At 62.0% G+C, this 108,786-nt stretch carries 122 protein-coding genes, 1 pseudogene and 1 riboswitch (1 of these 124 only partly in view); of the genes and pseudogenes, 77 read left to right on the forward strand and 46 right to left on the reverse strand.

The window, feature by feature from the left end; all coding sequences use genetic code 11:
* Positions 1–386: 386 nt before the first annotated feature.
* From FHT82_RS28830 to FHT82_RS28850, 5 genes are all read left to right on the forward strand, one after another.
* The gene (locus tag FHT82_RS28830; protein ID WP_183736136.1) at positions 387–590 is read left to right on the forward strand and encodes a hypothetical protein; all 204 of its coding nucleotides are present in this window, start codon (positions 387–389) and stop codon (positions 588–590) included.
* Positions 587–982, forward strand: a complete 396-nt coding sequence (locus FHT82_RS28835; RefSeq protein ID WP_183736137.1) for a hypothetical protein — start codon at positions 587–589, stop codon at positions 980–982. Before FHT82_RS28830 ends, FHT82_RS28835 begins: the two co-directional genes overlap by 4 nt.
* Before the next feature lie 236 nt (positions 983–1,218).
* Entirely contained in the window at positions 1,219–2,016 is a 798-nt protein-coding gene (locus FHT82_RS28840; protein ID WP_183736138.1) for a hypothetical protein, read from the forward strand.
* A gap of 156 nt (positions 2,017–2,172) precedes the next feature.
* A complete protein-coding gene (locus tag FHT82_RS28845; protein WP_183736139.1) occupies positions 2,173–2,907 on the forward strand; it encodes a hypothetical protein in 735 nt (244 codons plus the stop codon).
* A gap of 2 nt (positions 2,908–2,909) precedes the next feature.
* Positions 2,910–4,136 (forward strand): biotin/lipoyl-binding protein, encoded by a 1,227-nt coding sequence (locus FHT82_RS28850; RefSeq protein ID WP_183736140.1) that lies wholly within the window; start codon positions 2,910–2,912, stop codon positions 4,134–4,136.
* A 57-nt stretch (positions 4,137–4,193) separates the two neighbouring features.
* Here FHT82_RS28850 and FHT82_RS28855 read toward each other — a convergent pair whose 3' ends face one another.
* Positions 4,194–4,658 carry an Lrp/AsnC family transcriptional regulator gene (locus tag FHT82_RS28855; protein ID WP_183736141.1) on the reverse strand — a complete coding sequence of 155 codons (465 nt, stop codon included), beginning with the start codon at positions 4,656–4,658 and terminating at the stop codon, positions 4,194–4,196.
* A gap of 162 nt (positions 4,659–4,820) precedes the next feature.
* On the opposite strand from FHT82_RS28855, the gene FHT82_RS28860 reads away from it, so the two are divergent.
* The 7 genes from FHT82_RS28860 to FHT82_RS28890 all read left to right on the forward strand — a co-directional run bounded on the left by FHT82_RS28860 (position 4,821) and on the right by FHT82_RS28890 (position 9,344).
* A complete protein-coding gene (locus FHT82_RS28860) occupies positions 4,821–5,600 on the forward strand; it encodes an ATP-binding cassette domain-containing protein (RefSeq protein WP_183736142.1) in 780 nt (259 codons plus the stop codon).
* A 44-nt stretch (positions 5,601–5,644) separates the two neighbouring features.
* The gene (locus tag FHT82_RS28865; protein ID WP_183736143.1) at positions 5,645–6,418 is read left to right on the forward strand and encodes a transporter substrate-binding domain-containing protein; all 774 of its coding nucleotides are present in this window, start codon (positions 5,645–5,647) and stop codon (positions 6,416–6,418) included.
* Positions 6,419–6,430: 12 nt separating this feature from the next.
* The gene (locus tag FHT82_RS28870; RefSeq protein ID WP_183736144.1) at positions 6,431–7,156 is read left to right on the forward strand and encodes an ABC transporter permease; all 726 of its coding nucleotides are present in this window, start codon (positions 6,431–6,433) and stop codon (positions 7,154–7,156) included.
* Between the two features lie 12 nt (positions 7,157–7,168).
* Complete coding sequence (locus FHT82_RS28875) at positions 7,169–7,858, forward strand: ABC transporter permease (protein ID WP_183736145.1); 690 nt, start codon at positions 7,169–7,171, stop codon at positions 7,856–7,858.
* Between the two features lie 113 nt (positions 7,859–7,971).
* Positions 7,972–8,880 (forward strand): homocysteine S-methyltransferase family protein, encoded by a 909-nt coding sequence (locus FHT82_RS28880; RefSeq protein ID WP_183736146.1) that lies wholly within the window; start codon positions 7,972–7,974, stop codon positions 8,878–8,880.
* Positions 8,877–9,014 (forward strand): hypothetical protein, encoded by a 138-nt coding sequence (locus tag FHT82_RS28885; RefSeq protein ID WP_183736147.1) that lies wholly within the window; start codon positions 8,877–8,879, stop codon positions 9,012–9,014. The genes FHT82_RS28880 and FHT82_RS28885 overlap by 4 nt, the downstream gene beginning before the upstream one ends.
* A gap of 21 nt (positions 9,015–9,035) precedes the next feature.
* Positions 9,036–9,344, forward strand: coding sequence for a hypothetical protein (locus tag FHT82_RS28890; RefSeq protein WP_183736148.1), 309 nt, complete (start codon positions 9,036–9,038; stop codon positions 9,342–9,344).
* Here FHT82_RS28890 and FHT82_RS28895 read toward each other — a convergent pair.
* On the reverse strand, positions 9,305–10,234 hold the full coding sequence (locus FHT82_RS28895; protein WP_183736149.1) for a LysR family transcriptional regulator: 930 nt from the start codon (positions 10,232–10,234) through the stop codon (positions 9,305–9,307). The two genes, FHT82_RS28890 and FHT82_RS28895, sit on opposite strands and share 40 nt — an antisense overlap.
* 122 nt (positions 10,235–10,356) lie before the next feature.
* Between FHT82_RS28895 and FHT82_RS28900 the strand changes: the two genes are divergently transcribed.
* The gene (locus tag FHT82_RS28900) at positions 10,357–10,956 is read left to right on the forward strand and encodes an NADPH-dependent F420 reductase (RefSeq protein ID WP_183736150.1); all 600 of its coding nucleotides are present in this window, start codon (positions 10,357–10,359) and stop codon (positions 10,954–10,956) included.
* A gap of 11 nt (positions 10,957–10,967) precedes the next feature.
* Positions 10,968–11,351, forward strand: coding sequence for a limonene-1,2-epoxide hydrolase family protein (locus tag FHT82_RS28905; RefSeq protein ID WP_183736151.1), 384 nt, complete (start codon positions 10,968–10,970; stop codon positions 11,349–11,351).
* 38 nt (positions 11,352–11,389) lie between these two features.
* Here FHT82_RS28905 and FHT82_RS28910 read toward each other — a convergent pair whose 3' ends face one another.
* Positions 11,390–12,013 carry a LysE family translocator gene (locus tag FHT82_RS28910; RefSeq protein WP_183736152.1) on the reverse strand — a complete coding sequence of 208 codons (624 nt, stop codon included), beginning with the start codon at positions 12,011–12,013 and terminating at the stop codon, positions 11,390–11,392.
* A 221-nt stretch (positions 12,014–12,234) separates the two neighbouring features.
* On the opposite strand from FHT82_RS28910, the gene FHT82_RS28915 reads away from it, so the two are divergent.
* From FHT82_RS28915 to FHT82_RS28945, 7 genes are all read left to right on the forward strand, one after another.
* Positions 12,235–12,552 carry a hypothetical protein gene (locus FHT82_RS28915; RefSeq protein ID WP_183736295.1) on the forward strand — a complete coding sequence of 106 codons (318 nt, stop codon included), beginning with the start codon at positions 12,235–12,237 and terminating at the stop codon, positions 12,550–12,552.
* Between the two features lie 80 nt (positions 12,553–12,632).
* Positions 12,633–12,776: a hypothetical protein gene (locus tag FHT82_RS28920; protein ID WP_183736153.1), complete on the forward strand. Its 144-nt coding sequence runs from the start codon at positions 12,633–12,635 to the stop codon at positions 12,774–12,776.
* Positions 12,777–12,842: 66 nt separating this feature from the next.
* Positions 12,843–13,025: a hypothetical protein gene (locus FHT82_RS28925; protein WP_183736154.1), complete on the forward strand. Its 183-nt coding sequence runs from the start codon at positions 12,843–12,845 to the stop codon at positions 13,023–13,025.
* A gap of 78 nt (positions 13,026–13,103) precedes the next feature.
* Positions 13,104–13,349 (forward strand): hypothetical protein, encoded by a 246-nt coding sequence (locus tag FHT82_RS28930; protein WP_183736155.1) that lies wholly within the window; start codon positions 13,104–13,106, stop codon positions 13,347–13,349.
* A gap of 55 nt (positions 13,350–13,404) precedes the next feature.
* On the forward strand, positions 13,405–14,304 hold the full coding sequence (locus FHT82_RS28935; protein ID WP_183736156.1) for a transglutaminase family protein: 900 nt from the start codon (positions 13,405–13,407) through the stop codon (positions 14,302–14,304).
* Positions 14,305–14,371: 67 nt separating this feature from the next.
* Positions 14,372–15,181: a transglutaminase family protein gene (locus FHT82_RS28940; RefSeq protein WP_183736157.1), complete on the forward strand. Its 810-nt coding sequence runs from the start codon at positions 14,372–14,374 to the stop codon at positions 15,179–15,181.
* A 108-nt stretch (positions 15,182–15,289) separates the two neighbouring features.
* Positions 15,290–15,727 (forward strand): NUDIX domain-containing protein, encoded by a 438-nt coding sequence (locus FHT82_RS28945; protein WP_183736158.1) that lies wholly within the window; start codon positions 15,290–15,292, stop codon positions 15,725–15,727.
* Between the two features lie 93 nt (positions 15,728–15,820).
* Here FHT82_RS28945 and FHT82_RS28950 read toward each other — a convergent pair whose 3' ends face one another.
* Positions 15,821–16,459 (reverse strand): CatB-related O-acetyltransferase, encoded by a 639-nt coding sequence (locus FHT82_RS28950; RefSeq protein ID WP_183736159.1) that lies wholly within the window; start codon positions 16,457–16,459, stop codon positions 15,821–15,823.
* A 384-nt stretch (positions 16,460–16,843) separates the two neighbouring features.
* Between FHT82_RS28950 and FHT82_RS28955 the strand changes: the two genes are divergently transcribed.
* Positions 16,844–17,377: a DUF1269 domain-containing protein gene (locus FHT82_RS28955; RefSeq protein WP_183736160.1), complete on the forward strand. Its 534-nt coding sequence runs from the start codon at positions 16,844–16,846 to the stop codon at positions 17,375–17,377.
* 233 nt (positions 17,378–17,610) lie between these two features.
* Here FHT82_RS28955 and FHT82_RS28960 read toward each other — a convergent pair whose 3' ends face one another.
* Positions 17,611–18,249 carry a helix-turn-helix transcriptional regulator gene (locus FHT82_RS28960; protein WP_183736161.1) on the reverse strand — a complete coding sequence of 213 codons (639 nt, stop codon included), beginning with the start codon at positions 18,247–18,249 and terminating at the stop codon, positions 17,611–17,613.
* A gap of 270 nt (positions 18,250–18,519) precedes the next feature.
* Between FHT82_RS28960 and FHT82_RS28965 the strand changes: the two genes are divergently transcribed.
* The 6 genes from FHT82_RS28965 (at position 18,520) to FHT82_RS28990 (ending at position 24,069) form a co-directional block, all read left to right on the forward strand.
* Positions 18,520–18,747, forward strand: a complete 228-nt coding sequence (locus FHT82_RS28965) for a hypothetical protein (protein ID WP_183736162.1) — start codon at positions 18,520–18,522, stop codon at positions 18,745–18,747.
* On the forward strand, positions 18,740–18,952 hold the full coding sequence (locus tag FHT82_RS28970; protein WP_183736163.1) for a hypothetical protein: 213 nt from the start codon (positions 18,740–18,742) through the stop codon (positions 18,950–18,952). The genes FHT82_RS28965 and FHT82_RS28970 overlap by 8 nt, the downstream gene beginning before the upstream one ends.
* 117 nt (positions 18,953–19,069) lie before the next feature.
* Positions 19,070–19,471: a helix-turn-helix domain-containing protein gene (locus FHT82_RS28975; RefSeq protein ID WP_183736164.1), complete on the forward strand. Its 402-nt coding sequence runs from the start codon at positions 19,070–19,072 to the stop codon at positions 19,469–19,471.
* 151 nt (positions 19,472–19,622) lie between these two features.
* Positions 19,623–22,172 (forward strand): CHC2 zinc finger domain-containing protein, encoded by a 2,550-nt coding sequence (locus FHT82_RS28980; RefSeq protein ID WP_183736165.1) that lies wholly within the window; start codon positions 19,623–19,625, stop codon positions 22,170–22,172.
* 523 nt (positions 22,173–22,695) lie between these two features.
* Positions 22,696–23,496, forward strand: a complete 801-nt coding sequence (locus FHT82_RS28985; protein WP_183736166.1) for a glycosyl hydrolase 108 family protein — start codon at positions 22,696–22,698, stop codon at positions 23,494–23,496.
* A gap of 231 nt (positions 23,497–23,727) precedes the next feature.
* Positions 23,728–24,069: a hypothetical protein gene (locus FHT82_RS28990; RefSeq protein WP_183736167.1), complete on the forward strand. Its 342-nt coding sequence runs from the start codon at positions 23,728–23,730 to the stop codon at positions 24,067–24,069.
* Between the two features lie 133 nt (positions 24,070–24,202).
* Here the strand turns inward: FHT82_RS28990 and FHT82_RS28995 are convergent, their stop codons facing one another.
* Complete coding sequence (locus FHT82_RS28995) at positions 24,203–25,543, reverse strand: hypothetical protein (RefSeq protein WP_183736168.1); 1,341 nt, start codon at positions 25,541–25,543, stop codon at positions 24,203–24,205.
* 228 nt (positions 25,544–25,771) lie between these two features.
* On the reverse strand, positions 25,772–25,966 hold the full coding sequence (locus FHT82_RS29000) for a hypothetical protein (protein WP_112706271.1): 195 nt from the start codon (positions 25,964–25,966) through the stop codon (positions 25,772–25,774).
* Between the two features lie 195 nt (positions 25,967–26,161).
* Here FHT82_RS29000 and FHT82_RS29005 point away from each other — a divergent pair, with 195 nt between their 5' ends.
* Positions 26,162–26,320 (forward strand): hypothetical protein, encoded by a 159-nt coding sequence (locus FHT82_RS29005; protein ID WP_183736169.1) that lies wholly within the window; start codon positions 26,162–26,164, stop codon positions 26,318–26,320.
* On the opposite strand, the gene FHT82_RS29010 is transcribed toward FHT82_RS29005, so the two are convergent.
* Positions 26,307–26,510 (reverse strand): hypothetical protein, encoded by a 204-nt coding sequence (locus FHT82_RS29010; protein WP_183736170.1) that lies wholly within the window; start codon positions 26,508–26,510, stop codon positions 26,307–26,309. The two genes, FHT82_RS29005 and FHT82_RS29010, sit on opposite strands and share 14 nt — an antisense overlap.
* 281 nt (positions 26,511–26,791) lie before the next feature.
* Here FHT82_RS29010 and dusA point away from each other — a divergent pair, with 281 nt between their 5' ends.
* Together dusA and FHT82_RS29020 are read left to right on the forward strand one after the other, a co-directional pair.
* A complete protein-coding gene (gene dusA / locus FHT82_RS29015) occupies positions 26,792–27,829 on the forward strand; it encodes a tRNA dihydrouridine(20/20a) synthase DusA (RefSeq protein ID WP_183736171.1) in 1,038 nt (345 codons plus the stop codon).
* Complete coding sequence (locus FHT82_RS29020) at positions 27,795–28,064, forward strand: DUF992 domain-containing protein (protein WP_348647681.1); 270 nt, start codon at positions 27,795–27,797, stop codon at positions 28,062–28,064. The genes dusA and FHT82_RS29020 overlap by 35 nt, the downstream gene beginning before the upstream one ends.
* A 97-nt stretch (positions 28,065–28,161) precedes the next feature.
* On the opposite strand, the gene FHT82_RS29025 is transcribed toward FHT82_RS29020, so the two are convergent.
* The 3 genes from FHT82_RS29025 to FHT82_RS29035 all read right to left on the reverse strand — a co-directional run bounded on the left by FHT82_RS29025 (position 28,162) and on the right by FHT82_RS29035 (position 31,861).
* The gene (locus FHT82_RS29025) at positions 28,162–29,688 is read right to left on the reverse strand and encodes an efflux transporter outer membrane subunit (protein WP_183736285.1); all 1,527 of its coding nucleotides are present in this window, start codon (positions 29,686–29,688) and stop codon (positions 28,162–28,164) included.
* Between the two features lie 191 nt (positions 29,689–29,879).
* Entirely contained in the window at positions 29,880–31,172 is a 1,293-nt protein-coding gene (locus FHT82_RS29030; RefSeq protein WP_183736172.1) for an ATP-binding protein, read from the reverse strand.
* Positions 31,173–31,174: 2 nt separating this feature from the next.
* Positions 31,175–31,861 carry a response regulator gene (locus FHT82_RS29035; protein ID WP_183736173.1) on the reverse strand — a complete coding sequence of 229 codons (687 nt, stop codon included), beginning with the start codon at positions 31,859–31,861 and terminating at the stop codon, positions 31,175–31,177.
* A 274-nt stretch (positions 31,862–32,135) separates the two neighbouring features.
* Here FHT82_RS29035 and FHT82_RS29040 point away from each other — a divergent pair, with 274 nt between their 5' ends.
* From FHT82_RS29040 to FHT82_RS29055, 4 genes are all read left to right on the forward strand, one after another.
* The gene (locus tag FHT82_RS29040; RefSeq protein ID WP_246698263.1) at positions 32,136–33,167 is read left to right on the forward strand and encodes an efflux RND transporter periplasmic adaptor subunit; all 1,032 of its coding nucleotides are present in this window, start codon (positions 32,136–32,138) and stop codon (positions 33,165–33,167) included.
* Positions 33,167–36,322 carry an efflux RND transporter permease subunit gene (locus FHT82_RS29045; RefSeq protein ID WP_183736175.1) on the forward strand — a complete coding sequence of 1,052 codons (3,156 nt, stop codon included), beginning with the start codon at positions 33,167–33,169 and terminating at the stop codon, positions 36,320–36,322. The genes FHT82_RS29040 and FHT82_RS29045 overlap by 1 nt, the downstream gene beginning before the upstream one ends.
* A gap of 350 nt (positions 36,323–36,672) precedes the next feature.
* Entirely contained in the window at positions 36,673–37,515 is an 843-nt protein-coding gene (locus tag FHT82_RS29050; protein WP_183736176.1) for an SDR family NAD(P)-dependent oxidoreductase, read from the forward strand.
* Between the two features lie 153 nt (positions 37,516–37,668).
* The gene (locus FHT82_RS29055; RefSeq protein ID WP_183736177.1) at positions 37,669–37,959 is read left to right on the forward strand and encodes a hypothetical protein; all 291 of its coding nucleotides are present in this window, start codon (positions 37,669–37,671) and stop codon (positions 37,957–37,959) included.
* 132 nt (positions 37,960–38,091) lie between these two features.
* On the opposite strand, the gene FHT82_RS29060 is transcribed toward FHT82_RS29055, so the two are convergent.
* Positions 38,092–38,631, reverse strand: a complete 540-nt coding sequence (locus FHT82_RS29060; RefSeq protein WP_183736178.1) for a Pycsar system effector family protein — start codon at positions 38,629–38,631, stop codon at positions 38,092–38,094.
* A 178-nt stretch (positions 38,632–38,809) separates the two neighbouring features.
* On the opposite strand from FHT82_RS29060, the gene FHT82_RS29065 reads away from it, so the two are divergent.
* The 4 genes from FHT82_RS29065 to FHT82_RS29080 all read left to right on the forward strand — a co-directional run bounded on the left by FHT82_RS29065 (position 38,810) and on the right by FHT82_RS29080 (position 45,882).
* Positions 38,810–42,550: a FecR domain-containing protein gene (locus FHT82_RS29065; protein ID WP_246698264.1), complete on the forward strand. Its 3,741-nt coding sequence runs from the start codon at positions 38,810–38,812 to the stop codon at positions 42,548–42,550.
* Complete coding sequence (locus FHT82_RS29070) at positions 42,550–44,565, forward strand: adenylate/guanylate cyclase domain-containing protein (RefSeq protein WP_246698259.1); 2,016 nt, start codon at positions 42,550–42,552, stop codon at positions 44,563–44,565. Before FHT82_RS29065 ends, FHT82_RS29070 begins: the two co-directional genes overlap by 1 nt.
* An 83-nt stretch (positions 44,566–44,648) precedes the next feature.
* A complete protein-coding gene (locus FHT82_RS29075) occupies positions 44,649–45,341 on the forward strand; it encodes a fumarylacetoacetate hydrolase family protein (protein WP_183736180.1) in 693 nt (230 codons plus the stop codon).
* A gap of 10 nt (positions 45,342–45,351) precedes the next feature.
* Positions 45,352–45,882, forward strand: a complete 531-nt coding sequence (locus FHT82_RS29080) for a gamma carbonic anhydrase family protein (RefSeq protein WP_183736181.1) — start codon at positions 45,352–45,354, stop codon at positions 45,880–45,882.
* 83 nt (positions 45,883–45,965) lie between these two features.
* Here the strand turns inward: FHT82_RS29080 and FHT82_RS29085 are convergent, their stop codons facing one another.
* Positions 45,966–46,664 (reverse strand): DUF1223 domain-containing protein, encoded by a 699-nt coding sequence (locus FHT82_RS29085; protein WP_183736182.1) that lies wholly within the window; start codon positions 46,662–46,664, stop codon positions 45,966–45,968.
* A 235-nt stretch (positions 46,665–46,899) separates the two neighbouring features.
* Between FHT82_RS29085 and FHT82_RS29090 the strand changes: the two genes are divergently transcribed.
* From FHT82_RS29090 to FHT82_RS29100, 3 genes are all read left to right on the forward strand, one after another.
* Positions 46,900–47,754 (forward strand): cytochrome b/b6 domain-containing protein, encoded by an 855-nt coding sequence (locus FHT82_RS29090; RefSeq protein WP_183736183.1) that lies wholly within the window; start codon positions 46,900–46,902, stop codon positions 47,752–47,754.
* Positions 47,751–48,527, forward strand: coding sequence for a molybdopterin-binding protein (locus tag FHT82_RS29095; RefSeq protein ID WP_183736184.1), 777 nt, complete (start codon positions 47,751–47,753; stop codon positions 48,525–48,527). Before FHT82_RS29090 ends, FHT82_RS29095 begins: the two co-directional genes overlap by 4 nt.
* Positions 48,528–48,648: 121 nt before the next feature.
* Entirely contained in the window at positions 48,649–49,419 is a 771-nt protein-coding gene (locus tag FHT82_RS29100; protein WP_183736287.1) for a glucose 1-dehydrogenase, read from the forward strand.
* A gap of 190 nt (positions 49,420–49,609) precedes the next feature.
* Here the strand turns inward: FHT82_RS29100 and FHT82_RS29105 are convergent, their stop codons facing one another.
* Positions 49,610–50,350: an SDR family oxidoreductase gene (locus FHT82_RS29105; protein ID WP_183736185.1), complete on the reverse strand. Its 741-nt coding sequence runs from the start codon at positions 50,348–50,350 to the stop codon at positions 49,610–49,612.
* Between the two features lie 137 nt (positions 50,351–50,487).
* On the opposite strand from FHT82_RS29105, the gene FHT82_RS29110 reads away from it, so the two are divergent.
* Positions 50,488–51,162: a TetR/AcrR family transcriptional regulator gene (locus FHT82_RS29110; RefSeq protein ID WP_183736186.1), complete on the forward strand. Its 675-nt coding sequence runs from the start codon at positions 50,488–50,490 to the stop codon at positions 51,160–51,162.
* 28 nt (positions 51,163–51,190) lie between these two features.
* Here FHT82_RS29110 and FHT82_RS29115 read toward each other — a convergent pair whose 3' ends face one another.
* The gene (locus FHT82_RS29115) at positions 51,191–51,574 is read right to left on the reverse strand and encodes a nuclear transport factor 2 family protein (RefSeq protein ID WP_183736187.1); all 384 of its coding nucleotides are present in this window, start codon (positions 51,572–51,574) and stop codon (positions 51,191–51,193) included.
* 114 nt (positions 51,575–51,688) lie between these two features.
* On the opposite strand from FHT82_RS29115, the gene FHT82_RS29120 reads away from it, so the two are divergent.
* Positions 51,689–52,150 carry a MarR family winged helix-turn-helix transcriptional regulator gene (locus FHT82_RS29120; protein ID WP_183736188.1) on the forward strand — a complete coding sequence of 154 codons (462 nt, stop codon included), beginning with the start codon at positions 51,689–51,691 and terminating at the stop codon, positions 52,148–52,150.
* Positions 52,151–52,174: 24 nt separating this feature from the next.
* Here the strand turns inward: FHT82_RS29120 and FHT82_RS29125 are convergent, their stop codons facing one another.
* Both FHT82_RS29125 and FHT82_RS29130 read right to left on the reverse strand, forming a co-directional pair.
* Positions 52,175–53,722: a DHA2 family efflux MFS transporter permease subunit gene (locus FHT82_RS29125; RefSeq protein ID WP_183736189.1), complete on the reverse strand. Its 1,548-nt coding sequence runs from the start codon at positions 53,720–53,722 to the stop codon at positions 52,175–52,177.
* A 328-nt stretch (positions 53,723–54,050) separates the two neighbouring features.
* The gene (locus tag FHT82_RS29130) at positions 54,051–54,701 is read right to left on the reverse strand and encodes a TetR/AcrR family transcriptional regulator (protein ID WP_183736288.1); all 651 of its coding nucleotides are present in this window, start codon (positions 54,699–54,701) and stop codon (positions 54,051–54,053) included.
* A 250-nt stretch (positions 54,702–54,951) separates the two neighbouring features.
* Between FHT82_RS29130 and FHT82_RS29135 the strand changes: the two genes are divergently transcribed.
* Positions 54,952–56,163 (forward strand): TCR/Tet family MFS transporter, encoded by a 1,212-nt coding sequence (locus tag FHT82_RS29135; RefSeq protein WP_183736190.1) that lies wholly within the window; start codon positions 54,952–54,954, stop codon positions 56,161–56,163.
* Positions 56,164–56,175: 12 nt separating this feature from the next.
* Here the strand turns inward: FHT82_RS29135 and FHT82_RS29140 are convergent, their stop codons facing one another.
* The 9 genes from FHT82_RS29140 to FHT82_RS29180 all read right to left on the reverse strand — a co-directional run bounded on the left by FHT82_RS29140 (position 56,176) and on the right by FHT82_RS29180 (position 62,246).
* On the reverse strand, positions 56,176–56,721 hold the full coding sequence (locus tag FHT82_RS29140; protein WP_183736191.1) for a GNAT family N-acetyltransferase: 546 nt from the start codon (positions 56,719–56,721) through the stop codon (positions 56,176–56,178).
* A 35-nt stretch (positions 56,722–56,756) separates the two neighbouring features.
* Entirely contained in the window at positions 56,757–57,635 is an 879-nt protein-coding gene (gene copD, locus FHT82_RS29145) for a copper homeostasis membrane protein CopD (protein WP_183736192.1), read from the reverse strand.
* Positions 57,635–58,000, reverse strand: coding sequence for a copper homeostasis periplasmic binding protein CopC (gene copC, locus FHT82_RS29150; RefSeq protein ID WP_183736193.1), 366 nt, complete (start codon positions 57,998–58,000; stop codon positions 57,635–57,637). Before copC ends, copD begins: the two co-directional genes overlap by 1 nt.
* 249 nt (positions 58,001–58,249) lie before the next feature.
* Positions 58,250–58,531: a hypothetical protein gene (locus FHT82_RS29155; protein ID WP_183736194.1), complete on the reverse strand. Its 282-nt coding sequence runs from the start codon at positions 58,529–58,531 to the stop codon at positions 58,250–58,252.
* A complete protein-coding gene (locus FHT82_RS29160) occupies positions 58,528–59,460 on the reverse strand; it encodes a copper uptake system-associated protein (protein ID WP_183736289.1) in 933 nt (310 codons plus the stop codon). The genes FHT82_RS29155 and FHT82_RS29160 overlap by 4 nt, the downstream gene beginning before the upstream one ends.
* Before the next feature lie 10 nt (positions 59,461–59,470).
* Positions 59,471–60,844, reverse strand: coding sequence for a PepSY domain-containing protein (locus tag FHT82_RS29165; RefSeq protein WP_183736195.1), 1,374 nt, complete (start codon positions 60,842–60,844; stop codon positions 59,471–59,473).
* Positions 60,845–60,932: 88 nt separating this feature from the next.
* Positions 60,933–61,340, reverse strand: a complete 408-nt coding sequence (locus FHT82_RS29170; protein WP_183736196.1) for a hypothetical protein — start codon at positions 61,338–61,340, stop codon at positions 60,933–60,935.
* 254 nt (positions 61,341–61,594) lie between these two features.
* The gene (locus FHT82_RS29175) at positions 61,595–61,870 is read right to left on the reverse strand and encodes a hypothetical protein (protein ID WP_183736197.1); all 276 of its coding nucleotides are present in this window, start codon (positions 61,868–61,870) and stop codon (positions 61,595–61,597) included.
* A 196-nt stretch (positions 61,871–62,066) separates the two neighbouring features.
* Complete coding sequence (locus FHT82_RS29180; protein WP_183736198.1) at positions 62,067–62,246, reverse strand: hypothetical protein; 180 nt, start codon at positions 62,244–62,246, stop codon at positions 62,067–62,069.
* Between the two features lie 257 nt (positions 62,247–62,503).
* Here FHT82_RS29180 and FHT82_RS29185 point away from each other — a divergent pair.
* A pseudogene (locus FHT82_RS29185) lies at positions 62,504–62,980 on the forward strand (NADH-quinone oxidoreductase subunit B family protein); the annotation flags it as partial.
* Positions 62,981–63,013: 33 nt separating this feature from the next.
* Here the strand turns inward: FHT82_RS29185 and FHT82_RS29190 are convergent.
* Entirely contained in the window at positions 63,014–63,955 is a 942-nt protein-coding gene (locus tag FHT82_RS29190; protein WP_183736199.1) for an AraC family transcriptional regulator, read from the reverse strand.
* 270 nt (positions 63,956–64,225) lie between these two features.
* Here FHT82_RS29190 and FHT82_RS29195 point away from each other — a divergent pair, with 270 nt between their 5' ends.
* The 10 genes from FHT82_RS29195 to FHT82_RS29240 all read left to right on the forward strand — a co-directional run bounded on the left by FHT82_RS29195 (position 64,226) and on the right by FHT82_RS29240 (position 72,758).
* Positions 64,226–65,074 carry a VOC family protein gene (locus FHT82_RS29195; protein ID WP_183736200.1) on the forward strand — a complete coding sequence of 283 codons (849 nt, stop codon included), beginning with the start codon at positions 64,226–64,228 and terminating at the stop codon, positions 65,072–65,074.
* 138 nt (positions 65,075–65,212) lie between these two features.
* Positions 65,213–65,638 (forward strand): putative quinol monooxygenase, encoded by a 426-nt coding sequence (locus tag FHT82_RS29200; protein WP_183736201.1) that lies wholly within the window; start codon positions 65,213–65,215, stop codon positions 65,636–65,638.
* Positions 65,639–65,932: 294 nt separating this feature from the next.
* Positions 65,933–66,247 (forward strand): metalloregulator ArsR/SmtB family transcription factor, encoded by a 315-nt coding sequence (locus tag FHT82_RS29205; protein ID WP_183736202.1) that lies wholly within the window; start codon positions 65,933–65,935, stop codon positions 66,245–66,247.
* Positions 66,244–66,615 carry a hypothetical protein gene (locus FHT82_RS29210; protein WP_183736203.1) on the forward strand — a complete coding sequence of 124 codons (372 nt, stop codon included), beginning with the start codon at positions 66,244–66,246 and terminating at the stop codon, positions 66,613–66,615. The genes FHT82_RS29205 and FHT82_RS29210 overlap by 4 nt, the downstream gene beginning before the upstream one ends.
* Positions 66,616–66,663: 48 nt before the next feature.
* Positions 66,664–67,281: an ATP-dependent Clp protease proteolytic subunit gene (locus FHT82_RS29215; RefSeq protein ID WP_183736204.1), complete on the forward strand. Its 618-nt coding sequence runs from the start codon at positions 66,664–66,666 to the stop codon at positions 67,279–67,281.
* Positions 67,282–67,446: 165 nt separating this feature from the next.
* Positions 67,447–68,679 carry a metallochaperone AztD gene (locus FHT82_RS29220; protein WP_183736205.1) on the forward strand — a complete coding sequence of 411 codons (1,233 nt, stop codon included), beginning with the start codon at positions 67,447–67,449 and terminating at the stop codon, positions 68,677–68,679.
* Between the two features lie 57 nt (positions 68,680–68,736).
* A riboswitch (cobalamin riboswitch) is annotated at positions 68,737–68,987 on the forward strand.
* 179 nt (positions 68,988–69,166) lie between these two features.
* Positions 69,167–70,183, forward strand: coding sequence for an ABC transporter substrate-binding protein (locus tag FHT82_RS29225; RefSeq protein WP_183736206.1), 1,017 nt, complete (start codon positions 69,167–69,169; stop codon positions 70,181–70,183).
* Entirely contained in the window at positions 70,180–71,220 is a 1,041-nt protein-coding gene (locus tag FHT82_RS29230; RefSeq protein ID WP_183736207.1) for an iron ABC transporter permease, read from the forward strand. Before FHT82_RS29225 ends, FHT82_RS29230 begins: the two co-directional genes overlap by 4 nt.
* Positions 71,217–71,981, forward strand: a complete 765-nt coding sequence (locus FHT82_RS29235; protein WP_183736208.1) for an ABC transporter ATP-binding protein — start codon at positions 71,217–71,219, stop codon at positions 71,979–71,981. The genes FHT82_RS29230 and FHT82_RS29235 overlap by 4 nt, the downstream gene beginning before the upstream one ends.
* Before the next feature lie 3 nt (positions 71,982–71,984).
* Positions 71,985–72,758 carry a class I SAM-dependent methyltransferase gene (locus FHT82_RS29240; RefSeq protein WP_183736209.1) on the forward strand — a complete coding sequence of 258 codons (774 nt, stop codon included), beginning with the start codon at positions 71,985–71,987 and terminating at the stop codon, positions 72,756–72,758.
* A gap of 35 nt (positions 72,759–72,793) precedes the next feature.
* Here the strand turns inward: FHT82_RS29240 and FHT82_RS29245 are convergent, their stop codons facing one another.
* Together FHT82_RS29245 and FHT82_RS29250 are read right to left on the reverse strand one after the other, a co-directional pair.
* Positions 72,794–73,009 (reverse strand): hypothetical protein, encoded by a 216-nt coding sequence (locus tag FHT82_RS29245; RefSeq protein WP_183736290.1) that lies wholly within the window; start codon positions 73,007–73,009, stop codon positions 72,794–72,796.
* Between the two features lie 130 nt (positions 73,010–73,139).
* On the reverse strand, positions 73,140–73,844 hold the full coding sequence (locus FHT82_RS29250) for an SDR family oxidoreductase (protein WP_183736210.1): 705 nt from the start codon (positions 73,842–73,844) through the stop codon (positions 73,140–73,142).
* Between the two features lie 117 nt (positions 73,845–73,961).
* Between FHT82_RS29250 and gcvA the strand changes: the two genes are divergently transcribed.
* Together gcvA and FHT82_RS29260 are read left to right on the forward strand one after the other, a co-directional pair.
* Positions 73,962–74,882: a transcriptional regulator GcvA gene (gene gcvA, locus FHT82_RS29255; protein ID WP_183736211.1), complete on the forward strand. Its 921-nt coding sequence runs from the start codon at positions 73,962–73,964 to the stop codon at positions 74,880–74,882.
* Positions 74,883–74,964: 82 nt separating this feature from the next.
* Entirely contained in the window at positions 74,965–76,083 is a 1,119-nt protein-coding gene (locus FHT82_RS29260) for a metallophosphoesterase (RefSeq protein WP_183736212.1), read from the forward strand.
* Positions 76,084–76,088: 5 nt separating this feature from the next.
* Here the strand turns inward: FHT82_RS29260 and FHT82_RS29265 are convergent, their stop codons facing one another.
* The gene (locus tag FHT82_RS29265; RefSeq protein ID WP_348647678.1) at positions 76,089–76,922 is read right to left on the reverse strand and encodes a helix-turn-helix transcriptional regulator; all 834 of its coding nucleotides are present in this window, start codon (positions 76,920–76,922) and stop codon (positions 76,089–76,091) included.
* Positions 76,923–77,019: 97 nt separating this feature from the next.
* Between FHT82_RS29265 and FHT82_RS29270 the strand changes: the two genes are divergently transcribed.
* Positions 77,020–77,919, forward strand: coding sequence for an SDR family oxidoreductase (locus tag FHT82_RS29270; protein ID WP_183736214.1), 900 nt, complete (start codon positions 77,020–77,022; stop codon positions 77,917–77,919).
* Between the two features lie 71 nt (positions 77,920–77,990).
* On the opposite strand, the gene FHT82_RS29275 is transcribed toward FHT82_RS29270, so the two are convergent.
* Positions 77,991–78,746 (reverse strand): SDR family oxidoreductase, encoded by a 756-nt coding sequence (locus tag FHT82_RS29275; RefSeq protein WP_183736215.1) that lies wholly within the window; start codon positions 78,744–78,746, stop codon positions 77,991–77,993.
* A gap of 160 nt (positions 78,747–78,906) precedes the next feature.
* Here FHT82_RS29275 and FHT82_RS29280 point away from each other — a divergent pair, with 160 nt between their 5' ends.
* Positions 78,907–79,497 (forward strand): TetR/AcrR family transcriptional regulator, encoded by a 591-nt coding sequence (locus tag FHT82_RS29280; RefSeq protein WP_183736216.1) that lies wholly within the window; start codon positions 78,907–78,909, stop codon positions 79,495–79,497.
* A 281-nt stretch (positions 79,498–79,778) separates the two neighbouring features.
* On the opposite strand, the gene FHT82_RS29285 is transcribed toward FHT82_RS29280, so the two are convergent.
* On the reverse strand, positions 79,779–80,300 hold the full coding sequence (locus tag FHT82_RS29285) for a helix-turn-helix domain-containing protein (RefSeq protein ID WP_183736217.1): 522 nt from the start codon (positions 80,298–80,300) through the stop codon (positions 79,779–79,781).
* A 90-nt stretch (positions 80,301–80,390) separates the two neighbouring features.
* On the opposite strand from FHT82_RS29285, the gene FHT82_RS29290 reads away from it, so the two are divergent.
* From FHT82_RS29290 to FHT82_RS29300, 3 genes are all read left to right on the forward strand, one after another.
* Positions 80,391–81,053, forward strand: coding sequence for a dihydrofolate reductase family protein (locus FHT82_RS29290; RefSeq protein ID WP_183736218.1), 663 nt, complete (start codon positions 80,391–80,393; stop codon positions 81,051–81,053).
* 59 nt (positions 81,054–81,112) lie between these two features.
* Complete coding sequence (locus FHT82_RS29295; protein ID WP_183736291.1) at positions 81,113–81,769, forward strand: glutathione S-transferase family protein; 657 nt, start codon at positions 81,113–81,115, stop codon at positions 81,767–81,769.
* A 77-nt stretch (positions 81,770–81,846) separates the two neighbouring features.
* On the forward strand, positions 81,847–82,638 hold the full coding sequence (locus tag FHT82_RS29300) for a class I SAM-dependent methyltransferase (protein WP_183736219.1): 792 nt from the start codon (positions 81,847–81,849) through the stop codon (positions 82,636–82,638).
* A 24-nt stretch (positions 82,639–82,662) separates the two neighbouring features.
* Here the strand turns inward: FHT82_RS29300 and FHT82_RS29305 are convergent, their stop codons facing one another.
* Positions 82,663–84,480, reverse strand: coding sequence for an acetolactate synthase 3 large subunit (locus tag FHT82_RS29305; protein ID WP_183736220.1), 1,818 nt, complete (start codon positions 84,478–84,480; stop codon positions 82,663–82,665).
* A 361-nt stretch (positions 84,481–84,841) separates the two neighbouring features.
* Between FHT82_RS29305 and FHT82_RS29310 the strand changes: the two genes are divergently transcribed.
* Positions 84,842–85,660: an FkbM family methyltransferase gene (locus FHT82_RS29310; protein ID WP_183736221.1), complete on the forward strand. Its 819-nt coding sequence runs from the start codon at positions 84,842–84,844 to the stop codon at positions 85,658–85,660.
* 30 nt (positions 85,661–85,690) lie between these two features.
* Here FHT82_RS29310 and FHT82_RS29315 read toward each other — a convergent pair whose 3' ends face one another.
* Positions 85,691–86,854: a mandelate racemase/muconate lactonizing enzyme family protein gene (locus FHT82_RS29315; RefSeq protein WP_183736222.1), complete on the reverse strand. Its 1,164-nt coding sequence runs from the start codon at positions 86,852–86,854 to the stop codon at positions 85,691–85,693.
* Between the two features lie 218 nt (positions 86,855–87,072).
* Between FHT82_RS29315 and FHT82_RS29320 the strand changes: the two genes are divergently transcribed.
* On the forward strand, positions 87,073–87,990 hold the full coding sequence (locus FHT82_RS29320; RefSeq protein WP_183736223.1) for a LysR family transcriptional regulator: 918 nt from the start codon (positions 87,073–87,075) through the stop codon (positions 87,988–87,990).
* 269 nt (positions 87,991–88,259) lie between these two features.
* Here FHT82_RS29320 and FHT82_RS29325 read toward each other — a convergent pair whose 3' ends face one another.
* Entirely contained in the window at positions 88,260–88,436 is a 177-nt protein-coding gene (locus FHT82_RS29325) for a hypothetical protein (RefSeq protein ID WP_183736224.1), read from the reverse strand.
* Between the two features lie 1,050 nt (positions 88,437–89,486).
* Here FHT82_RS29325 and FHT82_RS29330 point away from each other — a divergent pair.
* On the forward strand, positions 89,487–89,687 hold the full coding sequence (locus FHT82_RS29330) for a hypothetical protein (RefSeq protein ID WP_183736225.1): 201 nt from the start codon (positions 89,487–89,489) through the stop codon (positions 89,685–89,687).
* Between the two features lie 20 nt (positions 89,688–89,707).
* Here the strand turns inward: FHT82_RS29330 and FHT82_RS29335 are convergent, their stop codons facing one another.
* On the reverse strand, positions 89,708–90,109 hold the full coding sequence (locus tag FHT82_RS29335; RefSeq protein WP_183736226.1) for a GFA family protein: 402 nt from the start codon (positions 90,107–90,109) through the stop codon (positions 89,708–89,710).
* A gap of 243 nt (positions 90,110–90,352) precedes the next feature.
* Here FHT82_RS29335 and FHT82_RS29340 point away from each other — a divergent pair, with 243 nt between their 5' ends.
* Together FHT82_RS29340 and FHT82_RS29345 are read left to right on the forward strand one after the other, a co-directional pair.
* Entirely contained in the window at positions 90,353–90,643 is a 291-nt protein-coding gene (locus FHT82_RS29340) for a hypothetical protein (RefSeq protein WP_246698261.1), read from the forward strand.
* Positions 90,603–90,869, forward strand: coding sequence for a hypothetical protein (locus FHT82_RS29345; protein WP_183736227.1), 267 nt, complete (start codon positions 90,603–90,605; stop codon positions 90,867–90,869). The genes FHT82_RS29340 and FHT82_RS29345 overlap by 41 nt, the downstream gene beginning before the upstream one ends.
* A gap of 26 nt (positions 90,870–90,895) precedes the next feature.
* Here the strand turns inward: FHT82_RS29345 and FHT82_RS29350 are convergent, their stop codons facing one another.
* From FHT82_RS29350 to FHT82_RS29365, 4 genes are all read right to left on the reverse strand, one after another.
* Complete coding sequence (locus tag FHT82_RS29350) at positions 90,896–91,660, reverse strand: sugar phosphate isomerase/epimerase (protein WP_183736228.1); 765 nt, start codon at positions 91,658–91,660, stop codon at positions 90,896–90,898.
* A gap of 116 nt (positions 91,661–91,776) precedes the next feature.
* Positions 91,777–92,706 carry a glycosyl hydrolase family 43 gene (locus FHT82_RS29355; protein ID WP_183736229.1) on the reverse strand — a complete coding sequence of 310 codons (930 nt, stop codon included), beginning with the start codon at positions 92,704–92,706 and terminating at the stop codon, positions 91,777–91,779.
* A gap of 3 nt (positions 92,707–92,709) precedes the next feature.
* Positions 92,710–93,918 carry a glycosyltransferase gene (locus FHT82_RS29360; RefSeq protein ID WP_348647679.1) on the reverse strand — a complete coding sequence of 403 codons (1,209 nt, stop codon included), beginning with the start codon at positions 93,916–93,918 and terminating at the stop codon, positions 92,710–92,712.
* A gap of 219 nt (positions 93,919–94,137) precedes the next feature.
* The gene (locus FHT82_RS29365; protein ID WP_183736230.1) at positions 94,138–94,872 is read right to left on the reverse strand and encodes a glycosyltransferase family 25 protein; all 735 of its coding nucleotides are present in this window, start codon (positions 94,870–94,872) and stop codon (positions 94,138–94,140) included.
* 343 nt (positions 94,873–95,215) lie between these two features.
* Between FHT82_RS29365 and FHT82_RS29370 the strand changes: the two genes are divergently transcribed.
* Positions 95,216–96,559: an FAD-dependent oxidoreductase gene (locus FHT82_RS29370; protein WP_183736231.1), complete on the forward strand. Its 1,344-nt coding sequence runs from the start codon at positions 95,216–95,218 to the stop codon at positions 96,557–96,559.
* A gap of 129 nt (positions 96,560–96,688) precedes the next feature.
* Here the strand turns inward: FHT82_RS29370 and FHT82_RS29375 are convergent, their stop codons facing one another.
* Together FHT82_RS29375 and FHT82_RS29380 are read right to left on the reverse strand one after the other, a co-directional pair.
* Complete coding sequence (locus FHT82_RS29375; protein ID WP_183736232.1) at positions 96,689–97,495, reverse strand: class I SAM-dependent methyltransferase; 807 nt, start codon at positions 97,493–97,495, stop codon at positions 96,689–96,691.
* An 84-nt stretch (positions 97,496–97,579) separates the two neighbouring features.
* Positions 97,580–98,314 carry a carbonic anhydrase gene (locus tag FHT82_RS29380; RefSeq protein WP_183736233.1) on the reverse strand — a complete coding sequence of 245 codons (735 nt, stop codon included), beginning with the start codon at positions 98,312–98,314 and terminating at the stop codon, positions 97,580–97,582.
* Between the two features lie 249 nt (positions 98,315–98,563).
* On the opposite strand from FHT82_RS29380, the gene FHT82_RS29385 reads away from it, so the two are divergent.
* Entirely contained in the window at positions 98,564–99,325 is a 762-nt protein-coding gene (locus FHT82_RS29385) for a sulfite exporter TauE/SafE family protein (RefSeq protein WP_183736234.1), read from the forward strand.
* A gap of 15 nt (positions 99,326–99,340) precedes the next feature.
* Here FHT82_RS29385 and FHT82_RS29390 read toward each other — a convergent pair whose 3' ends face one another.
* The 3 genes from FHT82_RS29390 to FHT82_RS29400 all read right to left on the reverse strand — a co-directional run bounded on the left by FHT82_RS29390 (position 99,341) and on the right by FHT82_RS29400 (position 101,257).
* Positions 99,341–100,150, reverse strand: coding sequence for a pirin family protein (locus tag FHT82_RS29390; protein ID WP_183736235.1), 810 nt, complete (start codon positions 100,148–100,150; stop codon positions 99,341–99,343).
* 102 nt (positions 100,151–100,252) lie between these two features.
* A complete protein-coding gene (locus FHT82_RS29395; RefSeq protein WP_183736236.1) occupies positions 100,253–100,765 on the reverse strand; it encodes an AAA family ATPase in 513 nt (170 codons plus the stop codon).
* Between the two features lie 27 nt (positions 100,766–100,792).
* Positions 100,793–101,257, reverse strand: coding sequence for an Lrp/AsnC family transcriptional regulator (locus tag FHT82_RS29400; RefSeq protein ID WP_183736237.1), 465 nt, complete (start codon positions 101,255–101,257; stop codon positions 100,793–100,795).
* Positions 101,258–101,357: 100 nt separating this feature from the next.
* Here FHT82_RS29400 and FHT82_RS29405 point away from each other — a divergent pair, with 100 nt between their 5' ends.
* From FHT82_RS29405 to FHT82_RS29420, 4 genes are all read left to right on the forward strand, one after another.
* The gene (locus FHT82_RS29405; RefSeq protein ID WP_183736238.1) at positions 101,358–102,557 is read left to right on the forward strand and encodes a diaminopropionate ammonia-lyase; all 1,200 of its coding nucleotides are present in this window, start codon (positions 101,358–101,360) and stop codon (positions 102,555–102,557) included.
* Positions 102,554–103,792, forward strand: a complete 1,239-nt coding sequence (locus tag FHT82_RS29410; RefSeq protein WP_183736239.1) for a Zn-dependent hydrolase — start codon at positions 102,554–102,556, stop codon at positions 103,790–103,792. Before FHT82_RS29405 ends, FHT82_RS29410 begins: the two co-directional genes overlap by 4 nt.
* Positions 103,793–103,795: 3 nt before the next feature.
* Positions 103,796–104,956, forward strand: coding sequence for a M20 aminoacylase family protein (locus tag FHT82_RS29415; RefSeq protein ID WP_183736240.1), 1,161 nt, complete (start codon positions 103,796–103,798; stop codon positions 104,954–104,956).
* A gap of 109 nt (positions 104,957–105,065) precedes the next feature.
* Positions 105,066–106,046 carry an SDR family oxidoreductase gene (locus FHT82_RS29420; protein ID WP_183736241.1) on the forward strand — a complete coding sequence of 327 codons (981 nt, stop codon included), beginning with the start codon at positions 105,066–105,068 and terminating at the stop codon, positions 106,044–106,046.
* Between the two features lie 48 nt (positions 106,047–106,094).
* Here FHT82_RS29420 and FHT82_RS29425 read toward each other — a convergent pair whose 3' ends face one another.
* Positions 106,095–106,967, reverse strand: coding sequence for a LysR family transcriptional regulator (locus FHT82_RS29425; RefSeq protein WP_183736242.1), 873 nt, complete (start codon positions 106,965–106,967; stop codon positions 106,095–106,097).
* A gap of 101 nt (positions 106,968–107,068) precedes the next feature.
* Between FHT82_RS29425 and FHT82_RS29430 the strand changes: the two genes are divergently transcribed.
* From FHT82_RS29430 to FHT82_RS29440, 3 genes are all read left to right on the forward strand, one after another.
* A complete protein-coding gene (locus FHT82_RS29430) occupies positions 107,069–107,278 on the forward strand; it encodes a DUF1127 domain-containing protein (protein WP_183736243.1) in 210 nt (69 codons plus the stop codon).
* 95 nt (positions 107,279–107,373) lie between these two features.
* Positions 107,374–107,847 (forward strand): VOC family protein, encoded by a 474-nt coding sequence (locus FHT82_RS29435; RefSeq protein WP_183736244.1) that lies wholly within the window; start codon positions 107,374–107,376, stop codon positions 107,845–107,847.
* Between the two features lie 224 nt (positions 107,848–108,071).
* Positions 108,072–108,786: the 5' end (the start) of an ABC transporter ATP-binding protein gene (locus FHT82_RS29440; RefSeq protein ID WP_183736245.1), read on the forward strand. Its footprint extends 1,154 nt past the window's final position; only the first 715 of its 1,869 coding nucleotides appear in the window; its start codon is at positions 108,072–108,074; its stop codon lies beyond the right edge, outside the window.

Here is a 108,786-nt window from a genome sequence, read left to right on the forward strand (position 1 = left end):
CAACCGCCTGCAACAAGATCAGACCCACGACAAATCCCTCTGCCAATAGGCTAAACTTAAACCGGACAGCAGTGGGACAAGCCCGAGGATGACGGATTAGAGGCTGGCGATTTGAGGTTCTTGGCGAGCCATTACCACTCACCCGGCGTCATCCTCGGGCTTGTCCCGAGGATCTGCCACGAGGAAGATTAACCGCAAGGCCGAAGACGAGAGTGTCCAGAGCAACTCCAGCAGAAAACACACAGTAACCTTGTTAACAATACATTGAAAATAAACAAATATTTCCCCTTCCGAGACTCAAGAAAAACCGCAATCGCTCCGAGTTCACGCCGACAACTCTCCCCAGGCCATCCTGCCGCTCTCCATCATCATCAAGGGCAGCAGACATGACCCTCGTCTTCATCCGCATTCTCTTGCGTTACCTCGCCGCCATCCTCGTCACCCGCGGGCTGATCGCTCCCGATCTCGGCGAGATGATCTCGCGCGATCCCGATGTCGCCATGGCTCTGCAGGTTGCCTCCGGCGCGCTCATCGCGGCAACAGCCGAAGGCTGGTATTATCTGGCCCATCGTTGCGGATGGGCGAAATGAGGTGGCTGAGCGACCTGCTGCTCGGCGGCATCCTCGAGAAATTCACCGGTCCGCTGCTCGCTGCCTATCAGGCGAAACTCGCAGCCGAGACCGACCAGCAGAAGCTTGCCGCCGCGGAAGTGATCAAGGGCATCGAGGCCGCCCGCGACATCGCGGTGGCCGAAGCCGCCGACCGCTGGAGCGCCACCCGCCTCGGCCGCCTGCTCATCGTCATCCCCTTCGGGCTCTGGTGGGCGGCGATCTACATGGTGCAGATCCTCAATCCCTGGTTCGGCCTCGATCTCGTCGTCGTCGATGTACCGCCGCGCATCAATGACATGGCGCTGGTGCTGATCCCGGCGATCGTCATCGGCGATGCCGGAGCGCTGCTCGCGCGGCGCCTGAAAAGATAGCAAGACACCGCCTCAACCATCTGCTGCGATCATCGCAGCATCAAGAGAGCGCTGGGTTGGGGGCCGAATTCCTCCGGTGACCTTGCGAAACGCCTTCGGCCGGAGCCAGGCGCTCTCTTGATACCGGCCTCCCGGCGCCCTTCGCTACGTTCGGCACATAAACAAAAGGTTGCGTATGACGAGCTGTTGGGGCCGACTGCGCGTGGTCGCAGCGACGGATTCGGGAAAATTCAGGCATGATGGAAGAAGCCTACAACGAGATCACCCTGGTCTCGGCCGAGGAACGGCCCGACCTCATCCCCGCTTTCGACGAACTCGGTGCAGCCGTCTGGCCGAAATTCATCGGCGGTGACGAGGTTATCGTCAAATACTGGAACAGCCTGTTTTCGGATGGCCTGCGCCGCCATCAGTTCCTGGCCCTCGGCAGGGATAACAGCGGAAATGAGCAGGTCGTCGCCACATCGAACAGCATTCCCTTCTTCTGGCCCAAACATGACGACGACGCCTCCCTGCCCGACGCCGGATGGGATGCCGTTCTCGCCGACGGCGTGGAGGCCTTCGCATCGGGCCGGAAACCCAACGCTCTCTGCGCACTTGCCATCGTCGTATCGCCCGCCATGCGCGGCTCGGATCTGGCCGAGCGGCTGATCGGCAACATGAAGGCCGATGCCGGACGACACGCCCTCCAGGCCCTCGTCGCGCCCGTGCGCCCCACCAAGAAGGCTGCCTATCCGCTGACATCCTTCGCAGATTACATCGCCTGGACGGCGCCATCAGGCGCGCCCTTCGATCCCTGGGTGCGCAAGCATTGGCAGCTCGGCGCGAGCCTCGTCAAAATCGCGCCGCGCTCGATGCGGGTCGAGGCGCCGCTGTCGCAATGGAGCGAATGGAGCGGGCTGCGCTTTCCCATGTCCGGGCCGTATCACATGGAAGGCGGCCTGGCGCCGCTGACGGCCGATTGCGAGAGCGGACTTGGGCTTTACGAGGAGCCGAATATCTGGATGCGGCATAGGCTGGAGGATGGCGGGCGATGAGGTGCCGGCGGGCTGATTGAAAGAGACGTGCCCGACCGTTTACGAATAGCACGAAGCACAGATTTTACCCCGTAGTTACCGTTACGTACTTTCGTGCTGCGCACAAAGAGCCTAGACTTAAGGTTAAACTAAAATGCCGTCCGGGGGAGCATTGGCATGGGCGATGGAAGGAAGACGACAAGGCAGCAGAACCGCCACTGGAGCACCATCGGCGCGACGGTCGCAACGGCCTCCTTGGCCGCTCAAACGGCAGCGGCAGCAGATGAGGCAGCGACGCAGCCCTATCATGCCGCCCTCACCAATCATGTGCCGGGTTTCATCACCGGGCCGGGTGAGACCGACTATCTTTTCGTCATCGTCATCGTGCTGCTGCTTGCGATGATCCTCGCCATCGGCAATTTCTACTTCCAGCTCCATGCCGTTCCCGAGCGCATCGCTCACCGGGCCAACAAGGCACAGCTGGAGGTCGTCGCGGTGCTGGCGCTGATCTCGCTCTTCACCCACAACCATATCTACTGGATCATCGGCCTGCTGCTCGCTCTCGTGCGCATTCCCGATTTTTCGACGCCGCTCTATTCGATCGCCCGATCGATGGCGCGGCTCGCAAGCCGCGTTTCGGAGGCCGCCCACGAGCCGGTTCCCGGCGCAACCGCGAGCGGCGCCCCGACCGCCCCTGCTCCAGCCGCCGCACCGTCTGCCGCGACGACCCCAGTCACTGCAGCCCCAGTCACTGCGGCCCCAGTCACTCCTGCTCCAGTCACCGCTGCACCCATCGCGCCGCTGCCGGTTGCCGCAACGCATCCGCGACCGTCCGGCCACACGAACGCGCAACCCGGCCCGCAACCGGCCGAACCGGCGATCAAGCCCGACCCGCAGGCGGAAGGTATCTGACCATGCTTGAACTCCTGCTGTGCTCAATGCTGACCATCCTCCCGGATTATCTCTACCGCCGCTATGTTCAGGACAAGCGCATCGGCCGCGAGATCACCCTATACAGCATGTGGTACGAGCTGCGCTGGGGTATAACCGCCTGCCTGCTGCTCACCATCTCGCTGATCACCATGATCTTCTATTTCCACCCCTCTACGAAGAGCGTCACTGCCGTCTTCCGCACCGTTACCATATTGCCGGAAGCTATGGGCCGGGTCGACGAGGTCTATGTCGGCGTCAACCAGAAGGTCGCGGCCGGCGCGCCGCTCTTCCGCCTCGACGATTCCGCCCAGAAGGCAGCACTCGATGTGGCGCAGAAGCAGATCGCCGAGGTGGAAGCCCAGACCAAGGTGGCCGAGAGCGAGCTTGCGAGCGCCGACGGCGTGATCCGGCAGGCCGAAGGCGCCCTGCAGGTCTCGATCGACGAACTGCAGATGAAGACCCAGCTCCTGAAGAACGACGCCGTTGCCCGCCGCGAGGTGGACCGGCTCACCAATACGGTCGAAAGCCAGCGCGGCATGGTCAGCGCCGCCTATGCCAGCAAGGAGACGCTGCAAACTAAGCTCAACGTGCTGTTGCCGGCGCAGAAGGCGAGCGCCGAAGCGGCCTTGGCGCAGGCCCAGGTCGAGCTCGACAAGACGGTCGTCAAGGCCGGCATCAGCGGCACTGTTCAGCAGTTCACGCTGCGGCGCGGCGATGTGCTGAACACCATGCTGCGGCCGGCCGGCATCCTGGTGCCTGAAGAGGCCGGCCGCGGCACGCTGGTTGCCGGTTTCGGCCAGATCGAGGCGCAGGTGATGAAACCCGGCATGGTGGCCGAAGCCACCTGTGTGGGCAAACCCTTCGCCATCATCCCGCTCGTCGTCACGGAGGTGCAGGATGTGATCGCCGCCGGCCAGCTGCGCCCAACCGACCAGCTCGTCGACGTGACGCAACTGGCAAGACCCGGCACGCTGACGGTCTTCCTGCAACCCCTCTTCCCCGGTGGCCTCGACGACGTGCCCCCCGGCGGCAGCTGCATCGCCAACGCCTATACCAACAACCACGACGCACTCGCCGACCCCAATATCGGCACCTTCAAATGGATCGGCCTGCATGTCATCGACACGGTCGGCGTGGTGCATGCGATGATCCTGCGCATGCAGGCCATGCTGCTGCCGGTGCAGACGCTGGTGCTGACGGGGCATTGAGGCGGCCTGTTCGACCGGCCGCGACCCGAACCAATGGTGAGACCATTGGCCTGCCCGCTATTGGAGGGGCACGAACAGGCCGAGCTTGACGTCGCGCAGCACGACATTCGTATGCATGCGGCGGATCTGCGGATTTTCCGCCATGATCAGGGCCGCGATGTCGTCATAGTGCTCGACGTCGCGGGCGGTGACGATTGCGATCAGATCGACTGCACCCGTGACGTAATAGACCTGCTGTATGTGATCCTGCTTCTCGGCCCAGAGGCGGAACTTCGCCAGCGCGTCGTAATTGTCCCGCTCGATCTCCATCCCGACGATGAACACCATCGATGTCCCCGTCGCCTTCCGATCGAGGATGGCCACCTCTGCCTTGATGATCCCCTCCTCGCGCAGGCGCTTCAACCGCCGCTGCACGGCCGAGACCGATAGGCCGACCCGTTCGGCGATCGTTTCGGCTCTCAGCTGGCAGTCGCGCTGAACGATATCGAGAATGTCACGGTCAAAACGATCCAGTTGTTCCATTGTCCAGTCCGATCTCTGTCGCGGCACTTCGCGCATTCTGCCGCATTTGCTGCATTAGGTAGATTATTTTGCATAAAATATGCAGAATGGATGAAAATTGCGCGAAAAAACCGCGTTACTTTATCATTATCCTTCGCAAATTCAGTTCAGCCGGAACCATGCATGCCCGATCAGTCCTCTCCTGCTCTTCGTGTCGAAGATCTCCATAAAAGCTTCGGCTCGCAACAGGTTCTCCAGGGCATTTCGACTGAGGCCCGCAAGTCCGATGTGATTTCGATCATCGGCTCGTCGGGTTCCGGCAAGAGCACCTTCCTCAGATGCATCAATTTCCTGGAGACGCCGGATCGTGGCCGCATTGCGGTCAACGGCGAGGAAATCTTGCTGAAGATGGGTCGGGGCGGACGGCTGCAGCCGCGCAGTTGGCGGCAGATCGAGCGGGTGCGGACCGGGCTGGGGATGGTCTTCCAGAGTTTCAATCTATGGGCTCATCGGACGGTGCTCGAAAACGTCATCGAGGCGCCGGTGCACGTCATGGGCATTTCACGGCGCGAGGCCATCGAAAAGGCCGAGGCGTTGCTCCATAAGGTCGGGCTCTTCGATAAACGCGACGCCTATCCCGCTTTCTTGTCCGGCGGTCAGCAACAGCGGGCGGCGATCGCAAGAGCGCTCTGCGTGGATCCTGACGTCATGCTGTTTGACGAGCCGACATCGGCGCTTGATCCGGAGCTGGTCGGCGAGGTTCTCAAAGTGATCCGTGACCTCGCGGAAGAAGGCCGGACGATGCTGATCGTCACGCATGAAATGCGCTTCGCACGGGATGTCTCGAGCCGCGTTCTGTTCCTGCATCAGGGACGGATCGAGGAGGAAGGCCCGCCGGAACAGATATTCGGGGCGCCGATGAGCGCCCGCTGCCGGGAATTTACCGGTCTCAGCGCCCACTGACGCGCGAACTCCCATCAATAACACAAACCAGGAGAATCCTGCGAATGAAGCTGATCCCCACCCTTTTCGCCGGCGTTGCCCTTGCGCTTTCCGCCGTCGCCGCGCAGGCCGAAGTCCGCTTCGGCGTCATGAACGAATCTTATCCGCCTTTCTTCGCCAAGGATGCCTCCGGCCAATGGCAGGGATGGGAGATCGACCTCATGAACGCTGTCTGCGAGGAGATGAAGGAGAAATGCTCGATCGTCGATATTTCCTGGGACGGTCTCATTCCGGCTCTGCAGAGCAAGAAGTTCGACGTGATCTGGTCGTCGATGTCGAACACAGCGGAACGCGCGAAGGTGATCGACTTCACCGACAAATATTACAACACGCCGAGCACCCTGATCGGTCCCAAGGACCAGAAGCCGGGCGCCACCGCCGAGGATGTGAAGGGCAAGACCATCGGCATCCAGGTGTCGACGATCCAGTCGGAATATTACAAGAAGTATTTCGCCGAGGCTGCGGAGGAGAAGACCTACCAGACGCTCGACGAAGCCTTCCAGGATCTCGCTTCCGGCCGCATCGACTATGTTTTCGGCGATTCGCTGGCGCTTGACGCTTTCCTGAAAAGCGATGGCGGCAAGGATTGCTGCGCCAAGATGGGCGACGTCGCCGACGACAAGGAAATTCTCGGAGCCGGCGTTTCGGGCGGCCTGCGCAAGGAAGACACGGAGCTGAAAGCCAAGCTGAACGCGGCGATATCGGCAATCCGGGCCAGCGGCCAGTATGACGCCATCACCAAGAAATACTTCGATTTCGACATCTACGGCGCAAAGTAAGCAGTCCTGACAATGGCGACCGCGCAACAAGGTATTCTCGACCTGCTGTCTCCCTACCCTCCGGGGTGGGGCGGCGTTCTCTTGGCAGGTGCGGTCTCCACGGTCGCCATCTCGGCTTGCGCTTTCGCGATCGGCCTGCTGCTCGGCACGGCCGGCGCGTTTGGAAAGCTTTCGGGCAACCGCGTTCTCCGCTTGCTGCTCGATGTCTACACCACTGTCATTCGCGCCGTTCCGGAGCTGATCCTGATCGTCGGGCTCTATTATGCCGGCACCGATGGCCTCAACCGGCTCCTGGCCGCGTTCGACCTGCCGCCGGTCAACGTGAACGGCTTTGTCGCGGCCGTCGCGGTGCTGGGCTTCGTGCAGGGCGCCTATATGACGGAGGTGCTGCGCGGCGCGATCCTCGCCATTCCCCTTGGCCAGATCGAGGCCGCCAAGGCCTTCGGCATGGGGCCGGCGCTGAGGTTTCGCCGCGTGATGTTGCCTGCACTCTTGCCGAACGCCCTGCCGGGCCTTGCCAATCTGTGGATGTCGGTCACCAAGGACAGCGCGCTGGTTGCGGTCGTCGGCTATCAGGAACTGGCGCTCGCCACCCGTCTTGCCGGGGCAAGCACCAAACACTACTTCGTCTTTTTCCTTGCTTCCGCCCTTCTCTACCTCGCCATCACGCTCGTTTCCAACGTCCTCTTCAAACTGATCGAGGCGCGGGTGCGGCGGGGGCAGCCGCGCCTTGCCTGAAGAGAACGCCCGATGAATTTCACCTGGATCTCTTCCTATTGGCCGCTGCTTTTGACGGGCGCCTGGCAGACTGTTTGCCTGCTGGTGATATCAGTGATGTTCGGCTTCATCATTGCGATTGGCCTCGCCTTCGCGCAGGTCAGCGGCTGCGGACTGACACGGCTGCTGGCGCGCGGCTACTGCACCTTCTTCCGCGGCACACCTCTGCTGATCCAGCTGTGGCTTCTCTACTACGGCGTGGGTTCGCTGCTCCCCATGATCCCCGGCATCCGCCAGAGCCTGTTCTGGCCGATCCTGCGCGAAGGATTCTTCTTTGCCGCAGTCAGTTTCACGCTGAACTACGCCGCCTATGAGGCAGAGGTATTGCGCGGCGCGCTGCTTGCCGTTCCCAAGGGGGAGCTCGAAGCCGGCCGAGCCTTCGGCCTGTCGCCTTGGAAGCTGACCCGTCGCATCTGGCTGCCGCGCGCCATTCGCATCGCCCTGCCGACCATTGCGGGTGAGATCGTCATGCAGCTCAAGGCGACGCCGCTCGCCTTTACGGTGACGGTGATGGATCTCTACGCCGTCGCAAACAAGGTCCGGCAGGACACGCTGCTCGTCTACGAACCGCTATTGGTCGTCACCCTCTTTTATCTCGCCTTGACCGCAGTGATCGCCCGCGTCTTTCGAGGTCTCGAAGCGCAGGTGCCGGTCCGTCGCTAGCCCAAAGAACCGGCCATGAACTCGCTTACCCACGAACCACGTGCACCCCGCACACTTTGTCATGAAAAACCCGCCGCCGGTCACGGCGCGACAGACCGAATGGAGACCTCTTCGTGAGCACGACCCGAATTCTCGATGGCGGCATGAGCCGCGAGCTGCTGCGGCTGGGCGCGGAACTGAAACAGCCGGAATGGTCGGCGTTGGCGCTGATCAACTCGCCTGACATCGTGCGCCAGGTACACCAGGAATTCATCGCCGCCGGCTCTGAGGTGATTACGACAAACAGCTATGCGCTCGTGCCCTTTCACATCGGCGAGGACCGGTTTCGGAAGGAAGGGCCGGCGTTGATCCGTCTTGCCGGCCGCCTGGCGCGCGAGGCGGCCGATGCCGTTACGGATCGGAAGATACTGGTCGCCGGTTCGCTGCCGCCGATCTTTGGCTCGTACGAACCGCAGAACTTTCAGCCTTCGCGGGTGCAGGATTATCTTGAGGTGTTGGTCGAAAACCTCGCCCCCTTCGTCGATATATGGCTCGGCGAGACGCTGAGCCTGATTGCCGAGGCAGAGGCGGTCCGCAAGGCAGTGGCGGCATCAGGCAAACCGTTCTGGATTTCCTTCACGGTGGCGGATGACGAGGCAGCCATGAAGGGCGCGGAGCCGAAGCTCCGTTCCAACGAAAGGGTCGAGGACGCGGCATCCTGGGCGGCATCCTCGGGTGCTGAAGCCCTCCTCTTCAATTGCAGCAAGCCAGAGGTCATGCAGGCAGCCGTGGAGACGGCAGCGCGCCTGTTCCGGAAGATGGGCGCTCCCCTCGAAATCGGCGTCTATGCCAATGCCTTCGAAGGGGAACAGGGCGAGGCAGCCGCCAATGAAGGCCTGCACGACACCCGCAGCGATTTGAATGACGATGCCTATTCGCACTATGCCTGCTCCTGGGCCGAAGCGGGTGCGACCATCATCGGCGGCTGCTGCGGCATCGGCGCTGCCCATATTCATCGCTTGAGGACAACGTTTTCGGATTGAAGCACCCGCCGGCGATCCTCCTGTTCTCCTGGGGTGGCCGTGCGTCTCAGATTGATAACGAGACGCCCTTTACCGATGCTTCCGACGACGCGACCTTGCGAGGCACCGCCCGCGCCGCCACCTATGCAGCGTAACATTGCCTCATAGAGACAAGCATGAACCCCGCAGACGATTTCACTCGCGCGCTTGCCCTTATCCCCGAGGGCTACAGCGAAGGCAGATTCGAAGCCGGCCGCTGGGGCGCAACCGTCAAGCGCTCGGCCGACGGCAAGTGCATCTGGCTCTATGCCGAAGATCTCGCCGGTACTGATATCGTCAGCTTCAACCTCTATCTGCTGGAGACCAGCGGCAGCACGCTGAAACCCTGCGAAATGTCCTCCGCAAAGGTCATCGCCTTCGTGCTCGGCTACCGGCCCGATGGGCCTCAACCCAAGCTGCCGGCAAAACGCTCGGCCAGCCGCTGACGCTGAAAACCCTCGATGACGAAATCGATGAATACCCGCGTCTTCAGCGGCAGCAGCCTCTTGTTGGCGTAATAGATCGAGATCGGCCCGATATCGACATACCAGGAGGGCACGAGCCGGATCAGCTCGCCGCTATCGAGATGGGCAAGCGCATCCGGCTTGGAGAGCAGCGTGACCCCGAGCCCGAGAAGGGCGGCACCCCGCATGGCGGCGGGATCGTTGACGACGATCTTTGCCGTGAGATCGACAGGCTGTTCCTCTCCCGCTGCGTTACGCATCTGCCGTTGGGGAATGCGCCCGGTATTGATCGATTTCATGACGATGCCGTCGAGCCCCGCAAGCCCGGCCGGATCGACCGGCGGCACGCGGCCCTGCATATAGGCGGGTGACGCCACCGCCACGAGATGGGCCGGCGCCAGCGGCCTTGCCACCACGCCCGAGGCGAGCTCGAAGCCACCACCGATCGCCGCATCGTAACCTTCGCCGATCAGATCCACCTGCCGGTTCTCGAACATCCATTCCGGCTGCACCAGCGGATAGCGTTTCATGAAATCAGGCAGCATCGGCAGGATATAGCCCGTGCCTAAACCGGGCGGCAGGCTAACCTTCAGCACGCCTGCCGGCTCCGCCTGCTCGTTGGAAATTTCGGCAATCGCCCCCTGCAGCCCCTCGAGATGGTCGCGCATGGAGATGAGAAAGCGCTCACCCGCCTCCGTCAGCGTCAGGCTGCGCGTGCTGCGGTGAAAGAGCCGGAGTTTCAGATTGGCCTCGAGCGCCGCTACATTGCGGCTGACCGCCGCCGGCGTCAGGCCGAGGCGACGTGCTGCCGCCGAAAAGCCGCCAAGTTCTGCGCTGCGCACGAAGGATTCCAGGTTCGCCAGGCTTTCCATCGTTCGCCACCTTCAACAAAGACTTGAAACTGATACCACCAACTTCCCTCTAATCAAAGGGGAATGGCATCGCGATATTGGTTCCATCGAAACCAGCACGCCATCCAGAAAGGAAACTTGCCATGTCCATCGGTATCATCGGCGCCGGCAATATCGGCTCCGCCTTCGCCCGCGCACTCGCTCGCAACGGTATTTCCGCCACCGTCGCCAACAGCCGCGGCCCGGAAAGCCTTGCCGAGCTCACCGCCGAGCTCGCCCCGCATATCACCGCGGGCACGATCGAGGAGGCAGCCAGGGCCGATATCGTCCTCATCGCAGTACCCTGGTCGAAGCTGCCTTCCGCCCTTGCCGGCCTGCCGGATTGGGCCGGCCGCATCGTCATCGATGCCAATAACCCGATCGAGGCGCCCCTCTTCAAGCCGGCAGAGCTCGGCGGCCGTCTGTCGAGCGAAATCGTCGCCGGCCTCGTGCCCGGCGCCCGCCTCGTCAAGGCCTTCAACCACCTCTTCGCCAACCTCGTTTCGGCCGACCCGCACGCCGAAGGCGGCAGCCGCGTGCTCTTCTACTCGGGCGATGATATCAAGGCGAAGGCCGAAGTCGCCGATCTCATCGCGCGCCTCGGCTTTGCCGGCGTCGACCTCGGCCCCCTCAAGGTCGGCGGCAGCCTGACGCAATTCCCCGGCGGCCCGCTGCCGGCCCTCAACCTCGTCAAGTTCGGCTGAGGGAGGTTGATATGTCACCGCTCGAAACCGCAAGGGTCTTCTTCGCCCATTGGAGCGCCAACCGCATCAAGGAGGCGCTCGCCATGCTTGCCGAAGACGTGCTCTACGACAACGTGCCCCTGCCCGATATCGTGGGCCGCGAAAACGTCCGTAAATTCCACGCCGATTTCGGCATCGGCACCGCCTTCAAGATAGACTGGCAGGTCACGGAAATCGCCGCGTCAGGCAACGTCGTTCTGAACGAGCGCATCGATATCTTCACCCATGAAAGCGGCAGCCAGATCACCCTGCCGGTCATGGGCACGCTGACGGTGAAAAACGGCAGGATCACCGTCTGGCGCGACTATTTCGATCTGGGGAGTTTTGAGCGCCAGTTGGCCGCGATAAAGCGGTAGCAACTCAAAGCCCGGTCGTATCGGTGGCCGGGCACCGCTCACTGCTGCTGAAACGCCAGCCGCACGCCAAGCGCCATATAGATCGAGCCGATCACCTTGCCCTGCCAGCGGCCGATCGTCCGGTTCCGGCTGAGCCAGCCGCGTACCGAACCGGCGCCGAAGGCGAGGGCAGAGGTCACGCAGATGCTGAGCGTCACGAAGATGATGCCGAGCAGCGCGAATTGCCCGATCACCGATCCGCTTTCGGGATGGATGAATTGCGGCAGGAAGGCGAGGAAGAAGAGCGCCGTCTTCGGGTTCAGTATCTCCGTGAATATCCCCTGCCGGAAAGCCTTGCCGGGGCTGATCTCAGGGGCCGCCGCCATGTCGAGATTGCCGGACTTTTCGATGAAGGCCCGGTATCCGAGATAGATGAGGTAGGCGACGCCGATATATTTGACCACTTCAAAGGCGAGCGCCGAAGTTGCGAGCAAGGCCGAAAGGCCGAAGGTCGCCATGGTGGAATGGATGAGATCGCCGACCCCGATACCGAGCCCCGTTGCGATGCCGGCCCGCCTGCCGCCGCTGACCGATCGGGCGAGAACCAGCAGTGTCGCTGGCCCGGGAATCACCATCAGCCCGAGCACGACAAGAACGTAGGTCGTCAAAACAGCGATACTCATCTTCGATTTCCGTGCTTGAGATATCCGCCTTCAGATTAACGGCTTCTGGCGTTGGCGCAATATTCGAAAAGTTTATGCCGCGACAGCTGCCGTACCCCCTGTCCCGCGAGAACGCCCTTGCGTAAAGCACCGAATAAGCGCAGGATTCCAATTGCTGGCAGCCACTTCAAGGGCGCTGCTGGTTCGGGCGTTAGCCCTGGCCCCAACGAAAGGAGGACGCGATGTCTTCCGATTTTTATCCGCCAAGCCTGTCGCGCAATCTCATCCGGACCGGCGCATTCGGCTACCGTGAGAATGTGGCGCTCGGCATTCTCGATCGTGCCGAAGCCGCCGGGCGGCAGGGCGATCGTTTTGAAGCCGTGGAAAGTTTCGTGGCTTTTCCCAATTTCAGCCGTGGGCCGGAGACCGGCCGGGGAACAAGCACGCTGCGCATCCATTCCCTGGGGCACTCCCCAGAACAATCCCAAGGGCAATCGCGCCTTTCCACATTGGCAGCCTCTCTGGACGAGCATTCCGGCATCGGACCCCTGCCCCTTTGATGCCGCAACGACCGCGCCGGCCAACCGTCGGCGGGCCGCAATACCTGATCTGTCCCGCATCGTCATACCAGGAGGAAACCATGGCGAAAGGCCAAGTGCGCAGCAACAAAGAAACCCGCAAGCCGAAGAAAGACCGCTCTGCCGCATCCTCGGCAACGCCTGCCGCACCCGGCACGCAGGTCAAGATGGCAGGCAGCAGCACGGGCAGCGACAAGAAGAAATAACGCCCGAGCCCAATCCGGCGCGGCGGCCTTCCGGCCGTCCCGCCCATCATCCAAGAGGACAGCAATATGACCACCGACAAGCGCGCAGCCGAAAATCTCTTCCGCGCGCCGCAGCCCGAAAAAGACTCCGATGCCGAAAAGCTTCAGGATGTTCGCAAGCGGCTGCGCTTGAGACAGCGCGAAATCAGGCAGGACGAACGCAGCGAGCGCCAGAAAACGAGGGTGACATTACCCGCCGTTTCATCCTGAAACCGCCGGCCCGGAAGAGCCGCAATACTCCGACACCCGAATGGCTCGGCCATATCAGGAACGAGCAAGGACCATCACGTGGCAGAATTCAATTATACGATCGAAGCCGGGCTCTACACCGGCAAGACATTGCGCAGCTCCCGCGGCCCCCGCTACAGGCGCTTCGAAACCGCCGCGGAAGCACTGCGTTTTGCCATGGAAGAGATGCCCGGCTCGCAATTGCGCGGCTGCGTGCTGGAAGTGAACGAAGCCCGCTTCGACGAAAGGCAGATCCGCGTGCTCTACGATGCACCCGCCTATCCGCTCTCGCGCAGAGAGAAGTGACGGACGCCTCCTCCGCGGTCATTTGAGTGCCACGTCATGAAAACACGGAGGCAGGATGACGATTTTCTCCGTCCGCCACATCACATCCTACCATTACAAACGGCAGGTGCATTTCGGCCAGCACCGGCTGATGTTCCGCCCCCGCGACAGTTTCGACCAGACGCTTTTGAGCTGCAGCCTTGATGTCTTTCCCAAACCGGAATCCGTCCGCTGGATTCACGATGTCTTCGGCAATTGCATCGCGCTGGTCGATATAACGGCCGCCTCGGCCGAACTGCGCTTCGAAACCGTCATCCGCCTCGACCATACGGCGCAGGTGCCGCTCGATCTGGAGATCGACCGCCAGGCGCTCAGCTTTCCCTTCACCTATGACGAGGACGAGGCGGTCGATCTCGAACGCACCATCGACAGGCACTATCCCGATCCCGCAGACGAGGTCGGCAGATGGGCGCGGCAATTCGTGCCGATTGTTCGACAGCCGCGCACCGGCCATATCCTGATGACGCTCTGTTATGCGATCCATGAGAGCTTCAGCTATGCCAGGCGCTTCGAGCACGGCACCCAGCCGCCCGACGTTACATTGCGGCTGCGCAGCGGCACCTGCCGCGATTTTGCGCTGCTGATGATGGAGGCGACCCGTTCGCTCGGCTTCGCCGCCCGCTTCGTCACCGGCTATGTCTATGTGCCCGATCGCGACGGCTCCGTCACGCTCGGCGGCGGCTCGACCCATGCCTGGTGCCAGGTCTACCTGCCGGGTGCGGGCTGGGTGGAATTCGATCCCACCAACGGCATCGTCGGAAACCGCGACCTGATCCGCGTCGGCGTCGCCCGCGACCCGCGCCAGGCCGTGCCTCTCTCCGGCAGCTATGACGGCGGCGCGCGCGATTTCGACAGCATGCGCGTGCAGGTCAACGTCACGATGGAACAGGAATTTAATGCCGCAAGCGGCAGGTGACGGAACGCCTGGCCCGCTTGTGCATTCGCCTGCAGGACGTTTCATCTGACAAGGGACCACGACCCCCATGAAGATCCGTGCAGGCTTTCACATCGGCTATCAATGCAAGCACGAAACACCCATGCTGCTGGTCCTCGACATCCACCCGTCCCGCCGCGCGGATCTGCTGACGGAACAGGTGCTGAGCTTCGACCAGCCGATAGAAGCCTGGTCCTATATGGATGGCTTCGGCAATGCTTGCAGCCGTATCGTGGCGCCGCCGGGTCTGACGACCATTTCCACCGAATTCGAAATCTATGACAGCGGCCTGCCCGATCCGGTGCCCGAGGACGCCATGCAGCACGCTATCAACGATCTGCCTGATGATGTGCTCGTCTACCTGCTCGGCAGCCGCTATTGCGATACCGACCGCCTGTCCGATTTCGCCTGGAAGACCTTTTTCAAGACACCGCCCGGCTGGCCGCGCGTCCAGGCGATCCTCGATTTCACCCACAGGCGCATCGCCTTCGATTACCAGAAGGCCGATCCGCTGCGCACCGCCTTCGGCGGCTATACGGACCGATCAGGTGTCTGCCGCGACTTCGCCCATCTCGCCGTCACGCTCTGCCGCTGCATGAACATCCCGGCGCGCTATTGCACCGGCTATCTCGGCGATATCGGCGTGCCCAGGGATCCGAACCCGATGGATTTCAGCGCCTGGTTCGAGGTCTATCTCAGCGGCCGCTGGTACACGGCCGACGCCCGCCACAACACGCCGCGCATCGGCCGCATCCTGATGGCGACGGGCCGCGACGCCACCGACGTCGCCATGTCGACGGCTTTCGGCCCGGCAGTGCTCAAACGCTTCGAGGTGATAACGGAGGAGATAGCAGTCTGATACGGCTGTGGCAGCGACGGCCGCCGACCGCGTGCACCCCGGCGATGCTCTTGCCTAAGTCTTCCCCGGCACACAAAATGAGCGCTCCACTTCAAAGAGAGTATCTGAATGACATCCTATCTTATGGAGCTTCGCGGCTTGATCGGAAACCGCTTGCTTCTGCTCCCTTCCGTCGCTGCCGTCATTCATGACCATGCGGGCAATCTGCTCCTGCAGGAGAAGGCGTCAGGGGAAGGATGGAGCCTACCTGCCGGTGCAATCGAGCCCGGCGAGACACCGCAGGAAGCTGTCATTCGAGAGGTGATGGAAGAGACTGGCTTTATCGCCTCCTCAACCAGCATTCTGGGCGTCTTCGGCGGACGTGAGTTTAGGTACACCTACCCGAATGGTCATCAAGTCGAGTACATGGTGACACTGTTCAAATGCCAGGTGCTTGAAGGCGGCGGCGCGTGGACGGATACGGAGACAAAATCGCTTCGATATTTTGCCAGGGACGACATGCCGTCCCTCGCGCTGCCTTATCCTGTTCAGGCTCTGTTTGCATAGGCGTTTCAACTCAAACCGATAGAACGCGCCAGAACGCGGCCATGCCGACAAGGCAGGCGATGACCGCAAGGCTCAGCCGCGGGCTGAACCGGTTCAGGCCCGCTTGAGGGCCGCGAGGTCGCCACTCTCCAGAGCCGGCAGATTGGCCTCGATCTTGTCGATCGGCCAGTCCCACCAGGCAAGTTCGAGGATCTCGCTGATGACCTCGACAGGATAACGCATGCGGATGATGCTGGCGGGATTCCCCCCGACGACCGCATAGGGCGGCACATCGCGGGTGACGACCGAGGCAGCAGCGACGATGGCGCCTGCGCCGACCCTGACACCGGGCATGATGACGGCGTCATGGCCGATCCAGACGTCATGCCCGACCACCGTATCCTTCTCCTTCACCGGCAGATCCTTGTAGCCGAAGGTTTCCGGCTTGAAGATGCGGAACGGATAAGTGGTGATGCCGCTCATCGGATGGTTGGCCGAACTGGTGATGAAATAGCTGCCGCGGGCGATCTGCACGAACTTGCCGATGACAAGCCGCTCCCGGCAACCCGGCCCGAGATAGGGCGCCAGGATCTCGGCTGTCTCCTCCAGCTTTCCGTAATGCGTGAAATAGCTGTAATCGCCGATCTCCATGCGCGGATGATCGATGACGTTCTTCAGATACATCGTCGCCTTGGAAACCCGGCCATCGGGATAGGTGATGGGAAAAGCTGATTTCGCATCGAGAAGCGGCATGAATAGACCCCTGCGAGGATGTGTGAGCGCCTGCCGGCGATATGGCGACACGGCATTCGATCGTCGTCGGATGGAAATCTATCCGCCGGCAACGCACGGTGACATGGGCCGCCGGACGGAATCCACAGCAGAGTTCCCGCATCGGGCGAACCCCTCCGCATTTGCGCCGATATCGGCCAGACCTGAAAATCCCCGGCCTGAAAATCTGCGGAAGACATGCCCAAATCCGCGTTGGCCGTTCGACGCCTGTCCTATTAAGGCACGCCGCCCCTTCATCGCCCCCTCACACACCAGTGGTAGCAAAAGCAAATGGCACCCGCTCTATGGACAGCGCGCCACTGAGACCTATCTGCCGCATCTGTAAATGCAACTGGAGGGTAAGCAATGTCAGAACTTGTAGTGCTTGGTTTCGATACTGTCGATAAGGCGGATACCGTGCTCAACCGGCTCGTCCAGCTTGAGAAGGAATATCTCGTCGATCTCGAAGACGCCGTCATCGCCGTACGCGATGCTTCCGGCAAGGTGCGCCTCAAGCAGAGCATGAACCTCATGGCTTCGGGCGCAGCAAGCGGCGGCGTCTCCGGCGCGATCTGGGGAACGCTCGTCGGCCTGCTCTTCCTCAATCCGCTGGCCGGCATGGTTCTCGGCGGCGCCTTCGGCGCAGGCTCCGGCGCGCTCGCCGGCTCGATGACCGATTACGGCATCGACGACGATCTCATCAAGAAGCTGGCGGACACCATTCCCGTCAACAGCTCCGCCCTCTTCCTGCTGATCCGCAAGGTGCAGCCGGAAAAGGTTCTGGCCGAATTCCACGGCCAGAACGCCACCATCCTGCGCACGTCCCTCTCGCCCGAGCAGGAGGCGAAGCTGCGCACCGCGCTGGCGACGCAAGCAGCAGTCACGACGCCTGCGGCGTGAGCTACGGAGGAAATCAAAGTGCCGAGCGCAAAGCCTGCGTTCGGCACTTCGTTTTCAGGTTGGATGTTGTGCAATGCAGCCAGGCTTCGGCTGCAGAGCGCCCGACTATCGCAGCGCTCGCCTTGTTGAAGCCGAGCAAAGGATGAAATTATGCAGCAATTCAAAGTGCTACAGCGTCCTTTGCGCGTCTGAAAAGACGCGCGCGCTGTAGGCGCATGGTCAGCAATCTGCCCCTACGGTATCAGCACCAACACTGGCGTCGCCGTCGTAAGCAGCGCCTCCTCGATCTTCCCCGCCGGCAAAACCACCCTTGCCTCGCCCGTCTTGCGGGCGCGGTCGAGTTTGGCGAGGATCTGTTTGCCGCCCGTCAGCCCGCAGATGGAAAGCGTGCCGATCGCGCCGGGCTCGATACTGTCGGTCGGCGCGAAGAACAGCACGGCATCGTCCCATATCGACAACGGGCCGGAAGAGGCGCGCACCTGGGCGGCGATGATGGCGCGGTGGCGGCCGGCGCCGATTGCCGGCTGCGCCTTGTCGAGCACCGCCTGCGGCAAGGGCTGCGGCTCGGCAAGCAAGCGGACTTCGCCATCCTCGCCGATCGTGGCCGAGAGCAGGATTTTCGGCCCCGGCCGCTCGCCGTATCCGGGCATGCCGGCACGCCCAGTAATGCCGGCATGGTGCATGACCTCGGTGACGGGCACCCCGAGGAAGGCTGCGATCTCCGCTGCCTCCTCCATCGTCATCCTGCGCTTGCCCGAGAAGGTGCGGGAGACGGCGGAGGCATCCTTGCCGAGATGGCGGGCGAGCGCGCGCAGCGACTGCCCCCTGTCGTCAAGCTGGTTGTGAAACCAGTCGCCATCGATCTCAGCCATCAGCGTCCCCATGCATATATGCAGCGTTGCTGATTTGTTGCAAAAAACGCAACGACGCGCAAGCAACCGCACCGAGCTTTTTACCGTCAACCTTTCACATGGTTGATCTGTTGCGGTTGCACCGTTACCCGCCTTTCGGCCGAAAATGCTCCTTCCGGCGCCGAAGCGCAAAAGATAGGTATTTTTTCCTATTTGCGATTGACGTTGCGATTTCGACAACATAATCTCAACCCCAACAACAAGAGCCGCATGGCAGGAGGGAAGATCAGCATGGCAAAGGCCCCGACGCCCTGGCAGAAGGTCGCCGCCAAACTGGCGCTGACGCCGAGCGAGCTCGCAGCCGAGCTCAAGCGTCATCGCTCCAAGATCTCGCGGGCGCTGCGAAATGAGCGCGGCCTCATCAACGGCCGCGACCAGGTCATGCTTCTTTTAGCGGCAAGGCGCCTTGGCGTTTCGCTCACCCTCTCGGATCTGATGCCGGAGGAAGAGGATGCTTAGGGAGCCGCTCTCCATGCTGGCGCAATCGGAGCTGATCGATGCGCTGGTCGGGCGCTGCGTCATGCACGGCGGCGAAGCGGCCGGCGAAACGCTGCTGGTGATCGATCACGATGATGTCGACGACCTCGTGCATCTCGCAAACCGGCTGCGCCGGCTCGCCCTTTTCGAAGACCGCATCCGGGCGATGGTGATGGCCCCGCCATAGAGTTCAGTCACGCCGGGAACCGAAGACCCCAGGACCGAAGGCCAAAGACCGAAGATCCACGACATCAGGCAACCGCCGGATCGGACGGCGCGCGTCTCCAAACAAGTGAGGACCGATATGCAGACGATCACGACACGCCCCCGCCCATCGGCGGCACCCGCCCCGCTCACCATCACCAAGCCCCTGCTCTGCCCCTGCTGCAAGCAGCCGGTCACCATTCCCGCGCCCGAGATCGTCATCGATCACTATGGCATCACGCCCATGGAAGGGCGCATCTTCGAGGCGGTCTGGAAGGGCAAGGGCCTGCCCGTCATCACCGAGCGCATCTTCACCGCCATGTATATCGACGATCCCGATGGCGGCCCATCGCCTGACAAGATGTATCTCGCCTTCAAGGTGGCGCTCTGCCACCTGCGCCAGAAGCTCGAAGGTTCCGGCATCGGCATTGTCAATGTCGGCTATCGCCGTGGCTACCGGCTGGTGCTGGAAGGCAAGTTTCCGAGCACCGCATCCCGTTAAGTATTTTCCTTCCCGCAATTCCTGACGCAAAACCGCGTCCACTTTTGCTGGAATTGCTCAGCCGCCCGGACACATGAAATGACCATGGCCGCCGCCTGCACCGCGCCGGCCATGTTGCGATATCGACAACGTTCCTTGCAAGAGCCGCAACATGCCCTCAGATGTCGAACGGCTTCGCCGCGATGTGTCGCTGTCTCAGACAGCGGCGCACTATGGCTGCAGGCTGCAGGGGAATGGGCATGAATATCAGGCCTGCTGCCCCTTCCACACCGAGGAGACGCCGTCCTTCACCATCTTCGCCGGCCAGGATGGCATCGAGCGCTTCCACTGCTTCGGCTGCGGCGCGGGCGGCGATGTCCTGGATTTCGTGCAGCAGATCAAGGGTGTCGATCTCACGGAAGCCATCCGTATTCTCGATGGCGCCAGCCATCTCGATGGCGCCAGCCATATCCGGCCGAATACAAGCCCGCGCGTGCGGCAGGTGCGCGACGTCTATGAGGGCATCACCCCCGTCACGCCGCCTTCAGAGCCGATCAAGCCCGGCGTCCGCATCCGCCTCTACAATCCCAAGCGCAAGGGCGACCGCTCCGAATGGGGCTCCTTTGCTCCATCAATGGTCTTTCCCTATCGTGAGGCCGATGGCGCTCTGACAGGCTATGTTCTGCGCCATGATCTCGCCGACGGGGGCAAGGAAACGCCGATGGTCATGTTTGCCCGTCTGCCCGACGGGAGCGAGACCTGGTGCCGCTACCCCTTTCCCAGGCCGCGCCCGCTCTATGGCCTCGAAAGTCTCGGCAAGACGAAGCAGGTGATCGTCGTCGAGGGTGAGAAATGCCGTGACAGGCTGGCGCAGAAATCCGGCCGCACCGTGCTGTCCTGGGCCGGCGGCACGCAGGGCGTCAAGCACACAGACTGGTTACCGCTATCAGACCGCGACGTGGTGATCTGGCCGGATTTCGATGCACCCGGCCTTTCGACGGCGGACGAGATCGCCGCCATCCTTTCCGGCCTCGGCGCGCGCGTGCGCCTCGCGGGCTTTGCCGATGCGACAGCCGCCTCTGATCTCAGGCATTTCACCCACGCCGACTGGCAGGCGGGCCAGCGTCCCGGCAAGGGCTGGGACAGCGCCGATGCCGTCGATGCCGGCTGGACGCGCCTCGAGCTCGATGCCTTCATGCGCGCCACCATCCGCCGCTACACGCCCGCCCCGGCCGAACCGCCGCCAGAAAAATCAGGGAAGGCAGAAAAGCCGGACGAACCCAGGCCGAAGGAGCCGCCGCCGGGCGCCGATGGCATAGACCGCATGCCGGAATGGTTTCCGAGCCAGCCCTTCGGCTCCGAAGTCTGGCTGGCGCGCACCTTCAACGAGCATCTGGAGCAGGCCTGCGGCGGGCGGATCGTCCGCGCCGATGGCAAGTTCTGGGCCTATGGCCCCTTTGCCTGGCGCGCCATCCCCGAGCAGAAGATCCGCCTTGCCATGCATGCCTTCGACGCCATCGGCATCGGCCCGAAGGAAAAACCGCTGAAGCTCGGCAGGCACATGATCGACGGCATCATCAACGAGTTCGGCACGCGCACCGCTGATGCCGGTTTCTTCGGCAATCCAGCCATCGGCGTCAATGCGCAGAACTGCACCATTACCCTCGACGACGCCGGCAAGGTGATCTGCCGCGAGCACGCGCCGGATGATCGCTTCCGCTTCACCATATCGGCCGATTATGTCATGCACACCGAGAGCCACCCGCCGGAGGGCTCGCTGCTGCACCGGCTGCTGCATGGCGCCTTCCTCGGCGATCCCGATGCGGCCGACAAGATCGACCTCGTTGCCGAGATGCTGGGGGCGGCCGCTTTCGGCCTTGCCACCCGCATCCGCCAGCCGAAGGCCTTCATCCTGCTCGGCGAGACCGCCAACAACGGAAAATCCACCATTGCCTCGCTTTTTCGCGCGCTCCTCCCCGAAGGCTCGGTCTCCTCCATCTCGCCCGCCTTCTTCAATGACGAGAAGCGCATCATTAACCTCGCCGGCAAGGCGGCAAACGTCGCAGACGAGTTGAGTGCTGCGGCGATATCAGGCGAGGAATTCAAGGCCGCGGTCACCGGCAACCCGATCGAAGGCCGCAGCCTCTACAAGGATGTCCAAAGCTTCGTCCCGCGCGCGCTGCACTGCTTCACCACCAACACCCTGCCCCGCTTCAACGGCGGCATCGACCGCGGCCTGCGCCGCCGCCTCGTCGTCGTCCAGTTCAACCGCACCATTCCCGACAACGAGGTCATCCCCGACATTGCCGAGCGCATCGCCGAAGAAGAGTTGGAACTGCTGCTCGGCCTTGCCGTCGCCGGCGCCCAGCGGCTGAAGCGCAATGGCGGCTACACCATCCCCGAAAGCTCCAGGGAGGCGCTGAATTCCTGGCTGCTGCTCGATCCGCTGAACGAATGGTTCGACATCCGCGTCGAACCCACTGCCACCGAACCCTCCGGCGGCTGGCTGCGCACCGCAAGACTGTTTGAAGATTTCCGCAAATGGGCGATCGACCAGGGTTACCGCGAAAGCTTCCTGCCGCCCGTCAACACTTTCTCGCAGCGCCTCAAATCCATGCCCGACGTGCGCCTGGTGCGGTTGGCCAACGGCATGGTGGCGCAAGGGGTGACGCTGAAGGACAGCACATTCGCCGCCGCGGCCGGTTACGCCGACGTGTTCTGAGCGTCTGCTGTTACCGAGTGAAACCTCGCGCTTTTCCGCCACTGTCGCAAAAGGCAAGTGGCGACGCCGAAGCCCTCCCTACAGCGCTGCGCGTCTCTTCAGACGCGCAGCGCTGTAGCACTTTGGACTGCTGCATAATTTCATCCCCAAGTCGATTCCGATTTAGGGAATTATGCAGCAGTCCAATATGACTAGGCATGATTGAGGAACGATCCCGCAAGATCTCGGTTATCTCATCGGCCCTCGATGGCCGGGCCGCCGCGCCCCACTCCGCCCTCCTGTAGCGGAGGCGGCGGCCTACCGTCCCCCAAGCCTTACCGCACAGTCCTGGATCTTGCGCCCGACTGCCATCGGATGTCAGCGAGGCCCCGCCACCCGCCCAAACCCTCACCTCTACAAGCGTCGCCGCGCCATTGCCGGAAGCAAAGGCCCGGTTGCGGCACGCCGCTCGCCGCCGTCATGCGACGGCCGCAACTGTTGTCGTCGGAAGGTTGTCGCGATCCGACCGACAAAGGACTATGACATGACCGCAGCCAACTTCCCCGAATGCCTCTCCATCACGCTCGCATCCGAAGGCGGCCTCTCCACCGAGCGCACCGACCCCGGCAATTGGACCGGCGGCAAGATCGGCAAGGGCACGCTGAAAGGCACCAAATACGGCATCTCGGCCGCCGCTTTCCCCGACATCGACATCCGAAACCTGACGCTCGACGACGTCAAACCCATCTACAAGACGAAATACTGGGACCAGATCGGCGGCGACACTCTGCCCTCCGGCTTCGACCTCGCCACCTTCGACTACGCCGTCAACTCCGGCCCCGCCCGCGCGCTGCGCGACGCCCAGGCCGTCATCGGCGTCCCCGCCGACGGCAAAATCGGGCCAGTCACCCGCGCCAAAGCAGCCACCGCCGGCACCAGGGAAATCAAGGCCCTCTGCGCCCGGAGGCTAAGCTTCATGCAAAGCCTGGCGATCTGGAAGACCTACGGCAAGGGCTGGTCGGCGCGCGTGGCGAAGATCGAGGCCAAGGCTGTAGCGATGTTCCTGCGCAGCCAGCCGAGCGTGGATGCGAAGGCAGCGCTGGCGAATGAGGCAAGCAAGGCCGAGAAGGCTGCCGGGACGTTGAGGAAGGCGGGAGCTGCGATTGCGGTGTCGACGTCGGGAGGTGCGGGAACGGGGGCAGCGCTGCCGGCCGAGCCGAATTTGCTGGTGCTTGGCGGGGTGATGATGCTTGGGCTTGTCGTGGCGGCCGTTCTGGTGGTGAAGGCGGCGCGGGAGAAGGAGCGTGCGGAGGCGTATCGGCAGGCAGAAACGGCAATCCGCTAACGACCGAAAGTCGGTTCTATTGCTATGTGGCCTTCACTGGCTCACGAGCGAGCCCTGACGAGAACCCTCTCGGCCACTGCCATACGCGCGCCATCCACTCAAGCGATTTTCAACTGTATTTAGAACAATCGAAGAATACGAAGAACAAAATTCCCGCGAAGCGAGAATCAAAATAAAGAAGTCCTGGCATCACAGCACAAAACTCTGCCGCACTATAATTGAGGGATAATCATGCGCGCCACTATTGCAATAACATTGATTGCCGCCGCACTTCTGGCCAGCTGTGCACCGACCGAGAAGCAGTTTGATGCCGCGATCACGGTGCTTCGGGGCAGCGAGCGAGCGAGAAACGACCTTCTCGACGATTGCATCAGGCGCCTGAGCCTTTCCGACGAGAAGACGCATCACAACGCTGCAGTCGTGATGAACGTCGCGGACAAGGACGCTCCCAAGGTTGCCTGCAACCGGTATACGAAAGCGCTCGTCTCCGGCCGCGCCACCTATCAGGATCTGCTCGACCTCCAGAACCGCCGCTATACCCCGAAGCTGATCAAGATCTTCCAGGGGCGCTGAGGCGCAAGACCGGTCATCTGTCGCAACTGCCGTTCACGCTCGCTGGCCTAACCGGCCCTGCGGGCGTGCTTTGGCGTACCGACCCGCAAGTTCCGCCGATATCGGGCGGTAAAACGGCTCCCAGCGGCGGCGCTCAACCGGCCCATGACATGGCAGTCCTCGCCCAGATGCCGCGCTGCGCCTCCGGCACGGGATCTATTGCGTTGAGCCTCATCGTTATCGAGCAGGCCTCTTTGTCACTGAGTTCGGCAAGTTTCGTCAACTTGACCGCTTCTTCTGCCGTCACACCGAGGTGCTGTGTGATCATTTGCAAGATTTCTTGCGCGGTCAGCTTCACCGCCGCCGGCGGACGGGTCTTGCCGTCCTCATACGCCAGGCGCTTGGCTTCCAGATATTGGAAGTAGCGCTCTTTCACCTGCGGAATGGCCTGCGCGCTCTGCGACACCCTCATGGTCACTAAATCCTTGCAGCCCTGCGGATAATAGCGGGCAAGAGCCTCATTGAGCTCACCGGTCTTCTTCAAGACATCGATCGCAATCGTATCGCTTGCCCGCGACAGTGCAGGATTGCCGTATTTCGCCACCATCGCGGCCGCCTGCACGCGCGGATCGATCTTGCCTCCGGAGGCTTCGGCCGTGGCAAACAACTGCCGCGCTTCATCCTCGTGATCCATGAAGACTGCGTGAACGAAAGGATTGATGCCGGCGAGAACCTGCATCTCCTTCTCGAAGGAGCCAGGCTTCGTTTCCTGCGCAACCGCACGGGATTCGGCCTTCGCATCTGCGGCAGGCTTCTTCTTTTGCGGGGATGGACCGTTCCCGAGCCACGCCCTTCCCCAGTCGCCCTGCAGCTCTTTCGGCAGAACGCCGACATTGTTGATCTTCTTTGCGAGAGCGCACATGTCTTCGTCGCTAACGTCGACAGGGGCCGTCATCGACTTGAACACCTCGTCTGCCGTCATCCCGAGATATTGCGTCATGATGACGTATTGTTTGTCGCCAGTCATCACTCCCGTATCAGCGCGGAACTTCCCATCCTGATAGGCGTAAGCTTTCGCCCGCAGATCAGCCATGCGCCCGTCCCTGACCTCGGGAACCAATGCCCAGTTCGGCATATTGCCAGTGAAGAAATACTCGCAGCCCTCAGGATATTTTTCGGCCACGATCTCGGCAAGCGCGGCATTCTTGTTCATGACTGATATCACAGCACTGTCGCTGGCGCGTGAGAGCGCAGGGGTGCCGTATGTTCTGATCACCGCAGCAAGGATCCTCCGCTCCTCATACACATCCGCCCACCCTTCCCCATAGACTTTCCGCGCCACGTCCATGTGATCCTGATAGATAGCCTGTAGAAGAGGATTGATCCTCCCCATGAAGCGAACCACCCCTTCCAGCGGATCCTTCTTTGCGTCTTGCGCGAATGCACCTGATGCGAAGAGCGCCATCGCAGCCAGCAGCGACAATATTTTCTTCATGAAACCCCACCCCAAATAGTTGCAGTACTTCTACGTCTGAAATTCCAGGCCGTCCACGACCCTTTCAGAAAATGGTAAAAATATCAGGGAAATACGCGAAATAGCTTCACAAGCCGTGCCTCACACATCCCGCAACTTCAACCACCCCCGGCGGTCGACCTCAAGCGGCAAGGCTCCACTCGCCACTCAGCCATCTCCCCGCCACTCGACAAATCAGCAACCCAAACCTCAGCTATCAAGCTTCAGCGCCAGCTGCTGCCCACCGAAAACCTTCAGCACATGTTTGTTGATCGGCCGCATCGCCTCGATGCGGCGCTGTTCTTCCCGCCTGCGCGCTTCGTGACGCTCGCGGTCTGCGCGCAGCTGCGCGGCAAAGGCCATGGCCTTGTCTGCTGCTCCTGAATAACTCGGGCTTGCTGCCATCGAACTCTCCATCAGAACATAGATGAGAACGTTTATTTGTTCTCATTTTGTTCTCATTTCTGGATAAGTCAAGAGCATCGTTTCAGGGCAGTATAAAGAGTGGGACGCCGGCGCGGGACAAGCAGTGCCGGCAGAAAGACGGGAAAGCGCCAAGTCTTTGACGCGCAAAACTATTCTCGCGTCTGGATCCAGATCATGGCAAAAGACATGAGACCGCAAAGGATGGCGATCAGAAGCAGGCTGTCCATCGAAATCCTCCTGTTTGTGGCAGAAACGCGGCAGAAGGATTTTGGTTCAATTATCCCTTTATTTCAGGCGATCGTCTCGCCCCTGTTCTCCATTATGCCGGCCTGATCACGGTCATGATGACGATATTGCCGGCTTCGTCCCGGGCGCTGTCTGTCGTCGCAAGAACCTTGCCGCCGAATTCTTCCTCGGCCTCGGCGAACGCCTCCCGCACCAGCCGGAGCGTTTCCAGATAGGCGCTGTTGTCTCGCCTGGGCATTGAAAGCAATGCCTTGATCCCTGCGCTGTCGTCGGCCATGAGGCTGCACTCCTTTGCTCGATCCTGACATCGAGACTATCAGGATCGCCCTGCGTTGCCTTCCCGGAAAACGGCACCGGGGTCAAGTGCGGGAACTAGCCTCCCGGCGGATGACGGTGCCCTCAAACACCCCATCTCGCTTTATCGCCATGCCTCATGTATAAGCCCTCGTCCCATCGCTGCTCCTCCGGCGTTTCGCCAGCGAGGGCTTGCAGGACCGAGCCTCTGCCACGACATGAGGCCACGGGGACATACGACCGGACGAAAGAAGATTTGAGATCATGACGACGGCAAAGACGGCTGCATCCGAGAGCAACCAGCGCTATTTCAAGGCGCCGGTTTTCGCCGTTGCGCCCATGATCGACTGGACGGATCGCCACTGCCGCACGTTTCACCGCCAGATCAGCCGCAACGCCCTGCTCTATACGGAAATGGTCGTCGCCGACGCGATCATCCACGGCCCGCGCGATCGCCTGCTCTCTTTCGATGCCGCCGAACACCCCGTCGCCCTGCAGCTCGGCGGCTCCGACCCGGCCAAGCTTGCCGAGGCCGTTCGCATTGCCGAGCCCTATGGTTATGACGAGATCAATCTCAATGTCGGCTGCCCGTCGGATCGCGTGCAGTCCGGCACGTTCGGCGCCTGCCTGATGCTCACACCCGAAACGGTTGCCGAATGCATCGCCGCCATGAAGAAGGTCGCTGATGTCCCGGTTACCGTCAAATGCCGCATCGGCGTCGACGAGCAGGATCCGGAAGTGGCGCTGCCGACTCTGATGACCAGGGTGATCGACGCCGGCGCCGACGCGATCTGGATCCATGCCCGCAAGGCCTGGCTGAAGGGCCTGTCGCCAAAGGAAAACCGCGAGATCCCACCGCTCGATTACGAGATCGTCTATCGCATGAAGGCCCGCTTCCCCGATGTCTTCATCGGCATCAATGGCGGCATCCACACGCTGGATGAGGCGCAAGCGCATCTTGCCCATGTCGATGGCGTCATGCTCGGCCGCGCCGCCTATCAGAATGCCGGCATCCTCGCCGACGTCGATCACCGCTTCTACGGCGCTCTCGCCTCGGAACCGGACTGGAACGCCTTGCGCGACCGCATGATGGCCTATGCCGAGAGCCACATTGCCAATGGCGGCCGCCTGCAGCATATCGCCCGCCACATGGTCGGCCTCTTCACCGGCCTGCCCGGCGCGCGCCGCTACCGCCAGATCCTGTCGACCGATGCCGCAAAGCCGAATGCCGGCCCGGAAGTGATCGCCGCCGCCTTCGCCGCGGTCGATTTTTCGGGTACGGCGGAAGCCGTCAGCGCCTGAGGCCACGCCTGCCGTTTCCTTTGGCGATGGCGCTCTTGCCGGCACCTATGCCGGCGCCTCGGCCGGTGCTTCCGTCGGTGTCGGCCTCGGAGCCAATGCCCTGGTGGGCGGAAATTCGAAGAATTTCGCATTGCAGCCGCTCAGCGGTGAAACCGGAACCGGCGTGAACGTGGCCGCAGGCGTCTCTCGCCTCGAGCTGAAAGCGACGCGCCAAGTCGACACCGCCGCCTTTTGAGGCTGCGCCTTCCACTATTGCGCCAAGTCGACAGCCGGACACAATTTCCGCTTCTGCCTTTGGCCGCTTTTGGCTTCCGCCTTCAACGACGAGCAGGCTATCGGTCCGCCGAGCTCGCAGGTTTGTCATGCCTCGCAGTTCCATCCGCTGGACTTTTGTCGATGAGCACCCTGGTTGGAATTCGCGCTTGCGTTCTGGCCCCTGCGAAATCGGAGTGTCCTTCTTGCGTCACGTAGCCGGCACCCACGGCAACGTACAAATCTGCATAGTCCTTGGCGACCTGCTGCACGGTGGCTGCAAGGCTTTCCTCAGCATCGGAAACCGAGCGCTGCGCATCCAGGACATCGAGCAGCGACGAAGCGCCATCCTTGTAGCTGGTGGTCGATAACGCGAGCGCTTCCTGTGCCGTCTGCACCTGTCTACGCCACGGTTCCAGCGTCTGCGTGTCACGGCGAACGGCCGAGATCGCGTTTTCAACTTCTTCGACGCCGTTCAGCACCGCTGCCTTCCACGCCAGATATTGGGTCCTGGCATCGGATTTCTCGACCTCGACATTGGCCCGCAATTTGCCGCCATCGAAGATCGGCAGGCTGAGCGTTGGCCCGAAAGACCAAGTCGTCAGGCCGCCGCCACCGGCGCCGGACGATTTGACCCAGCTCGGTGAAATCGAGCCGGAAAGCGAGATCGACGGGTAGAGCTGGGCTTCGGCTGCGCCGATATCGGCCACGGCCGCCGCCAGCTCGCGTTCTGCCTTGCGAATATCGGGACGATTGCGGATAAGATCGGCCGGAATGCCGGCGCGAATGTCGCCGTGGAAAACCGGCTGGCCCGCACTCTTGCGCAGCTCGCCCGTCAGCGAGGCCGCCGGCATCCCGAGCAAGGTTGCAATGTGATGGGCCGACTCGGTGAAGCTCTGTTCGAGGCCGGGAATGTCGGCCTTCGTCGACTGTACCAGGCCCTCGGCCTGAACGACGTCGAGACGGGAGGCCGCCCCTGCCTTGAGCTGCAGCAGCGTGAGTTCGTAGGTCTGCTGGCGGGATCTTAAGTTCGCCTGTGAAAGCGCGATGCGCTCCTGATAGTAGCGGGCGTCGATATAGCTGTCGACCAGGTCCTTCAGAAAGGTGAGTTTTGCATCGTCGGCCGCCGCATAGGCTGCCCCAAGCGAGGCAATCGCGCTCTCTTTCAAGCGACGGTACTGGCCGAAGAAGTCGAGCAGCCAGGAAAGGCTGGCATCGCCCCCCGTTGTGTTCGTGGCGCCAACCGTGGTGCGGAGCCGTCCCTTCTCGCCGGATACTGTATGCGATGCGTCGACAGTCAGGCTCGGCAGGCTGCCTGCACCGGCAATCGTTACGTTGGCAGAAGCTGAGTTGATGCTTTCGAGCGCCTGCAGCACATCAAGGTTCTCGCTGAGGCCGTAAACGACCCACCCGTCGAGCTTCGTGTCGCGATAGGCGGTCCACCACTGCTCCGTCACGACATTGCCATTGCTCTTGTTATTCCCCTCTTCGAATTTCGCCGGAAGCGGCATCTGCGGGGGAACGTGGTCCGGGCCGCTGACGCAGCCCGCCAGCAGAAGCGCGAGAGCAATTCCAGGAAAAGTGCGAAGCGGTTTTCCATCCGGAATTGCGTAAAAACAAAAACTTAGAGCGGTTATGCGCTTCCGTGAAAAGCTGAACCGCTCTAGTCCCGATGTGGCGTAGCTGAGGGATGATAGTCTTGTGCAAAGCGACCTACTCACTGGCGAGCCTTCCGAACCTGGATCGAGGGTTCAGGCTTAGCGAGGCCAAGGTTAATGGCGGTTAAGAAACTGTAAAGTTAGGTAAAATCCCGGCCGAAGGATCTGGGCTTTCTGGGAAGCTCCAGGGTGATCGCCAGGCCACCCGCCTCCGGCAATGACGCATGCACGCGCCCGCCATGGCGTTCGATGGCCTGCCTGGTGATGGCGAGACCCAGACCGTATCCGCCTCTCGGCAAGGCATCCTTCCCGCGTGAAAACGGCTGGAAGATCCGTTCGAGTTCGTCTCGCGTGACGCCCGGCCCCTGATCCGTGACGCAGATCTCGAGGCGGTCGGCCGTCGCCTCGCAGGACACGGAGATGAACGAATGATCGGCGGTATATTTGACCGCGTTGCGGACGACGTTTTCGAGCGCCCTGTAGATGAGCTCGCCCTCGACCTCGGCCCGGAAGACGCCGTCGACCCCCGTGGTGATCGAGACCTCACGCGCCTGGGCTTCGAAAGCCGCATCGCCGAGGATTTCGTTCAGGAGTTCGATGACATCGAGGGTCTGCGTCTTCAGCGGCAGGCCGGATCCCGTCGTCAGCCTGGCAAGCGTTAGAACCTCTCCCACCAGCGTATCGAGCCGTTCGACCTCCCTGTCCATACGATCCAGCATGGCGCCAAGTCTGGCCGGACTCTGCCGGAGAACGCCGACTGCGGCCTGCAGGCGGGACAAGGGCGAACGCAGTTCATGGGAAACGTCATGGAACAGTCTCTGCTGCGCATCCTGAAGCTCCTGAAGCCGGGCGGCGGTGGAATCGAAATCATGCGCAAGCGCGGTGACCTCGTCCCTGAGTCCCGCCATCTTGTCACCGATGCGGACGTCGAAACGGCCGTGGGCGAGAGCGCTCAGGCCATCGCGAAGGTGGACGACGGGACGAATGAGGTACCTGGCGAGCGCGGCCGCAGCGACCGTGCTCGAAACGAAAATCGAAAGCCATGGCACCAACAGAGCCAGATTGTCCATGATGTTGAGAAAGAAGCTGGCTTCCGGCGCCACGGAGATCCGGTAGCAAGTTCCATCCTTGAGGACGGATCTCGCCTCTGCCGTGCTCTCGTCTCCGCACACGGTTGAATCGGCGATTTTCGACAGCGTCAGGCCCAGCGGCACCGCATCTTCGCTGGTGCGGACGAAATGCGCGGCGGCGTCCTCGCCATCCCTCGCAAGCACGTTCGTCGTCAGCTTCAGAATGATCGCCCGCTCCTGGTATTCCCGATTGCGGCCGGGAGGCGGGATCTGAAAGAGGTTGACGATCACGATGATGACCGTGAGCGTCGCTGCAAGCGTCAACCAGATCGTCGCGAAGAACTTCCAGAAAAGCCGGGGCATGGTCAGTCCACGAGAAGTTGATAGCCCTGGCCGCGAACGGACTGGATCCAGGATTGACCGTCCTCCCGCAACCCGAGCTTTTGGCGAACGCTGCTGATATGGACGTCGATCCGGCGATCGAACGGGGTGAGCGGCTTGCCGAAGGCCCGCTTCGAAATATCCTGTTTCGACACGAGCTGGCCGGCGCTGCGGGCGAGAACTTCGAGCAGGCTGAACTCGGTGCCGGTCAGCTCCAAAGTCGCACCGTGCCATTCGGCGCTTCTGCTGCCGGAATGGATCACGAGCTGCCCTGCCCTGACGGTGTCGGCCGACACCCCTGTTGCCGGCTGCCCCGCGCGTCGCAGGATGGCGCGCAGCCTCGCCGCAAGCTCGCCCGGCGAGCAAGGCTTCGGCACATAGTCGTCGGCGCCGAGATTGAGACCGGATATCCGATCGACATCATCACCTCTTGCCGTCAGCATCAGGACGGGGACCTGGCTCAGCTTCCTGACCCTCTGCAGAACTTCGATCCCGTTCATGCGAGGCATCATGATGTCGAGCACGATGATGTCGACCGTATTGCCGGCAGCGGCAGCAATGGCGGCGCGGCCGTCCGTGTCCGTTACGACGTCATATCCTTCCTCGACCAGATACTCCTGCAGAAGTGTCGTCAGCTCGGCATCGTCATCGATGAGGAGAACCTTGTTCATTCGCGTTTCCATTATCAATTTCGACAAGCCATACAGCACGAATACCGTCGTGCGGCCAAGTTTTACCCAACTTAACACTAACTTGACCGCACTTAACGTTCGCTCCGTTACTTATCCTGCCATGACATCGACGCGCGCCGAAACCCGCTTGCCGTGCATGAGCGGCAATCCTTCGTCGAATTGGCGCCGATCGGGAAAAGGCGCCGATGCCTTGACGACAAGGAATGCATCGTTGGGAAAAACCTCCAGATTATTCGCCTCCGCCTTCGTTGCGATGGTGCTGTTCTCTCCCCTCCGCAACGCCATGGCGGAACAGGCCGCGGCAACCGCCCTCACCGTCTCTTTGACGGCGCCGGCTCAGCGGGACTGGCCTGAGACCGTTCCCGCGAGCGGGTGGCTGAAACCGTGGCAGGAAGCGGTCATCGCCTCCGAGACGAGCGGGCTGCGCATAACCGATGTTCTCGTCGATGTCGGTTCCGTAGTCACCAAGGGCCAGACGCTCGTGCGGCTTTCCCAAGAGAGCGTGCTCGCCGATCTTCGCAAGCAGGAGGCCGCCGTCGCGACCGCCAGGGCGAGCCTCTCGAAGGCCAAAGCCAATGCCGACCGGGCGCGGCAGCTCCAGCCTTCAGGGGCGCTCTCCGATGAGAAGATCGTCGAATATCTCGCCGACGAGCAGACGGCGACGGCAAGTCTTGCATCCGAAGAGGCCGCGCTCGACGGCGAAAAGATCAAGCTTGCGCAGACGACCATAACGGCCGTCGACGACGGCCTCATCACATCGCGTTCCGCCGATCTCGGCGCCGTCGTCTCCGCCGGCACGGAACTGTTCCGCATGGTTCGCCAGCAGCGGATCGAATGGCAGGCCGAGGTTTCCGCCCGCTACCTCCCGCGCATTTCGGAGGGCCTGAGCGTCCAGGTCAACGGGCCTGAAGGCCACGCCATCGAGGGCAAGGTGAGGCTTGTCGGGCCGTCGGTCAGCACCGATACCAGCCGGGCAATCGTCTATGTCACGCTGCCGGCCGACACCCGTCCACGCACGGGCCTTTACGTCACGGGCAACATCGAGCTGCAGACCTCCCCGGCGCTGACCGTGCCCGAGACCGCAATCGTGTTCCGGGACGGGATCAGTTACGTCTTCACCGCAAGCGAGGATCAACGGGTGCAAAGGGTCCGGGTGGAAACCGGCCGCCGCAACAATGGCGAGGTGGAAATCGTCTCCGGCATAGACCGGACGTCGAAGGTGGTGACCTCGGGCGGCGCATTCCTCTCGGACAATGACCTCGTGAAGATCGCGGAGAAAAACTGATGAACTTCTCGGCATGGTCGATCCACAACCCCGTCCCGGCAATATTGCTGTTCGTGATGCTGACGGTTGGGGGACTCTTGGCCTTCAAGACCCTGGCGGTCCAGAACTTCCCCGATATGGACCTTCCCACGATCAGCGTCACGGCGACGCTCGACGGCGCGGCGCCGGCACAGCTCGAAACCGAGGTCGCCCGCACCATCGAAGACAGTTTGGCTTCGCTCAGCTATCTCGACCACATCACCACGACCATCACCGACGGCACCGTCTCGATCAAGGTTTCCTTCAAGCTGGAGAAAGACAGCGAAGCGGCCCTCAACGAAGTCCGCAACGCCGTCGACAGCGTCAAGGGCGATCTTCCGGCGCAGATGGAGACACCAAGCGTCACCAAGGTCACGGTTCAAAGCTCCGCGCTGGTCACCTATGCCGTCCGCTCGACTGCTCTCAACGAAACCGAGCTTTCCTGGTTTGTCGACAATGATCTGACCAAGGCGCTGCTCTCGGTGTCCGGCGTCGGACAAGTCAACCGCATCGGCGGGATCGACCGCGAGGTTCACGTCGATCTCGATCCCGCGACGATGGCGTCGCTCGGGGTCACTGCCGCGACTGTATCGTCGCAACTGAAGGCGGTGCAGGCGGATACGTCGGGCGGCCTCGGCGAAATCGGCGGCACCCGTCAAACGCTGCGCACGCTCGGCGCTCTGCCATCGGTCGAGGCATTGAAAGGACTGAGAATTCCCCTGGCCAACGGCCAGCAGGTTCGCCTCGACGAAGTCGCATCCGTCACCGACAGTTTCGCAGAGCGGTCCTCAATGGCCTATCTCGACGGCAAACCGGTGATCGCGGTCGAGATCAAGCGCTCGAATGGCTTTTCAGACAGCGGCGTCTCGACCGACATCGACAAGGCGATCAAACAGTTCGCCGCCAAACATTCCAACGTCCAGATCGACGAAGCCTACAGCACGATCGGGCCGATCATCGACAACTACGATGGTTCGATGCACATGCTGTACGAGGGGGCGATCCTGGCGATCATCGTCGTCTGGCTCTTCCTTCGTGACTGGCGCGCGACGATCCTCTCGGCCGTGGCGCTGCCCCTGTCCGTGATCCCGACCTTCCTGGTCATGTACCTTTGCGACTTCAGCCTGAATACCATCACGCTGCTGGCACTGTCGCTCGTCGTCGGCATCCTCGTCGACGACGCCATCGTCGAGATCGAAAACATCGCCCGTCACCTGCAGATGGGCAAGCGGCCGATCGATGCCGCCCTCGAAGCCGCCAACGAGATCGGGCTCGCGGTCATCGCAACCACCTTCACGCTGGTTGCCGTCTTCCTGCCAACGGCCTTTATGAGCGGTATTCCGGGACTTTTGTTCCGCCAGTTCGGGGTCACCGCCGCCGTCGCCGTCCTCGCCTCGCTCGTCGTCGCGCGCCTGCTGACGCCGATGATGGCCGCCTATTTCATGAAGGCTGTCCCTCCGACGGAGGAAAAGGACGGCCGCATCATGCGCATCTATCTGGCAGTCGTGAAGGCGGCCATGAATCGCCGGAAGACCACGGTGGCCATAACCGCTGTCGTCGTCGCACTTTCGCTGTCCACGATCCCGCTGCTGAAATCCGGCTTCATACCCGCTTCCGACGACGCGCGAACCCAGATCACGCTCACCTTGCAGCCCGGCGCCACCATCGAGCAGACGGACACCGCGACCCGGAAAGCCGCCGATATCGTCGGCAAGCTGCAGGACGTCACCCGTGTCTTCTCCTCGGTCGGCTCCGCATCTTCGGGTGGCGGCACCGACGCCAGCACCACGAGCAGCGTCAATTCTGCCACAATCGTCGCCGTGCTGTCGTCGATCGGCGAGCGTGACCGCAAGCAGTCGGAAATCGAAAGCGACATCCGGCAGGCTCTTTCGGTTCTATCAGGCGTGCGTGTCGAAGTCGGCGGCGGCTCCAACGGCACCAAGCTCGAGATCACCCTTGCCAGCGACGATGCCAACGCCCTCGACAGCGCGAGTACTGCGCTCGAAGAGCAGCTCCGCACGCTGAACGGTATCGGAGCGGTGACGTCCACCGCAGCAAGGCAGGCACCCGAGATCCAGATTACGCCCGATTTTGCGCGCGCAGCCGCATTGGGGGTAACGTCAAGCGCTATCGCCGAGGCCGCACGCGTGGCGACGAACGGGGAATATTCCGCCAACCTGCCGAAGCTCAACCTGTCGCAGCGCCAGGTCCCGATCGTCGTCCGCTTCAGCCCGGAATCGCGCACCAGCCTGGACGATATCAAGAACATGCGGGTGGCAGGCACGAACGGCAATGTCGATCTCGGATCGATTGCCGATATTGGGATCGGCGGCAGTCCCTCCGAGATCGACCGCATCGACCGGATGCGTAATGTCACCGTGTCGGTCGAACTCAACGGTCGTATCCTCGGCGACGTCAACCGCGAGGCACAAGCGCTGCCGGCGCTCCAGCATCTGCCGTCCGGCGTCACGCTTGTCGAACAAGGCGAACTTCAGCGCAGCTCGGAGCTGTTCCAGAGCTTCGGCCTTGCCATGGCGATCGGCGTGTTCTGCATCTATGCGGTCCTCGTCCTGCTCTTCCACGACTTCCTGCAGCCGCTCACCTTGCTGATGGCCCTGCCGCTCTCGCTCGGCGGCGCGCTCGTGCCGCTGGTGTTGACCGGAACAAGTTTCTCGATGGCGGCCGTCATCGGGCTGCTCATGCTGATGGGCGTGGTGACGAAGAACTCCATCCTGCTCATCGAATACGCGATCATGTCGCGCCGCCAGGGCATGGCCAGGTTCGACGCCCTCATGGATGCCTGCCACAAGCGCGCCCGGCCGATCGTCATGACCACCATCGCCATGGCATGCGGCATGCTTCCGGTCGCTCTCAGCCTGACCGGCGGCGATTCGAGCTTCCGGCAGCCGATGGCGATCGTGGTGATCGGCGGCGTCATGATGTCGACGCTGCTCAGCCTCATTGTCATCCCTGTCATCTTCACATTTGTCGACGAACTGGAAGGGGCGCTGATGCGGTTCCTGCGCCGGGTCGGGCTGCGCCATGAAGGGGCCGATGACGAGGTGCGGTCTGTATCCAACGATCGCGAGCCGATCGCTCTCAAACCCGACCAAAAATATGTGCATGGCCGCAGATGATCCCCTCACGGCCAACCTCTTCGGTCGCGTTCTCCTCAGAACGAGGCCGCGGGACGTATACCCCCGCAGGCGGCGTCTTGCCGCCTGCGCGTCCTGCGTTCCGAATCGTGCAGGCAGCGACCGAACCGGTCGCCGCTTGTCCGCGCTCGTGACCATCGGCCCTCGAAGGCAATGGCCACGAGCGCTATCTGCTGCAGGCAAAGTGGACGAGACCTCGATCCGCCAGCAGTCTCCCTCTATTCACAATGGCACGGCGGCACCGTATTTTACGTTGCCGGCAAGACATGCCGCAGCCTGGATGCGCGCTCAGCCGCGCCGGTAAATCGCCATTGCAAGGGGGGACAGCCAGCATGAAAGATGTCGTCGCATTGGTAACGGGCGCAAGCCGCGGTGTCGGCCGCGGGATCGCACTCGCCCTGCTCGCAGAGGGCGCCACGGTACACGTGACCGGCAGGACGCGTTCCGAAGCTGAAGCAAGCTCGGGAGGCAACAGCGCGGGCTCGCTGGAAGGACTAGCGCTCGAGGCTGCGCCCCTGCCCGGACGCCTCGTCATCCATCAGTGCGACCATGCCAACGACGCTGAGACCGAGCGTGTGGCGGAAGAGATCAGAGCCGGCAACAGGCTGGACATTCTGGTGAACAATGCATGGCCCGGCTATGAAAACATGGTCGAGAATGATGATTTCACCTGGCCTCGCGCCTTCTGGGAGCAGCCCCTCTGGCGGTGGGACGCGATGATGGGCACGGCACTGAGGGCGGCTTTCATCATGTCGCGTGCAGTGGCGCCTGTCATGATCTCGGCGCAGCGCGGTCTCATCGTCAATATTTCATTCTGGGCAGCGCAATTCTACGACGGGAACGCGATCTATGGCATGGCCAAGGCTGCTGCGGACAAGATGGCCGCAGACTTCGCGCATGATCTGCGTCCGCACCGTGTCGCCGCCGTCGCACTCTATCCCGGCCTCGTGCGCACCGAAGCCGTCATGCAGAATGCCGAATATTTCGACCTGTCCAACTCCGAGTCACCGCAGTTCATCGGCCGCGTCATATCAGGGCTTTGGCGAGACGCGGCGCTGATGTCGAAATCCGGCAAGGTCCTGGTCGCGGCAGAGCTGGGTCAGGAATATGACATTGCCGACATCAACGGCTACAGGCCTGTTCCCCTCACTGCGGCGGACTTTGCGAAGAGCTGAGTTCAAATGCCGAGCCGTCCAGACAGCCGGCGACAGCGAAGGTGACATTTAGCCAGCCACTCACCCTTCCGGATTATTTTCAGCAACGCGGCCCGCACGATTTACGCGTAACTTGCAACCTGATATCGCTGCCCGCGGGTTAAGGGATATCACATGACGACGCGCAACGTCGCGGGGATCGCCGGGGATGCCGACAAGGCGTCCTTCGTCCAGGTCCTATTGCGACCAATCAGATTTTTCAGACTCCACACGGTGCTGACAACTTGGCACTGGTACTACGCATGTGAGCCGGTAACGGGCACCGACGGCGAGATACTTGAAGGCTACGTCATGCGCCGGCGAGAAGGTCGCTCAATCCTCTACCGGCACATGACTGATGACGAGGCCGAAGCGTGCAAGACCGATCTCCATGTTTTGGCCCTTTTGAGATTTGGCGGCGTCTAGAAGGGGCTGGATAGCGCCAACCAATCTGAGCCTTCCTTTGTCGTGCAATTTGCTACCCGCAAGAAGCCCGCCGCCTCAACTCCTTCCTCATCCCGCATTCTCAGACATTTGCCGCAAACCGGCAGCGCCCCATCAGGCCGCCACCAAAAGCAGCACATAAGCCACGACCGTCACCATCAGCCCCCGAAACGCAATCGTCACGAAGCGGTATTTGCTGCGGGCGATATGCGAGAGAATGTCGGCATTCTCCACATATTGGTCGAAGAGATAGCGCTCGTCGCGCCGTATCGCCGCATCGAAGAAGGCGTCACGATGAACAGGCCATGCGCCCCAGAACATCGATGTTGATTTGTCGAGCCGCCGCGGCAGCACCACGAGGATGGCCGAGAGAATCGAAAAGACCGAGGCTGCGGCCAGGAGCCCGGAAAAGAGGATGGCCTGCGGCGTGCCCTGAGCATAGCGCGCAAAGGTGAAGACCGCCCTCACCTCGGCTGAGCTCACAAGAAAGGCGAGCATAAAAGTAAAGATATAAGCGGCCTTCTGATCCGATATCTTGATCTGATCATAGAATATGTCGTTGATTTTCTTGACGTGGTCGAAATACTCCGAGCTGACATCCTCGGTCGACGGAGAACTGGAGGGCAGTTCCGCAAAATTTTCAAATTCGCTCAAAGGAAGTCCTCACCCGCAATAGTGTTTCCCTAATATTACACATGGCCTTTAAAGCAAGAACACGTGTGCATCCAGCTTGACTTTTACACCCCGCTTGGCCAAACGGGAAAAGGTGCGGGGGTATCTGTCAATGTCGGGGCCGAAGTCTATTCTGCGCGCAAGTACATCTCTTGCGCTCATGTCAGCGTTACTTGCATTTCCGGTTGCGGCCGAGCCGCTGCAGCGCCCGACGCCGGTTGCAGGCTCCGTCATTGCCCGCAAGGCGGGCGAGGAAGTGCGCTTCGTCGATGTCACCAACTGGCGCGTCGTCGATCTCAATCAGGACCTCCTGGATGGAGACGTGCTGCGCACCAATGCCACCGGTCAGCTCGCCATCCTCTTTTCCGATCACACGCAGATCCGCCTCGGCCGCAATTCGGCGCTGCAGGTCAAGAAGATGTCTCAAACCGGAGACACGATCCTCAACCTGCAGTCCGGCACCATCTGGGCGCGCGCCCAGCGCGGCGGCCAGGGCCTGACGGTCGAAACCCCTGCCGCCGCCGCCGCCATCCGCGGCACCGACTGGACGATGACCGTCGAGGGCGCCAAGACCTCGATGATCGTGCTCGAAGGCCGCGTGGCGCTCAGCAACCCGCAGGGCAGCGTCGAGGTGAACGAGGGCGAAGGGGCCGTCGCCACCATCGGCCAGGCGCCGCACAAGATCATCAGCGTCAACCCCGACGACCGCGAGCAGATGCTCTTCTATCTGGACCTGCGCGACGGCTTCGATCTGATGCCGACCTCGCCGCTGCGGGCCGACCGCATGGCAACCGAGCGCCGCCGCCTGCTGGCGCTGCCAGCGGAGCGTCGCACGACCGAAGACTGGCTGGAGCTGGCCGAAGTGCAGAGCGCCTTCGACGGCCGCCAGGCTGCGGCCGCAACATTGAAGAATATCCGCGGCCGCACGCTGACGGTCGCCCAGCAGGCGCGCGTCGACCTGATCGACGCCACGATTGCCGGCTCGGAAAAGCGCTATGGCGATGCCGCAAAGCTCTTCCAGAAGGCCCTGCCGCACCTCGACCCGACACGCCGCAACATGGCCCAATATGGCGGCTATTTCGCCCGCTCGCTCGCCGATCCCGCCCATGCCGAACCGCCGCCGGCCAACGCCACCGGCCCCTATGGCGCGATCATGGAGGCTTACACGGCAGGCTTCCTGGAAAACCCACGCGCGGCGATCGAGATCATCAGGAAAGCGGAAAAGCGCTATCCCGATGATCCGACCCTGCCGGCGGTCCGTGCCGAGCTGGCGGAGCTCACCGATGACCGTGAGCAGATGAAGGAAGCAATCGAACGCTCGCTGGCGCTCGACCCTGATCATCCGATGGCGCTCGCCGCCCGCGCAGGCTACAAGGCAAACTATGAGAGCGATATCAACGGCGCGCTTGCCGATCTCAATCGTGCGATCGAACTCGCGCCCGGCGGGTCGAGCACGCTGAATTCGCTCGGCCTGCTGCAGAGTTCGCGCGATGCGAATGGCGAAGCGGAAAAAGCCTTCAAGAAGGCGATCGAGCTCGATCCGCAGGACCCGCTGCTGCACGCAAACCTCGCGATCTTCTATCTCGATCAGGCGCGCATGAAGGAAGCCAAGCGCGAGATCGATACCGCAATCGCGCTTGACCCGTCCTTCGATCTCGCCTTGCTCGCCCGCGGCCGGTACTACCTGCAAATCGGCGAGAGGGACAAGGCGTTGGAAGATCTACTGGCGGCCAGCACCGCCAATCCGGCCCATTCGCAATCGCAGCTGATGCTCGCCGCTGCACACTATGAAAAGGGCGACCGGCTTCCGTCCGAGCAGGCGCTCGACAACGCCAACCGCATCGATGATGACGATCCGGCCATCTCCGCCTTCCGCACGGCTGTCGATATCGACGATTACAATGCCGATGGTGCCATTAGCAACGCGCAGGAATTCCTGCGCCGCTCGCGCGCCCGCGGCGGCGATTTCAGTGGGCTCGGTGCCAATGCCAGCGCCGGCTCGACGCTGAACAACGCCTTCCGCCTGCAGGGCCTGGATGCCTGGGGCCGCTATTATGGCGATGCCGTGTTCGATCCTTTCAAAGGCAGCGGCTATATCGACCAGTCGATCAAGGGCAGCATCTTTCCCTTCGTCAACGCGACGAGCTTCAGCGATGACAATGTCATCCAGTACCGGAACAACGCATCGAGCTACTCGTCCTTCATCCAGGGCCTACTGCTCTCTCCGCACATGCTCTCCGGCCGTTCGCGCGCGGCAACGCTGTTCGACGTACCCTTCATCGAAGGCTCGCTTGGCGGCGGCATCAACAGCGTCGACGGCCATACGCGCGGCATCGGCGAGGCGGAAATCCAGGGCTATTCGAACGCGACGATCCCGATCAGCTTCTACGGCAACCTGACCTGGGAAGAACTGGCGCTCGATGGCGACTACCGCGACTTCGGCGGATATGCGACGGAGAACAAACTGCTCGGCGGCAACGGCTATCTGACGGCAACGGTGACGCCGGATGATCGCGTGGTGGCCTATGTCAATCACGCCAAGAATGACGGAACGCTGAATGCACTGTCGACGGACCCCACGCTCTCGACCATCCTGAATCTAGGCGTATTCGACCCCATCCTTACACCCATTTTCGGCTTCCCCCCCGCACCCGACGAACTGCCGCTGTACCGGACGCAGGTCAATAGCTCGGAGGTGACCAACGCTGGCGTTGGCTGGAGTCATACCTTTGCCTATGAAAATATCCTGAACGGCGCATTGCTCTATCAGGAGACAAAATCGAAAACCTCCTTCGACCTGTCATACGACTGGTCGGACGTGCCTTTCTTCAGCGTTCCTGGCTCAGGCGATATCAGACCCTTCGGCCAGACGAGCAGAGAAACGGAATCGCAGACCTATATCGCGGCGCTGAGCCACAGTATCGGCAACGGATCGATTACCTGGCGCTACGGCGTCGAAGGCGGGTGGATCGATACGTCTCTCAAGACATATTTCCATCTTGAAGATGTCATTCCCACCGTTATTGACGGTGTAACGGCTGGCCCCGATGAAGCAGACACCCGCACCAATATCGGTCGCGCCTATGTCGATGTGCTGCACGAGATCACGCCCGATCTCAAGGGTGAATACGCCCTATTCGCCACGCGCCTGGAGGGCGACGGCATCGATGTCAGCCGGCTTGAACCGCGCTTCGGCCTTGCCTGGGCGCCGGCTCAGAACCATTGGCTGCGCGCCGCCTTCATGCGCCAGAGCCTCGATACCGGCGTGCCGACGCTGGCTCCGATCGGCATTCTCGGCCTGCAGTCCAACCAGTTCACCGTCGGCGCAGAGGGTTATGCTGATACTGTCGCGCTGCAATGGGACGCCGAATGGACCGACCGCTTTTTCACGTCGGTCGAATACCAGCATCAGGAACTGCATGATTTCTCGATCGATCTGCCGCTGATCGCCCTTCCCGCCATCGAGAGCCTGCCGTTGTCGCGCGGCACAATCGACCGCGCGGGTGTCACCGCCAACGTCGCGCTCGGCGCAGGTTTCGGCCTTTCCGCCACCTACGCCTATATGGATTCCGAGAACAAGGATCCGCTGGAGCCGAACTTCGGCGGCAACCTGCCCTATATCCCCACAAACTCCGGCCAGATCGCACTCACCTGGGTCAACGAAGCCAAGGTCAAAGCCACCGTCGCCGCCAACTATATCGGCGAGCGCGATGGCGACGATCTCGGCACCAAGCTCGACGACTACTGGAGCCTCGACGCACACCTGATCTGGGAGCCCTTCGACAAGCGCATCGCGCTGGAAGCCGCCGCCTATAACCTGCTCGACGAGGATTTCGAAATAACGCCCGGCGTGCCCGGCTGGGGCCGCGCTTTCAAGGGCACGCTGAAGATCCGCTTCTGATGATGGCGCGCCCGGCCGCCCTGCACCGCCCCAAGGCAGAGCGCCCGGATCAGCCGCGCGGCGAGACCGGGCGCCCACCCGGCTGGCCCTTCTCCAACCGCGGCATCCGCCTGCTTGTGCTGGCGCTGGTCACGCTGATCACCATTTCCCTGATCTCCCGCCTGCCTGCCTGGACGCTGACGGAGCTGCGCACCTTCGACTATCTCTCCACCATCGACGATCCGACCCCGCCCGACGGCGGCCCGATCATCGTGGCGATCGACGAGCCGGCGCTTGCCGATATCAATGCTCAATGGCCCTGGCCACGCAGCCTGCATGCCGAACTCGTCAAACAGCTGCGCGCCGCCGGCGCAAAGGCGATCGCCCTCGATATCATCATGGCCGAGCCGTCGACGGCGGAAAACGATCAGGCCATCACCGCTGCCGTAGGCCCTGATGTCGTTCTCGCCGGCGATGAAACGCTGATCAAGACGCCGCAGGCCGACCAGCTGCTGCGCACCACGCCGCTGCCGCAAATGACGGATGCCGGCGCGCGCACCGGCATCGCTTCCATCACCCTGAATGGCGACGGCATCTTCCGCAATATTCCGTCCTATGAGGATGGCTTTGCCATGGAGCTTGCAAAGGCTGCGGGCATCAAGGCGCCGCATCTGCCGGCAGGCTCTCTCATCCAGTCCTTCGGCCCGGCCCGCAGCTACCCCACCGTCTCCTACTATCAGGCACTCGACCCGAAGAATTTCCTGCCGCCCGACATCTTCAAGGATCGCGTCGTGCTGGTCGGCCTCAGCCTGCAGAACGCGCCCGAGATCGACCAGGGCGGCGCCGATGCCTATGCCACGCCCTATACCGTCCACACCGGCAAGCTGATCTCGGGCGTCGAGGTGCAGGCCACCATCTATGACAATATCGTCCATGGCCTGGCGATCACGGAAGCCGGCCTGCCTGTCGTCGCGATTTGCATCCTCATATCAGTCGCTCTCGCTGCCGCCACCGTCTGGAAGGCCACGAGCTGGCGCACGCTGGTCGCCACCGCCGCCGCAATCCTCGCCTTTGCGGCAGTCAGCTATGCCGGCATCCGCATCAGTCATGTCTTCGTCTCGCCGCTTGGGCCGACCGTCGCCTTCGTGGCGGTCGCCTTCGGCCAGGCGGCGTTCGATTATACCGAGGAGCGCCGCCAGAAGCGCCAGATCACGCTGGCCTTCGCCCAATATATCTCGCCCGATCTCGTCAAGCGCCTCTCCAACGATCCCTCGCAGCTGAAGCTCGGCGGCGAGCGGCGCACGCTGACGATCCTGTTTTCCGATGTGCGCGGCTTCACCACCATCGCCGAGACCATGAAGGACGATCCCGAGCAGCTGACGGCGCTGATCAACCGGCTGCTCACACCGCTGTCGGATGTCGTCATGGATCACGGCGGCACGATCGACAAATATATGGGCGATTGCATCATGGCCTTCTGGAATGCGCCGCTCGACGACCCCGACCATGCCATCCACGCGGTCAAAGCCTCGATCGCCATGCAGGATGCGATCGGCACGCTGAACCGCGAGCTGGAGCGCGAAGCCACCGCGTCAGGCCGGACGCTGCATATCCTGAAAATGGGCGTCGGCATCAACACCGGCGAATGCATCGTCGGCAATATGGGCTCCACCCGCCGCTTCGACTATTCCTGCCTCGGCGACAGCGTCAACCTCGCCTCGCGCCTCGAAGGCGCCTCGAAAAACTATGGCGTGGCCCTGCTGCTCGGCGAGGAAACCGCCCGTCTCGTCGCCGACCGCTACGCCGTGGTCGAGCTCGACCGCATCATCGTCAAGGGCCGCACCGTCCCCTCGCCCGTCTTCACCGTTCTCTACGGCTCGCATCGTGATGCCCTGCCGGAGCATAACGCCTTCCTGGAGGCGAAATATGCAGGCACGCTCACGATGGCAGATCCCGCCTTCGAAACCCTGCCGAAAGCCATACCGGAGCTTTCAGCCTATTACGCGCTGATGCGCGGCGCCCTCGCACAGGACTGACCCGGCCCACACCGCACTTTCCCCCGACGGCTTTTTGCGTCTAGGATGTCGCCAGACTCGTCAATCAGCCAAGAAGTCTCATCATGTCCCTTCCCGCCACCGTCATTCCCTTGCCGCAGCCCGTTCTCCTGCCCGTCGAAGGCAGCGCAGAAAGCTTTCCGGTGCGCCGCGTCTATTGCGTCGGCCGCAACTATGCCGACCACGCCATCGAAATGGGCCATGACCCGAACCGCGAGCCGCCCTTCTTCTTCCAGAAGAATGCCGACAACCTGTTTTCCGGCAAGGACTTCCCCTATCCGCCGCTGTCGAACGATGTGCATTTCGAGGTCGAATGCGTCCTGGCGCTGAAGGCCGGCGGCGCCGACATTTCCGCCGAAAAGGCCCTCGACTGCATCTATGGCTATGGCGTCGGCATCGATTTCACCCGCCGCGACCTGCAGGCCGAAGCCAAGAAGCTCGGCCGCCCGTGGGAACTCGCCAAGGCTTTCGAACATTCCGCCCCGGTCTCTCCCATCGTCCCGGCCAGCCGCATCGGCCATCCCACCGCCGGCCGCGTCTGGCTGGAGGTGAATGGCGTCAGGAAACAGGATGGCGACCTCAACCAGATGATCTGGAAAGTGCCGGAAATCATCGCCGAACTCTCGAAACTCTTCGTGCTCGCCCCGGGCGATGTCATCATGACCGGCACGCCCGCCGGCGTCGCCGCCATCAACAAGGGCGACAGCATCTCCTGCGGCGTCGACGGCGTCGCGACCCTGTCGCTGAAAGTGGTCTGAGGAGGAAGCGATGGCGATCTACGCGCTCGAAGGTATCAGGCCGAAACTGCCTCCACCAGGCACCTTCTGGATCGCTCCCGACGCGCATGTGATCGGCGATGTGGAACTTGCCGAAGAGGTCGGCATCTGGTTCGGCGCGGTGCTGCGCGGCGATAACGAACCCATCGTCATCGGCAAGGCCACCAACCTGCAGGAAGGCGTCATGGTCCACACCGACCCCGGCTTCCCGACCACGATCGGCGATCACTGCACCATCGGCCACCACGCCATCATCCACGGCTGCACGATCGGCAACAACGCGCTCATCGGCATGGGCGCCACCATCCTGAACGGCGCAAAAATCGGCAACAACTGCCTCGTCGGCGCCAATGCGCTCATCACCGAAGGCAAGGAATTCCCCGACAACTCCCTGATCGTCGGCTCACCCGCCAAGGCGATCCGCACGCTGGATGACGAGACGGTCGCCAGGATCACCCAATCCGCAAAGAAATATGTCGGCAACTGGCAGCGCTTTGCGCGGGATCTCGTGCGGATCGATTGAAAATCGAGTGTGGCGGATCGACCAAAATCGACGCTGGGCGGATCGCAGGCGACCGCGGGAAAAATGAGGCAGCGAGCCGGTTTTCAGTCGGTCGCTGCAGCGAGAATCCTGCCGCCTTTCTGCTCCTGGACGATGATGGCGCTCTTGAGGTCGCCGGTTGCAACCGGGATCGGCAACCTCAACATCTTGCCGTCCCAGGTCCCGAGACGCTTCAGTTCGTGCACGACATGGGCGTGCGGCAATGTCTCGCCGGCATTCTCGCCTCTGGCGACCGGAACCTGCACGGTGCCCGGAGCATAGCGGACGAGCCACACGTCGACGGCGTCGGTCCGGTCCTTCGCAGCGTCGATGACAGCCGCATCCCGGACGAGCGCGATCCCAGGGCCGGACAGTGCGGGCTCGGACGCGATTACGCGCCGGATCTCGTTGAGATCATAGCCGACGGTCGACTGATGGCCATTGATCACCATCTGCGGCGTGAAAGGGCCGGATTGGCCAAGTGCAGGCTCATAGGTCACCTGCCGGTCGGTGAACTCCCTCTTCCCGAAAATGTCCTTCCATCCAAGATAGTCCCAATAAGTCACCGAGAAGCTCAAGGCGAGCACATCAGGATCGTTGCTGAGCTTGACGAGATTGGCATTGGCCGGAGGACATGAGGAACAGCCCTGGCTGGTGAACAGTTCGACGACCGCAGGCGATTGCCCGGCTGAGGCCTGAGCGGTGGAACCAAGGCCGAAGACTGCTGCGATGATCGCGAGATTGAACGCGGCGGATTGTTTCATGGCGGTGCTCCCTGATGATCTGCATCTCGTTCTCCTTCGCAGGTGGAACGCCATTCGTTACAGCTTCACGCACTTGTGACGGCGTCGCCCGGATGTCCGGAAAGCCGCGCCGCCAGCCTTTCCCGGCGAAAGGTTCGCGGCTGCGAAGAAGAAACTTCGGGAGGCCAGTAACAAATCCCGCTTCGCCTACGTACATGCAGTAGGGGCGTGACGGTACCGGACATCGAAAACGATCATGGCAACACTCGACGATCACAGCCAGGCCACTCCAACAGGCCCGATGACAACAGTCATCCGCCGGCACTCGCTGGCGACCCGCATTACACACTGGATCAACGTTCTCTGTCTCAGCCTGCTTCTCATGAGCGGGCTGCAGATTTTCAATGCCCACCCGGCGCTCTATTGGGGCCAGTACGGCGCGGATGCAGACCCGTCATGGCTGTCGATCGGCGCCGTCGATGGCGGCACGCGCGGCGTGCTTCGCATCGGCAATCTGCAGATCACGACAACAGGCGTTCTCGGCGTTTCGGGAACGGGCGATGACGCGACCGAGCGTGGCTTCCCTTCCTGGATCACTATTCCGAGCTACCAGGATCTCGCAACCGGCCGCCGCTGGCATCTGTTCTTTGCCTGGCTCTTCGTCATCAACGGATCGATCTATGCGCTCATCGGCTTCCTGTCAGGCCATTTCCGCCGCGATCTGGCGCCGAGCGGCGAAGAGATCTCGCCGCGCCATCTGGGGCAGGAAATCGCCGACCACGCGCGCCTGCGCTTCCCCAAGGGTGAAAAGGCAAGGCGTTACAATGTGCTGCAGAAGCTCGCCTACCTGATCGTCATCTTCATCCTGCTGCCGCTGATGTTTGCAACGGGCTTGACCATGTCACCCGCCATGGATGCCGGCTATCCTTTCCTGCTCGACCTCTTCGGCGGCAGGCAAACGGCCCGGTCGATCCACTTCATCTGCGCCTGGTCGATCGTCCTCTTCGTTTTCGTGCATATCGCCATGGTGATCCTGTCCGGCCTCTGGAACAACATGCGCTCTATGATAACGGGCCGCTACGTGATCGAAACCGAAAGGGACGATCGATGACCTTTTCCATCACACGCCGCGGCCTGCTGATCGGCTCGGCTGCCGGCCTCGGTGCTTTCGGCCTCACCGGCTGCGACGATGTCGTCCAGAACTCCAATGTCCAGTCCGTTCTCGACATGGCCGAGACGCTGACGATGAAAAGCCAGCGGCTGCTCGTTCCCAAGGACAAGCTGGCGCGCGAATATTCCGAAGCCGATATCTCGCCGACATTTCGGCCGAACGGCACGAGCCAGCCCGACAGCGAAGCCTATGCGCAGATGATGGCAACCGGCTTCGCCGACTGGCGACTGAAGATTGACGGGCTGGTAGAGCGTCCCGTCGAGCTTTCGCTCGCAGATCTGAAGAAGCTGCCCTCACGCACCCAGATCACCCGTCACGACTGCGTCGAGGGCTGGAGTGCCATCGGCAAGTGGACGGGCGCGCCGCTCGGACCACTCCTGCAGAGCGTGGGGCTGAAGCCTCAGGCCCGCTATGCCGTCTTCTATTGCGCAGACCAGCTCGAACTAACGCTGGACGGCAGCGGAACCTACTATGAAAGCATCGATCTCATCGACGCCTTTCACCCGCAGACCATCCTCGCCTATCAGATGAACGGCAAGGATCTGGAGGTCGCCCACGGCGCCCCGCTTCGTCTGCGCGTCGAGCGCCAGCTCGGCTACAAGCATGCCAAATACCTGATGCGGATCGAGATCAAGGACAGCTTCGCCGGCCTGTGGGGCGGTAAGGGTGGCTTCTGGGAAGACCGTGGCTACGAGTGGTACGCCGGAATCTAGGCACTCGCGCCTTCGGACAGTGCCGCCCGAGACGCCGGGGAAGCTCATTGGTATGCGCAGAACATCTGGCATCCGCAAGCCGACGCTGGCATAAATGAGCTTCATCGAGGGAGGCATCATGATGCAGAAGAACGCGCCGGACTTCAGCCTTGCGGGCAAGGTGACTTTGGTGACGGGAGCGAGCCGTGGCATCGGTCGAGCTTGCGCACTTGCCTGTGCCGCAGCAGGCTCCGATATTGTTTTGGGGGTCCGTGATGTCGCAGCCTCGGCGGGCCTCGTTGCCGAACTCGAGGGCGCGGGACGAAAAGTTCTCCCTGTCGAACTGGACATTCCCAACAAGGCCCATATCGCACAAGCCGTCGACGCGGCGCTTGCCACGTTCGGTCGGATCGACATCCTCGTCAACAATGTCGGCGTGGCTCCGGGCAATCTCGCGGAACTCGTTGAGGAGAAGGATCTTGATGAGATACTCGATGTCAACATCAAGGGCACCTTTCTGATGACGCAGGCAGTTGGCCGGCACATGATCAAGCGCAATGGGGGCCGCATCATCAACATCAGCTCACAGGCCGGTACTGTGGCACTACGTGGCGAGGCAATCTATTGCATGAGCAAGGCGGCAATCAATCACCTCACGCGCTGCCTTGCAGCCGAATGGGCACGTTACGATATCACCGTAAATACCGTATCGCCGACGTTCATTCACACCGACGGTACAGCACCTTTTCTATCCGATGCCGACAATCGCAAAGCGACGCTCGATCACATTCCACTCGGTCGAATCGGTGAAACCGATGATGTGGTGGGTGCCGTAGTCTTCCTTGCATCGCCGGCTGCGAGTCTGATCACCGGCGCGAACCTGCTGGTGGACGGTGGATGGTCCGTCGCCTGAGGCCGAGACGCCAGCGGCACTTTCCTCCGCAACTTGACGCGGCTCCCACGATTCACGGCCACGACCATTGCCGAGAGCGAGCGGCGAACTCTGGCATGCATCTCCTCTGCCAGCGCTTTCGAAGGATGCGAAAAAGGCCGATACCGGCCAGCCTTTTCCTTGTGCTGATCTTCCCGAAGCCCAGAGGTCCTCAGGTGTTCAAGCCGCCATCCACATTGAGGATGGCGCCTGTGATGTTCCTTGCAGCCGGGCTTGCGAGGAAGGCGACGGCAGCCGCCACATCCTGCGGCTCGCCATAGCGGCCGAGCGGTATCAGGGCGCGCTGGAAATCGGCAAATTCCCCGTCGGCCGGGTTCATGTCCGTATTGGTTGATCCCGGCTGGATCAGGTTGACGGTGACATCCCGAGGTCCGAGTTCGCGGGCGAGACCACGCGTGAAGGACTGCAGCGCGGATTTCGTCATGTAATACACCGTGCCGGTATCGCCGACGATGCGTTCGGCGCCGGCCGAGCCGATATTGATGACGCGGCCTCCCGCTTGCAGATGGGGAATGGCGGCCTGCGCGGCGAGCACCGGCGAGCGCACGTTGACATCAAGCAGCGCATCGATCTGCGCGACGCTGAAGCCGGCAATCGTATCGTAAAGCGCGATGGCGGCATTGTTGACGAGAATGTCGAGGCCACCAAGCGCGCGAGCCGCCGCCTCCACCGAGCGCTTCACGGCCGCCGGATCGGCACTGTCGGCCTGGATTGCAAATCCCCGCCTGCCCTTGCCCTCGATAGCGCGAACGACCTCGGCGGCGCGTTCGGCCGAGCGCTCATAGGTGATGGCGACATCGGCGCCCTTTTCGGCCAGCGCCACCGCAATGGCGGCACCGATCCCACGTGATGCGCCCGTCACGAGAGCACGTTTTCCAGCGAGTTCAGTCATCAATCGTCCCTTTCTGTATTGATCGACACAGAATTAGTTGGGAATTCCGAACGCGCCCGTCAAGAATATTATATCGATCGACACAAAAATATCTCGAGCCGTTGCCGAAGCGCGCCGGCGGGTTTAAATAATGAACGATGCAGAATTCCGACCAGACGCCGCAAGCCCAGGATACGACGGCCAACGAGACGACAGTCACCCGCACCCGCGGGCGACCGCGCGCCTTCGACCGGGAAGCTGCGCTCGCGAAGGCGACCCGCCTGTTCTGGGAAAAGGGTTTCGAGGCGACCTCGATCACCGACCTTACCGAGGCGATGGGAATCGGATCGCCAAGCCTCTACGCGGCCTTCGGCTCGAAGGAGGCGCTCTATGCCGAGGCGTTGAACTATTACCACGAGACCAACGAGGCGCTTGTCTGGGCAGGCTTTCGCGCCGCGCCGACGGCGCGCGAAGCCGTCAAGGCGCTTCTCATGGACTCGGCGGCGGTCCTGACCGGCTCCGTCGTCGATATTCCGCTCGGCTGCATGGTGGCCCTCTCCTCGGTCGGCAGCGAGGGCCATGCCGAACTCGGCGAACTGGTGCGAACCGCCCGCGCCGTCACGCTCGACCTTCTGAAACGGCGCCTGACCCAGGCGGTATCGGCAGGCGAAATTCCAGCCTCGACCGACATTCACGGCCTCGCCCGTTTCGTGCAGACTGTTCAGAACGGCATGTCGATCCTCGCCCGCGATGGAGCAAGCCGCAGCGAACTGGAATCCGTGGCCGAGGTCTCGATGCTCGGATGGGACGCCCGCACGCAAGGACGATCATAGCGTGACGACCGCCATGAGCCGGAAGTGGTCATGAGGCGGCCGTCTCGCCGATGTCGAAGCGGATGATCCTGTCGCCTTCCATGCGGAAGATGTGCATCACAGTCTTGTCCTTCAGGCCATGATCCTGCCCCTCCAGCGGCCGGCCATTCAGATCGAACACCCTCTGGATCACCTCGACCTCTATCGCACCATCTTCCGTCTGCTGAAACGCAACCGGCTCGACATGCGGGCTGACGATCGCCCATTGGCGCGTCCAATAATCCCGAACCGCCTCACGCCCATGAACATGGCCGCCCTCCATGCCGTTCGCCCAGGCGACATCATCGGCCAAGGCGGCAAGCACCCCGTCGATATCCCGCGCATTGAAACGCTCATAGATGTGCTTGATCAACTGCGTCTGTTTTTCCGACATGCTGTTTCCTCTCTATAAGTGAGCGGGGTTCGACCGACATTGACCAACATGGTCAGCGCAATTACATACGTGCATATATAGTTTGTAGTCCACGGCAGGCAAGGAGCAAATGCAATGAGTAAAGACGTGCTTTCCACGCCGGGGCATCTGATCAGTCTCGCTGCGCGAGGCTTCGCCCGCCTCAGTGAATCACGTCTCAAACCGCTCGGCTTCGGCGTCGGGCAATTGCCGGTTCTGGTCGCGTTGCAAAACGGCAAAGCAAGCACGCAACGCGACCTCGCCCGCTTCGCCAAGGTGGAGCAGCCACCGATGGCGCAGATGCTCGTGCGCATGGAGCGGAATGGCCTTATAGAGCGCACCCCCGACCCGGCGGACGGCCGAAGCAGCCACATCATGTTGACTGAGGCCGCACGGGCACGCATGCCCGAGGCAATAGCGACCTTGTTTCAAGGCAACCGCGAGGCGCTGAATGGCTTCACAAATGCGGAAGAGGAACAGCTCGTCGCCCTGCTGGCCCGGCTGATCGCCAACCTGGATCAAATTGCGAGTGCCGATCTGCCATCACGCGACCCCTGATTTTTCGTCCCGTCGCGCCGACCATCACCCCGCCGGCCGCGCCACCTTCCGCGCAAACGGCACCCACAACAGCGCGCACCCCGTCAGCACCGCAACCACCATCCACGCCTCGTTGATCGCCTGAACGGTTGCCGCCGTCTGCACCAGCGGATCGAGCATCGCTGTCGTATCGGCATCGAACTCTCCCTGATGCCCGGCAATTGCCTGCAGCGGCGCGCCGACGAAAGCGGCTATATCCACGTCCCCCGCCTTCAGCCGGTCCCATAGCCCTTGGCCGAGCGGGTCCGAGCGGGTGTAGATAACAGTGTCGATCAGCGCGATGCCGATCGCGCCGCCGAGGTTGCGCATTAGGTTGAAGAGACCGCTGGCGTCAGGAATGCGCTCCGGCGGCAGGGTGCCGAGGGCGAGCCGCGTCGGCGGCAGCAGGCAGAACATGATGGCGGTGCCGCGGATGATCTGCGGCCAGAACATCGCGTCGTAATCGGTCTGCGGATCCTGAAACGCGCTCATGCCGATGCCGATGGCAAAGAGCGTGAAGCCGACGGCAGACAGCAACCGCGCATCCGTCCGCTTTTCGAGAGCGACCGCGATCGGCGCGGTGAGGAGCTGGGCAATGCCCGTCACCAGCATCGTCATGCCGATCTCGAGCGCGTTGTGTCCGCGCACGAAGGCGAGAAAGACCGGCATGAGATAGACGGAACCGAAAAGCCCGATGCCGAGAACGAAGCTCAGCGCGGACCCCACCAGAAAGTTCCTGTTGCTGAAATTGTTGAGCTCGACGACAGGTATCGCTCTGCGCAGCGACCGCCATGCGAAGACGCATCCTGAGACCACGGACAGACCGATGAGGCCGGCGACAGTGAGCGAGGTCCAGCCGCTCGTCGGTGCCTCCTTCAGGCCGATTTCCAGCGCTGCCAGGCTCGCTGCCATCAGCAGCAACGAGACGATATCCAGATGCCAGAGCTCCGATAGGTTGACGCCCTCTCGGGGAAGCGAGCGCATGGCGACGAGCGCCGCCAGAATGCCGGGAATGATGTTGATCAGAAACAGCCAGTGCCATGAATAGGTCTCGGTCAGCCAACCGCCGACGATCGGCCCGATGGTCGGCGCAAGCACGGCAAGAACGCCGGCGATCGTCGTGGCAAGCGCCTGCCGCTTATCGGGAAACAGGATGAAGACGGCCGAAAACACCGAGGGGATGAGCGTGCCGCCGGAAAAGCCCTGGACGACCCGCCAGGCAATGAGTTCGCCGAAACTGTCGCTCGCAGCACAGCCTGCCGAGGCGATGACGAACAACGAGAGCGCGGTCACGAAGAGCCAGCGCATCGTCAGCAGGCGGGTCAGGAAGCCCGTCAGCGGTATCGCCACGACCTCGGCGATGAGATAGGCGGTCTGAACCCAGCTCATCTGGTCCGGATGAATATCGAGCGCGGACTGGATGGTCGGAAGCGAGGTTGCGACGACCTGCACGTCGAGGATCGCCATGAACATGCCGAGGCACATGGCCAGAAAGCCGATCCATCTGCGCTGTGGCGCAACTGCGGACGAAACGGGTTCAGACCGGTCGGGCATGAAATGGTCCTGCAAGAGCTTCGTTCTCAGCCTGATCCGGATTGCCGGGGATCAACGCGTCGGCCACGGACAATAGCCGCGATGTGCCTCTATCACCAGAGCGCCTGGTCCGCCGTCAGCATGTCGATAACCGGCGGCGATTTGTAAGGGATCTCAAGTAAAGATTCTTCAATCCTGTCTCTTGCAATCCGCCCCGCCAGGCATCATATCCCGGCTTCACCTGAAAACGGACTTGCGCTTGGTATCGACGTTGGTCGAGCCGCGTTCGAGCTCCACAGGACAAGGGCGCTCCCCGAAAGGGTCGAGCGCCCTTTTGATTCCAGCGGCGTCAGGCGTAAACCGTGCCCGCCATGGCAGCCTTCACCCCCAGACTTCCCTGATCGACGAGCGCGAGAAAGACGGCCTTCGCCTTCTCCGTATCCCGGCTCTGCCTGAAGGTCCGGTGCGCCTCGATGAAGGCGACGCTCCAGCTCGCAAACAGCATGGCGGCCGCAAGCTTCGCCTGATCATCATCAGCGCCTCGCCCCACGCTTTCGGCGAGTGCCACCGCCAATTCCCCCGCGATCTCATCCCGGATTGCGCGCGCCCTCGCCTTCAGCGTTTCGCTGTTCTCCACCGTCTCGATAAAACTCTGGCTCGCCGTGGAAAACAGGAGGTAAGGCGTCTGCTGCCGGACGAGCCGATGCGCCAGCAGCCGCAACGTCTCGATCGGCGAAACCTCGGCATCGCGGTGCCGCAGGGCTTCGCGCAGCGTCTCGCGCGCCTCCTCGTCGCGATCGAAGAACATGTCCTCCTTGCGCGGGAAATGGTTGAACACCGTCATCCGCCCGACATCGGCAGCCGCCGCGATCTCGTCGACCGTCACATTCTCGAAGCCCCGCTCGAAAAACAGCCGGTCGGCGGCAAGCGAGATGGCACGGCGCGTGGCGAGGCGCTTTCGGGCACGCCGGTCGAGCGAAGCGGCATCCGCTGTTTCCATCTCCGAAGGCGTTGCGCCCGCTTGTGTTTCGTCCTTGTGTTTCGACATGCCGCTCTGAATAGCAGGATTCATGTACTGAGTACACCGATGTTGACAGACAACATCAATCGGCATATTTCCATACTCAGTACATATTTATATCAAGTACAAAAAAATTCACAGATGCCGCCGCGGAACCGGGCTGCCTGCCCGTGGCCGCAAACGGCACGGCTTTGCGCCGCATCCCACTCGCCCCCAAAAGGAGAAGCCCATGGCTCTCGCCGTCAACAAACCCTTGATCGTCATCTTCACCGCCATCTGCCTCGATGCCATCGGCATCGGGCTGATCTTCCCCATCCTGCCACACCTGCTTCAGGAGGTGACGCAGACTGAGGACATCGCCGTCTATGTCGGCATCATGACCGCGCTCTATGCCGCCATGCAATTCGTCTTCGCCCCGGTGCTTGGGGGCCTCAGCGATACGATCGGCCGCCGTCCGGTGCTCCTGATTTCGCTCGCCGGTGCCGCGGTCAATTACGTCATCATGGCCTTTGCGCCATCCCTCTTGCTGCTCTTCATCGGCCGCGCCATCGCCGGCCTCACCAGCGCCAACATGTCGGTCGCCTCGGCCTATATCACCGATATTTCGCCCGCCGATCAGCGTGCCCGCCGCTTCGGCCTGTTCAATGCCATGTTCGGCGCAGGCTTCATCATCGGCCCCGTTCTCGGTGGGTTGCTCGGCGATTACTGGCTGCGCCTACCCTTCATCGCCGCCGCAGTGCTGAACGCCTGCAACCTGCTGCTTGCCCTCTTCGTCCTGCCGGAGTCGCGGACACCATCGCGCCAGCAGATCGATCTTGCCGAATTGAACCCGCTGCGGCCCCTCAAATGGATCGTCTCGATGAAAGGCCTGCTGCCCATCGTATCCGTCTATTTCGTCTTCAGCGCCGCCGGCGAATCCTACGGCACCTGCTGGGCGCTCTGGGGCTTCGACACATTCGGCTGGAACGGCTTCTGGATCGGCCTGTCGCTCGGCACCTTCGGCATCTGCCAGACGGTCTGCCAAGCCTTCCTGCCGGGGCCGGCAACGCGGCTGCTCGGCGAGCGCGGCTCGGTCATGACAGGCATCGCCTGCGCCTCGATCGCCCTCCTCGTCATGGCCTTCGCAAACCAGGGCTGGATGATCTTCGCCATCATGCCGGTCTTCACCCTCGTCGGCATCGGCAACCCCGCCTTCCAGGCGCTCGCCACAAGGCAGGTCGAGCCCGATCGGCAGGGCGAACTCCAGGGCTTACTCGCCTCCACCGTCAGCCTCGCCTCCATCATCGCGCCGCTCGGCTTCTCGTCCCTCTATTTCGTGACGCGAGAGAATTGGCCGGGCGGCATCTGGCTGTCGGTGATCGGCCTCTATGCGATTGCGGTGCCGCTGGTGCTCATCAGCACGAGAACGGCCGGCACCTTACAGACCGAAAATGCTTGGTAAAGGCATGACCGCTTAAGGCGGTGGAGCCGCTGCCGTTAAACGCCGCGTCATGAAGAGGCTTATTGGCGTTTCCGCATAGGGCGGGAAAGGGTCGCAAGGCTGATATCCCCCGCGCCGATAGAGCTGCTGCGCCTCGGTATTGCGCGTTCCCACTTCGAGCAGCATCGTGAGTGCGCCAAGTTTCATGGCCTGCGCTTCCGCCCCTTTGAGGAGCGCCATACCGATACCAGCCCCTCGCGACTGCGCATCAACAATCATGCGCTTGAGTTCAGTCGAATAATCACCTCTGTCAAACAGCACGCACATCCCGACCGCTTTCCCGGCGATACGGGCAATCAGAACATAAGTATCTGTCTTTACTAAAGACTCCGCATCTATCGGTCGCCGATATTCACCCGGGTAAAGCATAGCGGCGACAGCATCCGATTGCTGCAGGAGGGATGAAACCTCTGACTGCATCGGGTGTTCGGGTTTAACGGAAATAGGGTTCATCAAAGCAAAGCTCATGTCGCCGACGTAACGCCAACGCACAAGACTGCGGCCGATGCGCTCTGTCAACAGAACCGGGATTTTGCTGACGACCTGATGGCCGGTTATGGCTCCAGCGTCCCGAACCAGGCGACAAGCGCCACGACGCCAATGGCGATCGCGATCTCCGCAATCGTCCCGGCCGCCAGCGCCTTGGCGGCTAAGCGCGACCGACCGATGCGCGGCACCAGCCCATAGCGGTTGAAGACGGCCATCAGCACCATGATCACGACAAGGCCGATCTTGAGCGCAAGCAGCCGCTGATAAGGCACGCTCCAGTCGAGCGGTAACCCGCCTGTTATCAGCAGGCTGTTGGCAAGCCCCGAGAGAATGACCAGCGCCACGGCGACATGCCCCGCGCTGGAAAATCGGATCAGCGCCATCCGTGCATCAGTTCCCGCCCTGTGGTCGCGAAGTCGGCAAAGGACCAGCGCAACCGGGGCCAGCGCCCCAATCCATGCGCCACCGGCGAGCACGTGCACCATGTCGTTTGCCCGGTGGAGCACACGCAGCCAGCCGTCGTTCATCGCCGCATGGCCGGTCAGCGCCAGGCCGCAGAGCAGCAAGGCGGAAACAATGGCTGTCACTGCCATCTGCCGGCGCGACGGCATCCATGTCACCGCCAGGAGAACAACGGCAAACATGGCCTGCCAGGCCCATGCTGTGCCGATGGAGGTTCCCGTCAGCACTGATATCATCGTGTCCGTATCCAGCCCATCCGCCCAGCCATTGCCGAGCATGGCGCTGCGCACCGGCAGCAGCGCCGTGGTGGAGATCACGGCCAGCGCCACGGCCGCAAAACGCGCCACCCCGAGCTTCGCCCAGATGCAGCCGCTCAACCCCTTGGGCACGAGCAGCCACAGATAGGCGGCGCTGCCCCAGAGAAACAGCGCTGTCCCGTCGAAGGCGAAACGGCAGAGGATGAAGGCCGTATCCGGTGTCATCAGGGATTGACGGTAAAGCTGAAACTGCCGTTGGTCTTGTGCCCGTCGGTGGAAAGCACATGCCAGTCGACCATATAGCTGCCGGGCGCGAGCTTGTCGGAAACCGGCACCATCAGCACCTTGCCGCCATCTTCGAGCATGCCGTCGCCGAGCTTGATGTCCTTTTTGTCCGGGCCGGTGACGGTGAGGCCGCTGAACTTGAGGTTCAGCTCTTCGGTGAAGGTGAGATCGAGTTCGCTGGGCGACGCGACGGCCGCCTTGTCGGCCGGCACGGAGCTTTTCAGATGCGCATGCGCGAAGGCTTGGCCGGCGAGCGCGATGCTTGCGAGGGCGGTGACGGAGAGAATGCGGGTCATCGGGGACATCAGATCATGCCTTTCGTTTGGTTGGGACAGGCGGTGGCGCGCAAGGCCCTCGCGAGATTAGACAGTCGGAGAGCGGATTTATTCCGGGCCATGTTGTGGTTTCTTCTCGGCGTCATCCACACACTCCGCCGTCATCCTCGGGCTTGTCCCGAGGATCTGCATCGGCCCACAGCAGATGCTCGGGACAAGCCCGAGCATGACGGGAGGAGAAGTGGCGGGTTTCGCCGACGCGTGCCGTGGATCTCCCCATCACACCCCTCCACTGAGCAACACATCACGGATCTTCACCAGCGCCTCATCACGATCCGTGCCATAGGGGATCAACCCCTTCAGCCGCCCATCGGCGCCCGGATGTCCGCGGAAGATCGACTGGTCGACGTCATTGCCTCGGTCATCGACAAGGGAAAACTGCGTATCGAAAGGCCCGGTGCGCGGCTCCGAAAGATAGAGCGACACGACAAGCGCAATCAGCGCGCCGACGAAGACCGCACTTGCGGCAAAGCCTGACATGGCAAGGGTGCGCGCGCTCATTGGCCATGCCCCTCATGGCCGCCCTGGCCGGCGCCACCGGCCTCGCCCGCCATCATGACAGTGCCTTCGAAGCTTGCAAACAGCGCCAGAACCTTCGGGTCGAGCCCGGCTTCGGCCTCGGCCAGATCCGCCGCCAGCGCCCTTGCATCCTCAGCGGAAAGCCCGGCCTTCTCCAAAGCCGTTGCCTCCTTTATGCCATCGCCGCTGCAGAGAACGATGCTCCACCCGTGATGCCCCTTCTTCAGCAGTGCCCGTCCGCCGCGCCCATCCTGCTGCCAGCCGGCAATCGCCCAGTCGTTCCTGACGACCACGGGCAGGATTGTCAGCGGCTTGTCCGGCCTCTCGAACATCGTCTTCAGCGTCGCCGGGATCGCCTCCTCCGGCGGTGGTCCGGACATATCCATGCCCTCCATGCCGGGCATCTCCATCACGCTATGATCCATCGCGCCATGCTCCATGCCGCCACCTGCGCCACCAATGTCACCGAGCGGCCCGGCAATCCTGCCGACGGCAAAATCGACCTCGATCTTTCCGGCCTTCTCGAAGCTCAGCACTGTCCGGATCGTCTCGCCCTGTTTGAAGGGCTTGCTCACGTCCTGGAACATCAGGTGGTAGTTGGGTTCCAGCGTCACCGTCTGCCCGGCGGGAATGGCAAGCCCGCCCTTCAGCTCGCGCATGGTCATGATGCCGTTATCCATGCTCATCTGGTGCAGCTGCACGGTCCTGGCGCGGTCCGAGCTGGCGGCAACGAGTTTGTCCGGCTCGCTGCCCGTATTGGTGATGACAAGATAGCCGTCACCGACCTTTGCCCCCGGCACCATGGAATGCGAGGCCGCATGGTCGATCCGGATCGTGCCGGCGGCCGGTTCCTGTGCAGCCGCAGCCGTCGCAATCAGCAGGCTGAGAAGAAAAGGGAAAATCGTCTTCATCATCCCCTCCTCAGGTAAAGGCGCGCTTCAGCGGCGGCACGAAGCGGATCACCATCTGGTCGAAAGCGATCATCAGCAGGATCGTGAGCCCACTCATCGGAAAGGCGACGGCAAAGGCGAGCACGATGGTCCAGAGCCCGAAATAGACGGAGCGCCTCGGCGGCATGGGCGGCACACCGATGCGCCCGGCCGGTCGCCGCTTCCACCACATGACGGCGCCCGTGCCGCAGGAAAGGATGATCGCCAGGCACGTCGCCAGCATCAGGAGCTGGTTGAAGAGCCCGAATTCCTGCCCCTGATGCACATTGATACCCCATTCGATCGCCCGCCCCAGGAAGGGATACTGGCCGAAGGAGAGATCGACGAGCGGCTTGCCGGAATACTGGTCGATATGGAGAGTGCGCTCGTTGGTGAGGTCATCGGGATAGATCGCCGCCGTATAGACGCCGGTCTCGCTGCCGGGAATGGCGAGATCGAAACCCGGCGCCATGCCGAGCCCGCGTGCGATCTCGACGGCGCGATCGAGGCCAACAGGTTTCTTCGACTGCGCCGCCGCGATATCCGACAGCGGCACCGGCGCCTGCTCGACGATCCAGCCTGCCTTCGGCAGGATATCCTCCGTCACCTTCTGCGATTTCGGCACGGCATCCCACAACTGCACGGGATAGCCGAGATCATGGCTCGTCAGCCACGCATTCACATTGGCGCCCCAGTATCCCGACCAGGGCATGCCCGTCATCGCCATGAAGAAGATCAGGATGCCGGCGAATGCGCCTGTCACCGCATGAAGATCGCGCCAGAAGACGCGCCGCGCAGGCGTGCCGCGCACGGTCACGACGCCACCCGCCTGCCGCCGCGGCCACCAGAGGTAGATGCCGGTCACGACCAGCACCATTGCAAAACCGCCTGATATCTCGATCAGCTTGTTGGGCGTCGCCCCAAACAGCGCAAGGCTGTGGATGCGCTTGACGACATAGTTGAACTCCTCGGTCGTCCCGACCGTATCGAGCACCTTGCCGTCATAGGGATTGACGAAGACCAGCGTCGAGCCGGCCTCGGTGGAAACGGTGACGATCGCCGAGCGGTCGAGCCCGGCCGGATCCTTGTAGGAGCTGGCGACGGAACTAGGCACGGCCGCCGCCGCGATATCGGCGATCTCATGCGGCGCCAGCGCCTCGCCGGCAGGCTGAACAATATAGCGATAGGCAAAGACCGTATCGTTGATCTCGTCCTTGAAGAGATAGAGCGAGCCGGTGATCGCGAGATTGAGCAGGAAGGGAATGGTGAGCAAGCCGGCAAAGAAGTGCCAGCGCCAGATGGCGCGATAGAGCGAAACGCCGGATACGGCGTTGTCAGCCGGTTCGGCTGCAGTGGTGGTAGACATGGAAGTGTATCCGAATCCGCGGCCGGCGGCGTCAATGCGGCCCGGCCATGATTGCAAGACGCATCACGGCCCGTGCCGCAATGCGGGTTCAGGCAAGGATCGGATTGGCAGGCGGCGCGCGCGGCCCGGTATTCGGCGGAAAAAGCTGGCGATGGAAGGCTTCGGCGCGGCGCGGCAGCTCGACGGCAACCGTAAAGCCAATCCGCGCACCGGTGATATCGGCAGGCTGCGGCAGCACCACGGAAGCACTGATACGGCAGGCTTCGCACGGATTGAGGTGCGCGATCTTGCCGTGCTCCTTGCCGCTGTCGTCGACAACAGTGACGCAGAGCGTCGGCAGCGTGCCGTCGGGCAGCACATATTGGGCAAGTGCTGCGGGGCTGAGGGCATCCTCGGCAAGGGCCGGAACCTGATGCGCAAAGCCGACAAAGACGAGCGCAAGCGCGCATAGAATGCGCACCATCAATTGCTCGATCCTGTCCAGACGGCGTTGCATCGTTCCCCTGCGCCTCAAGGCCCCTACCTCGACATCGAATCCGTGATAGCGACATCCGCGGGAAAGCTCAATGCGACATTCGTTCGCCACGATGGGGTCGGCAGGCGAAGCGGCTTTGAACATTTTAGGCGTGAGGCTGAGCCACACCCCCTCTGTCCGGCAGGACATAGGGGGTGATCCTTGCGCGACATATGCCAACCGCCACGACCACCGTCCGCAGTGCAAGAGTATGCATCCCCGCAGACGAGGCCTGTTCACATGCGATGCGAGAGCTCGTCCTGATGCCGTTCGTAAGCGTGCCGCGCCTCGGCCAGCGCTTCATCGACATTGTGCGACCGGCCGGCCAGCGGCACATCGCCCAGCCTGCCGTTGGCAATCAGCAGGCGCCACCCCCAGGGTTTTGCCGCCGACAGGTTCTCTCCATCGCGGGCGATGGTCCCGATATATTTGCCGTCGACGGTCAGGTGGAAAACGCTCGGCTCGCCTGACGGCACAAGCGCGAAATTCGCGCCTTCCTGATGTCCAATCATGGCACTGGCTCCAACTGATGATGATCAAGCGATCCGAACCGCCGCCTCGCGCCTTTGTTCCCGAAAGCCCATTGCTTCTGAAAAGCACGTCACCATGAGGCGACGACAAGAGATCCGACCGTGATGATCAGGGCAACAAGCAGCACCAGGCCGATATAGATCGACATATATCTGACCCGGTATTTCGTCGCCGGCGTCATGGCACAGCTCCGGAAGGCGACTCATCCTCGCCGGGATCGGGCGCCGGCTGGTCATCGCCCTGCTTGTCGGGCATCGGCTCCTTGACGGGCGGAGCGGGTTTTCCGGGCGGCGGAACGGGGGCCGACGGATGAGGTTCGGGTGCCAGGACCTTGATCACTGTGGCAGGAATCGTCATGGCCTTGTTCTCCGGCTTGCGTGAAGGGCTTGCATGCAAAAGCCCAACGAGGCCGGGCCTGCGATGTTCCAGAGGCGCAGCCTTTTTCCGCCCGGCGGGAACCTCGGCGCTCACATCGGGTTTGGAAGCCAGGTCGAAAGGAAAAGGCCATGCCGGACCGATCCGAAAAAAACCTGCTTCCCGCCAATACCCAAGGCATGCCCTCTATGTTTCAGGGCATGCCCCCCCTTTTTCAGGACATGCCCCCTCTTTTTCAGGACATGAATGACGAGCTTGCCGATCGCGGCTTCATCCTGACCTCGACCGACGACCTCATCACCTGGGCGCGCACCGGCTCGCTGATGTGGATGACCTTCGGACTCGCCTGCTGCGCCATCGAGATGATGCAGGTCGCCATGCCTCGCTACGACATGGAGCGTTTCGGCGTTGCTCCCCGCGCAAGCCCGCGCCAGTCCGATCTGATGATCGTCGCCGGCACGCTCTGCAACAAGATGGCGCCGGCGCTGCGCAAGGTCTACGACCAGATGCCCGAGCCGCGCTACGTCATCTCCATGGGCTCCTGCGCCAATGGGGGCGGCTATTACCACTATTCCTATTCGGTGGTGCGCGGCTGCGACCGCGTCGTCCCTGTCGACATCTATGTGCCGGGCTGTCCCCCGACCGCCGAGGCGCTGCTCTATGGCGTGATGCTGCTGCAGAAGAAGATCCGCCGCCGCGGTTCGATCGAGCGCTAGGCGGTGCCTATGACAGCGGTACCGTCAAGCCACTTAAATCACTGCGCGCCGGCGATACTCTCCTGGGGTGACACCGAGACAGCGGCGGAACACCGTCGTCAAATGGGACTGGCTGGAAAAACCGCAAGCAAGCGCGATATCGACGAGCGGCACATCCCTTCGGCGCAACAAGGCTCCAGCCCGTTCGATCCGCCGTCCCAGCACATAAGAATGGGGCGACATGCCAACCGTCTCTTGGAAGCGACGGGCAAAATGATAGGTACTCATCCCTGCAACGGTCGCGAGCGATGACAGCCGCAGGTCATGGTCGATGCCATCTTCGATGTAATCGACAACGCGTGCGATGCCCCGGGCCGGAAGCTTGCCGAATGGCCCGTGCCCGTTTCGCTCGCCGTGACTCGATAACCGCAGAAGGAATGTTTCGGCGAGGATCAATGCCCAACTGTCGAGGAGGAGATTGGTAGGCTCGATCGAGGAGGCTGTATGCCGTATGCGCTCCAGGCTACGGTACAGCCGAGCATCCAGCACGTCGGCGGGCATCCGCAGATGGTCGTGGGTGAGCGCCTTTCCGAACAGCGAAGCACAAACCATGCCCATCAGGTCGAATGGAATGTGGAATTGCATGAAGCTCACCGGCTGCTCGAAGCGCCACTGTGCGCCTTCGAACGGCAACATGGAAACCAGGCCCGACGGCGCTGCGTCGCGCCAAGCCGTCGCTGCACTCGTTCGGAGCGAGGCACTGACGAAGTTCGGATCACCCTCTTGCGGGGAATCCTCGACGGTCGAGAACCAATAGCTCAACTTGAGCGACGCCGCCGTTTCGGCACCGATCGTGCGTATTGGTGCGATCAGATGATCTGTCCAGTATCGCGGCACGCCGGAAGTGCATACCGCCCTGCAGGAAGCAAGGCCGGCGCCCTCGCCATCCCGAGCCTCATTGTGGCCGAACCCCTTCCAGGCCTCTTCGAATTTCAACCGCCCGCCCTCCAGGCCGCCTCGACGCTTTTGATGACGCAAATTCAGCGAACCATCGAAGCGCCTGGGGCAGCAAAATAGCAAGATTCTGAAATACCCACCAGCCGCGGCGCTCTTATCTGACGTCGGACATCGGCATTCACTTCGTGCGGCGCAGGATGATGAAACCGCTGGAATGCACGACAATTTTTTGAAGCGGCAGCGTGACGCTGCGCCAAGAAGCATCAGCCAGGGCCGCCAAGCACTCGCATAAGCTGAGGGAAGCAAAAGATGATAGAAGATCGTGGGCAGATTTCAGCCGGCCTCAATCGCCGGGACGCATTGAAAAGCACGGGCGCGGTCCTGGCCGCATCGATGACCGGGATGGCGCCGCCGACCGTGGCGCAGGGGCAGCAGACGGCTTCCCCGGTCAAACCCGAGCTGCCGATTGGCCCCCGGTTGCAAGGCGTCCAGCATTTCGGCCTGACGGTCCAGGACATGGAACGGGCCTTCACCTTCTATACCCAGGTTCTCGGCGGCACCGAGGTGATGCGGGACGGCGACTTTCAGGGCGAGCGTATTCACAATACGCTGCTGACCGGTCCGGAAATCGAAGCGCGCGCACGCGGTGTCAATCCGCGCGCAATGGGAATTCCCGATCTGCGCGGCGGCGCGCAGCGGCTCGATGTGCGCTTCGTCCAGTTCGATAATGTCGTGATCGAGCTTCTGCAATATCGCGACGCCGATCAGCCGATGGGTGGTCCGCGAGCATTTGCCGAGCCGCTCGATCATATGAGCCCTGCCTTTCCGCGGATGATGCACATCTGCTTTCACATTCGCGACGATGTCGATTTCAACCAGTTCATCGCCGACCTCGAAGCGGAATCGGCGCGGCGCGGCATGACGCATGTGCGCGCGAACCGCGTCGTGACCGTGGCGAGCGAGGCGGAACGCAAAGCAGCCCCGCTCGACGCCAATTCCAACCCGATAACCGAGGGCAAGTCGGATGGGTGGTGGCTGATCTACTGCACCGGCTCGGAAGGCGAACAACTCGAATTCGTGCAGGCGCTGGGTCCGGTCAAGCAAACCTTCGACGATGCGTTCGAAGCGCGACGTAAAATGGTGGCCGCATCGCGCTGAGCGGAGAGCTGTGTTGCTGCTGCCGCGACATCGCCCGCCAACCCCTTCCTCACCAGTGCCTCGGCTCGAACCCGATGGCGCAACTCCAGCGTGAGACCTGAGAGCGGCGAGCGAGCAATCGAAGGAAGGAGACAAGTAATGACACGGAGATTCCTGTCCCACATCACGCCGGCGGCGCTGCTCGCGACCGCTTTTGCAGCGCCCTCGGCGATCGCTCGCGACGCCGGCGGCTTGCGCTACGCCGATATTCCCGCCGACGCTTATGCCGTCGTCGCGCAGGTTCGCGCCAAGCCCGGCAAGGAAGATGCGCTGCGCGCCATCACGCTACCGCTCGTGCCGCAGGTCCGCGCCGAACCGAAGAACTTACTCTACTTCCTTCAGGAGAGCCGCGAGGCGCCCGGACATTTCATATTCTATGAGATCTTCGCCAGCCAGGCCGATTTCGAAGCGCATAACCAGACGCCGCATGTACAGTCTTGGTTCGCGCGCCTGCCCGAATTTGCCGATGGCGGGGTCACCGTGATCCGTATGGGTATCCTCAACAACGCGGCGACCGACCGCTGATGTGATCATGGAAAGCAGCTGAGCACTGGGTCTCGTTTTCGGTTCTGTTTCTCGCGCCATCAGGATATGGGCAGAGAACTAATGCTCGCTGCTGAAAACGAGGGGCGACGGCAAGGCTCGATCGAGCGCTTGGCAGCGCATTGGACGCATTGATCGTCGGCGCGCGTCGTCACCCCTCTCCCCCGCCTGACTGCCGGGGCGCCTCACCCTCGACCGATGATTCCCCTCCGCAGCGCGCAGCGTTCCCGCTCATCAGCCCTTGCGAATCGCATAAGTCTGTGCTTATGTGTCGTCATGATGGAACACGACATTTTCCGTGCCCTCGCGGACCCGACCCGCCGCACGATCTTCGAGAAACTGGCCGCCGGCAGCATGAATGCCAGCGCGCTTCGCCAAGGGATGGATATCAGCCAGCCGGCCATGTCCCAGCATCTCGCCGTGTTGCGGGCGGCAAGGCTGGTGCGCGAACAGAAAGAGGGCCGTTTCGTGAATTACGAGGTCGATCCGGATGGGCTGGCTCTCATCGCCCAATGGCTGGCGAAATACCGCGCCTACTGGCCAGCCCGCATCGATGCTCTCAAGCTCTTGTTGAAGGATATGGATCAATGAACGAGGTGAAAGCCAAGGTGCAAGCCAAGCAACAACAAAGCGGCTTCGAACAGACATACGAGCTGGATGCGCCGCCGGAAAAGGTCTGGCGCGCGATCAGCATTGCGGAATTCCGGGAGAAATGGCTGCCGAAGGAAGCGCTTGCCGATCCGCAATCGCTCTCCGAGACACCGGGCAAGGAAATCCGCTACCGATTGCGCGACGATGCCCCGCCCTATCTCGAAAGCACCGTCATCTTCACGGTCGCTCCGAATGCATCCGGCGGAACCAGCCTGCGGATCGTCCACAAGCTGACCGGTGCCACTTTCGAGCGGCTTTCGAGATCGGTCGCCAACAGCAACAGCCAGACCATGATGCTCGCCGCCTGACGCGGCAGGCCTATCCCTATCAAATTTCTGGAAGATTGGAGTTCGCCGATGCGCGAAGCGATGCAACTCGTCCCTATGGTCGTCGAACAATCCTCAAGAGGGGAGCGATCCTTCGACATCTATTCCCGACTCCTGCGAGAGCGGATCATCTTTCTGAACGGCGAGATCAACGACACCGTTTCGGCCCTTGTCTGCGCCCAGCTTCTGTTCCTCGAAGCCGAAAATCCGAAGAAGCCGATCAATCTCTACATCAATTCGCCTGGCGGCGTCGTGACCAGCGGCTTTGCCATGTACGACACGATGCGCTTCATCCGCGCGCCGGTGCACACGCTCTGCATGGGAACGGCCCGCTCGATGGGCTCCTTCCTGCTGATGGCCGGCCAGCCGGGAGAGCGGTACGCCCTGCCGAATGCCAGCATCCTCATCCACCAGCCCCTCGGCGGCTTCCAGGGCCAGGCGTCCGACATGCTCATCCATGCTGAGGAAATCAGGAAGACGAAGCAGCTCATGACGCGCCTCTACGCCGAACATTGCGGCCGGTCCTATGAGGAGTTCGAGACCGCCATGGATCGCGATCGTTTCATGACGGCGCAAGAGGCCGTGGAATGGGGCCTGATCGACCGCATCCTTCGGGATCGCGAAGAAATGGCGGAGTCAGCGCCATAATAGTCGTCGGACGCGCCGAAGGGATCCGGTCACGATGAAAAGCCGGCCAGACATCAAACAAGGCCGGTGCCTCAATTTCTCAAAAATCCAACAGCTGGGACTGGACAAGGCAGATGTAACTTTATAACAACGATAATGTAATGTTATTACATTAAGGGAGATTTCATGTACCGGCGCCTTTTCGCTAACTTCGCAGTCGCCACCGCGCTGACATCCGCTATCTTGCCATCGGCTTCCCGCGCCGAAGAGGAACAGCAGCAGAGCTGGCGGCTTTTCGTGGCTGATCACAGCCTGCCGGTCGTCCGCGCCATCGATCTTGCGAGCGGGAGTGAGATCGGTCGCTTCGATCTCAAGGGTTATGCCGCCCTGTCGCTGAGCGACACCGGGCGCACCGTCTTTGCTGTCCAGGGCGAAGAGAATGTCGTTCATGTCATCGATACCGGCATTGCCCTTTCCGATCATGGGGAGCATCGCGATCTCGAAGTGACGCCGCCGAAGCTGGTCGGCGCGACGATAAAGGGCGAGAAGCCGGGCCATGTGGTAACGCATGGCGATGACGTGGCGATCTTCTACGATCGCACCGATCGCTTCGATCTCTTGAAGGAAAGCAGCCTGCTGCAGGAAAAGCCGGAGCCGAAGGCCGTCAATACCATCGCCGCCCATCACGGCGTCGCGGTACCCATGGGCAATCACCTGCTGGTTTCCGCGCCCAACATGCAGGCCCCGGTCAAGGAGGGCGAACTGCCGCCGCGCCTTGGCCTCAGGGTGCTCGATCGTGATGGCCGGCAGATCGGCGATGTTGCGCCCTGCACCGGCCTGCATGGCGAGGCAACCTCCGCCCGCCTCGTCGCCTTCGGTTGCGAGGAAGGCGTACTCGTCGCCCGCCCCGGCGGCACGGAAGGCCCCAAACTCGCGATGCTCGCCTATGGCGCATCGCTGCCGCAAGGCAAGGTTTCCACCCTGCTCGGCGGCCGTTCCATGCAGTTTTTCCTCGGCAATTACGGGGAGGATAAGGTGGTATTGATCGATCCCGACAGCACCGAGACGCCCTACCGCCTCGTCGACCTTCCGACACGGCGCGTCGATTTCACCCTCGATCCGGCAAGATTCCAGAATGCCTATATTCTGACCGAAGACGGCAGGCTGCATCTGCTCGACACAGTCAAGGGCGAGATCGTGAGATCGGAAACCGTGACCGAGCCCTACAGCAAGGATGGCCATTGGCGCGATGCCCGCCCGCGGCTGGCCGTGGCCGGCGATGATATCGCCATCACCGACCCCCGCCACAGCCTGATCCGCCTCGTCAGCACGCAGACGCTGAAGGAGGTACGCACGATCCCCGTCGAGGGTCAGCCCTTCGGGCTTGTCGCCGCCGGCGGCTCGGGCGCCAGCCACTAAGGCGGCCTCGGACCCGACACACTTCGCATTCCGCCGCTTGACGTCGCCCATGGCGGCGTCATAGATCGGGGCGACGGTTCCCCGAAGAGAACTCCGAGGGGAATAATAGGGAACACGGTGAGGACGACCCAAGAGGGACCGAGACCGTGGCTGCCCCCGCAACTGTAAGCGGATTGTCGATCTCGGGGTTGATCGCTTCAGCGGTCATGCCCTCGGCCTCAGGGCCGTGCCACTGCGTTTTCGCGGGAAGGCAGATGACCGGCACATATTCGCGAGCCAGGAGACCTGCCGTCGATCACGATCCAATCAAGCCGGGCGGGGATGCCCGACAAGGAGCAGACATGATTGACACGCCCCCTCTCCACCTGCCGCCATCCATCCGTCTCGATTGGACGATCCGCCACTAGCTTCCCGCTCGCCGGCTTTCGTTCGCGCATTCGCGCGCACCGGCATCCGCTAGCCTTTTTCCTTTGATCGAGAGTTTCCCATGCGACAGCGTCTGAAGAGCTTTTCCCTCGCGCTCGGGCTGGCCGGCTTTGCTGCGCCCGCACTTGCCGCCACCCAATATCCCCTCACCCTCACCAATTGCGGCCAGCAGGTCACCTTCGAAAAGGCGCCGGCCAAGATCGTCTCGATCGGCCAAGGCATGACCGAAGTGCTGTTCTCGCTCGGCCTTGCCGACAAGATCGCAGGCACCGCCGTCTGGGTCGGCCCGGTCCTGCCGCAATATGCCGATGATAACAGCAGGATCAAACGGCTGGCCGACAATGACCCGAGCTTCGAATCCGTCGTCGGCGCGGAGCCCGATCTTGTGGCTGCCGAATTCGAATGGCATGTCGGCACGCAAGGCTCCGTCGGCAAGCGCGAGCAATTCAGGGATCTCGGCATCAACACCTATGTCGCGCCGGCCGATTGCGTCGCCAAGGTCAACACCGATGGCGGCGATGGCGTGCGCAAGGAACTGTTCACGATGGACCTGATCTATCAGGAAATCGCCGAACTCTCCGAGATCTTCGACGTGAAAGACCGCGGCGACGCGCTGATCGCCGAGCTGAAAAAGCGCGAGGCCGATGCCGTTGCCTCCGTCGCCGGTGCTGCGGCCAAGAACCTGCCCGTCGTCTTCTGGTTCTCCAGCAAGGAGGTCAAGGGCGATGCCTTCATCGCCGGCAAGAACAGCGCCCCGGCCTATATCCTGAAAACGCTCGGCGCGAGAAACGTCGTGACGACTGAAGAGGAATGGCCCCTCGTCGGCTGGGAAACCATTACGCAGGCCAATCCCTCCGTCATCGTCATCGCCACGATGGACCGCCGCCGCTATGCCGCCGACGATCCCAAGGTGAAGGTGGATTTCCTGGAGAATGATCCGGTCACCAGGGAACTGGATGCGGTGAAAAGCAAGCGCTTCATCATGATGGACGCGCAGTCGATGAACCCGACGATCCGCACGATCGACGGCATCGAAACGCTGGCAAAGGGCATCAAGTCCTTCGGTCTGGCGCAGTGAGACAGGCGCTTTCGCCACAGAGGACATGGTGGGCGCTTGCCGCGCTCACCATCGCCGCCGTCATCCTGCTCGGCCTGATGGTCAGCCTTGCCGTGTCGATCGGCGAAATCACCATTCCGCTCGCCACCACCGCAAAGGCGGTTTCCAACCGCCTGTTCGGCACGGCGTTCGAGCTCAGCCGCATCCACCAGGGCATCATCTGGGATTACCGCCTCAGCCGCGCGCTCGTGGCGGCAAGCGCCGGTGCGTCGCTGGCACTCTGCGGCGCGATCCTGCAGGCGCTGCTGCGCAACCCGCTTGCCGAACCCTATGTGCTCGGCATCTCCGCCGGCGCATCGACGGGAGCCGTCTGCATCATGATATCAGGCTTCGGTTATGGCATACTCGGCCTGTCGAGCGGCGCCTTCATCGGCGCGGTCGCCGCCTTCCTGCTGGTCGGCGTACTCGCCGCGGGTGCGGGCGGCACCAGCGAGCGCATCATTCTCTGCGGTGTGGCGGGCTCGCAGCTCTTCAATGCGCTGACCTCCTATATCGTCACCACTTCGGCCAATGCCGAACAGGCCCGCGGCGTGCTCTTCTGGCTGCTGGGATCGCTGAGCGGCGTGCGCTGGCCGGATGTCTATCTCTCCGTGCCCATCGCCGTGATCGGCTTCATCCTCTGCCTGGCGCATGTGCGCGCCCTCGATGCCTTCGCCTTCGGCACGGATGCCGCAGCCGCGCTCGGCGTCCCCGTGCGCCGCGTGCAGTTCACCCTGCTCGCCGTCACGGCCGCGATGACGGCGAGCGTCGTCAGCATGGTCGGCTCCATCGGCTTCGTCGGCCTCGTCATTCCCCATGCCGCCCGCTTCCTCGTCGGGCCGGCGCATGGCCGCCTGCTGCCGGCGACCGCGCTTGGGGGGGCGCTCTTCATGGTCGGCGCCGATATCATCTCGCGCATCATCATTCCGCAGCAGATCCTGCCGATCGGCGTCGTCACCGCGCTCTTCGGCGCCCCGGCCTTCGCCATCATCCTCTATCGCGTGCGGAGAAGCGCATGAGCATATCAGTCGACAAGGTCACCTATGCCGTCGGCAATACCGTCATCGTCAATGGCGTCAGCATATCGGTCGAAAGAGGCAAGGTGCTCGGCCTGCTCGGGCCGAACGGCTCCGGCAAATCGAGCCTGCTTCGCCTGATCTGCCGGCTGCGGCAGGTCGGATCCGGCATCATCCGCCTCGGCGACGACGATGTCTCCGGCCTTTCGCGCGCTGCCCTTGCCCGCCGCATCGCCTTCGTCGAGCAGCAGTCGACGACGGATACGCAGATCACCGTGCTCGATGTCGTGCGCCTCGGCCGCACGCCGCATCGCGGCCTCCTCGCCTCCTGGGGCTCCGATGACGATGCCGCCGTCGAGGAAGCGCTTGCCCGCGTCGACATGGCCGAACGCGCCGGCCAACTCTGGCAGACGCTGTCGGGCGGCGAGCGCCAGCGCGTGCACATTGCCCGGGCTCTGGCCCAGAGCCCGAGCGAATTGCTGCTCGACGAGCCGACCAACCACCTCGATATCCAGCATCAGCTCGATATCCTGGCGCTTGTCTCGAAACTCGGCCTCACCTCGATCATCGCCCTGCACGATCTCAATCTGGCAGCGATGTTCTGCGACCATCTCGCCGTGCTGCAGAAGGGCGAGGTCGTGGCTGCAGGCACGCCCGAGGAAGTGCTGACCGAAGACCTGATCGCCCGCGTCTTCGGGGTGCGCGCCCATATCGAAACATCACCCGTGCATGGCCGCGCACATATCCAGTATCGGATGGGGTAAGACATGGATGGAGTGAATTTCGATCTCAAGGAAGAGATCCGCGACTACTGGTCGAAGCGCTCTGAAACCTTCGACCTCGCCTTCGGCCACAGGATCGCCCCCGGCCCGGAGGCAGACGCCTGGCAGAAGCCGATCCGCGATGCCCTCGGCCTTGAGCCGAAACGCGTGCTGGAGCTTGCCTGCGGCACCGGCGAAGTGACCCGCCTGATCCACGATCTCGGCCATGACGTCACCGCGCTCGATTTCTCCGAGGCGATGCTCGCTGTTGCCCGCCGCAAACACGCCGGCAAGGAGCGCCTGCGCTTCATCCTGGCAGACGCTGAAAACACCCTGGAACCGGACGCAAGCTATGACGCCATCATCTGCCGCCACCTCGTCTGGACGCTGATCCGCCCGGAAGAAACCTTTCACGAATGGTTCCGCATCCTCAAGCCCGGCGGCCTGCTGCTCTTCTTCGACGGCGACTGGGCGAGCCCGAAGCCGACCGGCCGCATCGCCAACCGGCTGATCTCATGGATCGACCGCCTCATCGGCGCCGACACCAACTATGACGGCGCACTCGGCAGCCGCCACGCCCGCATCATGACAGCGCTCCCCTTCGACGCCGGCCTGCGCCCCGACATGCTGCTGCCGCTCCTGAAATCCGCAGGCTTTGCCGGGATCGAACTGCACTCCCACGCCCCGATCGCCCGCGCACAGCGGAAGAACGCCAACCTCAGAAACAAGCTCAGAACCCTGGTCTATCGCCGCTTCATCCTGACCTGCAGGCGGCCTTGATCTGTTGCAGGCGGGCCTGACGTGCCAGCCCCCGCCTACCAGTTGCCGGGATCGGCCGTATGATCGACGGCGGCGAATTCGTCCGCCTTGTCCCGATCCAGCGTCACAGTCCTCGTCCTCTTCGTCTCGTCCGCGACCAGATAGCGAAGCGGCGCCGCGTCCCGAGCTAATTCCTGATACAGGAGAAGCGCGGCTTCCTCGGCGGTATCGGCCTCGATCTCGCGCGTGATGGACACAGTGAACTTCTGCATGGTTCGGGCCTTCTCGATCGTCGCGGGCATGGCGCAATGTCCATCGCCTGACAATAGGCGCAGAGCCGAATAGTTCAAGCTTGTCGAAGAGCGGCGTACGCGGCCCGCCTCAGCACCCCTCCCCGCCACCTCAAACCGACCGCATCAACCCGCCATCCACCTTCAGGCTCTGCCCCGTAATATACCCCGCCCCATCGGACACCAGAAAGGCAATCGTCGCAGCCACTTCCGCACTCGTCCCATAACGCTTCATCGGCACGCTCTCGCGCCGCTCCTCGGTTGCCGGCAGGCTGTCGATCCAGCCGGGCAGCACGTTGTTCATGCGGATATTCTCGGCCGCATAGGTATCGGCAAAGAGCTTCGTATAGGCGGCAAGGCCGGCGCGGAAAACCGCCGAGGTCGGAAACATCGTCGACGGCTCGAAGACCCAGGCCGTCGAGATATTGACGATCGCACCCTTCTTCTGGCCCTGCATGATCGGCGTCACCAGCCGCACCGGGCGGATGACGTTCATCAGGTAGACGTCCATGCCAGTATGCCATTGCTCGTCGGTGAGCTCGTTCAGCGGCGCGCGCGGCCCGTGGCCTGCGCTGTTGACGAGGACATCGATGCGGCCCCATTCCTTCATGGCGGAATCGACCAGCCGCCTCAAATCGTCGTTCGACTGGTTGGAACCGGTCACGCCGACACCGCCGAGCTCCTTGGCGAGCGCCTCGCCCTTGCCGGAGGAAGACAGGATCGCGACCTTGTATCCATCGGCCGCAAGGCGTCTTGCGCTCTCGGCTCCCATGCCGCTGCCGCCTGCTGTGATAACGGCCACTTTTTCTACTGACATGCTGGTGCCCTCCTGATGTGATACCGTCAATTGATCGATGTGTTTACGCAGGATATCATGTCCGCTACGCGAGCGCGAAACAGTTATCCTCTTTTATGGCAGTAGAAAAACTACTCGATGAGCGAAATCCCCGGAAAGCTTCCCTCCCTCAACGGCCTCAAAGCCTTCGAGGTCGCAGCGCGCCACCTGAACTTCAGGCTCGCCGCCGAAGAGCTCGGCGTCACGCAGGGCGCCGTCGCCCAGCAGGTTCGCGGGCTCGAAGCGCAGCTCGGCATGGCCCTGTTCGAACGGCTTCCGCGCACGCTGGCGCTGACGGCGGAGGGCCGACGCTACATTGCCGATATCAGGCGCGCCTTCGAGATCATCGCCCGCGCAACGAACGAGCTGAAGCCGCAGGCGATCAAGCTCACCATCAGCACGACACCGACCTTCGCCTCCAAATGGCTGATCCCGCGCCTGCCGGAATTCACTGCGCTGCATCAGGATCTCGACCTTCACATCCTGGCGACCGAGCGCATCTCCAATTTCGCCGTCGACGGCGTCGATCTCGCGGTCCGCTATGGCCGCCCGCCCTTCGGGCCGGGGCTGAATGCCGAGCTCTTATTCGAGCAGGAAGTCATCGCCGTCTGCAGTCCGCTGCTGCTTGCCGGCCGCAATCCGCCGCGCACGGCCGAGGAGCTCGCCGCGTATCCGCTGCTGCACGACGCCCATAACCTCTGGCCGGAATTCGTCGAGCGCCATCTCGCCAACAGCAGAAGCCCTTCCTTCAAGGGCATCAGCTTCTCGCAGACCGCGCATGCCATCGAGGCGGCGATTGCCGGTCAGGGCATCGTGCTTGCGAATGCCGGCTTCGTCACCGACGATCTGGCCAAGGGCCGGCTGGTGCGGATCTTCGAAGCCAGGCTGCGCGGCCCATCGGATATCTATCTCGTCTGGCCTCGCTACCGGAAATCCTCGGCGCGGGAAACCGTCATCGACTGGTTGTTCGCCGAGGCGCAAAAGGAGGACGCAGCGGAGGGCGAGCCTATTGTCCCGTAAAGCACTCGACACCAGATACCAGAGTCATTGGATTCATTTTCTTCACTTCCACCCGTAACATCAGACAATCACAGGCATATTGATGTTTCATGTCATCCTCGGGCTTCCCTGGCTGGTCGTTGTCGTCAGGTTCATCCTGCCTCTGCCGTGGATCTGGCCCGCCAAGGCCCTGCTTGCCGGCGTGCTCCTGGTTGCCTCTCAGCAGGTACTGCTGAACCGTATCTCGTCGGGGTCCATCTTCGCGCCCGAGTATCCGCGCCCGTTGATCATCGTGCTCAACTTCCTCTTCGGTGCAACGCTCCTGCTGGCCGTCTTCCAGATCGCACTGGATGCCGTCTCGCTTGTCCTCGCCCTCGTCGAGGGACAGTTTCCGGCCATTCCCGCTGAGATCCGCTATATCATCGGATTCGCGGCCTTCGGCCTGGCCGCCATTGGCGTCGCCCAGGCCGTGCGTATTCCGCCGCTGAAGAGCGTCGAGATCGCAATCCAAGACCTTCCTGAAACCTTCGACGGCTATCGCCTTCTGCAATTGACCGACCTCCATCTCAGCCGCCTCTTCCCGGCGTCCTGGGCCGAAGCCGTGGTGCAGAAAGCCAATGACCTGCAGGCCGATCTGATCGTCGTAACAGGCGATTTCATCGATGGCCGTCTCGAAAAGCGCCGCGCGGACGTTGCCCCGCTGTCAAAGCTGCAGGCGCCCGACGGCCTTTTCGCCATCCCCGGCAATCACGAATATTATTTCGGCTACGACGACTGGATAGAGTACCACTCCAGCCTTGGCATGCGTATGCTGACGAACGAGCATGCGGTCATCGAGCGCGGGGCTGATCGTATCGTCATTGCCGGCGTCACGGATCTTGCCGCTTTCGGCAGATCGATGCCAAATCCCGATCTTGCCGGAGCCTTGAACGGCGCTCCAGCCGAGGCCCCGATCATCCTGCTCGATCATCAGCCGCGAATGGCAGCCGAGACCGCCAAGGCGGGCATCGCGCTGCAACTGTCAGGGCACACCCATGGCGGCATGGTGCTCGGCCTCGATCGTCTGGTCGCCCGTGCCAACGGCGGTTTCGTCTCCGGCCTGTACGCAGTCGGCGACATGCAGCTCTATGTCAACAACGGCACCGGACTCTGGCCCGGCTTTGCGCTGCGGCTGGGTCGCCCCTCGGAACTGACGGTGTTCACGCTGCGCAAGCGTTCCTGACAACGCTAAGACCTCGATCCACTCTTCTCCAGCACCAGCCTGCGAATACGCTCGGCCACGTCAGGATCGACGGGATTGTAAACGACCATGTTGAGATCCGGCCTGCCGTCGATGGCAAAGCCCGAATATTCCAGCGCGATATCACCGAGAACAGGATGTCTCAGCCGCTTGGTGCCCTCGCCATGGGAGATCACGTCGTTCTCCTGCCAGATCCTCTTGAATTCCGGACTGGCGAGGCTGAGTTCCCCGACCAGCTCGGCAACCTCCGAGGTAGCACCCGCACGCGCCGCGTCCGCCCGGAAGGCGCCGACGACGAAGCGGGCCATGGTTTCCCAGTCATGCTGGACATTGCGGACATTGGGATTGCAGAACAACAGCCGCAGGACGTTCCGGTCCTCAGGCGCAAGGCTGCCGTAATCGGTCATGACGACGGTCGCCGCGCGGTTCCAGGCAACGATGTCCCAGGCGGCCGTGCGCACCAGTGCCGGGCTGACCTCGAGCGTGTCGATGAGGCGCTGCAGGCGCGGACTGATGCCTTCGATGGCACGATAGCGCACCTCGGGCGGCCGGCCGAGACCGAGAATGAACAGATGTTCGCGCTCCGGTTCGGTCAGCATCAGGCCGTTTGCAATCCGGTTCAGCACGTCTGATGACGGTGCGCCGCCGCGCCCCTGCTCCAGCCATGTGTACCATGTCGGGCTGATATTGGCGCGCTGCGCCACCTCCTCGCGCCTCAGCCCCGGCGTGCGCCGGCGGCCCGAGAATCCGAACACCGCCGGATCGAGGCGTGAACGCCGGTCGCGAAGGAAGATGCCAAGGGCGTTGCTGTCGGTACTCACGCCGTTCCTGTTAGCCATTATAATAGGATAACGTCACTACTTTAACAGCATAAAACATAGCGCAATAACAGGGTCTCTAGCAATAAGGAGATACCCCATGCGCATATTCCTCACCGGCGCCACCGGCTTCATCGGCTCGGCCATCGTGCCGGAACTCCAGAAAGCAGGCCATCATGTCATCGGCATGACCCGCTCCGATGCCGGCGCCAAGGCGCTCGAAGCAGCCGGCGCCGAAGTCCACCGCGGAGTGCTGGAAGAGCCCGAAAGCGTGCAAGCCGGCGTCGAGAAGGCTGACGCCGTCATCCATACGGCTTTCGACCATGATTTCTCCCGCTTCGTCGAAAATTGCCAGAAGGACAGCCGCATCATCGCCGCAATGGGCGAGGCTCTGAAAGGCTCGAACCGCCCCCTCCTCATCACCTCGGGCACCGGCATTGGCAACGCCCATCTCGGTGAACCGGCGAGCGAGGATGTCTTCAATATCGAGCATCCCAACCCACGCATCGCCTCCGAGCTTGCGGGCAATGCCCTGCTCGATCAGGGCGTCAACGTCTCCGTCATGCGCCTCCCGCAGGTGCACAATACCTTCAAGCAGGGCCTCGTCTCGCCGCTCATCGAGATCGCCCGCGAAAAAGGCTCCGTCGCCTATGTCGGCGAAGGCCGCAACCGCTTCCCGGCTGGTCACCTGCTGGACGTCGCCCTGCTCTATCGGCTCGCAATCGAAAGAGCCGAACCTGGCACCCGCTACAATGCCGTCGCCGAGGAAGGCATCACCACCCGCGAGATCGCCGAAGCCCTCGGCCGCGGCCTGAAGCTGCCGGTCGTCTCGGTTGCGCCGGAAAAGGCGGCCGAACATTTCGGCTGGATGGCGATCTTCGCCGGCCTCGACTTCCCTGCGTCTAGCGAAAAGACCCGCCGGATCCTCGGATGGAACCCAACCGGTCCAGGCCTGATCGCCGATCTCGACGCGATGGATTACGGCAACCTCGCGGCCTGACCGGTCGCCTCGTCGCCGAACCTGTCGCCTGCGGAGTTTCTCGGCTCCGCAGGCGACAGGCCGTTTTGATTTCAGACTTGCAGCCCGCCGGAAATGTCGATCACGCCGCCGCTGATATAGCCGCCATTCGGCCCCGCCAGGAAACCGATGGCCGCCGAGACTTCCTCCAGCGTCGCGATGCGCCGGATCGGATGCAGGTCCATCACTGCCGGAGGCAGGTTGTCGCGCACATCGGCCGCCATATCGGTCGGCATGATACCGGGCTGGACGATGTTGACGGTTATGTTGCGCCCGCCGAGATCGCGCGCCACGCCCCTCGCATAGCCGGCAATTGCCGCCTTGGTTCCCGCATAATCGGCAACGCCTGAGAACGGCACGCGGCTGCCGAGCAGCGAGCCGATAAAGATGATCCGGCCTCCATCCGAAATCGCCTGGGCTGCCGCCCGCGTCGTTGCCACCGCACCCATGACGTTGACCTGCCACTGGCGATCGAGATTGACCGTGTCGAGTTCGGGATCGTCGACCGTCCGGCCCTGCACGGCAATCGCCGCATTGTTGACGAGGATGTCGAGCCTGCCGAAATAGGCCACGACCTTGTCGACCAGCGGCTTGGCCGCTGCCATATCGGCCTGATCGCTCTGGATCGCCAGCGCCCGCACACCCTTCGCCCGCAGCGTCTCGACCACGGCTTCCGCCTTCTCGGCGGAATTGACATAGCTGATCGCCACATCCGCGCCCTGGTCCGCAAGCGCCTCCGCCGCAGCAGCCCCCAGGCCGCGTGAACCACCGGTCACCAGAGCGACCTTTCCCTTCAAAATGTCAGACATATCAGTCCTTTCCATACCCCATCGAAGCACCGCCCACCCCATTGGCCGGCGGCTCAGTTTTTTTCGTAACGATCGTTACTATAACGATTGGTATGAAATCTGGACAAACACTGTCAAGTGGTTTAATAACGACCATTATGAAATTCATTGAGTCTATCTGATGGGACGCCATCGCGAGTTTGATGTCGAAAAAGCGCTGAATGCTGCGCTTTGCGTCTTCTGGCGCAAGGGCTATGAAGGCGCGTCCTATGCCGATCTGACCGAGGCGACCGGCGTCGAGCGACCGGCACTCTATTCCGCCTTCGGCAACAAGGAGGCGCTCTTCCGCCAGGTTCTGGATCGCTATTACGAGCGATACCTGGATTACATCCCGAAAGCATTGGAGCTGCCGACCTCACGGGAAGTCGCCGCCCATATCCTGTCCAACGCGATCGACCTCAACACGCGCTTTCCCACCCACAGGGGCTGCCTCGGCATCAATGGCGTGCTGGCGGGATCGGATGAAGCCGAACCGGTGCGGCAGGCTTTGATCGATGCCCGCGCGGTCGGCGAAATGCAGCTTCGCGAACGCTTCGAACGGGCAAAGGCCGAGGGCGACCTGCCGGAGACCGCCAAGCCCGCTGCTCTTGCAGCCTTCCTGCTCGCCGTGCTTCACGGCATGGCGGTACAGGCCAAGGCCGGCTTCAGCCGCGACGTGCTGGAGGCCGTTGCCGAGCAGGCGCTATCGACCTGGCCGACAGCGAAGTCGTGAGTCTCTAATGTCTCGTCGGGTTCCAGTCAGCTGAGTTCTGCGAGATGTTAACCGGATCACTTTCTTGGAGCCACTCGAAGATATATTCGTAAGGCTCGTCGTCATCTTCCGCGAAGAATTCGTGCTTCAAGGTCCAGCCCAAACGCAAGTGTTCTCTCGCAGCGAGGCTTGAGCAACACTTGGAAAGTCTGGGTTTCTTTGAAGTGGTCATCTCTTAGTCCATCCATGGATCGGCAAAGTCGAGCACGCCGCCTCAAGACTTGTCAATAGAGACCAGAGACCTATCCCGCCGCCGCATCCATCCTCGCCCGTACCTCCAGAAATGCCGCCGTCAGCCGCGCCAGAACCGGCGATTTGACTGATCCATTCGCCCCGCCGATCGGGTCCTCGATATGGATCCTGCGCAGATCCGCCATGAACTCGTCCCAGAGCTTCTGCCCGCCCTCCTCAAGCAATTCGGCGCGGATGCTCAAATCCTCGCTGACCGGCAGAAACCGCCGTCCCCAGGCACCGATCATCGCAAACATCGGCACGAGCTGGATGGAAGCTTCCGTCAGGCTGTAGATCGCCTTCTGGCTATGGGAGGGATCGTCGAGCTTGGTAATCAGCCCGTAAGACATCAGCCGCTTCAGCCGCGCCGCCAGAATATTGGAGGCGATGCCCTCCTCCGACTGCGTCAAGAGCTCCCGAAAGTGACGGCGATTGCCGAACATGATATCCCTGATGATGACGAGGCTCCATCGATCGCCCAGCACCTCCATCGTCAGGTTGATCGGGCAGCCCGACCGTATTTCGATATCCATATTCGACTCCGTGAGAAAAACCAGTTGCATTATAGGATTGGTTATGCGACAAGACAACCGATTTCAAAATGCAATCAGATGGAGGCTGACATGACTCGTGTACGCGTCGCTGCATTTTCCCTTTCGATCGATGGTTTCGGCGCCGGTCCGGACCAAAGCCTTGAAAATCCTCTCGGTAAGCGCGGTATGGAGGTACACCAGTGGTTCTTCCCCACCCGCACCTTCCGCACCATGATCGGCAAGGACGACGGCACCACCGGCGTCGATGACAGATATGGCGCCGCAGCCATGACCGGCTTCGGCGCCTTCATCCTCGGCCGCAACATGTTCGGACCCATCAGAGGCGAATGGCCGGATGAAAACTGGAAAGGCTGGTGGGGGCCGAACCCGCCCTATCATGCGCCCACCTTCATCCTCACCCATTATGCCCGCGAGCCCATCGTCATGGAGGGCGGCACCACCTTCCATTTCATCACCGGCGGCATCGAGGAAGCGCTGGAAAAGGCGAAAGCCGCAGCCGGCGACAAGGACGTCAAGATCGGTGGCGGCGTCAGCACGGTGCGCCAATATCTGAAAGCCGGCCTGATCGACGAGATGCATTTCGCCATCTCCCCCGTCGTCCTCGGCAAGGGCGAATCCATGTTCGAAGGCATCGACCTGCCGGCGCTGGGCTTCTCCGTCAAATCCCACGAGATGACGGAAATGGCTGCGCATATCGTGCTGACGAAAAGCAATTCCAGCAAAAGTGTGTAGCGGTTTTGCGTCCGGAATTGCGTGAAGACAAATAATGAGGCTTGCCCATGTCCGCCGCCATGCCGCTCGTGATCTACCTGCACCCGCTTTCCTCCTATTCCCAGAAGGCGAAAACGGCCTTCTACGAAAAGGACCTGGCCTTCGAAGTGAAGCTTCTCGACGGCAGCGAGCCGATCGCCTCGGAATTCCAGGCGAAGTGGCCGATCAAGCGCTTTCCGGTCCTTGAGCATGGCGGCGACTTCATCTTCGAGGCCACCAGCATCATCGAATATATCGACCTGCTGCACCCGACCGACCACCCCTTGCTTCCCGCCGACGCCATGGTGGCAAACAGGGTGCGCATGTGGGACCGTTTCTTCGACAACTACCTCCAATATCCGCAGCAGCGCATGGTCAATGCCTCGCTCGGCCGCGAGGTCGAGCCCGATGACAACTATATCCGCTGGCGCCAGGCACTCGAAACCGCCTATGGCATTCTCGATGAGCATATGAAGGGCCGCCAATGGGTGGCGAGCGAAGACTTCAGCCTCGCAGACTGCTCCGCCGCCCCCGCCATGCTCTATGCCGACTGGGCGCACCCGGTCCCCGAATATTTCGAAAATGTCCGCGCCTACCGCACCCGCCTTCTCCAGCGCCCGAGCTATGCCCGCGCCCTCGACGAGGCCAGACCCTACCGCCATCTCTACCCGCTGGGAGCGCCGGTCGGACGGGATTGAGCGGGCTGTCGTTGCCCCGATAACAAACCGTCCTATCCTTCCCCGAGGTGAATCAGGCAAGGACATGCGAGAGACCGATGAGTGACGATCTGTTACAGGGCGTGGCGGCGCGATGGGATGGTAATGCCGATCAATGGACGCATGACGTCCGTAGCGGCTACGACGTCTATCGCGATCTTTTCACCTTCCCCGCCTTCCTGGATTTCCTGCCGCCGATCGCCGGCCTTGATGTCATCGATTTCGGCTGCGGCGAAGGCACGAATACCCGCCGCTTTGCCGAACTCGGCGCGCGCCTGACCGGCGTCGATCTCTCCGCGCGCATGATCGGCCATGCGCAAAAGGCCGAGCAGGAAAGCCCTCTCGGCATCACCTACAAGATTTCTTCCTACAGCACCGATACCGGCTTTCCGGATGCCTCCTTCGATGCCGTCGTCTCCACCATGGCGCTGATGGATGGCCCGGATTTCGACGCTGCCATGCGCGAAGCCTACCGGCTGCTGCGCCCCGGCGGCTTTATCGCCTTCAGCGTGCTGCATCCCTGCTTCATCACGCCGGGCCTCGGCTGGCAGAAGAACGAGGACGGCTTTGCGACCGCCCTCTGCGTCTCGCGCTATTTCGATCGCAGCACCTTCACCGAGGAATGGCGCTTCGGCGCCCGGCCGACCGGCGAAGAGGTCAGGCTCTTCGCCGTACCGCGCTTTCCACGCACCATGGCCGATTACCTGAACGGCGTCGCCGCCGCCGGCTTCCGCATCGGCAGGATCGGCGAACCGCAGCCGAGCCCCGAAGTCTGCGAAAACTCCCCGCGCTTTGCCCGCTGGCGCGACCTTGCCGCCTTCCTGCTGCTCGTCATGGCCGAGCGCCCTTAGACTGGGGCAGGCGCCTTGCCCTGATCAGACGAGCCCCTGGCTGAACCCGAATTCGCCTTCCGCTTCAGCCGCGCGCACATCCTCACCGAACAGCATGTCATTATGCGGCCGGCCGCTGCGGACCATCGGATAGACATTCTCAAGCGCCGCTACCCGGCAATCGAAAAGCACCGGCCGGTCGATCGCGATCATCTTGCGGATCTTGTCATCGAGTTCATCGGGCTTCTCGCATCGGATACCAACCGCGCCATAGGCTTCCGCCAGCTTGACGAAATCCGGCAGCGAGGCGGAGTAGAATCGGTCCTGGCGGTTGCCGTGCAGGATCTGCTGCCATTGCCGGATCATGCCGAGCTGCGCATTGTTGAGGATGAAGATCTTCACCGGCGCCTGATGCTGCATAGCCGCCGAAAGTTCCTTCAGCGTCATCTGCACCGAGCCATCGCCGACAATGCCGAGAACCAGCCGGCCGGGATGGGCGATCTGCGCCCCGATCGCCGCCGGCAACCCATAGCCCATCGTGCCGAGCCCGCCTGACGTCAGCCACCGGTTCGGTTCCTCCATGCCGAAAAGCTGCGCCGCCCACATCTGATGCTGGCCGACATCTGTCGTGACGATGGGATCGAGGCCTGATGTCAGCGCATGCAGCCGTTCCAGCGCATATTGCGGCATGATCTCGTCATGGCGCATCTCATAGGCGAATGAGTTTCGCGCCCGCCATCGCTCGATCTCGGCCCACCAGCCGGCGAGCCGCTTTCGCTCCGGCACGGCAGGGAGCGCCCGCCAGGCCTCGATCATCTCCTTCAGCACATCAGCCGCATCGCCCGCGATGCCGATATCGACGGCGACATTCTTGTTGATCGAGGACGGATCGATGTCGATATGGATCTTCCTAGACCCCGGCGAAAAACGATCGGTGCGCGAGGTGACGCGATCATCGAAACGCGCACCGACAGCAATCATCAGGTCGCAATCATGCATCGCCATATTGGCCTCGTAGGAGCCGTGCATGCCCGGCATCTTCAGCCAGTTCGGCCCAGATGCCGGATAGGCGCCAAGCCCCATAAGCGTCGAGGTGATGGGAAATCCCGTCAGCTCGACCAGCTCCCGCAGAAGCCGCGAGGCCTCCGGCCCCGCATTGATGATGCCGCCGCCGGTATAGAGGAGCGGCCGCTCGGCCCGCGCCATCATCGCAACCGCCCCCGCAATCGCTTCGCGGTTATCGTCCGGCTGCGCCCGATAACGCACCGGCACTGAAATCTCATCCGGTCCGACATAGAGTCCGCTCGCAAAGAGCACGTCCTTCGGCATATCGACGAGAACCGGACCCGGCCGGCCTGACGCCGCGATCCTGAAAGCGAGATGGATCGTCTTTGCGAGATCGTCGATATGGCTGACGAGGAAATTATGCTTGGTGCAGGGCCGCGTGATGCCGACCGTATCGCATTCCTGAAAGGCATCCGTGCCGATCAGGTTCGTCGGCACCTGCCCTGTCAGGCAGACGAGCGGAATGGAATCCATCAGCGCATCCTGCAGCGCCGTGACAGCATTGGTGACACCTGGTCCAGAGGTCACCAGCATGACGCCGACCTTGCCGGTCGCGCGCGCATAACCTTCGACCGCATGGCCGGCACCCTGCTCGTGCCGCACCAGCAGATGTCTGATTTCATCCTGTTGAAAAATCTCGTCATAGATCGGCAGCACGGCAGCGCCCGGATAGCCGAAAATATGCTCGACGCCATTGTCGCGCAGCGCCTGCAGAACGATCTCGCCGCCGTTCATCAGGCGGGCGGAGGACGTATTGGAGGAGGAATTTTGGGTAAAGCTTGCTCTATCGCCGGTCATGGCAATTGTTCCGTCGTTCGAGGTGATTGGGTGCGACGGGGCACAAAAAAAGGCCCCGTCAGGGACCTTGTGTTCGGCGCATGGGTGGCTGATGCCGGACGGTTACACCGTCCTGCCCATGCGCGATATCACCACGACGAGAACCATTGCGATTTTCATGGGCGATAGAGCTAGCCGCAATTTTACAGCCCGTCAATCGCGTCCCTGCACCCGGCCAAAATCTTTCGGCACGGGGCCGCAGAATTTACAGGCGAAAAACGGATTCTCATACAACTAAAGGATGCGCTACGACTATTTGAGTAATTTTGCAGCGTGTCCATCCCTGCTAGGGCAACTACAAATTGCTACGGAGGGAATTTCCATGCTTGTATCTTCAGGATCAAAGTATTTTGATACGCAATGGTGGAAAGCCGCCTTGTATTCGAGGTGGAAAGACGCCGCGACTTCGTTCGGATTTCATCCCTATGAAGCGAAACTGACGGTCAATAATATACCGTTCATCTTTGCCGTAACGACGCCGCTGGCGAAAAACTGGTACGCGCAAACAGAGAATGATCATTCCCACGAACTCGATGCATTGACGGCATTCGGCCTGCAAGGCGCAATCGTTTTCGAATGCGGCGGCCATCATGGTCGCGATTGCACCGTGCTGGCGAAGATCGTCGGGTCCGAGGGTCGGATCGTCAGCTTTGAACCGCACCCGGAGAATATTCGCGTGCTGCGGCGGAATGTGGAACTCAATCATCTGCAAAACGTGATCGCGGTCAACGCCGCTGTTGGATCGAAACCCGGCTCGCTTTCCATAAAATCCCGTTCGAATGCGAAGGTCTCTCATCACGGCGGAATTGAGGTTCCCGTCGTCACTTTGGATGAATGGGCCGAAACGAACGGCATCTGGCCCGACCTGATCAAGATCGACGTGGAGGGCTACGAGTTCGAGGTTCTGCGCGGCGCCAGGCGCGTTCTGGAGAAGACGCCGACCCTTTCCGTCGAGGTTCACTGCAATATCGTCGGAGAGTTCGGCGCAACGCCCGAAGAGATCTGGAAACTGATCGACGTCTCAAAATACGATGTCTGGATCCAGCGGCATGACGGAGTGGCAGCCGAGCCCCTCACCGGCACGACACGGCTCAAAGGGCGTCCGCATTTGTTGTTCGTGCCTCGCCATAAACGCAACTGAGACATTCTGGACGGCCCTCGGGTCACCGCCTCACTCCGCCAGTTCCCGCATGACCTTGATGAGGTCGGACTTGCCTTCGAAGCCGATGCCGGGCAGTTCCGGCATGGTGACATGACCGTCGATGACCTTCACTCCATCAGGAAAACCGCCATAGGGCTGAAAGAGATCGGGATAGCTCTCATTGCCGCCAAGACCAAGGCCGGCTGCAATGTTGAGCGACATCTGATGACCGCCATGCGGAATGCAGCGAGATGGCGACCAGCCGAACTGGCGCAGCACATCGAGCGTGCGCAGATATTCGACGAGGCCATAGGACAGCGCGCAGTCAAACTGCAGATAATCGCGGTCGGCGCGCATGCCGCCATAGCGAAGCAGGTTGCGGGCATCCTGATGCGAGAAGAGGTTCTCGCCGGTCGCCATCGGCGCATCGTAGAATTCCGAGATCGCCGCCTGCAGCGCATAATCGAGCGGATCGCCGATCTCCTCGTACCAGAAGAGCGGATAGTCGCGCAGCATCTTGGCATAGGCGATGCCGGTCTCCAGATCGAAGCGGCCGTTCGCATCGACGGCAAGCTGCGCCTCAGAACCGATCTCTTCCAGCACGGATTCGATGCGGCGGCGATCCTCATCGATCGAGGCCCCGCCGATCTTCATCTTGACCACGGTATAGCCGCGGTCCAGATAGCTGCGCATTTCCTTACGTAGCGCGCTATTGTCCTTGCCGGGATAATAATAGCCGCCGGCCGCATAGACGAAAACCCTGGGGTTGGCTTCCCTGCCCTTCATGTCCGCCAGCAGCCGGAAGAGCGGCTTGCCTTCGATCTTGGCAACGGCGTCCCAGACGGCCATGTCGATCGTGCCGACCGCGACCGAGCGCTCGCCATGGCCGCCGGGCTTTTCGTTTTTCATCATCGCCGCCCAGATCCTGTGCGGATCGAGATTGGCGCCGGCATCATTCACGAGGCTTTCCGGCGCGGCTTCGAGAATACGATCCTTGAAGCGTTCGCGGATAAGACCGCCCTGGCCATAACGGCCGTTGGAATTGAAGCCATAACCAACCACGCGCCGCCCATCTCTCACGACATCGGTGACGACGGCCACCAGGCTCGCCGTCATCTTGCTGAAGTCGATATAGGCGTTGCGGATCGGCGAAGCGATCGGCTTCGTCACTTCGCAGACATCGATGATACGCATTGCTGTCTCCATTCCGGTCCTGAGGCTGCGCCCTCGCATGGCCATAACTTAAGAAAAACCCGCCCTCCCAGTCCAATGCCGATCCGGGTCCCTTCAATGCCGGATCGGCACTGCCAATGCCCCGCCTCACCGCAAATCCCTATGAATTAACTTGAAATCCCGAGAGCGATGCCGTTCTGTCAATGCTCCCTAGGCATCACAGAAACGAGGGAACCATCGTGGAAACCGCCTGGCTCGCCGATCTCCAGGCTCTCGCCGAAACGCTGAACTTTTCGAGAGCCGCAGAAAAGCGCCACATCACGCAGCCGGCTTTCGGACGCCGCATCAAGTCGCTCGAAGACTGGTGCGGCTCCGACCTCGTCGACCGTTCGACGCACAGGTTGAAGCTCACCCCCGCAGGCGAGGCCATGCTGGAGGCGGCAAACGATATCGCTGCACGGCTGGAGCGTGCCAGCCGGGATCTCGCGCAGATGCGCGCGGCGACCTCGACCGTGACCTTCGCCGCCACCCACGCCCTCTCCTTCATCTTCTTTCCCGGCTGGATCCAAAGAATGGGCCACGAGGCATCGACGATGCCGATCCGCCTGCTCTCCGACAATATGAATGAATGCGAGCGGATCATGACGGAAGGCCGCGCGCAATTCCTGCTCTGCCACGACCATCAGAACAGTAGGATCCGTCTCGATATGAATGCCTACAGGCATGTGGAGCTGGCAACCGACCGGCTGATTCCGGTGAGCGGCAGGGACAGGAATGGTCGCGCGCTGCACAGCATTTCCGAGGCATCGGATCGCGCAGTCCCGCATCTCGCCTTCGAGGAGACATCAGGCATGGGCCGCATCCTGTCGTCGACCCTCTCCTCCAGCACAGATCGGCTGCCCCTCTCGACAGTCTTCACTTCCCACCTGGCAATGGCGCTGAAAGCGCTCGCTGTCGAGGGAAAGGGCGTGACCTGGATACCGGAGAGCCTGGCGGCGGACGAGATGGGGCCGGCCGGAAGACTGGCGCCGGCCGGATCGGCGGATTGGGCCGTCGACGTCAAGATCGTCCTGATCAGACCTCGAGCGCGCATGACGGATATTGCCGAGAGCTTCTGGAGCCTGGTTCAAGAGCAGTATCGGCCTTCGGGCCGGTGAACGAGGTCCGCTGGCGCAAAGCGGCAGCATCAAACCGGCCTTTCATCACAGCAGCGGCACGCGCAGGATCGGGTTCATTCAGCTTCCGCGAGAAAAAATTGTCGCAATGTGACCGCCGTCACTATCCAGAACATCCACTGCTTGTATTTTGCCTCCGCTGGATGCTGCACCTACCAGCAGGAGAAGGGTTGCCAGGCCCCACTTGGCGGCCCTTCTCAATTTCCCGCTGACGATGAGGGAGCGGCGGCAGCTCTATTTTGCGCCCCGGATCACCGAAACATCTCGCTCTGGCTGCCGATCCTGCCGCCTTTTCGGACGCTGATCGTTACATCTGTCCGCGGGTCGGACTGGGCATCACCGAACCATGACACGATGACCAGAAGAGCGGCAACTGCAAACAGTGGCGGGCCAATATAGACGATCAGGAGGGAATGCAGCGATTTCATAGTGGTCTTGTTCTCCGATTTCTACGGTCGTCGTGAGGTTGATTTCGGCGGTCACGCCTGGGTGGGGACTATCGTGTGATCGGGCGTCAGTGCGGGGCGCCACGAACCGCACGTGGAATGAAGGAAATATCAAATGAACGGGAAGCATTCAGGGTATGATAGATTTCCCGAGCGCCATAGTAGGCGCCACCCCACATCAGCAGGCTGAGTTGAAACGCGATGACAAAGAAGCAGATCCTCATAGCTTCCCTTCCGGTTTTTTGTTTTAATGCGTCAGAAGCTCAAATATAAGTTGCATTCACATCTGAAAATTGATCCATGTATTTTACATTTATCGTAAAATTATCTGTTTTACTATTACAGAAACGGAAATATAAAGGATGATATAATAACCATAACGGGTGAAATTCTAAGAAATAAAAATAATTATACCTACACTTCGATGATAGCATCACTTTTCATTGCTGACGTATCGGTCGATGTCTGGAGGGTCTACTTGCCACAGCCGCTTGTCCTATCGGATGACGAAGCAATGGTGGTAAAGATCTGATCGTTAACCACTCTGGACTAAAGCCCTGGCGTCAAACCCCTTTTAGAAGGAATATTAGAATGCTCTAAGGAGCTCGGGAGGGGTATGATGACACATAGAGATGAGGACGAAGTCTTTTCCAGATTCGTAGAGGAGCGCCGCGAACTCGGCTTTCGGGGCGAGCGGCCGCCGCAACGAAGGCTGATAAACTGGCACTTTCTTGCGCTGGTCGCGGTCGTTTTGGGTGCCGGGCTCATAACGGTTACATAACCAGGATCGGCACCGAGATCACCGTCGCTCTTGTCAGGCGATGGCGCCAGGGACCATCAAAAGCGCAGGCGAACGCGTATCCGCTGCCGACCGATATCGTCGGCCGGCAACGATCGTTCGCCCGTCAGATGATAGGGTCATCGGGTTAAACCTATTGAATTAATTGCTATCTCCGGTCCACGAGGTAGCATTCCAATGACCTTGTGGGGCAGGCTTGCGCATCGGCTCGCCACATCGGTCGGGAGGGTTTAATGGCACATATGGAAGACGACGATGTCTTTTCCAGATTCGTGGAGGAACGCCGCGAGTTTGGCTTTCAGGGCAAACGGCCGCAGCAACGACGGCCGATGGATTGGCCCTTGATTGCGCTGATCACGGTTGCCTTGGGCGCCGGGCTCGTAACGCTGACACAAGCGACAATCGACAAAGCGATAACCATCGCCGTTCACTAAGCGTGGCGCGCGCTGTTCCGTCAGAACCAGAGATCGCGCACGCATTGTCCCTTGGAAGGAAGGTCGTTAAATGTGTCCAGCCCGTCGAAATGATCGATCGGCAGGTCTGAGACGAGATCCGGCGGCGCCAGCCGCACATTGACCGCCATGCGCCGGCGCCCATCCCTGTTGAGCCTCAGGCCGCGCCAGCTCAGCACACAGGCGCAGGTCGGGCAGAACAATATTTCGAGCGAGGGCGTCTCGCGGCCGGCCCGCGTATAGGAACCGGTCTCGCCCCTTATGGTGATCCGCTCGCCCTCGTAATCATAGGCCCAGAGCGCGCCATAACGCCGGCAGAGCGTGCAGTTGCAGGCAGTAATCGAGCCGGGATCGCCTTCCAGCGTCCAGCCCGCCTTGCCGCAATGACATGAGCCGATCAGCATCAGCGCCCCGTTTTTTCTGCTTGTTCGAAGAAATGCATCCTGCCTCAATCACGGGACGTCTGCAAATGACCACGGTTCCGAAGCAAGTCCCCCACCCCTCCCCAGTCTGAACACCCTTGTGGGGATGGGTTTGGGGCCGCACTTGACTCCTGCACAAATGAGAACATAATAAGAACATCCGTGGCGCTGCGGCCGCCATCCCGACAATCTGGAACTGAAATGCTCTGCAAGGAGAATGAGAACATGCGCCCGCAACTGGCCCCTAAAATCCTGAATGAAGAGACGACAAACGAAGACCTGAGCTGGGAGGTCGAGGCCGTGCTTTCCTGGCATGACGAGGACGCCAAGGCGGCCATCGCAACGCTCCTGCAGGACTGCCGCCACCTGCGCCAACAGTTGGCCCTTGCCGAAGGCGCGATGAGTCGCGGCATCACGCGAGGCTGGCGGCCCTCCTTCGACCGGCTCCTCTCAGACAGGCCCCCTTCGACAAACAATGAAACACCGCCGCAGCATCGATCTCGTCGCCAGCCATGAGGCTGTCGCAGCCGACAGGGAAACACTCGCTACTCTGCCGCAATGGTATGTCCTTCACGCACGGTGCGACGCCTGCCGGCACGAGACGAGGATCGACCGGCGCGCGCTCGCCTACCGCTGCGGCAAGGACCTGTCGCTGGCGATGATCGGCCTTCGCCTGACATGCAGGAGCTGCGGCAACCGCAGGGGAAACCACCTGCTGCTCGGCACGCTGCCGCGGGATTGATGATCCCGTTGCCCGAGGCCTGGTTCCTACGTCAGGAATCGGCTGAGATAGGCATAGCTGCGCGCCGCAAATTCGAAGGGCAGCCGCGGATTGTCGTGCTCGACCACGAAGAGCCGCGCCCCGCTCACAACCGCCGCCCGCCACAGGGACGGCCAGAGAAGCACGCCGGAGCCGACATTCGCCCAGCCATCCTCCTCGGGATCCCTGTCGTCGGGCGCCTGATCCTTCACATGCACCGAGGTGAGCACGCCGGCGTAGTGCCTTATCCATTCGCCGGCATTGGGCTGGGCGCGCGCCAGCCAGGCAATATCCGCCTGCCAGACGAGCGGACTGCCCCTGGCCGCCTCGAACATCAACTCGAAACCGTAGCGCCCGCCGATGGTACGATCGAAGCCCGCCATCATATTGTGATAACCGAGCATGATGCCGTCGGCTTTCATCTGCTCCGAGAGGACGCCGAGTTCATGGCCGATCCGCTGCCATCCCGCTTTCGTATCCTTCACCAGCGAAGGCCCCGGATGCGGAACGAACAGCTGCCCGATGCCGCACTGCTGGCAGGCCTCGACAAAGCGCTGCCGCTCCCTGCGCAGCGCCTCCAGCCCGACATGCGCCGACGGCGCCGTCAGTCCGTTCCGCAGAAGCCCGTTTTGCAGGAGGTCGGCGTCGCGCAGATGCCCCTCGAGCGGCTCGACCGCGTCAAAGCCGGCGCCTGCTGCCTTCTCAAGCTGTGTGCCGAGTTCTCCAAGGCCACGCATCGAAAAGAGCTGCAGCGAAAGCATAGGCTTCGTCATCGCCCACCCCCAGACCAATCTCGCCGCCGGCAAGACATCCCGACCAATCCTCCGCATCGAATCCAAAGACAGTTTGGCCCGTGTCGGCGCAGATTGCGAGGGCCAAACGGCCGATATCACCCTAATGCCGGCAAGCCCCCCTTCGGCAGCAGCTTCCGTTTCAGGTTGACGATATGGCGGCCGAAAGACCTGTCGATGCGCTTCACATCGATGAGCGTCAGGTCCCCGTAGGCGGAAAACGTGTGCAGCCCATCAGGGTAATCGGCAGCGGCGAGATCGCCGGTCAACTGCACCGGCAGATGCTCCGAGGTCACATGCGTTTCCGTAAGCAGGCTGAAACGCAGAAAGCGCAGGCCGCCGCCATAGCTGACGCTGCAATCCTGAACCGGAAGGATGATCTGGCCATCGGCGCCGACAAAGGGCGTGCCGCCCGGCCGCGCGCCGGAGCGGTCGACCAGAACCGGATTCTGCGGATGGGTCTTCCATGGCCCGGTCAGCCGGTCGGCAAAGGCGACATGCAGTTCGCGCTGGTCGCGCGCGCCGGACCCGACGACGGTGTAAAACATCCACCACTGGCCCTGATGCTGGATCAGGCAGGCCTCGGCAGCCGGAATATCGGCTAGAAGCACCGTTTCGCGCACCCAGCCGTCCGGGAAAGCACGGGCGCGATAAAGGGCCACTTCACCGGCCTTATGGCTTTCCGGCACCATCAGCACCTCGCCATCCTGCTCGATCAGGAAAGGATAGGAGAGATGGAAAGGCCGCACGAGCGTCACCGCCTTGCCGCGCCATTCGAGGGCCGGCCCGAATTCATGGCGCTCGATGAAGCCATGCTTGGTGTGGTAGTCATATGCCTCGACGAAGACGTGCAGGGCATCGCCCTTTCTCACGGCGAAGGGATCGGCGAGAAAGCGCCAGGGGCCGGGATCGGGCAGCCACGTGATGCGGCTGGAACAATCCGCCAAAGTCTCGGCATCGAGCAGCGCCTCGGCGGGTGCGGGCACGATGCCGACCTGCCAGAAATCACTCTTGGGCTTCAGACGCATGGATCAACCGCGGATGATCGGTGCCGAGGCCAGCTGCGCTGCGGCTCCGCCGGCAACCCGGGAATAGAAATCGAGAACATTCACAATGCCTGCCGAACGAGAGAAAGGACGCAAGTCGTAGCTTACGCGCGACAGACGGACAACAGGTTGTTCTCGCATCACATCGGCAAGCGCCTCGGAAAGCTGCTCGACGGAGCCCGGCGCGACCAGGGTCACCGGATGCTCGCGCAGATATTCCGATGGCCCTTCGGCGGCCGTGGCGATGATCGGCAGCCCCTCGCTCATGGCTTCGAGGATGGCAAGCCCCGCCGATTCCTCGCGCGACGGCGACACGAAGAGATCCAGATTGCGCAGGAACCCCGGCACATTGTTGCAATGACCGAGCAGATGGATGCGGCTGTCGCCCCTGGCAAGCTTTTCCAGCGCGGCGCGATGCGGCCCCTCGCCGACGATGACAAGAGCGGCGTCCCTGGGGGCCGACTGCCGGAAGGCCGACACCAGCACATCATATCCCTTGCTGAGATGCAGACGCCCGACGCTGCCGACGAGCCGTGTTTCGCGCGGCAGATTCAGCTGCGCACGCAGGTCGAAGCTCTCGGCGGATTTGACGTCCGGCAGCCAGTTGGAAATCAGCGTCGACTGGCCGTCATATTTGCCGAGCCGTGTTGCCTGGGCTGCGTTGACACAGATGACGCCATCGAGATGCGCGTGCTGCCTGGCCTTGTACCCGACATGCAGGGTCGCGATTCTGGCGACGCTGTCGGGCGCTGCGGCAAGCGCCTTGCAACCATGACTGAGATGCCCATGCGCGATTTCGATCCCTGCCCGCGCGGCCAGCCACCGCAGCCTGAGACCGCGCAGAAACGGTGTCGCAAAGCCGTGGAAAATGACTTGCTTGGAAAGCAGTTTCGTCATCGGCGAGCCATATCGTCCGGCAACATGCACCTCGTGCCCAAGAGCAGCCTGCCCGTTGGCGAGGTCAATGCAGTATCGTTCCGATCCGGCAATTCTGGAGGAGAACAAGATATGCAGAATTTTCAACTTATGAGACGCTACCGGATCGGCAGTGGCATAGGCACGCGGGTGCAGATCACCCACGAAATTATTTCGAGCGCTCAAGATACACCTCAGACCGATAGCCGACCGAGTTGAGATGTTGGTAGAACACTGCTCGATAGGTTTCGGCGATGGTCTACATTGCCGAACTGTCACGAACAAGACTGGCTAAGCATACGGAATCGTAAGCTTTTACGTCACAGAATAACCATTTTTGGGGTAATTTCTTGAATTGGCTCTTGAAAATTGCGGCGGTCTTATACCGCGACTGCAACGCCGCCGAAACGACCTGCTGAAGTAACAAAAAAGTTCCGAGCCGGATCTTGCCGGCAACAGCAAGGCCGCCCCTCATATCCGGCCTTCCGCCCCGTTGCCTTATTTTTTCAATGCGTAGTTGATTCTGCGGGCCGTCTCGGCGATGCGGATCGCATAGGTCGGCAACCGCCTCCACCAGGGAAATTTGGTGGCCCTGTAGACGGATCGCGTCCCGATATTCGAGCCGCCCTCTTCCACGACAGTCACATTCTGCCGGGTCGTATAGATCCGCGCCCGCGATGCCCAGCCCCGTTCCAGTTCGATATCCCAGGGAAACCGCATGACGGCGATCTGCTCGAGGAGCTTCAGGGCGCCCATCCGCGTCACCGCATAGCAGGCGGCCGACCCTTGTGGACCATGCGTCGCCCGGCCGATCTCATCGCCGGCAGCCGAGGTGGCGACAGGCCTGAAGCCGACAATGCGGTGATTGAAGAGCTTGATCACATCGGCGCCGGGCACCGCCGCGAGCGCCGCCTCGGCGCGCGCAACGAGATCGGCAGACAAAATGACATCATCCTCGACGATGATGCAGGCGTCCTCGCCCGTTTCCAGAAAGGCTGCGAGCACCTTCAGGTGGCTCCGGTAGCAGCCATATTCGCCCGGCAGCATGGTTCGGCCATTGTTGCGCCGAAAGGCGCGGTCATCGCATGCCGTACGCTGATCTGCGGGAACCTCCCGCCCATCGACACCGGCAATGCGAACGAGATCGAACTGCAGGGCCTTGACCTGATCGGAGAGCGCATTCCACCGATCCGTGGACCGGTCGAGATTGATCACATAAATGCTGATGCTCATCGTCCAACCATGGTTTCTGCTGCTCGAGGCCGCCATGGGCGGCGCCCTTGCATCGCAGCTGCGTTTTCCGTTAAAAAATGCTCGCCTAGCACTTCCCCCACCGGCTGTGCAACCTGCCGTCCCGGTATTGCAGCATCGCTGGCCGCGAATTTCTCTTTATTCGGCTACAGCCTGATGCGTAGATGCAAAAAGGTAGAGCGTCCTTAGCGTCCGAATGGACGCACGGCGCTCTACGGGGCAACGGCATCATGGCTTCGGTGGCCACTCGCTCACATCGCCTTGAATTGCCGGCCTGGAGCCTCTAGCAATCGTTAGCCAACGGTCAGCCCTCAGGATTCACAGTTTGCCCACCTTCCCCTTCTCCGTCTCCGACCCCATCCGGCATCATGGCCCGCTTCCGAAAACCTCCGACGTCGTGATCATCGGCGGTGGCGTGATCGGTGTGACGACGGCGCTGTTTCTGGCCAAGCGCAGGATCTCCGTGACGCTCATCGAGAAGGGACGCATTGCCGCCGAACAGTCCTCGCGCAACTGGGGCTGGATCCGCAAGCAGGGCCGCGATGGCGACGAACTGCCCATCGTCATCGAGGCCTGCCGCCTCTGGAAAGAGCTGGCGCAAGAATGCGGCGAGGATATCGGCCTCACCGAAACAGGCGTCACCTATCTCGCCAACTCCGACAAGCAGATGGCCGGCTTCGAAACCTTCATGAAGCTCGCGAGCGCCTACGACCTAGACACCCGCCTGCTCGACGGCGGGCAGACGGCAGCCCTCTTCGAAGGCATGTCCCGCAAATTTACGGGCGCGATGACGACGCCGTCGGACATGCGCGCCGAGCCCTGGCTCGCAGTCCCCGCCCTTGCCCGGCTCGCCGCCCGGCTGGGCGTGACGATCGTCGAGAACTGCGCCGCACGTACCCTCGATATATCCGCCGGCAAGGTGAGCGGTGTGCGGACCGAAGCCGGCCGCATCGAGACCTCGACCGTGTTGGTCGCAGGCGGCGCCTGGTCGTCTCTTTTCCTGAAGCGGCACGGCATCTCCATCCCGCAGCTTGCCGTGCGCGCCACCGTCGCCGCGACCGAACCCATGGCCGAAATTCACGCAGGCGCCGCCGCCGGAGCCGAGGTCGCCTTCCGCCGCCGGCAGGATGGCGGCTACACGCTGGCGCCGGGAGGCCATCTGCTCCATCTCGGGCCGGACGTATTCCGCCACGCGACGAAATACCTGCCCGCTCTGATGGCCCACCCCTTCGGCACGCACTATTCGCCCGCAGCCCCCGAAGGCTACCCGGACAGCTGGTCGACCCCGCGCAACTGGACGGCGGATGCGGAAAGCCCGTTCGAACGGATGCGCGTGCTGAACCCCGCCCCCGAACAATCCAGCCTCGATGCCATCAGCCGCAATTTCCAGCGCCTTTTCCCGCAATTCGAAACCGTTCGCCTGAAGACGACCTGGGCCGGCATGATCGACGCCATGCCCGACATCGTGCCGATCGTCGATCGCGTGGAAACAATCCCCGGTCTCTTCGTCGCGACCGGCATGAGCGGCCACGGCTTCGGCATCGGCCCAGGCATCGGCCGCGTGGTCTCGGACCTGATCCAGGCAAATGCCACCGGCCACAATCTCAACCGCTTCCGCCTGTCGCGCTTCACCGATGGAAGCTGCATGCGGCCGGGTCCGGCGATCTAGGGCCGCACCTCCGGCATGGCGCCGGCGGCGTGGTGAAATGCAAGCCCAGCCAGTTCGGCAGGCCCGGCACCGGGTAGCAGGCGTCCGCCTGCCGTCCTCCTTCTCCTCTCCAGCGACGACGCTCCAGCTCTACCCCCGCTTGCCGATGAAAACCGACGTCGTCATATTCCTGGTGACGATACCGCCGAAATCGTCCCTTGTCAGATCTTCCAGCGCGTCCAGCAACGCCTCGCGCTTCTCCGTCTCCAATGCCACGACATTCGAATAGGTCGCATAGAGCCGCCGCACCGCGGGCGGATCGAGCGTCAGCGTCCACTCGAACATGACAGGCGGCTCGCCGTGGAATGAAGCCTCCTCAAAATCCCTGAGCCGGGCCTCGCTATCGAGCCCGTAAGGCGTCTGCGTCGTCCCTCCGCCGGACGGGCTTGGACGGTGCCCGGCAAAGAGATGCGCGCTCGCCTCGTGAAAGGGATCGGGCCTGCTGTTGTCGCCAAAGACGTTCCAGATCAGGGCGACAGAGCCACTATGGCGAAGCAAGGCATGGATACGCCGCAGCGCAGGAACAGCATCGAGCCAATGGAATGCCGTCGCACTGACGACCAGATCGTAGGACTGCGGAACCTCGTTCAGCTCTTCGAAAGGCTGCTCGATCACGTCGAGTTCGGGGCGGCGCAACCGGGCGCGCAGGAATTCCGCAAGCCGCGCATCCGGCTCGACAGCCAGAAGCCGCTGCGGGTTGTGCGCCAGAAGATGTTCGGTGGCGAGGCCCGTCCCTGCCCCGATTTCCAATATCGAGATACCGGGTCGCAATCCGGCCCGCTGCCGCAAGAGCTCCCAAACCGCCGGCGGATAGGCCGGTCGGGCGGAGTGATAATTTTCAGGACTGAGCCCAAAGGCCTCCCGGCCAAAGGAACGGGCAAGCGTGTCACCGGACATGGCGATCTCCGCGCTGATCGGGATAGAGCAATTCCAGACCTACCCCCAATCGCCACGCTCAACAAGCATCCCGCAAGGGGGCTCCTAACCGAGCAGCGAAACCACCCCGCTGGCGATATCGTAGCGCGCGGCGAGGACCCTGAGTTTCCCCTCCTTGACAGCCCCCGCGATGACGGTCGAACTCCGGCTGATCAGCGTCGCCTGCATCTTGGCGTTGGCATCGATCGCCGCATCGAGGTTGTCGCCAGCGGCATTCACCGCTGGCCAGATCGGCGCATAGAGGGCGCCGATCTGGCCAGGCACGGCTTTGCCCTCGATCGTCGCCTTCACCGCACCGCAATTGCTGTGGCCGAGCACCATCAGAAGCCGCGTGCCGAGAACGGCAACACCATATTCAAGGCTGGCGATAATCTCCGGCGTCGCGATATTTCCGGCGACGCGCACGACGAAGAGCTGACCGATGCTCTGGTCGAAGACGAACTCCACCGGCACCCGTGAATCGGCGCAGGAGAGCACCGCCGCGAAGGGCTCCTGCTTTTCCGCCGTCTTCGCCTTGAGGATCGAAAGGTCCTCGTTGAGGGACTGCAGACGCCCGTCGATGAAGCGCCGGTTTCCATCCATCATCGCCTTCAGCACGTCATCGGGCGCCAATGTGCTCTGCGCCGATGCCGGCCCGGCCGATGAGATAACAGCCCCGGCCGCAATTGCAGCGCTTCCCAACGCAGCGCACAGGAAACGCCGGCGCCCCTGGTCATCAGGAACATCGGGACAGCCGCCGCAGCCGCAAGCCACGCTGTGGTGTTGTATAAAACCATGCATTTTTCCCTCCCAAGACCGACGATACTGAAACCCGAGCCCCGCTTACGCATGGCAACGCAAGCGCCTGCCTTGCGCAAGTCACCCAAACGGGTGACTTGCGAACCAGTCCCTCGGCGAATCTGCCTTGCCTTTGCCCCGTCACCTCCCGGAATATTTCGCAACGCGAACGCCTTGAGGCCATCGATGGCTTGTCCTCGCGATGCCTCCTGATGCATCGAAAGATACATTGGGGAGACGGGAGGCAAGCCGATGACACCAGGGATCATATTGTTGCTGCTTGCCGCCGGCATGGCGGGCGGCGTGATCAATGCGCTTGCCGGCGGCGCCACGCTGCTCACTTTCCCCGCTATGCTTGCCGCCGGACTGCCGCCCGTCACCGCCAATGCCTCGAATGCGGTGGCGATCGTGCCGGGCCACCTGCTCGCCGTTCTCGCCGACCGCCGCAAGGTACTGCCGCTGGATGCCAAACTTTGGTCGTCCGTCCTCGTCTGCCTGATCGGCGGCGGCATCGGCGCACTACTGCTGCTCGCCTTGCCCGAGCGGCTCTTCGTTCTCCCCGTTCCGGCCTTGATCGGCATTGCCACCCTGCTCTTCCTCTTTTCGCCCCGCATCGCCGCCTGGGCGGAGGCAAGGCGGGGCGATGCCGAGCCCTCGCACGGTCTCGGCCTTTCCGTCCTCAGCCTCTCGTCTATCTATGGCGGCTTCTTCGGCGCCGGCCTCGGCGTCATCCTGACGGCGGTTCTCTCAATTGCCGATCCCGACGATATCCGCCGCGTGAAGGCGCTGAAGAACCTGCTCGCCACCTCGGTCAGCATGGCAGCCGTTATTATCTTCATCGCCCAGCGCGCCGTCCGCTGGCCCGAAACGTTGACGATGCTGTCAGGCGCCCTGGTGGGCGGTTATCTCGGCGGCTATCTCGTGCGCGTGCTGCCGGCCACTATCGTCCGCTGGTTCGTCATCCTCACCGGCGCCGTCATGACTGTTGTCTACGCCGTCAAATACTGGAGCTGAGGCCCACGCCTATCTTCAACTCCGCAGCCACAGCCGCTTCAACGCTTGCCACCGTTTCACAAAACGGATCACGACAGGCGGCGGGATTTTCCTGTTGTCGGCCACCGTCCCCTTTCTCGTAACAGGCGATCGGGGATCGAGCAGGAAGGCCACCATCAGGCAGACGCTCGTCGCCTCTGCCGTCAACACTTCATCCGACAGCAGCAGCCCTTGCTCGCCTTCCCCAAACGCCTGCCCGCCGGCGAGGACTGCACCGCTGAACACATAGAAATAGAGCTCGCGGCCGGGTTTATGCGGGAAGTCCACCCGCATGCCGGGTTCCAGCCGGACATCGAAGACGTCGATCTGGTTGCGAACGAAGAAAGGCGCATCGCCCCCCGCCGGCCCGACGAGATGCCGCCATCGATTGGGCGCGCTGTCAGGCATCGCCCCATGCTGGATGCCAGGTTCGAGATCGATCGCATCGGGCCGCACGAGGATCTGCAGCATGCGCAGCGGCGGATCGGACGCCAGCGTCTCCTCGGAGTGCCAGAAGCCACGCCCGGCATTCATCACCATCAGATGCCCGCTGTCGCAAACCAACCGGCCGTGGGCTCTATCTTCGTGGCGCATCACACCATCAGGCACCCAGGAGATGATCTCGTCATTGCAGTGCTCGTGCATGGCAATCAGCCGGCCCGGATGCAGGATGGATTCGACCACCATCGCCAGCGGCCCATGCCCATGATCGGTTGGCTTCGGCTTCACCCATCCCGGCATATTGATATGCGCGATGAACCCTCCCATGTCGCGCACAACGAAGGTTCGTTCCCCCTTGAGCAGCATCGCGTCCTCCTTGCCTGCAAGCAGTGACGATACCGGCTCATTAGCGCCCTGATACGGTTTGAGGTCAATAAAGCAGGTCGTTGCCGCGCCACGCCCCCGCCGTTACCGACGCCGGCCTGGCCCAAGCTTTGACAGCAATTCCGCAACAGCTTCCTCAACGCCCTGCTTCGCACTGTCGATAACTATGGGTCTCTGCCCCCAATCGTCATAATCGCGCGTGATAACCTTCTCCCAGCTCGGATCTATCAGCCCTGGAATATCGCTTGCCCGCGTCTCGACCCGCCGGCGATGCTCAACCTTGTCCGAACAGACGATTTCGATCTCGACGGCCCGTACACCCGCCCGGACAGCGACCGAGAGCCAGGCATCACGTGTTATCGTCAGGCCGTTTACAGAGTCCGCAACGACGGTATTGCCGAGCGTCAGATTGTCTTCGGCAAGAGCATATCCAACCATATATCCCGCCGGCCCGACCTCCGATCTCAACATGCCCGAAGCCCGTATGGTCTGTTCGATCGTATCGATGCGCAGATGAACGGCCCCAAGCCGCTTCGCCAAAGCCCGCGCAATCGTCGTCTTCCCACTGCCCGGCAAACCGCCGAAAATGATCAGCATGAACAGGCACCTCCCTTGAAATCACGCTTAGATCGGAACGCTGAGCCCAACCTTGATCCGGTCCATGGCAACGAATGTCCGAAACCGCTTCACATTATTGTTGCCGAAGAACAGGCGCCGCGTCAGCGCTTCGTAATCGGCCATCGAAGACACGATGATGACGAGCATGAAATCGGCCTCGCCCGTGACGTAATAGCATTGCTGGATTTCCGGCGCGGCAGCGAATTCACGCTTGGCCTGCTCGATCTGCTCGGCGGTTTCGCTGATGACCTCCACCTCGACGAAAATGGTGATCGCCTGGCCAACGGCGGCGGGATCGACGACGGCGACATTGGCGCGGATGACACCCTCTTCCGTCATGCGCTTGATACGCCGCTGCACCGCCGGGGCCGAGAGATTGACCGCCTCGCCGATCGTGCGCTGCGGCGTGGTATTGTCACGCTGCAATATGTCGAGAATCTTGCGGTCGAAGGCATCGAGTTGTGCCGCCATGCGGACTCCACGAAACAAAATTGCAAAACAGGCATCAAATATCAGCGCCTTTTTCGTGTCTGCTGCAATATGTTTCAGCCGGACAGCAAGTGAGGCCACAATGTTTATCCTCAACGGCAATGCAGACTACCGACGCCCGCTCGTAACGGGCGATGCGGAAACGCTTAGCCTGGCTGCCGCAGAAGGCGTGGAGCGTCACCTGCGCTATCGCGACCAGCATGCCGAAACGCCGCTGATCTCCCTTCCCGGCCTGGCCGCTGAATCAGGTGTCGCCGCCATCCATGTGAAGGATGAGGGCCAGCGCCTCGGCCTCGGCAGCTTCAAGGCGCTGGGTGGCGCCTATGCCGTCATCCGCCTGGTTCTCGAAGAGGCCGAGGCAAGGCTCGGGCGGCCGGTCGATATAGCCGAGCTGCACTCGCCTGACGCCAGGATGATCGCCGAAACCATGTGTTTTGCCTGCGCCACCGATGGCAATCACGGCCGTTCGGTCGCGCAAGGGGCCGGGCTCGTCAGCGCGCGCGCGGCGATCTTCGTGCATGCAGGCGTCAGCGACGAGCGCGTCGCGGCAATCGCCCGCTTCGGCGCCGAGATGATCCGCGTGACGGGAAGCTACGACGACTCCGTGAGGGAGGCCGCGCGCGTGGCGAAAGAGCGCGGCTGGATCATCGTCTCCGACACGTCCTGGCCGGGTTACGAGCGCATCCCCGGCCTCGTCATGCAGGGTTATACGGCGTTGGTGCGCGAAGCGCTGAGGCAGCTGCCGGCCCCGCCGACGCATGTCTTCATCCAGTCCGGTGTGGGCGGCATCGCTGCCGCCGTTGCCGGGCATCTGGCGATCACGCTTGGCGAGCAGCGGCCGGTATTCACAGTCGTCGATCCCGCCCGCGCCGCCTGCCTGTTTGCGACCGCCCGCGCCGGCCATCCGGTCACCGTGCCGCATGGCGAGCCGACCGTCATGGCGATGCTCGAATGTTACGAGCCGTCGCTGGTCGCCTGGCGCATTCTCTCGCGTGTCGCCGATGCCTTCATGACCGTCGATGAGGAGGATGCCGTTGCCGTCATGAGGCACCTTGCCAACCCCGTCACTGGCGACACCGCCATTATATCAGGCGAAAGCGGCGGCGTTGGCCTTGCCGGTTTTCTGAAGGCGGTCGCCGACCCCGAGATAATGGCAGCCCTTTCCATCGGCCCGAATTCCCGCATCTTCGTCGTCAACACCGAGGGCGCCACCGACCCCGGCAAATACCGAGAGATTGTCGGGCTCTCGCCTGACGAGGTACTGTCGCGAGGTGCAGCATGAACAATCTTTCCATAAACAGCGCCCGGCTGCTCGGCCGGCTCCGTGAACTCGGCACCATCGGTCGCCATGCCGACGGCAGCCTCATTCGCCTTGCCGCATCCGATACCGACAAGGAAGGCCGCGACCGGCTCGCCGCCTGGATCGAGGACGCCGGTCTCGAACTCGCCATCGACAGGATCGGCAATATGTTCGGCATCTGGGCGCCCGATGGCACGGCAGGCCGCGCGCCGCTCATGCTCGGCTCGCATATCGATACCGTCATCGATGCCGGCATCTACGACGGCTGTTACGGCGTACTGTCAGGCCTCGAAGTCATCGAGACCCTGAAACAAGCGGGCTTCGTGCCCGCCCGTCCCATCGTCGTTGCCGCCTTCACCAATGAGGAAGGCGTGCGTTATGCGCCTGACATGATGGGCTCGCTCGTCTATGCTGGCGGGCTCGACATCGATGCAGCGCTCGCGACTGTTGGAACCGACGGATCACCGCTTGGTGACGAGCTCGATCGCATCGGCTATGCCGGCGACAAGGAACCGGGTTTCCTGACGCCGCATGCCTATATCGAGCTCCACATCGAGCAAGGCCCGGTGCTGGAGCGCGAGGGCATCCCCCTTGGCGCGGTCGAAAACCTGCAGGGCATTTCCTGGCAGAAAGTGACGATCGAGGGCGATGCCAATCACGCCGGCACGACGCCGATCTTCATGCGCCGCGATGCCGGCCATGCCGCCGCCCGCGTCATCACCTTCCTGCGCGAGCGCGCCAAGGCCTCGAACACACCGACGGTCGCGACCGTCGGCTGCATGGAATTCCAGCCGAACGCCATCAACGTCATCCCCTCGAAGGCGATCTTCACCGTCGACCTGCGCGATCCCGACGAGATCAGGCTCAAGCAGGAGGAAGCAGCCCTTGCCCGCTTCCTCGAAACGCTCGCTGCCGAAGAGGATGTGACAATCGCGGTAGAGCGGCTGGCCCGCTTCGAGCCCGTCACATTCGACGAGCGCATCGTCGCCGAGATCGAAACGGCCGCCAAAGCGCGCGCACTCCCGTGCCGGCGCATGACCTCGGGCGCCGGCCATGATGCCCAGATGATCGCCCGCATTGCTCCGTCAGCGATGATCTTCGTGCCAAGCCAGGGCGGCATCAGCCACAATCCCAGAGAATTCACCGCCGATGATGATATCGTCGCCGGCGCCAATATCCTGCTCGATGTGGCGAGCAGGTTGACGCAAGAGGAATAACCGATGGATCTCGATCAACTGATCTCCGACATGCGCGGCTGGCGCCGCCACCTGCACGCCCATCCGGAATTCGGCTTCGAGGAGAAGCAGACCTCTGCTTTCGTCGCCGCAAAACTGCGCGAATTCGGGCTCGACGATGTCACGGAAGGCGTGGGCGGCACCGGCGTCGTCGGCACGCTGAAACGCGGCAACGGCAACCGCTCGATTGCGTTGAGGGCCGACATGGATGCGCTGCGCATTCCCGAACAGGCGGACCGGCCCTATGCCTCGCGCAATCCCGGCGTCATGCATGCCTGCGGCCATGACGGCCACACCGCCATGCTGCTCGGCGCCGCCCGCATGCTCGCCGCAGACGGCGGCTTCGACGGGACGGTGCGCTTCATCTTCCAGCCCGCCGAGGAATGGGGCAAGGGTGCGCTTGCCATGATCGAAGACGGCATTTTCGAGCGCTTCCCCTTCGACGAGATCTACGGCCTTCACAATATGCCGGGCCTGCCAACAGGCCATTTCCAGACGCGTGCTGGCGCCTTCATGTCGGCGGAAGACAATTTCGAGATCGTGCTCAGGGGCACCGGCGGCCACGCCGCCCGCCCGCACGCCACGAACGAAGTGCTTGTCGCCGCCTGCGCGCTGGTCATGAACCTGCAGACCATCGTCGCCCGCCGTCTCGACCCCACCGATATCGGCGTCGTTTCCGTTACCGAACTCCTGACCGACGGCACCCGCAATGCGCTCCCCGGCCTCGCCCGCATCCTCGGCGATTGCAGAAGCTTCCACCCCGACGTCAGCGCCGAAATCGAAAAGCAGATGCGTGTTATCGTCGAGGGCACCGCGCTCACCTACAACGTCTTGACCGAGGTCAACTACACCAGGGAATTCGTACCCCTGTTGAACGATCCCACCCTGACCGAAGAAGCCTTCGTAGTCGCCCGCGACATCTTCGCACCCGAGAGCATCGAGATCCGCAAGGAACCGATGACGGCATCGGAGGATTTCGCCCGCTTCCTCGCTCTGAAGCCCGGCTGCTACGTCTTCCTCGGCAACGGCGAGGATTCCGCACCCCTCCACAATCCCACTTTCGATTTCAACGATGACGGATTGGTCCACGGCGCGAAGTTCCATGCAAGCATCGTGCGACGGAGGCTGCCGGTATCAGCAGGATGAACGCAAGAGTACGATTGTCGACGCCAGCCATTTTGCACGAGACGCCCCATTTCTTTCGCGCTATGAAGATTATCGATAATCCCGCCCCATCCGACACGGAGATCCCCACATGGCTCTGAACATCCTTTTCATCGGCGGCACCGGCCAGATTTCCTATCCCTGCGTCGAGCGCGCCGTCGCTCAAGGCCACCATGTCAGCGTCTTTAACCGAGGCTTGCGAGGCGATCCCCTGCCCGCAGGCGTCACCTCCATCGTCGGCGAGCTTGGATCGTCTGCCTATGCCGATCTCGCCAAGGCCAATTACGATGTCGTCGCCCAGTTCATCGCCTTCACGCCCGATCAGATTGCCCGCGACATCGAGATCTTCTCGGGCCATTGCGGCCAGTACATCTTCATCTCCTCAGCCTCGGTCTATGAAAAGCCGGCGCGCCATTACGTGATCACCGAGGAGACGCCGGCAATCAATCCCTACTGGCCCTACAGCCAGGCCAAGATCGCCTGCGAGGAGTTGCTGAAGAAGGCCAACAATCTCGCCTGGACCATCGTTCGCCCCAGCCACACGGTTCGCACCGGCCTGCCGATCATGATGGGCGACAGCGATATCATGGCGCGGCGCATGCTGGACGGCGAGCCGACCATCGTCGCCGGCGACGGCCACACGCCCTGGACGCTGACCCGCTCGGTGGATTTCGCCGTGCCCTTCGTCGGCCTGTTCGGCAAGCAGGCGGCACTCGGCGACATCTTCCACATCACCAACGATCACGCCCATATCTGGGACCATATCCAACAGGCGATCGCCCGCCTGCTGGGCGTCGAAGCCAGGATCGTGCATGTGCCGACGGATACGCTCGTCAAGTACAATCCGGAATGGATCGGCCCGCTGACCGGCGACAAGGCCTGGACGGCGATTTTCGATAATTCCAAGGTCAAGCGTGTGGCCGGCGACTTCGCCTGCGCCCAAAGCCTGGACGAAATCCTCGAAGAGCCGATCATGCATCTGAAGCAGCGTTTCGCGAAGGGCCGTCCGCCGAAGGGCGATTTCGACGCCCTGATCGACCGCATCTGCGCCGAACAGAGTGCCCTCGGTTAACCGCCTTCCTTCAAGCCCGGCGCCCACCAACAGGCGCCGGACGTTCTATTAAGGCTCGAATGCGCGAAGGCACTTCATGACCTCGCGCAGTCCCCTCGTCAAATGTTTGTCGCGCCGGATGACCACGCCGAGTTGGCGCACGAGCGGCGGATGAACGGGTGAGGTCACGAACCGGCCTCGATCGCGCTTCAGGGCAAGTCCCGGGAGTATCGACCATCCGAGCCCCGCGGCAACCAGTTCCTTGATCGCCTCGACACTGCCGAACTCCATCGTCGGCTGGCTGCGCATGCCCGAGGCTTCGAACCATTCGTCGGTGGCGCGGCGCGTATTGCCGCCCTCATAGAGCATCATGACCTTGTCCCCGAAGAATTCCGGCGTCGGTCCACCCTCCGGCATCGTGCTGCCCTTCGGCGCCACGGCGACAAGCTCGTCCTCGTAAAAGGGCTCGATCTCAATGGAACGGCCCGAAGCCGGCAGCGTCACGACGGCGATATCGAGCGCGTTGGTTTCGAGATCGCGCACCATCTCGTCGGTATTGCCGACACGAACCACGATCTCCAGGCCCGGCATCCGCTTCTTGACGGCGGCAATCACCGGCGGCAGCAGATGGATCGAAGCCGTGCCGCCGCTGCCGATCCGCACGCGGCCCACCGCCCCCTCCCTATAGGGCGTCATCGCCTCCTCGGCCGCGAGACATTCGCCGAGAATGCGGCGCGCATGGGCCAGCAACTCGACGCCCGCCGCGGATGGCAGCGCCCGGCGGCCGATACGCTCGATCAGCCTTACACCCATCCGCTGTTCCAGCAGCTTCACCTGCAGGCTGACGGCAGGCTGCGTTAGCCCCGCCCTATCGGCTGCAGCCGTAAAACTGCCGAGATCGACGACGCTGACGAAAGCGGCGAGCTGGTCGAGGTTCAACATCAGAAGAATTCCTTATGGATTGCATAAAAACCATAAGCTTCCTTACGCGTATGTACCAGTCCATTTTCGAGGCACCCAAGACCAAAGCCGAGAGATGCCCGATGACATCAGATGTGGAAATACCGACGACAATGGATCGCGCCCCAAGCGGCGGCATTGTCAGGCGCTGCCTGATGAGCCTCAACCTCTATCTCAGCAAGCGCCGCGAGCGGCTGGTGCTCTCCGACCTGTCCGACGATCAGCTCCGCGATATCGGCATCAGCCCGGCGGAGGCGCGGACGGAGGTCAACAAATCGTGGTTCTGGGGATAGCAGCCACAATTTCTAAAATGCGCGCTTGGACTGGAGAAAACCGCTTTGTCCCTTATGTCACTGCCATCAGGGGAAGAACACCAAAGGACCACGCGATGCACAAGAACACGATCTGCGTCTGGTATGACAAGCACGCCGAAGAGGCCGCCCGCTTTTACGCCGGGATCTTTCCGGACAGCAAAGTCGGCGCCGTCCACCGTGCCCCCGGCGATTATCCCGCTGGCCAGCAGGGCGACGTGCTGGTGGTGGAGTTCACGGTTGCCGGCATCCCCTGCATCGGGCTGAACGGCGGCCCCTCGATCAAGCACAGCGAGGCTTTCTCGTTTCAGATCTCGACGGAAAACCAGGAAGAGACCGACCGCTACTGGAACGCAATCGTCGGCAATGGCGGCCAGGAAAGCGAGTGCGGCTGGTGCAAGGATAAATGGGGCATCTCCTGGCAGATCACCCCGCGCACCTTGATGGAAGCGATGCAGGCAGGCGGAGCCGAGGCAAAGCGCGCCTTCGACGCGATGATGACCATGCGCAAGATCGATGTCGCAGCCATCGAGGCAGCCCGCCGCGGCTGAAGCGACAGGTCCTGCAAATGGTAAGATCACGATGTTAGGGGCCACCGACTGGTGTGATTCCTCAAACAACAGCCCCGGCGTCGAGCTGATGCTTCGCCCTGTGATCACAGAGATTTCCAAAATTTCTAATTGAGATTGCAGCCGGAAGATGATTCCATGCCGCCCGCGTCGCCTTACACGCCCGCCCTCTTCCTGATGTTGCACCCAAGAGGCTCGAGTCGATTATGTCGATTTCAGATGCGATCTACCGTCCCTTCGAAACGCTGATCCGGCCGCTCGATATCCCCTACCGTCCGCTGCCGTCGAAAGGACCGGTGACGGTGCTCCTGCACTTCATCTCGATGTTTCGCGGTATCCTGATCACGCTCGCCCTTTGCACCATGGCGATCGAGGCCATGAATCTGACGATCGTCTGGAGCCTGTCGGTCATCGTCGATGGCGTCACGCAGCAGGGTGCCGCCGCTTTCCTGCACAATGACCGGCCGCTGCTGATCTTGCTCGGCGTAATGCTCTTCCCTGCAATCCCTATTGCCTCCTTCCTCGTGAATACGCTGAATTCGCATACGCTCGGCATCGGCATGCCGGCTGCCATTCAGTGGCAGGGCCACAGAGCGGTGGAGCGGCAGGATCTCGCCTTCTTCCACGATCTCTATGCTGGCCAGGTCGCCTCGCGCTTGCAGCAGGTGGCGTCCGCCGTCCAGCAGCAGGTAATATCGGCCTTCCAGTCCATCCCGCGCTTCATCATGCAGATGGTCGGCTCCGTCATCCTTCTGAGCGCACTTTCCTGGCAGCTTGCGCTGCCGACCATCGTATGGATCACGCTCAACGTACTGCTCGCCGTCAGGCTGGCGCCTGTCTTCACCGAACGAGCACGCCGCTCCGCCAAGCGCCGCAGCCTGATTTCCGGCGCCATTACCGATCTCTACGCCAATATGCAGA

The sequence above is a fragment of the Rhizobium sp. BK275 genome, assembly GCF_014193555.1.
Lineage (GTDB): Bacteria > Pseudomonadota > Alphaproteobacteria > Rhizobiales > Rhizobiaceae > Rhizobium.

Excerpts from the sequence above, each read along its gene's own strand:
- FHT82_RS28830 (WP_183736136.1), top strand. The coding sequence starts at position 387 with ATGACCCTCGTCTTCATCCGCATTCTCTTGCGTTACCTCGCCGCCATC.
- FHT82_RS28835 (WP_183736137.1), top strand. The coding sequence starts at position 587 with ATGAGGTGGCTGAGCGACCTGCTGCTCGGCGGCATCCTCGAGAAATTC.
- FHT82_RS28840 (WP_183736138.1), top strand. The coding sequence starts at position 1,219 with ATGATGGAAGAAGCCTACAACGAGATCACCCTGGTCTCGGCCGAGGAA.
- FHT82_RS28845 (WP_183736139.1), top strand. The coding sequence starts at position 2,173 with ATGGGCGATGGAAGGAAGACGACAAGGCAGCAGAACCGCCACTGGAGC.
- FHT82_RS28850 (WP_183736140.1), top strand. The coding sequence starts at position 2,910 with ATGCTTGAACTCCTGCTGTGCTCAATGCTGACCATCCTCCCGGATTAT.
- FHT82_RS28855 (WP_183736141.1), bottom strand. The coding sequence starts at position 4,658 with ATGGAACAACTGGATCGTTTTGACCGTGACATTCTCGATATCGTTCAG.
- FHT82_RS28860 (WP_183736142.1), top strand. The coding sequence starts at position 4,821 with ATGCCCGATCAGTCCTCTCCTGCTCTTCGTGTCGAAGATCTCCATAAA.
- FHT82_RS28865 (WP_183736143.1), top strand. The coding sequence starts at position 5,645 with ATGAAGCTGATCCCCACCCTTTTCGCCGGCGTTGCCCTTGCGCTTTCC.
- FHT82_RS28870 (WP_183736144.1), top strand. The coding sequence starts at position 6,431 with ATGGCGACCGCGCAACAAGGTATTCTCGACCTGCTGTCTCCCTACCCT.
- FHT82_RS28875 (WP_183736145.1), top strand. The coding sequence starts at position 7,169 with ATGAATTTCACCTGGATCTCTTCCTATTGGCCGCTGCTTTTGACGGGC.
- FHT82_RS28890 (WP_183736148.1), top strand. The coding sequence starts at position 9,036 with ATGAACCCCGCAGACGATTTCACTCGCGCGCTTGCCCTTATCCCCGAG.
- FHT82_RS28895 (WP_183736149.1), bottom strand. The coding sequence starts at position 10,234 with ATGGAAAGCCTGGCGAACCTGGAATCCTTCGTGCGCAGCGCAGAACTT.
- FHT82_RS28900 (WP_183736150.1), top strand. The coding sequence starts at position 10,357 with ATGTCCATCGGTATCATCGGCGCCGGCAATATCGGCTCCGCCTTCGCC.
- FHT82_RS28905 (WP_183736151.1), top strand. The coding sequence starts at position 10,968 with ATGTCACCGCTCGAAACCGCAAGGGTCTTCTTCGCCCATTGGAGCGCC.
- FHT82_RS28910 (WP_183736152.1), bottom strand. The coding sequence starts at position 12,013 with ATGAGTATCGCTGTTTTGACGACCTACGTTCTTGTCGTGCTCGGGCTG.
- FHT82_RS28915 (WP_183736295.1), top strand. The coding sequence starts at position 12,235 with ATGTCTTCCGATTTTTATCCGCCAAGCCTGTCGCGCAATCTCATCCGG.
- FHT82_RS28920 (WP_183736153.1), top strand. The coding sequence starts at position 12,633 with ATGGCGAAAGGCCAAGTGCGCAGCAACAAAGAAACCCGCAAGCCGAAG.
- FHT82_RS28925 (WP_183736154.1), top strand. The coding sequence starts at position 12,843 with ATGACCACCGACAAGCGCGCAGCCGAAAATCTCTTCCGCGCGCCGCAG.
- FHT82_RS28935 (WP_183736156.1), top strand. The coding sequence starts at position 13,405 with ATGACGATTTTCTCCGTCCGCCACATCACATCCTACCATTACAAACGG.
- FHT82_RS28940 (WP_183736157.1), top strand. The coding sequence starts at position 14,372 with ATGAAGATCCGTGCAGGCTTTCACATCGGCTATCAATGCAAGCACGAA.
- FHT82_RS28945 (WP_183736158.1), top strand. The coding sequence starts at position 15,290 with ATGACATCCTATCTTATGGAGCTTCGCGGCTTGATCGGAAACCGCTTG.
- FHT82_RS28950 (WP_183736159.1), bottom strand. The coding sequence starts at position 16,459 with ATGCCGCTTCTCGATGCGAAATCAGCTTTTCCCATCACCTATCCCGAT.
- FHT82_RS28955 (WP_183736160.1), top strand. The coding sequence starts at position 16,844 with ATGTCAGAACTTGTAGTGCTTGGTTTCGATACTGTCGATAAGGCGGAT.
- FHT82_RS28960 (WP_183736161.1), bottom strand. The coding sequence starts at position 18,249 with ATGGCTGAGATCGATGGCGACTGGTTTCACAACCAGCTTGACGACAGG.
- FHT82_RS28965 (WP_183736162.1), top strand. The coding sequence starts at position 18,520 with ATGGCAAAGGCCCCGACGCCCTGGCAGAAGGTCGCCGCCAAACTGGCG.
- FHT82_RS28970 (WP_183736163.1), top strand. The coding sequence starts at position 18,740 with ATGCTTAGGGAGCCGCTCTCCATGCTGGCGCAATCGGAGCTGATCGAT.
- FHT82_RS28975 (WP_183736164.1), top strand. The coding sequence starts at position 19,070 with ATGCAGACGATCACGACACGCCCCCGCCCATCGGCGGCACCCGCCCCG.
- FHT82_RS28980 (WP_183736165.1), top strand. The coding sequence starts at position 19,623 with ATGCCCTCAGATGTCGAACGGCTTCGCCGCGATGTGTCGCTGTCTCAG.
- FHT82_RS28985 (WP_183736166.1), top strand. The coding sequence starts at position 22,696 with ATGACCGCAGCCAACTTCCCCGAATGCCTCTCCATCACGCTCGCATCC.
- FHT82_RS28990 (WP_183736167.1), top strand. The coding sequence starts at position 23,728 with ATGCGCGCCACTATTGCAATAACATTGATTGCCGCCGCACTTCTGGCC.
- FHT82_RS28995 (WP_183736168.1), bottom strand. The coding sequence starts at position 25,543 with ATGAAGAAAATATTGTCGCTGCTGGCTGCGATGGCGCTCTTCGCATCA.
- FHT82_RS29000 (WP_112706271.1), bottom strand. The coding sequence starts at position 25,966 with ATGGCAGCAAGCCCGAGTTATTCAGGAGCAGCAGACAAGGCCATGGCC.
- FHT82_RS29005 (WP_183736169.1), top strand. The coding sequence starts at position 26,162 with ATGGCAAAAGACATGAGACCGCAAAGGATGGCGATCAGAAGCAGGCTG.
- FHT82_RS29010 (WP_183736170.1), bottom strand. The coding sequence starts at position 26,510 with ATGGCCGACGACAGCGCAGGGATCAAGGCATTGCTTTCAATGCCCAGG.
- dusA (WP_183736171.1), top strand. The coding sequence starts at position 26,792 with ATGACGACGGCAAAGACGGCTGCATCCGAGAGCAACCAGCGCTATTTC.
- FHT82_RS29030 (WP_183736172.1), bottom strand. The coding sequence starts at position 31,172 with ATGCCCCGGCTTTTCTGGAAGTTCTTCGCGACGATCTGGTTGACGCTT.
- FHT82_RS29035 (WP_183736173.1), bottom strand. The coding sequence starts at position 31,861 with ATGAACAAGGTTCTCCTCATCGATGACGATGCCGAGCTGACGACACTT.
- FHT82_RS29040 (WP_246698263.1), top strand. The coding sequence starts at position 32,136 with ATGGTGCTGTTCTCTCCCCTCCGCAACGCCATGGCGGAACAGGCCGCG.
- FHT82_RS29045 (WP_183736175.1), top strand. The coding sequence starts at position 33,167 with ATGAACTTCTCGGCATGGTCGATCCACAACCCCGTCCCGGCAATATTG.
- FHT82_RS29050 (WP_183736176.1), top strand. The coding sequence starts at position 36,673 with ATGAAAGATGTCGTCGCATTGGTAACGGGCGCAAGCCGCGGTGTCGGC.
- FHT82_RS29055 (WP_183736177.1), top strand. The coding sequence starts at position 37,669 with ATGACGACGCGCAACGTCGCGGGGATCGCCGGGGATGCCGACAAGGCG.
- FHT82_RS29065 (WP_246698264.1), top strand. The coding sequence starts at position 38,810 with ATGTCAGCGTTACTTGCATTTCCGGTTGCGGCCGAGCCGCTGCAGCGC.
- FHT82_RS29070 (WP_246698259.1), top strand. The coding sequence starts at position 42,550 with ATGATGGCGCGCCCGGCCGCCCTGCACCGCCCCAAGGCAGAGCGCCCG.
- FHT82_RS29075 (WP_183736180.1), top strand. The coding sequence starts at position 44,649 with ATGTCCCTTCCCGCCACCGTCATTCCCTTGCCGCAGCCCGTTCTCCTG.
- FHT82_RS29080 (WP_183736181.1), top strand. The coding sequence starts at position 45,352 with ATGGCGATCTACGCGCTCGAAGGTATCAGGCCGAAACTGCCTCCACCA.
- FHT82_RS29085 (WP_183736182.1), bottom strand. The coding sequence starts at position 46,664 with ATGAAACAATCCGCCGCGTTCAATCTCGCGATCATCGCAGCAGTCTTC.
- FHT82_RS29090 (WP_183736183.1), top strand. The coding sequence starts at position 46,900 with ATGGCAACACTCGACGATCACAGCCAGGCCACTCCAACAGGCCCGATG.
- FHT82_RS29095 (WP_183736184.1), top strand. The coding sequence starts at position 47,751 with ATGACCTTTTCCATCACACGCCGCGGCCTGCTGATCGGCTCGGCTGCC.
- FHT82_RS29100 (WP_183736287.1), top strand. The coding sequence starts at position 48,649 with ATGCAGAAGAACGCGCCGGACTTCAGCCTTGCGGGCAAGGTGACTTTG.
- FHT82_RS29105 (WP_183736185.1), bottom strand. The coding sequence starts at position 50,350 with ATGACTGAACTCGCTGGAAAACGTGCTCTCGTGACGGGCGCATCACGT.
- FHT82_RS29110 (WP_183736186.1), top strand. The coding sequence starts at position 50,488 with ATGCAGAATTCCGACCAGACGCCGCAAGCCCAGGATACGACGGCCAAC.
- FHT82_RS29115 (WP_183736187.1), bottom strand. The coding sequence starts at position 51,574 with ATGTCGGAAAAACAGACGCAGTTGATCAAGCACATCTATGAGCGTTTC.
- FHT82_RS29120 (WP_183736188.1), top strand. The coding sequence starts at position 51,689 with ATGAGTAAAGACGTGCTTTCCACGCCGGGGCATCTGATCAGTCTCGCT.
- FHT82_RS29125 (WP_183736189.1), bottom strand. The coding sequence starts at position 53,722 with ATGCCCGACCGGTCTGAACCCGTTTCGTCCGCAGTTGCGCCACAGCGC.
- FHT82_RS29130 (WP_183736288.1), bottom strand. The coding sequence starts at position 54,701 with ATGGAAACAGCGGATGCCGCTTCGCTCGACCGGCGTGCCCGAAAGCGC.
- FHT82_RS29135 (WP_183736190.1), top strand. The coding sequence starts at position 54,952 with ATGGCTCTCGCCGTCAACAAACCCTTGATCGTCATCTTCACCGCCATC.
- copD (WP_183736192.1), bottom strand. The coding sequence starts at position 57,635 with ATGACACCGGATACGGCCTTCATCCTCTGCCGTTTCGCCTTCGACGGG.
- copC (WP_183736193.1), bottom strand. The coding sequence starts at position 58,000 with ATGTCCCCGATGACCCGCATTCTCTCCGTCACCGCCCTCGCAAGCATC.
- FHT82_RS29155 (WP_183736194.1), bottom strand. The coding sequence starts at position 58,531 with ATGAGCGCGCGCACCCTTGCCATGTCAGGCTTTGCCGCAAGTGCGGTC.
- FHT82_RS29160 (WP_183736289.1), bottom strand. The coding sequence starts at position 59,460 with ATGAAGACGATTTTCCCTTTTCTTCTCAGCCTGCTGATTGCGACGGCT.
- FHT82_RS29165 (WP_183736195.1), bottom strand. The coding sequence starts at position 60,844 with ATGTCTACCACCACTGCAGCCGAACCGGCTGACAACGCCGTATCCGGC.
- FHT82_RS29170 (WP_183736196.1), bottom strand. The coding sequence starts at position 61,340 with ATGCAACGCCGTCTGGACAGGATCGAGCAATTGATGGTGCGCATTCTA.
- FHT82_RS29175 (WP_183736197.1), bottom strand. The coding sequence starts at position 61,870 with ATGATTGGACATCAGGAAGGCGCGAATTTCGCGCTTGTGCCGTCAGGC.
- FHT82_RS29180 (WP_183736198.1), bottom strand. The coding sequence starts at position 62,246 with ATGACGATTCCTGCCACAGTGATCAAGGTCCTGGCACCCGAACCTCAT.
- FHT82_RS29195 (WP_183736200.1), top strand. The coding sequence starts at position 64,226 with ATGATAGAAGATCGTGGGCAGATTTCAGCCGGCCTCAATCGCCGGGAC.
- FHT82_RS29200 (WP_183736201.1), top strand. The coding sequence starts at position 65,213 with ATGACACGGAGATTCCTGTCCCACATCACGCCGGCGGCGCTGCTCGCG.
- FHT82_RS29205 (WP_183736202.1), top strand. The coding sequence starts at position 65,933 with ATGATGGAACACGACATTTTCCGTGCCCTCGCGGACCCGACCCGCCGC.
- FHT82_RS29210 (WP_183736203.1), top strand. The coding sequence starts at position 66,244 with ATGAACGAGGTGAAAGCCAAGGTGCAAGCCAAGCAACAACAAAGCGGC.
- FHT82_RS29215 (WP_183736204.1), top strand. The coding sequence starts at position 66,664 with ATGCGCGAAGCGATGCAACTCGTCCCTATGGTCGTCGAACAATCCTCA.
- FHT82_RS29220 (WP_183736205.1), top strand. The coding sequence starts at position 67,447 with ATGTACCGGCGCCTTTTCGCTAACTTCGCAGTCGCCACCGCGCTGACA.
- FHT82_RS29225 (WP_183736206.1), top strand. The coding sequence starts at position 69,167 with ATGCGACAGCGTCTGAAGAGCTTTTCCCTCGCGCTCGGGCTGGCCGGC.
- FHT82_RS29235 (WP_183736208.1), top strand. The coding sequence starts at position 71,217 with ATGAGCATATCAGTCGACAAGGTCACCTATGCCGTCGGCAATACCGTC.
- FHT82_RS29240 (WP_183736209.1), top strand. The coding sequence starts at position 71,985 with ATGGATGGAGTGAATTTCGATCTCAAGGAAGAGATCCGCGACTACTGG.
- FHT82_RS29245 (WP_183736290.1), bottom strand. The coding sequence starts at position 73,009 with ATGCAGAAGTTCACTGTGTCCATCACGCGCGAGATCGAGGCCGATACC.
- FHT82_RS29250 (WP_183736210.1), bottom strand. The coding sequence starts at position 73,844 with ATGTCAGTAGAAAAAGTGGCCGTTATCACAGCAGGCGGCAGCGGCATG.
- gcvA (WP_183736211.1), top strand. The coding sequence starts at position 73,962 with ATGAGCGAAATCCCCGGAAAGCTTCCCTCCCTCAACGGCCTCAAAGCC.
- FHT82_RS29260 (WP_183736212.1), top strand. The coding sequence starts at position 74,965 with ATGTTTCATGTCATCCTCGGGCTTCCCTGGCTGGTCGTTGTCGTCAGG.
- FHT82_RS29270 (WP_183736214.1), top strand. The coding sequence starts at position 77,020 with ATGCGCATATTCCTCACCGGCGCCACCGGCTTCATCGGCTCGGCCATC.
- FHT82_RS29275 (WP_183736215.1), bottom strand. The coding sequence starts at position 78,746 with ATGTCTGACATTTTGAAGGGAAAGGTCGCTCTGGTGACCGGTGGTTCA.
- FHT82_RS29280 (WP_183736216.1), top strand. The coding sequence starts at position 78,907 with ATGGGACGCCATCGCGAGTTTGATGTCGAAAAAGCGCTGAATGCTGCG.
- FHT82_RS29285 (WP_183736217.1), bottom strand. The coding sequence starts at position 80,300 with ATGGATATCGAAATACGGTCGGGCTGCCCGATCAACCTGACGATGGAG.
- FHT82_RS29290 (WP_183736218.1), top strand. The coding sequence starts at position 80,391 with ATGACTCGTGTACGCGTCGCTGCATTTTCCCTTTCGATCGATGGTTTC.
- FHT82_RS29295 (WP_183736291.1), top strand. The coding sequence starts at position 81,113 with ATGCCGCTCGTGATCTACCTGCACCCGCTTTCCTCCTATTCCCAGAAG.
- FHT82_RS29300 (WP_183736219.1), top strand. The coding sequence starts at position 81,847 with ATGAGTGACGATCTGTTACAGGGCGTGGCGGCGCGATGGGATGGTAAT.
- FHT82_RS29305 (WP_183736220.1), bottom strand. The coding sequence starts at position 84,480 with ATGACCGGCGATAGAGCAAGCTTTACCCAAAATTCCTCCTCCAATACG.
- FHT82_RS29310 (WP_183736221.1), top strand. The coding sequence starts at position 84,842 with ATGCTTGTATCTTCAGGATCAAAGTATTTTGATACGCAATGGTGGAAA.
- FHT82_RS29315 (WP_183736222.1), bottom strand. The coding sequence starts at position 86,854 with ATGCGTATCATCGATGTCTGCGAAGTGACGAAGCCGATCGCTTCGCCG.
- FHT82_RS29325 (WP_183736224.1), bottom strand. The coding sequence starts at position 88,436 with ATGAAATCGCTGCATTCCCTCCTGATCGTCTATATTGGCCCGCCACTG.
- FHT82_RS29330 (WP_183736225.1), top strand. The coding sequence starts at position 89,487 with ATGGCACATATGGAAGACGACGATGTCTTTTCCAGATTCGTGGAGGAA.
- FHT82_RS29335 (WP_183736226.1), bottom strand. The coding sequence starts at position 90,109 with ATGCTGATCGGCTCATGTCATTGCGGCAAGGCGGGCTGGACGCTGGAA.
- FHT82_RS29340 (WP_246698261.1), top strand. The coding sequence starts at position 90,353 with ATGCGCCCGCAACTGGCCCCTAAAATCCTGAATGAAGAGACGACAAAC.
- FHT82_RS29345 (WP_183736227.1), top strand. The coding sequence starts at position 90,603 with ATGAAACACCGCCGCAGCATCGATCTCGTCGCCAGCCATGAGGCTGTC.
- FHT82_RS29350 (WP_183736228.1), bottom strand. The coding sequence starts at position 91,660 with ATGACGAAGCCTATGCTTTCGCTGCAGCTCTTTTCGATGCGTGGCCTT.
- FHT82_RS29355 (WP_183736229.1), bottom strand. The coding sequence starts at position 92,706 with ATGCGTCTGAAGCCCAAGAGTGATTTCTGGCAGGTCGGCATCGTGCCC.
- FHT82_RS29365 (WP_183736230.1), bottom strand. The coding sequence starts at position 94,872 with ATGAGCATCAGCATTTATGTGATCAATCTCGACCGGTCCACGGATCGG.
- FHT82_RS29375 (WP_183736232.1), bottom strand. The coding sequence starts at position 97,495 with ATGTCCGGTGACACGCTTGCCCGTTCCTTTGGCCGGGAGGCCTTTGGG.
- FHT82_RS29380 (WP_183736233.1), bottom strand. The coding sequence starts at position 98,314 with ATGCATGGTTTTATACAACACCACAGCGTGGCTTGCGGCTGCGGCGGC.
- FHT82_RS29385 (WP_183736234.1), top strand. The coding sequence starts at position 98,564 with ATGACACCAGGGATCATATTGTTGCTGCTTGCCGCCGGCATGGCGGGC.
- FHT82_RS29390 (WP_183736235.1), bottom strand. The coding sequence starts at position 100,150 with ATGCTGCTCAAGGGGGAACGAACCTTCGTTGTGCGCGACATGGGAGGG.
- FHT82_RS29395 (WP_183736236.1), bottom strand. The coding sequence starts at position 100,765 with ATGCTGATCATTTTCGGCGGTTTGCCGGGCAGTGGGAAGACGACGATT.
- FHT82_RS29400 (WP_183736237.1), bottom strand. The coding sequence starts at position 101,257 with ATGGCGGCACAACTCGATGCCTTCGACCGCAAGATTCTCGACATATTG.
- FHT82_RS29405 (WP_183736238.1), top strand. The coding sequence starts at position 101,358 with ATGTTTATCCTCAACGGCAATGCAGACTACCGACGCCCGCTCGTAACG.
- FHT82_RS29410 (WP_183736239.1), top strand. The coding sequence starts at position 102,554 with ATGAACAATCTTTCCATAAACAGCGCCCGGCTGCTCGGCCGGCTCCGT.
- FHT82_RS29415 (WP_183736240.1), top strand. The coding sequence starts at position 103,796 with ATGGATCTCGATCAACTGATCTCCGACATGCGCGGCTGGCGCCGCCAC.
- FHT82_RS29420 (WP_183736241.1), top strand. The coding sequence starts at position 105,066 with ATGGCTCTGAACATCCTTTTCATCGGCGGCACCGGCCAGATTTCCTAT.
- FHT82_RS29425 (WP_183736242.1), bottom strand. The coding sequence starts at position 106,967 with ATGTTGAACCTCGACCAGCTCGCCGCTTTCGTCAGCGTCGTCGATCTC.
- FHT82_RS29430 (WP_183736243.1), top strand. The coding sequence starts at position 107,069 with ATGACATCAGATGTGGAAATACCGACGACAATGGATCGCGCCCCAAGC.
- FHT82_RS29435 (WP_183736244.1), top strand. The coding sequence starts at position 107,374 with ATGCACAAGAACACGATCTGCGTCTGGTATGACAAGCACGCCGAAGAG.